This window comes from Vibrio sp. 2134-1, from assembly GCF_033339495.1.
This window is the reverse complement of the sequence record NZ_JAWOUS010000003.1, coordinates 66,332-181,674: the sequence shown is the minus strand read 5'-3', so window position 1 is coordinate 181,674 and position 115,343 is coordinate 66,332. Positions and strand designations below refer to the sequence as shown.

Below are 115,343 nucleotides of genomic sequence, written 5' to 3'. Positions count from 1 at the left end.
TTTTCTAAATTACCAAATTACTGATTACATCTGGATATGGAAGCTCACTTCGCTTTATCGCTGCTCGTCACTTGTCATCAAAAATCAAATTCACCGCAATTGCCATCAAAACCAAGCCTGAGATTGGCAGTAAGACACCCAATGGTGAGCGCTCTATGTAAGGCAAGTTTTCAGCAATCAATAAGCCCCACTCAGGTTCTGGCGGCTTAACGCCAAGTCCGATAAAACTCAGAGAAGTCAGGCTGAGCGTAATGTAAGGCAAACGCAGAAACGCATGACGAATCAATGGCGGCAGCACATAAGGCAACAAGTAGTAACGGAGTACTCGCCACTGACTGGTTCCCCAAATGGGCGCAAGATGCGTGTAAGGCTGCGCTTTGGCTTCCATCAACAAACTTGCACAGTGCGCCGCTAATGGTGCCCATGACACCATAACAATCGCAATCAAGGCACTGTTTGGGTTCATCCCCGTTAGACCAGCAATCAGCAGACCCGCCACAATGTATGGCACACCTTTGGTGATCTCAATTAAGCCTTGGCTATAACGAGTCACGAAGCCGAGCAACAAACCAATCACCAAACTTAGGAACGTTGCGATGATGCCCATTTTGATTGTCGACATCATACCGCCGCCAACACGAGCAAGCAGATCTCGCCCGACCGCATCGGCACCAAACGGTGCTGCTAAGCTTGGCGATTCAAGGCGGGTAAATTGGATGGTGTAAGGATCGCGCATTAAGGCCCATCCCGCACAACCAATCAGCAAGGCAAAGATTGTCGCACTGACAATACGTTTGGTGGTGCTTTGGGTAAAACGGAACGTACTGTGACTGCTGATCAACTTGCCACTCGTGACACTGTGCCCGAGTAACCAGCGTTGCAATAAGATGCTCGCACTGCTGATCAACATCGAGAACACCAGCAACACTAACAAACCACCTTGCAGCATCGGCAGATCTTGTGACTTCGCCGCGCCTAAGATCAATCGTCCGATACCCGGAATGGAAAACACTTGCTCCACAGCAACCGCACCGCCGGTTAAACCAATCACCGTCATTGCGATTTGAGGAATCAAGTTACTAACAGCACGCCACAAGGCAAAGCGTAATATTTGAAACTGACTGACGTTCGCCGATAGCCAAGTGATCACCCAAGGTTCATCTAATACACGCTTGAGGCTGTCATTGAGCAAGCGACCGAACAAGCCAGCAGCAGGCAATGCCATTGCCAAACTTGGTAGCCAGAGGTTTTGCACGCCTTGCCAACCATAAGGCGGGAACCAGCCCAACCAAATGGAAAACACCATGATTAGCAATGAAGCAATCACGTACTCAGGCAATGAAACCAACACCGAACTGAGCGTGTCATGATGTTTGTCTAAACGATTCTGTTGCCAACGACGCACAGTGTAAAGCACGCTCGCCATGCACATTACAAATGCCATACCTAACGCTGTAACCATCAGTAATAGCGACGTTTTTGCGGTTTGTTGAACGCTCTCCATTACGGATGCGCCACTCACCCAAGAGACACCTAAGTCACCTTGCATGGCAAGCGTCAACCAATCCCACAGTCGCTCAGCAGCGCTGCGGTCAAGTTGAAGATCTTCTCGAATTGCTTGCAGAGCTTCTGCCGTCAGCAATTGTTGAGCCCCCGCACGGGCACGGAGGATTGATTGGCTTGGATCGATACCGGCAATATCCGGCATCAAACCCACCAGCACAACCACTACCCCGAGAGACAGGAAGCGCGACAAAAAACGCGTAAACCATTCAGGCATACAAGCGCTCCAACGAGAGCGCATGTTGGCAACAGACGACATCGAGTTAGTTCACCTCAGTAAACTGGTCGATCAGGCGACGCTCACGTGGGTCACGTTGTGCGTTCTTCACGCGGTCACTCTCACCTTGGATTACGCGCTCGTGAAGCAGTGGAATCACAGCGTATTGCTCAAGGATTTTGCTTTCTGCTTCGATGATCGCTTGTTGGCGTTTCTCACCCAATGGCTGACGATCAGCGTGTTTCAATGCAGCATCCACTTCTTCAGAGCAGAACTGACCTAGGTTGTAAGAACCTTTACAGCTAAAGTCACTTTGCATGTACGCCACTGGGTCACCAGAATCCAGCACTGTTGCACGTGACAACAAGAACGCATCGAACTTACCTGCTAGTGCATCGTTTTCGATTTGTGCGTATTCACGAACGTCTAGTTCAACCACAAAACCAGCCGCTTCAAGTTGTTGCTTTAGGAGCACCGCCACTTCTGGCAACTCTGCACGGTCGGTAAACGTACCAATGGTGATCTTCTCACCATTCGCGTGGCGCATTTCCATAGTTTCCATACGAGGGTTCGCATCACGAATTGGTTGAGCCCATGCCAATGCAGGACCTAACAAACCTTTCGCTGAGTCGGCGTGGTTCTCGTAAACCGTTTTGATGATTTGCTCACGGTTAACCGCTTGAGCCGCTGCTTTACGCAAACCGAACTGGCTAAACACATCTGATTTGTTGTTTAGGTAAAGCGTGTTGGTACGCGGCATTGCCACTTCGTGCAGCTGTGAAGATTCCATCATCGCGATTTGCGATACAGGAACCGCTTCAACGACATCCGCCTCACCGGTACGCAGCGCTGCAGCACGAGCAAAACCGTTTGGTACGTATTCCGCAAAAATGCTATCTACTTTCGCTTTTTCACCCCAGTAACCATCAAAACGCTTTAATTTAGCGCTGGTTGTCCCGTTGATTTCTGTCAGAACGAATGGACCCGTACCCGCATTGATTGGCACAACACGACCGTTTTTTTGATATGCAGCACCAGAAAGGATCGCTAGCTGTGGGCTAGATAGACGGCTTGGCAACAATGGATCGTTAAAGGTCGTTTTGATTTCAACAGTGAAGTCGTCCAATGCGCGAACTTGCCATTCGATACCATCCAAAATGCGTGGCTTTGGTGCGGCATCTAATGCTTTTTGTAGAGAGTTCACGACCGCGTTGGCATCAAGGTCAGAACCATCGTGGAATTTCACGCCCTTACGTACCGTAAATTGCCACGTCATCGGGTCAACTTGTTCCCACTCTGTTGCCAGCATAGGCTCTGCTACCGACTGATCGCTAAGGTTCACTAGCGTTTCTGCTGTGCTCCAACGTGACAGTTTGAACGCGTCATCTGAAAGTGGCGACAAACCTGTGCGTGGTGGTTGCATCATGGCAACGCGAATTTCCGTTGCTTGCGGTGCAGCTGCTTTTTCCGCTTCTGGCTTGCTTTCGCCAGAGTCAAAACAACCCGTCAGCAGTGCGCTTAAAGCCAGCGACAAAGCTAACTTGGGAGTACTAAGGTGCATAAGAAACCTCTCCAATGGTTTTTGTGAATTCATTACTTTTGTGTTGAGCGCTCATCAAGGCTCTCGTGATCAAGTGCGATGGGTTAGTTGTCACGTTTTGTGCTGTGCCGTGCTCGACAACGCGTCCTTTGTCTAACACCAGGATTTCATCGCATAGGGTTTGTGCCGCATCGAGGTCGTGTGTCACCAAAATCAGGCGCATCTGACGACTCTTTTGAATGCCTGCCAACAAGTCGAGAATCTGTTTACGACTGACGGGATCTAGGCTGCTGGTTGGCTCATCGGCAACCAACACGCAAGGCTCAACAATTAAAGCTCTGGCGATAGCCACACGTTGCGCTTGCCCAACTGATAATTGCTGCGGGTTACGATCTAACAATGCGAGATCCAAACCGACATCCGCCAAGACCTTTTCCACCTTCTCGTTAAGTTCTTGCGTTAAACCAATGTTGCTCAAAGGCTCCAGTAAGATCTGGCGAACGGTGTAGTACGGATTCAAGCTAGACTGCGGCTCTTGCGGGATCAGCTGAATGTGCTGACATAACTCTTGGCGCCGCTTAGCCGAGCTACGCGATAGCGGATAACCACACACATACACTTCACCAGATGTGGGTTTACGAAGACCGAACAAAAGCTCAATCAAGGTCGATTTACCCGCACCAGAAGGACCAACAATCGCAATGTTCTGTGTATCAATGGCAAGATCCAATTGTTCGAGCGCTTTAAACGGCTTGCCCCCTAACCAACTTGGTTTGGAGTAATAGTGAACACTGGCTTGCTCAAAGCGAACTTCCGCCGATTTAGGCTGCGTGTGCCCGATCAAGTTGTGCTTAGTCAAAATAGGCTCCAGAGATGAGGTTAAGGCAGCAGTTGCGCAAGTTGTTGGCAGAAAGGATGCGAACTTTGCTGAATGGCTTGCCATGGTGCGCCATAAGCCACCATGGTGTTGTCCGCAATCACCAAGACTTTGTCACACGCCAAAGCCGCAGATAGGTCGTGCGTGATCAACAAACCACTGATGTTGCGTTGCTGAACACTGCTGCGGAACAACTCAAGGATCTCCGCTTCGGTGATTGGATCGAGCGCACTGGTGGGCTCATCAGCAATGATCAAGTTGGCACTACCAAGCAACGCAATGGCAATACAAATACGCTGACGTTGACCACCAGATAGCTGGCTTGGATGCTGCGCTAATGCTGCTTTTGGATCCGTAAATCCGAGTTGAGACAGCAAGGTCGTCACCGTTTCTCGGTTTGCTGAAGACAAACGTGTTTTGTTGCCCGTCAATGCCAAACACAGTTGTTGCTCGACAGAGGCCAATGGATTCAGTGCTTTAAGTGCATCTTGGAAAATGACCGCAGGACGCTGAGATTGACTCCGTTGCAGCATGGCAGTTTGTGCGACCTCACTGCTGTTAAGCTGGATACTTCCGTCTACCCAAATATCAGACGGCAAAAAACCTGCGACGGCTTTCGACAACATGGATTTACCAATGCCGGAAGGTCCCATAATGGCAAGAACTTCACCTTGAAACAGCTCAAAAGAAATGTCTTTGAAGAGTGTGCGTTCTGAGTCTGTAAGGCTGAGATTATTAACGGAGAGTATTGGTCGAGAAATCACGGCATCAAACTAAATGTAATAATATAACATCACAAATAATATCATGCGGGTTAAAGCAAGGAAACCAGTCGGAAAGGTTATTTCATCACCTTTTTCAGATTTATCAACAAGGGCAGATAGCTCCCCCCCCCTTGTGATAAGAACATCTAAGTTAGGTCATTTGTGACAGTGTGTATTAAAGACACTTTTGTTTAACTTGACCGAGGTATGGAAACAAGAAGACAAAGCGCCCAACGTAGAACAACGTGAATGCCAGCCATAAACCGTGGTTGCCCCAATATTGCACCGCAATAAATTGAGTCACTAAGAACAACACCATGGTTAGAAAGGTAGAGTTACGCACTGGTCGCGTCGTCCCTGTACCGGTAAAGATGCCGTAAAACGTAAGACCAAAACCAGCAACCAACGGGAATGCCAATAACCAAGGGCTCATGTCCAAATACAGCTCAACAAGATTTGGCAAAGTGGTAAATAACGACACCACTTGGTGTTTGAACTGCACTAGCAGCAAGGTCAAGACAACAACGAACGCTGCGGTCCATTGCGTGTTTAGCTTAATCACGTTATCAAGCAATGTCTTATTCTTCTGCCCTACTGCTTTACCTGCAAAGACGCTCGACGCATTCGCCACACCGTCGAACATGTAGCTGACGATAAAGGTCACTTGCATCAAGATTGCGTTCGCAGCAAGCACATCAGAACCAAGCTGAGAGCCTACACGCGCCATCATGTTGAAGAACACCAATAGACACACAGTACGAAGCAGCAGCTCCATATTGGAAGACGCGATGACTTTGAGATCTTTACGCGTCATTTTTGCGGTCTGAATGTAATCAAACAGCGGGAAGCGACAGGTTTTCAACACCAGCACCGCACCAATAACAAACGTCGAAATTTGCGCGATAAGTGTCGCTACCGCAACGCCAGCAATGCCCATATCGAAGTACAACACAAAGACGATATCCAGCACGATGTTCAGCACGTTACCAAACACTTGCGTGAACAAGGTTTCTTTGGCTTTCGCCTGCCCCATCAACCAACCAATCACGGTGTAGTTCAGCAGTACAAATGGCGCACCAAAGATCATGATATCGAAGTAAATCTTAGCGTTTTCTGCCACAACTGCATCAGGGGAGATAATCAGCTCTGCCCCCATCCAAATCACGGACTGCAACGCAATGAAAATCAAGCCAAGGCAGAGCGAAAGCACGAAAGGACGGAATAAGCTGCTCGCTTGATCTTCCGGGCTATTTTTACCTAATGCGATTGCACTTTGCCCGGTAGTACTGACGCGGAAGAAGCCAAACAGCCAATACAAGGTATTCATGATGACGGTGCCTATCGCTACACCACCAATCATCTCAGCCACACCGAGTTTACCGATCACCGCGGTGTCCACCGCCCCCAATAATGGTTGGGTAACAGTAGAAACGATGAAAGGAAATGCGATTTTAAAATAGTCTTTATGAGTCAGGGACATCTTAAATTATGAACAGGATTAATTTTTATAAGGTCGCTATCATATGCGAATGGCGCCCGAACATGAACCAAAGTTCGCCAGCAAGGAATAGCATTGATAATTGATACAACCGGCAAACGTATCCTCATATCAAAGCTTGAAATAGAATAACAACTTATGAGAAAAGCCAAGTTAACTGCATATAAATGAGTTTCTAGTTTGGAAAGATTAGCGTTTGGTGGAGCATGGCAGATCAGAATGTATCTGCCATGTCATAACGGTAGTGATTGGTGAAAAGAGACCGTACAGATGATATTTAATGCTTGTGGGTTTCATCTGACAATGTTTAGGTCGATACCAAGCCTTATGTTCTGTAAAGCACCTTAGTACCTTGTTCATTTCAATGCACTATCTCAGCGCTTCATGCGAAAATAATGTTTAAGATGCTCGAAAGTCACCTTACTATGTCTATGCGGACTTTTAGCTATCAAATGGAAGTATTGATTTCCGCTTATTCAAATTCATTGAATTTTCTAACATTGCTCTTGAAAGAGCGGTCATTAGCCCATACATTTTATGTAGCTAAAAATTGAGGCTTAAGATGGCGTTGGACAAAAAAGATCAGAGAGTTATAGAAACGTACTTCAATATGGGGACTGGTTATGTATTGAATTACAGTAACCGTACCTTTTCAGAGTTTTTCGAACAATTTAGCATCGATATCTATGATGACCGTTATGCCGAATTTGGAGATTCAAAAGCCAAACGTCTCCGTTCATTCTTCAATCAGCATGATAACTCTTTCATCAGCAAAATACTGTTAGAAATGATCGCAGAGCATGACATAGAAAGAGAAACTAACCCTTTTTCATACACTGACCACAATGATGACTTGCGACAACGTTGTATCAATATAGCTAATCAACTTAGCCAATCATCGAATCAAGCTCAGCCACCACTAGAAAAGCGTTTTGTGAACCCGTTTAAAACAAATAGTCAACCGGACTTTTTCCCTCGTCAGCGTACAAACGGTTGGGAAAATAACTCTCAATCAACAACACCATATCAAGAACCTGAAAGCTCACAGCCTACAACTGTAGAACAATTCGTAGAGAACACAACTCCTTCATATTATGAGCCTGTAGCAACCAACATTGTTAAAGAACGAGTCTTTATTGTACATGGTCATGACGAACACTTACTTGTTGAAACTGAGAACCTCTGCCGTAAGTTGAATTTAGAACCAATAATACTTAAGGATCAATACAGTGGTGGCAAAACAATAATTGAAAAACTTGAAGCTCACAGTGACGTGAAGTATGCAATCATTTTATACACCGCTTGTGATGAAGGCAGGAACATCGGTTCAAGTGAACTTAAAAAAAGAGCAAGGCAAAACGTCGTATTTGAGCACGGTTACTTCATAGGCAAGCTTGGTCGAGACAAAGTAGCTGCTGTAGTTAAAGGTACAATTGAGATACAAGGTGATATTAGCGGTGTTGTCTACATTCTGCATCAAAATGGCTGGCAATATCAATTAGCTAAAGAGATGAAGCACTCTGGCATTACAGTCGATTTGAATCATGTATAGTCTTTGTTGAAGCTATTAAATTTGACCGTAATTAAGGAGTTGATTGCATCAACTCCTTTTTATTAACCATAAATATCTTCAAAACGGGAGATATTTACATGAAACCAACATCAACCACCCTAACATTCGACGAATTCCTTGCTGAATCTCGTGCTATCGACTTGGCTCGTAAATGGTTGAGAAAGAACACAGCTAAAACAGGCAAAGTACTCAACAAAAGACTCAAACTACTACTTGAGCGTGCTTTATCAAGCTTGTTTGAGCCAAGTGAAGCAACAAAGTTAAGTCGCCAGATCAACTCATACACAACGACTCTTGTTGCTTCATTTGAAGAACTGCAACAACTCGCCAAAGAAGTTGTTAACGACACCAACGATCAAGCCAATCAATCTAAGCAGCTTAAAACCCTTGCGATAGAAACAAGACAACTGACCAGCCAGTTTTTAACGACTCTAGAAGACTACCGACGTTCAAGCACTAAAGGCGGTAAGTTGGCTCGTGGTGGCAAAATCGACAAGAAGCTATACGCTGAAGCCATTCGCAAGCTTGAAGCACTAGAAAAACTCTGTGACCAGACATCAAAGGCAGCTGCATTTCTAGCAATAGAAAACGTAGAAGCCGCTAGTAAACAACTACATTTCATCATCAACGCTAAACTTTAATCCCTCTAGCCCTCGCACCACGTCGAGGGCTTTTCATGCTCAAAAACCTCTGCTCAATAACCCTTATAAATACAAGCATGAAATGAGAAATGCATCTTCTCATTGCACCGAATGATTCCACCCAGTGAGCCGCGCTGGTTGGTGCGAAATGCGGCAATTCTAATTTACAAAAGAGGCAATAACATGAAAAAAGCAGGTGGCAGACCAGAACGGTTTGATGAGATAGCCAGTGCCGAACTGGCAATATTGTCTTGTCTTGGTATCAAATCGATTAGTTCATTAGCTCGTGAAAACAATTGCTCACGGAACACTGTAACCAAGTACGTTAATCGATTTAAAGCACGTTTAAAAGGACTCGGTTATGCAGCAAATTAATCTCAATCACGTTCAGCGTGATACTTCAAATCGTTGGCTTGCTAGTGCTGTTCTTGATGCTGTTCAATATCAAGCACCGGAAGCGTTTCAAGCTTCTTGTCGTGTTGCTGGTGGACTTAATCAATGGTTAGACGAAGAAGAGCTTGAAATACTCTTATCTGCTCATTCAAATGAACTAGAGCAAGTTCAAAGGCAAGCCGAATATGAAGAACGCAAACGAACTAAAGAACAGTCACAAGTACTCTACGCCTACGACAAAGCAAACGACGATCTTAAGTTCGCTGTTGGTAGAACGACGTTAGACCGCGAGCAAATGACGTTTACTGATTCTCAGTTTAAGAACTGGGTTCAACGTCAACTAGAACGTAAAGACATTACGGTGTCACAACGAGAAGATTTGTTAGCTGCCAACTACTGGCTAGCGAAGGCACAAACAATAATCATAAAAAACGGGATTTAAACATGTATTTTCAAGAATTAAAAAAGGCAGCTTCAGCGTTGGACAGTGGCTTTCTGTATAGCGTTGTTAGTCGATTAGCAACACTTGAACAACAGTCACCAAACGCTGTAAAGGTATATCAACACGAATTTGAAATCGTATTAAAAGACAAATCAATTGAATACCTATCAACAGTCGAAAAACGAATAGGCAGTAAAAGGAATATGGAAGACTTAGCCGATGATATTAAGTACTTGCTTCATGGCAAGCACCTCGACCAGTTCATGCGCGAGTGTCAGCACTACTCTAGCATGCCTAAACCAGTAGCTAAAACAGATAGTCACGCTTTCCGAGACTGGCTTCGAATCAATAGAAAATAATTAAAGGATATTGGACATGCGACTAACTAAAGAACAAAAACGAATCGCTGAACTTGAAGCCGCCTTGTACTCTGCCGAGTTAAAATTGGAACGCTTAGAAGAAGCTGAAGAACAGAAGGTTACTAAATCAAGCATTACGGTTAAGCCTGTCGAGTTAACTAGCTTTAAACAACATAGCCGCGCTATTGATGACTCAGTTGCCGCATCACAGTACTTGAGTACTGGTCAAGTTGATGCACTTGGCGAACTACGTTGGCAAGTCATTCATTGCCGTACGCCACAACAAGTACTTGATCACGAAAAGCAGTTAATGAGAACTAAAGCAGCTAGTTGTTCAGCAACAGCTATCGGTCAATTAGCTCGTGACGTTTCGATTAAGTCCGTACTAGGTTCAAAAGTAACTACTCAACTTGCTGTTTTTAATGCTTTATTTGAACTAGATAGAGTTCAAGAAGAAATGGACGTGTCTGACTTTACCGATGATTTGTTAAAACATGATGCCACTTCAATTCTTAACAATTCAGCTGGCAAGTTGTCTGATTTAGTGGCTTTGAGGAAGGCGCGAATGAATGGTTCATTTGAGCAGATAGAACAAGCTATTGAAAAGATATTGAGTGAAGATAATGAATAAAGAAGTACTTGAAGCCGAGAAAGAGGAACTGCTAGGTTTGATTAGAATTCACCAAGCCATTATTGAAGAACTAGACAACTACGACAATCTAGTGTTGAAGTCAGCACTGACTAGACGAGAGAAGAAAGTTATTGAACTGGAAAAAGAACTACAAGCCATTGAAATGGCATTAGTAATAATGAAAGAAGCGAGCTAATGCTCGCTTCTTAGTATGTGTATTGATAGATTCAAAAAGTAATAGCGACTATTAAGAGTCTTTGTTATCAAACAATGTCGCAAAATGAGAGAACAATGTAAACATCACATTAAATACTTCAATTATAATAGCGACTGATACAGCAATAACTGCTAACTCTACTGCTGTATAAAACATATCTCTACTTGGCACTAATTCGTGAACTGGGTAACTAAGTAAGGGAATTCCTGTCACTCTCAAATATGGGAGCAGTAACGAAGCAACCAAGCAGAGAAGAAGACATATGATATCTTTCCTCAAGCTTGATAAAAACCCTTTGAACCTCCCAAGTTCCACTTTAGAGTTAGGTGCAGATGCGGAGGTAAGCAACACACTAAAGATAATAGAGATACCAGCAGTTAAACCACCTAGAATCGCTCCAAGAATACCTGGTGTAGCTGATTCGATTAATACATATGCTTCCTTACTATCACTAGAAAAGACTAGGCTGACAGCCAATATAGTAGCTAATGTAAATACGATTCTACTCATCTTGCTGTTCTTCAGTTATATCTTCATATTGGAATTGGGGTCTATACAAATCAAGAATATCTTTCACATCATGAGCCTCATACCCACTTAGAGTCAACTCTGTAACGCCTTTGCCTTCCATGACAACTACCTTTGCAGTCTTCTCACTTTTTACACTAGTAATCTGTTTCTTATGACCAAAAAGACGACCTTTCATTAGCCAATGTCCACCACCTTTTCGACACCAGTTGACCATGTTGTTAAGCCAACCTTCACTTTTAAGATTTAGTTGCTTATCTTTATTTTCAAAAATAGTGGTGACTTTGTTTGCATTTGTATTTGCTGCCGTATCTTTCAAAGCCTTTTTCATTTCTTTTTCAGTCTCGCCGAAAAGGTTAGGTGGCGTAAGCTCGAAAGAAACTGATTCAACAAACTCAAAACGATCATACTCTTCCCAAAAACTATGATCCTTTTCATTCAAGACTGGCTCTATCTCTGCCCGAAGACCGATTTCAACTAACTCTAAGTTATTTGCTAGCTTCTTAAATACTTTACAAGCAGCGGTTGGCGTAGACAAAACGCTCGTTTTTTTCTCTACCAGTATTACTTGTTGTTGTCGATCCCAAAACCAAACCAAAGGTGGAAAGTCATCAACACTATACTCATTAAACTCTTTGTCATGACCATGAAGTGCTTTAGCTCTTGAAACGATGCCAGCCATTACCCCTTCTTCACGCCCTTCAACTTGAACTTTTATCGAACAGATCGTATCACCGTGCTCATCTTGGGGTGGATTTTCAACCGAATAACGAAGAGCATCTTCAAATGAAAAGATATCTTTAGACATGTTTTCGTCAATAAACAACTGAGGATCGGCTGCGACCAGTGAAACTCGTAATGCGTAAAAGTTCATATAATTGTTAACACGTTGATGAAATAAAGTGTGATTGTAACCGCTAATCTATTGAATTTATACGTTTATGCACTCATTTACACAATGCGAACAACTGTTTTTATATACAGTGTAATTCATTTATTTTCAAAATCAACATTACCATTTGATCATGACCGTTACACGCTCTGGCGTTGACATACTCTGAAACTAAACCCTTCCTTGATAAAATACGACCGTAACCAATCAACTAGCTGATACTTAGCGTTTACGATGTGGTCAAGCGTCAGCACTACTGAAATCTGACCTTGCTCCGCTTTCTTTCGGACTTCAGCTACAGCGAGGTCTACGACACGTTGACGAGCTTCTCTTACTTCAGTCTTGAAACGTATGGCTGGTTCATGCGTCACGGATCTGATTGGCTCAAGAAGCATGTCTACCACCCCCTGAATTCTTTTCTAAACTCACTAGGCGTTGCATCTGCGAGCTCCAATAACTCTTCTTGGCTCCATTCGGAGATAGCCGTTAACAGTCGTTCAAAGTACTGACAATCGTTATCAGTTAAACCATTCTTTCTCTTTTGATCGGTTTCGTAGATTTGTTCCCAGATACGTTCAACAAAATAAGAACGGTCGAATTGTTGACTAGAAAAGTGTTCTTCTGGATTGATGTTTTGACTTGATAATAAGCTTGGACAAAGCATTTTTATTTACCTCTTGTTCGTTTGTTGTATTTAGCTGTCCTTAAAATTCAAGCCAAAAAAAAGCAGCCGCAAGGCTGCTTAACAAAACGAGAGGTTTTACGATTGAAGTGAATTAACAAATTCAATCGTATTTATATAAGCAGTCTGGTAGACAGCTTAAAAACATCTAAAAGGTTTACAATCAAGCATTCTGAAAACATTCAACTGTATTTATAAAACGCAAATGTATGCCAAAAGCATTTTACCGTCTAGAACCGATTCTAAGCAGTTTTTAAATGCTCATTCAAAAGTGTACTACTAGCCAGTTGAAACCACCTTAGAATCGCGTTGAAGAGCATCTAGCTTACGCTATACAAGTCAAAGACATTGTGAGCGAAGCGAACGTGCCGAAGGCACCAATTAAAGACTTGAAAGAACCAAATTGGAAGAACCGAAAAATTCCGCATCATCTTAGTAGTATTAGTAGTTTTAGTGAAGTTAGAGATATTAGTAATATTAGAAATGAGTCAGTTCTAGTTGAAAAGCACTAGCTCACGCTATACAAGTCAAATACCGTCTAGAACCGATTCTAAGCGAATTTAAAGACTTATTTAACAAAGCACACTACTAGCCAGTTGAAACCGTCTTAGAATCGCATTGAAGATGCATCTAGCTTACGCTATACAAGTCAAAGATAACTAACAAGCAATCAAAAACTAAACTGTCCGGTAGCACGTAGTGCTATCGAAAGACGGTGACTGCGTAGCAGTCTCTTAGTCTACCAGTCGAAACCACTTCAACACTCCTCCAAGTACCACCTACTTGTAATAAGCGAAGCGATAACAAGGTGAGCCGAAGGCGAACGGGCGAAGCCCCAATTGAAGACCTATTGAAGCCGCGTTCCAAAAACGACCAATTAGACGCTTCGCGTCGGTCGCTTCGCTCCCCGTTTTCTTCTTGTTGTCCTCCCTGGACTCTCGTTCTCTTTCTCGTTGCTTGTGTTTATGTTCCCCTTGAATGTCAAATCATAACTTATTGTTTTTAATTGAGTATTCCTTTTAAAACGTACGCGAAAGTGTACTTGAAGTGTACGTCAGAACGTACGTGAGATTTAGTCAAAGTGTACGTCAAAACGTACGTGAGATTTAGTCAAAGTGTACGTCAAAACGTACGCGAGATTTAGTCAAAGTGTACGTCAAAACGTACGCGAAGTTATAACCCACTCCTCTTCCTCACCTTGTCTATTTGAAAATAATTTCAACTTTTTTACTAAAACCACATCGTTCATCGATTTCATCGATATAAATAGAATTGTAAGAACATGAAAAAGAGAGAAATTGAAAAGATGAGAATCAGAAAGCCACGTAGAACCTCAGAACAAAAGCAAGTCATTTACGACTTGTACTTGAACAGCGAATTGACCATCGATGAGATAAGCAAGCAATACAAAATATCAACATCGACTATCTACAAAATCGTGAGAGAAATTGAAAATGAGAGATAAGGCATACTTAAAAGTCAGCATTCCAATTGCTATAGCTGAAGCACTACAAGAACTACCTGAATACAACAACAAATCAATTACCCGAATCATTGCAGACTTAACTGACACCAAACTATCTAACACAAATTCCAAAGAGAATAGAGAGAAGAAAAATGAATCAATCATTAACTAAAAAAGCAACACTATTCACCAATAACAACTTGATTCAAGTTCGTTTGCAAGAACAAACAGGTCAACGCGCATACAAAGACTTGGTCAAACGTGTAACTTTGAACAAAACCGATAAGTTGAATGTCCGTACATTGATTGAGTACGACCGCAAAGATAAACAGCTTGATTCAAAGCATGATCAACTGTCTAAGAAGATTTCCCGTAAACTACACAGCACTTCCGATTTATATACGGCAGCTACTGGCAATTACTTTATTGCTCTTGACGCGACTACCGCCCAAGTACTATTTGCCGATATCAATACTCATGAAATTGAAATAGCTTGTGTTACATGTGTTGATAAAAACAAAATAGGTGAAGTTCATAACGGTGACGCAAAAAACGTACACGGCAAACTAAAAGAGACTTCAACTCTTTTAATCAATGATGAACTCAGTTTCGACGCAATTGTCCAGAATGCTTGCGATACATTTAGTCGTTCAAAAGACGAAATACTATCGATTATTAAAAATAACAACGAGGGACAAGAAGTGCTTGAGTCGAAACCAAAACGTATTCCTGTTGAGGCTAGTCTAACTTTGAACTGGCAAGTAGAAGAAATTGAACTTCTCGTCGAAGAGAATGAGATTGAAGCTTTATTCGAGAATGATCCAGAAGTAGACCAACAACGAATCGACAAAATGATCAGTTCATTAGCGATTAACTACAACCGAGACTTACTAAAAACGATTAAGCCATTAGTTAAACCTGAGCATGTTGAATACATTGAAGACCTAGTTAAGCTACTTGATAAAGGCATGAGACTGCTGCCAGATAGGTTCACGATTGAGAAAATTACTCAGTTTTATCCCTTGATGTTCTGCAATGAAAACTTTCAACAAACCGAAGACATTATCACCGAAGAAGAATACCGCTTAGCCAGTGCTGCCTTAGCTGAGAAAAACTGGTCTGAAGAGGAAGCGCAATTTGAAATGCTTGAAGAACAGATAGAGCCTTGAAAATATTAAAAATGGGACGGTTCTATGTAAAAGTTATTACCGGTCACATTAGCAAGAATACTTATACTAATTATACATTTTTCACTTGACTGAGGCTTACAAACGAGAAAAATTGACGTTAAAGCATAACAATCTGTGATTTAACATGAATATCTGTACTCGTTTTCAATGTGACACTTGCGATACCTTAATCGACTGCCGTATTGGAATGTCTAACCGTCAAGTCCAACCATTTCAGTTCGCGTGTCCAGAATGTCACGAGCAAATTACTTTCACTCTAGGCTGTGGTGATCTTGAAGGTGCTACTGAAATAAAAGACTTTGAAGGTCTATTTTCAGGTGAGAACCCTTTTATAGACCTACACTTAGACTTTCCAGTGTCATTCGGTAACTATGAGCAAGGGAATACTGCGTTTATGCGTGTTATCCATTCAATAGGACAAGATTCTTATCGCCATTTGTTTACTCGTTTAGATTTGCTTAATAGATTAAGTGGTCAACACCGAAACTTGCGTAGACTAATATCTCAATACAAACGTGACGACATAAAGGCATTTGAGAAAGTAGTTAAAAGCCTTGCTGATTTAGAGTTTGTAAAACTCAAGTCTCACAAAAAAGAAGATGTTATTGCTGCTCTGTATTCTGCTACTTCGATTATGTCTTCTCCTCTTACAGTGCATGAACACAATACTGAACTAAGTAAGGGGATGCCGAAATTGCTTTCTACATTGTATACTGAACACAACGAAAACTTAAACGCCTTCTTCGATAGTCTACTCAAAACAGGGTTTCTAAAGACAGTTCACCATGAATGTATAAGCCTTTACCCTAAATTAATTAAATTAGAACTACCTCTTCGCCCAGCTTTGTATTATGACTACTCTGAAGAAGAACTTGGTGACGTTCCTGCTAGAGTTTCAACAGAAAGCTTCGACAATTGTAATAATACATATAAAGACCTCGCCGAAGTGTATTCAAGACAACTAGTTTTAGTCGCAGGTTTAAACAATTTGATACATCGAGGTGACTTCAATTTGTTTTCAGACGAAATTCGAATAAATAAAAAAGATAAAGTGATAAAAGAATTTTCTTCTTTAGCCGAATATGCCAACGTTGACTTAGGAAGAAAACTCGCTGCTATAGATAACTCTTTCTTCAATTTTGATGAAAATGCTATAGACACGCGTTTAAGGAATGGCATAGCGCACTACAAGTATGAATACGACGAAGCGACTCAAATCATCACATACAGTTCGGCTAAAGAAGGTCTGACTAGAGATAAAACTATTGAAATGAGCTTTATGCTCTTCTTGAGAAAAATGCTTCTTCTATTTCGTGAAGTTCATAGCCTGAACCATATCATCAAAGCACTCCTTTATCATTGTGTTTTGGTTTTAAAGAAAGATGTGTAAATCTATACCGTGAATGTAAAACGAATAAAGCCCCGAACTCTCGGGGCTATCGTTACCACTGGACATTTGAGCTATCAGCGGCAGATTTAAGTTTGCGAGACTTTGAAAGCTCTAAACGAACTTCATTTAAATCAGGTTGTACTACGTCTTTTAGTTCATCTTCACTTGGTTCAATGTCACACCAGATCTTGCTATCGTCATGAGCTTTCCTAAATGACTCTTCAGCAAGTACTGAGTCATCAAAATACGTATACCATTCAACATAATTTGAAAGTATATCGTCAGCATTAACTTGACCATAAGTATGAACCCCTGCCCCGTAGTCTAAACCGACATCATCAGAATGTTTCTTGAAGTTATCAAAAGCGTGTACATCAAGGCTATTTTTTAGTTGATTGACATACTGCTTCTTCACTTTGTTTAGATTTTGAACCAGTAGACGAATTAGCTTTTCGTCATTAACGTAGTGTCCATTTCACATCATTGAACGAACTGAAGCCTTTAATGCATCAACATCTTGAATTACTTTATTATCAATACGTTCAATGTCGATTTTCTTCTCTGGTAGTTTTTCCCCGTCATTAATCATAGCCTGAGTAAAGTACTTTCGTGTAACTTTGACAGTCTTAACGGCTTCGTCATACTTACCACTAACTTTAATTTCTTCTTCAGGAACATCTGCATACCACAACGTGCAATGATCATTGATATTACCGTCGAATAGTAACGACTTCCACGGTTCTACTAGAAATGTTCTAGGGCTTGAGCTTTTACGTTCGTATTGAACACCGTCCTTGATATACAAGAATGAAATATGCTCTTGAGTTTTGCGTTTACTTTTTGTCTTCTCTGGCTCAACTTTTTCTTTCTCTTCAGCAATTTTAAACCCGAAGCGCTTCGCTAAATCTTGCGGTGTTATATTCAAATTATGGTACGTTTCTTCGAATTCATCTAACGCATCTTCTTTTATTGAAAGTTTAAGTTTCGCGATTTTTTCGTCTCGCTCTCGCTGTGCCTTTAGTGCGTTTTCGTTTTCTTGCAGTAAGTCTTTTAGTTGCTGGTCTTTATCTTTAGATTCGACTTCTTTATTTTCTTCTACTTCATTCAATTGCTCTGTCATTTTGTAGTCCTCTTAAACGGCTTCAGTCGCTAGATAATAAGTGTGAGTGTCATTTTTGAATTGAGATATACCTGCCGTGTGTATACTTACAGAGTAGTCACCTTTAGCTAGAATTGTTAATCTATCAAGATGAAAAACGGCTTCAACGACACGCTTTGAATCAAAATTATCAAGTGGAATTTTGAATGTGTGCTTCTTCGAACCTGACCTATCGTATGCAGAGATATAAATGGTTTCAGACTCTGATTCTGAGTAAAATCGAATATGCCCTAGACCAAGAGTTTTACAAGCTTTAATAACTTGTTCGATGGCATCATAATCAATAGAAAAGTTAATAAAATCTTCATCGTGAGATTGCGGATCTACATACGGGAAGTTCACCTTTTCAGGAGCTTCGGTGACGAAATCAGTGTCAGCGTATTGATAAACCAGTTCTATTCCTTCTTTGTTCGTAATCAGTACGTGTGTATCTTCGAAAGTAAGTTCTGCATCATGAACCAGCTTGATCGATTTCAAAAACTCTTCTACATGATACACACCGAATGTACGTGGAAACTCATCTTCGATATCAATATACGCGATAACCTTGTTAAGGTTATCTTGCGATCTAAGTTGTTTTCCTTCGTGCAAAATAAGCCCATCATTAATTTTACCCAAGCGTTTGATTGCGTCTAACGTTGATTGCTTTAACTTCATGTTACTACTCAACAAATAAAAGCATTGAACATACCAAATACAAACTTAACTTTTATCGATTAACTTCACATTTATTCGGCTTTATATACAAAAATAGCGGCACTATGCTGCTATTTCACTTTGTACAAGAGTGTCGTTAAACTGCTGCTTTTACTCTCTGTACCGTAGACACGCCGACACCTAGCTTCTGAGCAGTTTTGCGAATCGATAGCCCGCTTTCGAGGCAATCAATGATAGCTTGCCTATCTACTGTGGCAGTACGACCTTTGTACTTACCTGCCGCTTTTGCTTTAGCAATACCCTCAGCCTGACGTTCAAGAAGCATTTGACGCTCAAACTGATAGACAGATCCTAGTAGGTTCAGTAATAGCTCATTCATTGGGTTGCTTTTGTCAGCACTGAACAACATATTCTCTTTAATGAACTGAACCGCTACTGATTTATTGTTAAAGAACTCAATCAAACCTAGTAGGTCTTTCATATCACGAGCAAGACGTGAGATATCATGAACAACAACCGTGTCACCCTCACGTACATACTCTTTTAAACGCTTGAGTTCTTCCCTATCAGTTGTTGAACCACTACATTTATCGACGAACACTTTATCAAGTTCAACACCGTCCAATTGTCGAACTATATTTTGTTGTACCGTAGACACACGAATGTAACCGACCTTGCTCATATTTCACTCACCGTATTCATTGAACTCTAGATACGACTACAATAGGCTGTATTCATGGCCGATAGCAACCGTAATGAATACAGTTACCGTATTCATCTAAGTGTGTTCTTAGACAGTAGTCAAATGAATACAAAAAGCCCCCGTATCTCTACGAGGGCTTAGTTTAATCGGCAAGAAGTCTTTCAAGTGATTCAATTCGCTCACCATTGTGTTTAGTCGTTGCCTTTACAAGATCAATATCATCAAGAATGATATCTGTTCTTTCCAACACCACTTCTTGCTGTGTCGCCAGAGTATCAAGTGTTGAATGCAGTTCACCATAGTTATTTGAAAACGAAATATTTGAAATCGCTAAAGGCATAACAATGACTAACAACCCAGCTAGTAATCTATTCATCTATACCACCCAATTGTTCAAGTAGTTCTCTACGTTTCCGTTCTCGCTCTGATTGCTCAAGTAACGCTTCTTCTTGCGACACCAAACGAATTTGCTCGTGTTGTTTCATCTTCTCTCGAATGGCGTTGATTCGTTTCTCAGCTTCTTCTTGGTATTCTTGGTCTTTAAGCTGTTCTCGACGATACTCATCTAAAGAACCGACCATTCTCAACAAATCAAGAGAATTGCCAGTCCATCCCTGTTCATCTTCTTCTTTGCTACTGTTAGTTCGAACTAAATTTAAGAAACTCATAGCGCCTCCAAATCAGCTTCAAGTGAAGCAAGAAGAGCTTCTTTTTCCGACCGCGACAAGTCATTGATGATTGATAATTCCAACTTGGACGCACGGTTAGTAACTCGTTTTATTTCAGCTTCACAGATCGCTGTGATTGCTCTTTCAGCTAGTACTACACCAAACGCACCAGACAACACCATTTTAAGAATTTGACTTGTGTCGATGTCACCAGCACCAGTCAAAGGCATTGACATATCTTTTAACTTCTTCTCTCGATTTTCGATGTCTCGCAATTCTGCTTTGCGTTCTAGCTTTTGTAGTTCCGCGGCTTTCTTGCGCCTCGCAGCACCACTGCGTCGCCCTGCTTCTTTGGCTTTCTCATTATCAGTGAAATGAAGATTTTCTTTTTTCATACTTGTTCAACCTGTTCATTAATACAGATATATTTATTCAACAGATTGAAACCAATAAAAAACCGCCCATTTTAGGCGGCTTTTATTGAATACGACGTTAATTAAGTAAAATTTAATAAAGACGAGTCTTGTTTTTTACTTGTTTAACAAAGCAGATTGCTTCACTTTGTAATTAAACCATTCATCTTCATAGCCAAACTGAAACACTTGATTTAATTTTCTTCCTTGATTCAAAGCAGCAGTATAACCCTTTGAACTAAAACGATAGGTTTTCATTCCATCATAATCAATAACGATGTCGTCATTCGTTTTTGAAATGAGTTCATGAAGATTCAAAGCAGACTTATCACCAGCATTGTATCTAACGAACGTACGCATTCTTTTGTTTTCACCACAAGTGTTCTGAACGTAATACTTTTTATTGTTGATACTAGGCAAAACATTGTAGTAATTCATGTCTTCACACTTAATATCTGTATGAATGTAGAATGAGTTAATCTTAGCTATTTTATCTCTATTTCTATATTCTCGGCTCCCCTTTTTAGGTATAGCGCTAGGAATCACTTGAAGTACTGCGTTTCTTTCTTTAGAACCTGTATACACAGCATAAAGAACATCATTTGTACTCGCTACTTTGTAGTCGCCGTGATCGGTCATCACATCTGGTGTTAAAAACTTAGACTCTGAAATCACTTGATGAACAAGTGACTCACTACCCTTTTTTAAGCACTCTCTCGTAGTTTCAGCACTCAACGTATTGCCGTATGGGTGATTGAATCTGCGCTTGTCCCAATGAATGGCAGCCAACATTGAATTAGTAATATAAGCCGCATTACGTTGTTTTATTAATAACCCAGTAGAGTTCAAATCGCCAAAACGTTCAACTTTCTGACCTTTGTCTATTTGCATAAACTCGTTACAAGTCATGTCACCAAATACTTCTTCAACCGTTTTAGGGTTCTTAACAAATTGATATCGATTGTCTTCAATTTGCTTCTCAGCACTTCTCTGCACTGTAGTAGTTTGACAGCCAGCCAATACAACTACCGATAACGCACTGACTACACCAGTTTTAATAAATTGCACTTTTTTCACTTCATTGTTCATAAACACCTCAAATAAAAACATCAAGCACCCATATGGGTGCAATTCATCTTTATCTTATATGTAACCCTATCTGCACCCATAATGGTGCAGAAGAAATCATGAACCAAGTCACAGAAAAAAAGAACATTACTGGCATTAGAATCAAAGAGATACGGTTAAGTAGGGATTGGTCTCAAGCAGATGTAGAGCGTGAATGTAGTCTGCGTGGCATTGATATGACACGTAGTAAGCTTGCCAAGATTGAAAGTGGAATGATTCGAGTAACCGACGAGATGATTAGGGATTTGTGTGTCGTGCTCCGCACCGATGCTAATTCGTTGTTTGAGCAATAGAGAGCCGAAGCTCTCTATTAAACTGGTTGTATTGTTCTAGTAGCTATACGACTCCCATTCTTCAGAGTCTTCAATTTCCCATGGTTCCCTGTTGTCTTCTGTTCCCTGTGTCAACAACGAAGCGTAGTCTACTACTGTATTCCCAAACCCGTATTTCTGGTCTAAAACAAGGTACTTCTTGATGCCGTTGATCTGTTCAATCACGATTTTCCACTTACTTGTTTGACCAACTTTTTCAATACAGTAGAAACGTATCTCTCGGAGAACCTTTCTCAACTCAATGTTACGTTGTTCAACATCTTCAATACTTGAGATAAGACTAAAATCAACTTTTACATCTACGTTATTCTGGTCGAGTACTTTACTTTCTTCTATCAAGTCCGAGACTTCTTTAATATCGGTATAGACACGAGCCAGTGCTTCTATGTTTCCGTTCTTTGTTAACAAGTCTACTGTAGCGTTTAGCGTTTCAAGTCGTTGTTGATACTCTGAAGTTCTACTTACGTATAGAGTTGAACTAGATTCATATTTCAAATAGTGAAGAGCTTCATTCAGATAAACTTCAGGCTCTCGAATACGCTCAACTTGGTTACAACTCCCTTCAGTCGCTTTGACACACATCTTGTAAGCGCGAGGTTTCCCTTTGTAGTTACTCGTTCGAGTAGTCATTGCTCCACCGCAAGCACCACACTTTAACAACCTTGAATACGCACCGCGTTTAGATGTTCTTCCTGCTTGTTGTCTTTTATTCAAAACTTGGTATTGCTCATACGTAATCAAGGCGGGAAAAATGTCAGACACGATTTCAATCGGCTCTTTATTCATTCGACCATCTTTGCCTGTGTCAAAGTAAGCTTTTGCACCATAAAGTGCATGATTTTGAACGATAGCGCGTACACCACTTGCAGACCAAGCAGAGTCATTTCCAGTTGTCATTTTAAGTGAGTTGAGGTGTTTGGCGGTTGATTGGTGGGATTTTCCAGATAGTTTACAGTTGATAAGCTCTTGAATTGTCGCTTTCTTGTCGTTGAAAGTGAAGCCGTCACCGTCTCTTGATACCCATGCAGGTAACTTCCCTGTAACCTTCTTATCTCTTCGGGCTTTCTCGCGACTTGCTTTGATGAGGTGTGACTTGCGCTCAGATTCTTGATGCGCCCGTTCAGCCGAGATCATCAATACAATGTTATCAGCAATGTTGTTGATGTTGTCTGCATCGTAAACAACACCAGTCTTCAGCATTACTAAACGCACGCCTAGTTGAACTAACTGATATACAAGGTCTTGAGTGTAGCGCCAACCACGTCGACTTAAGCGGTCATGGTCTTCAATCAGCAAGTAGCTATCACGTGGGATTTTACCCATGCGTATCGCGTTAATCAGATCTTCAAGGGCTGGACGTTTGCCCCCCTCTTTGAACGCAGAGACGCCTAAATCTTCATACGTTTGAGCTGAAAGCTCGGCGTTGTTGCGTTCACACCATTGCTCCGCACTCTCGATTTGGCGACGTTGACTGTCACCAGCTTCCTGCTTTTTTGTCGAAAAACGAACATATAGTACAGCTAATGCTTTGTTATTATTCATATTAACTCACAGATCATAAGTGCATCATAATCTGTATAGTACTTTTACAACATGCCAACCGAACTTGGTTTTAACTAGATGCGGCGTTAACACTTCGCCAGAAAAGCACACTTTGTCGAATTGAGGTACCATTTGACCACGGCGGAATTCACCAAGGTCACCACCGCGTTTGCCTGACGGGCAAGTTGAATACTTCTTCGCTAATGTCTGAAACTTTGCGCCTTTTTTCAGTTGCTTGATTATGTCTTCCGCTTGCTCTTTGTGCTTCACAAGAATATGTAATGCGGCTGCTGTATTTGCCATTGATCTATCTCTCACTATTCTGGTCGCGCAAGTGTACCCAATCCTTTTTAACAGACCAAACATTTCTTAATAATAGCTCAGCGGTAAAGGCCCAAATACACGAGGAATATAAAATCGTCTACATAATGAGTTTAAAATACAAACAAGTTTTGCTCAGTTAATCACTATTCTCTAAAAGATTGTCTAAAAAGCTCACATTTGTCTCTCCGATGGTTGAAGCCTTCGTCTGATAAGATTAGATTAGACACAATTCGGTGGTATTTATAAGGTTATTTTCATGGCAAAAGTCGTTAGCAAAGCGAATCAGTCTCAGGGCATGTTGATGTTTAAGCTCACCCTGCAACAGAGTTTCGCTATCGGTACGCTAAAAGTCCGTGAAATCGTCCCATACATGCCAACGACGAAGATCCCTTACTCGCATCATCACGTCATTGGAACCGTTACGATACGTAACTTAACAGTACCAGTGATCGATATGTCAGCGGCTGTTGGCTTTCGTCCTATAAGTGAAGAAGAATATAAAAGCTGCTACTTGATCGTGACAGATTGCTTGCGAACCGTGGTTGCTTTTATGGTTCGTAGTATAGAGAAGATCATTGAGTGCGATTGGAAAGCTATTGAAACGCCACCTCCGAGCGCTGGAAAAAATATTTTCGTGACTGGAATTACTCGCTACGAGGACAAAACTGTTCAAATGCTGGATGTGGAACTGCTACTTTCCAAAATTTATCCGCAGTACGAGAATTCAAAGATACCAATGCTGACAGATATTGAGCGAGAACGCCTAAAAGCACTCAGTATTCTATTGGTGGATGACTCTTCCATCGCTCGTAAACAGCTGTGTGACGCACTCGATAGCATCAATATTGGGTATCAAATCTGTAAAAATGGTTTAGATGCATTGGAACTGATGAAAAGTGACGCTGCGGCTCATCGCCCAATTGATATTCTGGTCAGCGATATTGAAATGCCCGGATTAGACGGTTATGAGTTAGCATTTGAAGTTCAGAATAATTCCTCTCTGAACCATTCATACCGCATTTTACACACATCGTTATCGAGCGAAATCTGTGTAGACAGAGCTCACCAAGTTGGCGCGCATGAGGCACTTGAGAAATTCAATGCAGGAGAACTAATCGAAGCGATGCTTCGCGGAGCAAAAGAGCTAGAAGCCAAAGCTATGACTTCTTAACTCTTATTGGACGAGTTGATTTGAGAATATAATGCAGTGCTTGTCCTACCCCTGATGCTCACATCCGCTAATTTCTCAGCTCACTTCTTTGGCATCGCGTAACTACGAGAAACGAATTCCGTCTCTTTGACTTGATGAGTATGATTAATATAAGAAGCTAGGCTGTAAAGTACATTCGCTAATAAGTTCGCGTATCGAAACAAAATAGGTGCGGGCTGCTTCTTACCTGTATGTTCAACGGCAACTAATGCTCGTACCGTTTTTTTAGCTTGGCAACGGCACAAATGCAATTGACTGGCTGCCGGGTGCCCTCCGGGTAGAACAAAGCCTTTGAAGCCACCATCAATGCGTTGCTTGAGCAAAGCATAATCGGCCTTTAACTCTTCAACTTCCGTCTCTGTAATCGCTAATTTTCCGCGAACCGAACCATTTAGATGATAAACATTAGGCTGCATTCTTGTCAGTATATCGCGGCTAAACTCGTCCAACTCCATAGCGAGAACAAGGCCAATACGACTACAAAGTTCATCTGCTGTAATTTCAAAGTCACAAACCGGACTGTCATCGTAAATAAACGGATAGCAAATCTCGCTCAATTCCTTGCTTACAGGTTTCATGCTTTTGTTCCAATATAAAAAAGGGAGTCAGTATAACCTAACTCCCTTTAAACGTTCATTATGCCAAATGATCGACATTCATATGATCGGTTTACAATCAGGCACTTTCGACTTTCTTGTGACCTTCTTGAAGGTGAACAAAATCGACTAAATCATCACCAGACACTTGATACGCCTGACCAAAACCTTTAACAAATAGCCCCGATTCTGGCTTTAAGTTGAACAAAACGAAATCCTCTAGCTGGCTTAGACCATCAATAATCTCACCAAAACGCTCTTTCATTTGTCCAACAACTTGTTGCCACATCTCTGTGTCTCGCTCAACTACATTTGCTACCGCATCAAAAGTTAAGCGCTTACGAGCAAACAACTGCTTTGAAGACTCTTCATCTTCAATCATCATCAATGAAACATTTGGATTTTCTAAAAGGTTACGGGCATGACGAGCGATTTTAGAAATGAGAACGAAATAACCTCCCTGGTTTTGGACATAAGGCGCGTAGCTTACATTCGGGCGACCTTCTGCATCGACAGTTGCAAGCTGAAGTGTACGGCGCTCCTGACGAAACTCTTTGATCTCTGGCCCTAAACGACCTTGCAAACGCTCTTGTTTAACTTGTTGATCCATATTGATACCTGACTTTACTAATTAGTATTCGAGTTAAGCCTCGATTATGTTTGTGATTACTTTTTTAATTCGGCTTGTAGGGCGCGAAATGCGGTGACTTGCTCTTCAATCAACTCGCGCTTTTCGTTACGGCCTAAATAAACCTTGAAAATATTACTTCCGCACTCTGAGAAAAAACCAAAATAGTGACTCTCTCTACCCATAAACGGTTTACTGACTAATGCGACATTTTTAACGTTATCTAATTTAAGGTGGCCGTGCAGTTCACCTTCTCTACCCATTAAATTGTAATAGCCACGCGCCACTTTTCCTTTTGGAAACGGCGCTTTAACTTCAAAGATAGAACCAAAAGAGTGGACGATGGTCGTCACCGGGCCAAAACCAACCAAACTTTCTAAGATGCTTTGCGCTTGCTCTCCTGGTGCAATAGCCACCATTTCCTGAGGTAGAGCCGCAACAACCTCAAACTCGGAAATGCCAAGACGCTCTGCCATCGCAGCTGGCAATAATCGTGGTTCTTGCTCTAGTAATACTTCAACTTGTTGCTTGATTGATTCCATTGTGTCTTCCGTTTTTGTTCAATTTGTTTTCATTAATTATTGGATGCTTTCGGTACGGTTTCGTTCATCTCCGACGTGAGTACCTGAATACAACTTTGAGCCAATGACACTGCCCAGAAGCTGCCTGCAAGAGTAAGGACTGCGCTACGTTCATGTAGTTGTACTAAGCCTTTCGCTTGCCACACTTTAAATAGAGGCAATAAAAACCCGAACGCGTCCTCTCCCATAAATGATGGAAGTTGATTTGCTTGAACAATGCCACGGTCAAACGCAGATTTGAGTGTAGAAAAAAGTGGTTCTAGAGGGCTTTGCTTCATCATCATCGCGATGGTGCTTTGACCTTCTTTGACCGCTTTAATATAGGTCTCTAGTGTGCGGTGTTGCATCATCCCGTAGCCACCTATATTACCTCCAGCACCACAGCCAATTGGCAATACCTCTGCATAAGTCTTGGCTAAACTATTGTATAAACTACGCTCGCGGTTATCGATTGCCCAATGGTTCACACTCAGTTGCTTCATATGGTGTTTGGCCATAAAGTTCACACCGAGCTCATACATTCCCGCTTTTTCTGGTGTGGTCGCAGGTGGCGGGATTTTTCCCTTTTCTACGAGGTTGAGCATGGGAGCTGACCCGCCAACCACTAACTGATACAAATCCAGTCCGTGTGCGCCAGTCGAGAGGAAATCATTTAAATCTTGCTCTAACACTTCTTTGGTTTGATAAGGTAAGCCATAGAGTAAATCGATAATGACCGGAATTTTGTCTTCTTTGGCGATCTCGCTCACTCGTTTGAGGACATCTTCCCTATCATCTAAACGTTTTGCGCTGCGGCGCACTTGTGTATTAAAACTTTGCACACCAAAAGAGAAACGATTAAACCCACCCTCTAAAGCGCCTTGATACAACTCATCAGAAAAACGATTGATGCGACCTTCTAAGGTGATTTCGCAGTCTGCAGCCAAAGGAAAGTGGTCTCGGATAGCCTGGCCTAACACACGAACCTGTACTGGAGATAAATCCGTTGGCGTTCCGCCCCCGATATATACGGCGTGAAAAATACCATTTTGTGTCCAAGGTAATGCCGCTTTCTCTCTAAGCTCCTGCATTAATGCTTCAAAGTACTCATCAACCAGTGTGCGACTTGCAGCATTTTGAAAGAAGTTACAAAAAGTGCAACGAACGCGACAAAACGGAACATGAATATAAAGACAGCGTTTATTGGTCACTTTAATTGAGTTAGCCGTAATACTCGAAAAAATCGCCTGTTGTTGAGACGAGGGCACAGGTACGCTCGCTCCCCCGGCATGTGCAGAATGCTTCTTAACAAAAGCAAATCGCAATGGATCAGGACTATCACTGCCCAACACTGATTCATCAAGCTTATCGATATCGACGCTCATATATACTCGCTTAACTCCCATCATGTAAGGGATGGAAGCTGATCTTAAAAATTCTGCAAGAATCATAATTTGAGCGTAATGATAATGCAATTGATAATTGATCTTATTTCTATTGTAAGTAATAATCTGCCCAAGTTTTCATAGTTTCCCGAGATATTCCGTGAACGTACAAAGATATGTCATTGCAGGAGGTGCTTCCCTTGCCATCCATGCCGCACTTCTTTTTGTTTCTCAAGAGACAAAGGTGTTCGCGATGCCGGCTGGAAACCCAGCAAGTTCGGTAAGTCTAAATCTTGTGTCTGCTCCTCCCGCTGTCGAAAAATCTACACCAGAAAATGTAGCGCCACCAAAAGAGCAGCCTCAAGACCAACCTGAACCAGAAAAGAAGATTGTAAAAAAACAGGTCGTCAAGAAAGACGCTGTTAAGAAGAAGGTAGTAGAGAAAAAACCAGAACCGGTTAAACAATCTAAACCTAAAGCGGTCGAGCCCACCAAAACCGTAACAAAGCAAAAGGTTCAGCCCGAAGCGAAACCAAAGAAAAAAACGGAACCGGTGAAGAAAGAGACGGTAGCTCAACAATCCGCACCTGCGAGCCAATCCAAAGGGGCAACATCTCAGCCTGTCTTGGTCGACAAACCAACGTTTGTGAGTCAACCAACACAACCCCGTTACCCAAGGTCTGCACAAAGACGCGGTATTGAAGGTGTAGCCTTGTATGAGATATGGCTAGATGAGAATGGTAACCAGATTAAACAGGTTTTGATTGAGTCTTCCGGCACAGAGTCGCTAGATGCCTCAGCACTTCGTGCGATCAAACAGTGGCAATTTACACCACATATTTCAGGTGGGCTAAAAGTCGCTCACCGAGTACAAGTACCTGTTCGTTTTAAGTTGGATGGATAATGGAACAACTACAAGAATTACAAACTCAATTTGGGCTGATGACATGGCCTTTGATCATTTGCTCAGCTCTAACCGTGATGATCATCGCCGAGCGATTATTCCATGTGTTAATTAGCCTTGGTGTAGGAAAGCGAGCCATTCGCCAAAAGCTCACAGGATTAGACCCAACAAATGGGAGCGAGCTTGAAGCACTTGCTGAAGAGTTGTCGAATAAGAGGCCGCTTCTGTACCGTGGTGTTGCGATGTTGCTTGCTCATCATTCTTTCTCGAAATCTTTAAGAGAAGATGCCGCAGGTATTTGGCTGCAAGAAAAACGCCATCAGCTGCATTCCGGCCTTCGTTTGCTGACGCTGATTGGTGTCATCAGTCCTTTAATTGGCTTGCTTGGTACGGTACTTGGCCTAATTGACATGTTCAAAGGCATCGCGGTTTCAACGGGGAATATCACTCCGAATGATTTGGCTGACGGCCTAGGTCTTGCTATGCGCACCACTGCCGCGGGTCTCATTATCGCACTTCCTGCTATTTCAGGAGCGCAGATCATTGGTTTGTGGGCGGATCGTGTAATCGCCAAGCTTGAGCACACTTTAAACTACGTCAACTTATGGCTTGAAGGTATATCGTTACAGCATGTCTCGCCAGACCACTCAAAAGTAACACTGCGCTCTTCTGGGAAGATTGAGGCCGCAAGTCAATGATTAAAACACCACAAGAAAATAGTCGTAACGGTTTAACCCCCGATTTAACACCGCTGTTAGACATTATTTTTATCGTCATGGTTTTCCTGATGTTAACCGCAGCGGTCAAACTCGATTCATTAGACGTCAATTTACCGAGCACAGAATCTCAGGCTGTTGCAGATGTCGATAAGCAATCCATCACGGTAAATATTCTTAAAGACGAGCCTTACTGGGCTATTAACGGCAAGACATATATCGATTGGGACAACTTTACCCTCGCGCTGTTAGAAGAGAGTAAGTCAAGCGATAAACCGATTGTAATTGGAGCAGAAAAAACCGCGAATATTCAGTCGCTAGTACAACTTCTCGGCTTTTTACAAGAAAACGGAATTCAAGCAACTCAGTTACTCACTGAAGAGCCATCATAAAAATAAGTAAGATAGAGATCCTTTCAAAATGAAGAACACACGCATCACTATTCATGCTGTTGTCACGGCAGCTATTTCCCTACTTGCGAGTAGTCAACTTTTTGCCAATGCAACGCCATCCTCAGAGCGCGTTGTTAGCGCAGGCAGCGCCGTCACTGAACTCTTGCTTGAACTCGACGCTAAAGATAGCTTGGTTGCTATCGACGTCACCAGTCAATTACCAAAAGGGATGGAACTGCCTAAAGTGGGCTACCATCGTCGTCTTTCAGCGGAGGGGTTGCTCGCCTTACGTCCGACAAAAGTCATTGGTTCTGATGAGATGGGGCCGAAAACAACATTGAGCCAATTGAAATCGGCTGGCGTAGAGGTAGAAATTGTTAATACTGATGCAAATGTCGAGGGCCTTTATCAACGTATTGATCAAATTGCGAACCTTATGGATCGCAAGGCTCAAGCTGAAAGCTTAAAGCAAGATGTCCAGGCGCAAGTACAAGCACTCAATGCAAACCAGCCTAATCAAGCAAAGAAAAAGAAAGTGCTCTTTCTGCTGATCCATGAAGGGCGACCTGCAAATGTTGCGGGCTCACAAACGACACCCGATGCAATTATTCAACTCGCCGGCGGACAAAACCCAGCCGCTACACAACTCTCGTCTTACAAGCCTCTATCCACAGAAGCGATGGTAGAGATGCAGCCTGACGTGATTATTGTTAGTGGTCGCAGCTATGAAACGTTGGGTGGTGCCGATGCAATTTTAAAAGCAATGCCGCTTCTTGCTGCAACACCCGCTGGAAAGAACAAAGACATCATAACGATTGATGGCCATGCTCTGGTAGGTGGTTTGGGCCTTAAAAGCCTTGCAGAAGCTAAACGCTTGAATGCACTGCTTTACCCATAGAGACATGACATGTTGTTAAGACGCATCCCCCTTTCAACGACGTTATCAGTGCTTAGTGGATTTTTAGCATTTATTGCTATCGCCTCTATTACCGTTGGCCCAATGAACATTAGCTTTGCTGACAGTTTGCGTAGCCTAACGGGAGGCAGTTCTGATCTCGCTCCTCACATTCAGTTGGTCATTAACGAAATCCGATTGCCTCGCACCATTTTGTGTATGTTCATCGGCGCCATTTTGGCAATTTGTGGTGTGGTTATGCAGGGCTTGTTCCGTAACCCATTAGCCGAGCCTGGTATCATTGGTGTGTCTGCTGGCGCTGCTCTTGGTGGTGCATTCGCTATTGTTGTATTTGCTGAATTTAGCCAAAACTATCCGCAACTAATGAACTTAGCGGCTCTGCCTCTTTTTGCTTTCCTTGGCGGTGCACTAACGACTATTCTCGTTTATAAACTCGGCACAAGTAAGTTTGGTACCTCAGTTACAATTATGTTGTTAGCCGGCGTTGCCATCAGTGCGCTCTCGGGTGCTGCGATTGGCTACATGAACTTTATCGCAGATGATCAGATGCTGCGAGACTTGACGCTTTGGTCGATGGGCTCATTAGCTGGTGCAAATTGGTCAGGGATTGCTCTATCTGCTGTAACACTCGTCATCCTATTACTCTGGTTCCAGAAGAAGTCGATGGCGCTGAATGCTCTGTTGTTAGGGGAATCAGAAGCAAGACACTTAGGAGTTCCGGTTCAAAAACTCAAACGTCAGCTTATTTTACTTTCTGCACTGGGTGTTGGTATTACGGTGAGCATCAGTGGTGCAATTGGCTTTATTGGGCTCGTGATTCCTCACTTAGGGCGCATGCTCGCTGGGCCTGACCATCGAACGCTATTACCAATATCTGCCTTAATGGGAGCACTGCTTCTTACTGCCGCAGATATGTTTGCTCGTGTTGCCGTGGCACCAGCTGAATTACCAGTTGGAATCGTGACCGCATTGATTGGCGCGCCCTTTTTCATCTACTTATTGTTCCAGCAAAAAGGGAAGATTTTGTAATGAACCAGATCGTTTTATCGGGGAAAAACATTTCGATGACGTATGGCAACCGTGTGGTGCTCGATGACATCAACATTGATATCCGAGCTGGTGAAGTGACCGCCCTACTCGGCCCCAATGGCGCAGGTAAAAGTACTTTGCTCAAGCTTCTATGCGGTGAGATCTCTTCGAATCATCACATCACCTACTTCGGTAAACAAAAGCATGATTGGGAGCCTGAAAAAAGCGCCAAACATATTGCAATGCTCCCGCAGCACAGCACCTTAACCTTCCCATTTCTAGCCAGAGAAGTAGTAGAGCTGGGGGCAATACCGCTATCACTGTCCAATAAAGAAACCACTAAACTGGCTTTACATTACATGGAACAAACCGACGTATTGCATTTAGCAGAAAGCCTGTACCCGTCTTTATCTGGTGGAGAAAAGCAACGACTGCATCTAGCACGAGTGATGACACAACTACATCAATCTGGCGAAAAACGAATCTTAATGCTTGATGAACCTACCTCAGCGTTGGATCTCGCCCACCAACACAACACGTTAAAGGTTGCTCGTGAAACGGCAAAAGCACAAAACGCAGCGGTGGTTGTGGTGTTACATGACTTGAATCTAGCCTCTCAGTACGCAGACCGCCTTGTACTCTTGCATAACGGGAAACTAGTTTGTGATGACACGCCATGGAATGCACTAACGTCAGAGCGCATTGAGCAAGTTTATGGCTATCGATCTATTGTGACAAAACATCCGACGCTAGACTTCCCTCAAGTGCATGCCGCAGCATAAAGCGTATCTCCTCTAAGCCGTCTCTAAAACACTTCGATACGACAAAGGCCCGCAATATGAGAGTTGCGGGCCTTTGCTTTGATAGTGGCAGAATTTGGTGCTTTAAAGGCTATTACTTGCTCATTTGGATCAATGATCGACCAATCAACCACTCAAGCTCTTTGTCACCACCCGCACCAAACTGGCTTTCAACCATTTTGTATAAGCGGTCAATACCATTAGCAGCAAATTCTTGCGCATTTTCAGCGGTGACAATGTGATGGAATAGCAGTCGTAAAATCGCGAGAAACTCAGCATCTTCCAGCGCTTTAATCCAACTTTGTGAAAATGCATTTAATCCTTTATCAAACTCTAAGTGTTCAATAAACATTTTAAAGATACGGCCATCCAGTGCGGCGGTGAAGTCCGTTTTCTTAGGGAAGTGATGGCTAATACCGGTACGCGATATACCTGTCTGCTGGCTTAGCGTCGTGTACGACATTTTGTCGTAACCTAATCTGAGTAGCTGATCAATAACGGCATCCATGATCTTTTGGATAGTGATTTCGGTATCTTCTTTACTACGCTTTGGCATATTTTAAGCTCTTCTCTTTGTAAATCCATCTAACTCACTATTAAATGAGGCCAGAATGAAATCATTCTTAGCATTATACCCGGCTCGCCGATGCGGTTCGATTAGCGAAAACCTAGAAATCAGGTTGCTAAGCGCTGCACTTGAAAGCGCTTTGGGTATATGTATTGCGACTATTTAATATCATGTCGAGTTCCAAACCATAACGTCTTTACACTGCGTAATGTGTAATTTTCAGTTATGTTTTTGTCAATACATGCTACTCAAAATAAGGCGAAAAGTTAGTCTCATCAAAACCTTGCGCCAATTATTCATCGAAACTATTCAAAGACCAAGAATGATAATTATTAAAAATAATCAATCAAGAAATAGTCTTATAAATTAACCATTAGTTCAACTGGACTGAGCAAAATCTCGTCACTATGTTCGTTAATTGATTTTAAATGTTGATATATATCACATTAACGTTCTTGATGATTTAGTAATCCAATCTTTAACCCTTACTTAACAAGTGCCTATTCTGTTCCTTTTTTACGCAAAAGTCGTCATTTTTGTAGATACAGATCAAATACCTGATAGAATACCCTTAGTATTTACAAGAGGATTCGTTATGAGTGTCGAATTAGAAAAAAACCAAGTATGTGAGGCCTGCGGCTGTGCTGGCGAGATTGGCTTTATCATCAAAGAAGGTGACGAAGTTGCCGACGTAACGGTTTTCGCACAGACAAAAACAGAGCTAGAGTCTGAACTACAAAAATACATCGAGCTCGCTAAATCAGTATGTGCTGATGTTGAATACAATGTTTCAGAAATAACCGAAGAATCGAACCAAGCGACGGCTCGATTCAAATTTGAAGTAAGTGCTGAAAAACTTATCTTTGAATTAAAAACTCGCTCACTCGCGCGTTAATGAAAAAAGCGAGCATGATGCTCGCTTTTTATTTTTCCAATCTCTTAATCTTAAACCGCTCTAAATGAAACAGACAACTTCGGCGCGTTTATTTATCTTTTTTGAACACGACCCACTTTAACGAGCCATTGGTTTCAAAATCGTTCTCAGCGGTACACATCAGTAATACGCCTTCAACATTAATCACGGCCCCTGTGGTGTAGGCTTTATCATCGTAGTAACAGATACGCTGACCTACCTTACCGTCAGCAACTATTAGCGCTTTGTTTTCTGGTGTACTGTATGATTTAGCAAAAACGGAACCCGACAGCAGTACTGCAAAAACACCAGCGGTAAAAATAGATACACTTTTTAACTTCATGAAAATCTCCCTCAAACCTCAATAATACTAACAAGGACCCTTGTGAAGTTCTTGGAAGAATCTCATATTATTCAAATATCTACTGATATTTTTCTCACCTCTACACTTGGGTCTGCTTCACATTCAATCATTTAATTTATCTCATTTTAGTAAGCTTGAAGTTACTTAGCTCAGTAAAGAAGCGCACACTTTTAACGTGTATCTCTAATTTGAATATTTAAGTTATGAATCAAAAACTGTGAGCAAAAAATGCATAATAGGTTTATTTAAGTATAAGATAAGCACCTGTTGATCTCGGTATTTAACTAACTCTTTGACTATGCGTTTTGTTTCCCTATGCATTACTTCAATCCTGCTCTGCTCGTCTCCTTTGGCATATGAGCTAGATTACTATTCTAAGTTTGGTCACATCGATAATTACGGCAATCTTGATCTTAGAAACAAGCCTTACACCCAACTCCCCTCTGGCCTAGTGGTAAAGGGCAACTTAAACATCTCACAAACCCCTATCAAAACCTTGCCTAAAGGGCTTGATGTTGAAGGCAGTCTGGAAGCAACTAACAGCGCACTCAAAGTTATTCGCTCAGGAACAAAGATAAAAGGCTATGCAAACCTACTAGGTAGTAAGATCGAAAACTGGCCTAAAGGCATCAAACTAGGCGGTTACCTAAATCTGACAGATACACCGTTAAAAGCGCTTCCAGCTAAACTTCGAGTAAAAGGTGATCTAAGTGTTATTCGCACTCCCATTTCTGAACTTCCTGAAGGATTGGTGGTTGATGGTAATCTTTATATTGGAGGATCAGCGCTGAAAGTATTTCCAGACACAATGACGGTGAAAGGGAATATCTATTTAGGTGGTAACAGGATCACCAAATGGCCTAGCAATTTAACCCTTGGTGGCGCCGTCGCACCTTAAAGAGCAGATAAACAAAAGCCCCGGCAGACCGAGGCTTTAAGGCATTCTGAATCAACAGAGTTCAGTGACGAAAGTTACTCTTGGTTATTCACAGGATTGGCATAGCTCGCCACCAAATAAGGTCTTGCGCCTTCAGGTAGCTGATCCAACTTATCCGCGAGATGACGCTTAACTGCTTCCGTAATGATGCTCGAATCTTCATGCCCAGCAGCTAACAAGTTGATTGGGTACAACTTGTAGTTGTTGTGAATTTGGCGGTCGATTTCACCAGCAAGAGATTCCGGCGTTTCAAACTCTTGCTCAATCACATCACCAAACGCAACATGTACACGGCCTTTATAGCCAACGATACCTTGAATGATGCTTTCGATATCTTCAAATTCGCCTTTTTCATAGCGGCCATTTTCTGCTTTTTCGTACAGCTCTTTTGCTTTGGCAATGTCACATGGATCATTTTCATAGGCAATCGAGACAGGAACGATTTTCAGAGAACGCGTGTACTCACCAAAGCTGATCTTTTGTTTACGACCTTCAACATGGAACATTTTTAAAATCGCAGGATCAGTAAAGTCGTTTCCATCTTTAGCACGGCCTTCCTTTTGGGCAATCCAAATTGAATTGCCAGTATCAAGCGAATGTTTGATATAGCTTGAAAGTTGTCCCAATGCTTTCATCATTTCTCTAGGCGCTTTAGCAGAGCGCTTAACGATGAAGCTCTTATTGAGTCGCATCAATTCTGTCGCACATGGCTTCTTCAGCAGGTTATCGCCAATCGCTATACGAACTGTACGGTGCCCACTTTGGTACAAGCCATAGTTTACGAGCGCAGGGTCCATCGCAATATCACGGTGGTTAGAAACGAATAGGTATGACGTGTTTTTATCCAGCTTATCCAAACCAGAAAAAGTGACGCCATCCGTTGTCTTATTCAATGTATCTTTCAGATACTTCTTCACTTCAATCTGAATTGCTTCGACAGAATCAAGCTTGCTCCACTTAGCTTTCAGGTAGATGCGCAGGATCGGGCTCATTAGCGTTTTGAACCATGCTGCTTTATTAGCAAAGCGATGTTCTAGGATAGCAGTGATAAATTCATCATCTTGAATTAGACGATCCAGCGCTGCTGGAATTTCTTCGTCGTTGTAAGGACGAATTTCAATATAAGGATCGGTATTGGCTGTCATTGTTCATTACATATCAAAAAAAGCTGGCACATTTTACGCATAGTTTTGCTGACAAGCAGCATTTCAACCCATACTTTTAACATGGTCATACCAGTTAAGCCACCATTTATCATGCTAAAAAATTCTCTCAGCAGGTTGGAATCGTATGGGTTTAACGTTACCCTTAGCGCCAAAAAACACTGGTACTCATAATGAACTACGCAATTGAATTTCACGACGCTAAATACCCCTTTCTTGATGTAGCTGCGCGTAAAAAAGCATTGAAGCACAGTCTACTGTCTGTCATCGAAGGGTTAGCCGTCATTAAATTGGGTAAGCAGGAGTATGCCATTGAACCAGGCCAATATTTTTGGATTCCTCAAGGATGTTTGAGCTCCCTCACCTTTTTACCTAATTCTCGTGTATATCGTTGTGATTTTTCTGTGCGTTTAAATGACGACTTCTCACAACAGGCGGGCTTTGTGAAGCCTTCACCGCTACTCAAAGCGCTCGTCGAGAAGCTAGCAACAACTGCCGAACGCTCGGATCTGCAAACCGATCTACTGACAGTAGTAAGACATGAAATATTGACGCTGTCTCCTAAACTAGCGCACTCAACGTTAACGAGAACCATCAATCAATGGACTCCTGGCTGTGACATGAATATTTCTAAAGAGCTTTGCTTGGTACTAACACTACGTGAAGCAAGAAAAATGAAACTGTCGGGGAAGAAGGAAGAGCAAATTGTTGACTCTCTTTTTGCTGGTAACATCGAAGAATATGAACAGCTTTGCTTTTTAGTCTTTGGAGAAGCGCTATAACTTGCTCTTCAACAAGCTACGTGTTCAGCATTACGTAGAATTACGGACACAGAAAGTAGAGATTCAAGTAAAAGCAAAAAGGGCGTACATTGATAATGTACGCCCTTTTTTCATTTGCTTGAGGTGTCTAGAAAGGTACCTCTATCTGCATCATCCAGTCAGCGTCATAATATTCGTGCCAACGATAATCAAACCGCATTCTTGGCTGTCCGTCGGATTTATCACCAAAACCAACGCTGAACATCAACCCGTGACTACGAAGCCACTCTTCTGTATCCATTTTACTCTCTTCGTCTCGGAGCTCTTCCGGCATCCAAAAACCAAGACCAAAGTAATTCTTTTCTAAGTTTTGAGTTAGAAGTGGGGTCTCTTCCGGCTTAATCGCCCACTCCTCCCAATAGTTTTCTGTTGGTCCTTCAAGCTTCGCTTCCGCTGCATACCAAATCAATGCTTCAGTACTTAACACGCCGATGGAATCTAAAATTTCTTCACAGATTGGAAGAGTGTTATCTTCAAACACCACGGAACGATCAGAAAAATAGTTACACGCGGAATGAGCTTGTGTCACCACAAGCAGCGCACATGCACTAAATAAAACGACTCTGACCATGAAAATCTGACCTCTCAGTTCCCAGACAATGTTTCTCTGTATAAGCCTTTACTAAGTAATAAATCACGTACGGAAGGTGTTGTATAGGCACCGATCTCTTCACCCTCGGCCAGTGCTTTGCGAATATCTGTGCTTCTGACTTTTACTTTTTCAGGACATGCCATAACAGTCCAACGTTCCGTAATCTCTTCAGCTCTACTAAATTTAGCAAATTTGAAGAAATTATCAGGACCAATGACAAAAGTTATATCGGCAGTTGGGTAGATTTCTTGAATTTTTTCTAACAACGCATAGGTCGTCACACTTTGTCCAGGTTGGTATAAAGCTTGCTCTGCATCAGAACGCTGAACATTAGAAAGCCCCATATCCTTGATGAACGCGTCAACCATTTTGCACCGAGTTGGGTAATCAAGCATGTTCTTGCCCCAAGCGTGTGCAATGCTTGGCTCAAGTAGCACAAGATCAAAGTGGCTCAAAGACTCAATAACACTTTTATGCCCTAAACTAGGTGGGTTAAATGCACTACCAAAAATGGCGATTTTTTTCATATCCGGTGATTACCTGGTTGAAGAGAGTTTTCTAATCTGATGATTTCGGTATGATACTACTAATCTTTACAGCTTTTGACCCTAAAGTCGCATTTAATGAGCCTCAACTGTATGGTTTATCACCATTTGAGCAAATGTGCTTTAGAGTCTGAAATATTTGCAGGAAAAGGAACCCTAAATGGAACAATCCATCCGTGACGAAATGCGCGTACTCCCTTCAATTGATCCGCATTTTGAAATTGAACGCCGTGTCGCTTTTATTAAGCGTAAATTGCAAGAAGCGGGCTGTAAGTCTCTTGTTCTTGGCATCAGCGGTGGCGTTGACTCAACGACATGTGGTCGTTTAGCTCAGTTGGCTGTAGACCAACTAAACGAAGAAGCGGGCAACAATAGCTACCAATTTATCGCAGTTCGCCTGCCTTATGGGGAGCAAAAAGATGAAGATGAGGCTCAGCTCGCTCTGTCTTTTATCCAGCCAACCCATTCTGTATCGGTGAACATCAAAGCAGGTGTTGACGGGCTTCATTCGGCTTCTCACGTTGCATTAGAAGGCACAGATCTTCTACCAACTGATGCAGCAAAAGTCGACTTCGTAAAAGGCAATGTAAAAGCGCGTGCTCGCATGGTTGCTCAATACGAGATCGCGGGCTACGTAGGCGGCCTTGTTCTTGGTACTGATCACTCAGCAGAAAACATCACTGGTTTCTACACTAAATTTGGTGATGGCGCTTGTGACATGGCACCATTGTTCGGATTAAGTAAGCGCCAAGTTCGTGAAGTAGCTGCTACATTGGGTGCACCTGAGCAACTAGTGAAGAAAGTGCCAACAGCAGACTTAGAAGAGCTTGCTCCACAAAAAGCAGATGAAGATGCCCTAAGCCTAACTTACGAGCAAATCGACGACTTCTTAGAGGGCAAACCTGTTCCACAGCAAGTGAGTGACCGTCTGGTAGCGATTTACAAAGCAACGCAGCACAAACGCCAGCCAATCCCGACGATTTACGACTAAGCGATATTTTCAGCTCTCTTTAAAACTCAAAACGCTGCTAAAAATAGCAGCGTTTTTTTGTCTAGGAACAGTTTTTGTCGAAGGACAAAGGTGCTCTCGCCTAGTTGGTTACTGTTATGTCCGTCTCTGGCACAGCACAACACGCCAATACGGTTCCCATTGCACGTTCCTCATCAGTCAACGCGGGCACGTCCGGATGATGAACTTGCCCCGACGTAAGCTGAACTTTACACGCGCCGCATAAGCCAGCACGACAGCTATTGCTGATGACCTTCCCAGCATCTTCGAGCTGATCTAACAACGTTTTTTGGTTGTTGCCTACGACTTTAGTTCCATTAAAGTCAATAGCGAGACTTTTCTCTGGCTTTGACGTAAGAGAAGAAACTCCAAACGCTTCTTGATGGTAGTTTTCCTCTGGCAGCCCTTTTCTTAGCAGGAGATTTTTCGCTTTCTCCATAAAACCATCAGGACCACACACAAACACCTGCCGCTGTTCAACATCTTTGATTTGCTTAATGTGTGACAAACTTAAACGCCCTTTCAAACCAAACCAATCAACAGCAGGTTGCGTTAAACAGACTTTTACTTCTAGCCCTGGGTGCTCACGCTTTAACTGCTCCAACTCTGAGCGACAAGGAATATCATTCTCGGTGCGACATTGATGGTAGAAAACCACATTATCCAACTGATTGTGATCCGCTAAGTAACGCACCATTGATAACATTGGTGTTACTCCGCTACCCGCAGAGAGTAACAGCAGAGGCTGCGCTTCATGCGTTTTAAGGTGGAACTGACCGTCAGGTTGTTCTGCCTCTAAAACATCACCGACTTGTAAGTTGTCCAAGAGTGAGTTAGAGACTCTTCCACCCGCGATACGCTTTACAGAAATAGCATAACGACCCGGGCGAGAAGGACTGGATGATAAGGTATAGCGTCGACCCACTTTCTTACCATCAATATTCACCTCTATTGGCAGGTGTTGTCCTGGCAAGTAATTAGGCAACGAACCTTTGTTTGGCTCTAACCATAAGGTCACAAAGTCTTGGGCAATTTCTTCACGCTCAACACATGTAAGCTTCATGCGCACTGGCGAGTTATCTACGTAAAACTCCGGCTCTTTGTACTCCAATACTTCAACTTTATCGCCTTGACGAATAATGCCTTCATTTCGCGCGACAAGATTCTGGCCAAAGAACACACCACCGACATCGTTTGCACGGAACTGTTGCAAGGTTTTGAGCGGCTCTTTGCTCTCACGGAATGTGCCTCTTTGGGTATTCACCGTAGTCAGGATACAGCGCTCGCAAGGTTTGAGAGACTCAAACTCTACCTCACCGATTCGTATGCGCTTCCATGAATCTTCTTCAAATGGTTTAGTATCAGAGACAACTAAGTTAGTACGAAACTGATCCATTGAGTGTAGCTCTGAACTTCTTCGGTTCAGCTCATCAAGTGAAGCTTGGCTGATCACTAAAACCGGATAACCATCAGCAAAACTGACGTTTTGACCTAGCTTTTCACGGACACGATTCGATTGCTCACCACTAAACAACAACTCAACGCGCTGCCCCAGCACACGACTAAACCAGTCATCTGCATCATCTGTCGTGGTATAGGCAGCAAACGTATCTTTCCAAACCGTTGCAGGTGTCTCCTGCATTTTGAAATCTTGGTAACGGATTTTAAGTGGCTCCATACCCAAACTACTAAACACCACTCCATCGGACAATAAGGCAGACTTAATGGTTACCATTTGCGGATACTTTCGCGCAGTGATCATCGAGCCATCAGCTTTCGCAATCATAAAGCGACGATCGAAGCTCAATCCTTGCTTCTCAACCCATACGGACGACAGCGATAATCCGCCTACTGACTTAACCGGAAAAACATTAATTTGGGATAAAACGGGTTGCGACATGGCCTTCTTCCTACGGGTGTTTTTTATTTGTTGCGGTATTGTATACTCAAATCACATTAAGTTGCAGAGTCTACTGCCTCTTCATCCATCGCAACTTTCTCGAAACCATATTCTTATAAATTTGGTTTTAGTGACAAGTATTTACTACACTCAATATTCGCGTTTTTTAACACCGTTCTGACCAAATACCGTTTGATAAAGTGTGATACGACACACATAATTCACCCAAGTTATCACTACTCCCATTTATCGATTTGGAGCTTAATTATGGATACAAGAAAACTGGTTCTGATTTTGTTATGTATCTTTCTTCCGCCTGTCGCGGTGTTTATGGAGAAAGGTCTAAATAAAGACTTTTTGATTAATCTAATATTGACGTGTTTCTTCTTTCTACCAGGTACGATCCACGCGCTTTGGTTAACAATGAAGTAACCACTTACACTCTCACTCTTTATAAAATTGAAAAATGGGATGAAATATGAGGGCAATTCCTCTATCATCCTGTCGCCTAAGCGCAAGCGTTTGCTCAAAAGCAAATACGGCGCTTAGGCTCCAATCAGACAACTTTTCAATGGTGGGAGCAATTAATGACAACACTGACTATCACTCGTCCTGACGACTGGCACGTTCACTTACGCGATGGGGAAGTTCTTAAAGACACCGTTCGCGACATCAGCCGCTACAATGGCCGTGCGCTGATTATGCCAAATACCGTCCCACCTGTTACTACAACTGAGCTCGCCCTAGCCTACCGTGACCGAATTCTCAAAGAGCAACATGGCGAACAGTTTAAGCCTTTAATGGCGCTTTACCTTACAGATAACACGACACCAGACGAAATACGTAAGGCTAAAGCAACCGGACACATTGTTGCTGCCAAGCTCTATCCTGCTGGCGCCACAACAAACTCAGATTCCGGTGTGACCAATGCGAAAAACATTTATCACGTTTTAGAAGCAATGGAAGAAGTCGGAATGTTACTTCTAGTTCATGGCGAAGTAACACATCACGATATTGATATCTTCGACCGAGAGAAAGAATTCCTTGATACTGTCCTCGCTCCTATCGTCAATGACTTCCCTAATCTTAAAATCGTTCTAGAACATATCACCACCGCCGACGCAGCAAACTTCGTTAGCAACGCCTCAGACAACGTAGCGGCTACCATCACTGCCCACCACCTTCTTTTCAACCGTAACCACATGCTTGTGGGTGGTATTAAACCTCATTTCTACTGTTTGCCAATTCTTAAGCGCGGAACCCACCAGCAAGCGCTGATCGAAGCAGCAACTAGTGGTAGCAAGAAGTTTTTCCTAGGTACAGACTCAGCGCCACATGCGAAAGGGGCAAAAGAATCGGCTTGCGGTTGTGCTGGTTCTTACACTGCACACGCAGCGCTAGAGCTTTATGCAGAAGTCTTCGAAAAAGAAGGCAAGTTGGAAAACTTGGAAGCTTTCGCAAGCTTCAATGGTCCTGATTTTTACGGCATTGCACGTAACACAGATACGGTAACGTTAGAAAAATCCGCTTGGGATGTGCCAGAAACGATGCCATTTGGCAATGATATCGTTGTGCCTATTCGAGCAAATGAACAGATCGAGTGGAAAGTGAAGTAAGTACTTTACTGACGTTTCACCCATAAAACAGGGTCATGCTTTTTGTAAAAAGAAGTCATGACCCTTGTTATTATCGTCTCATGTTTTAGATGTGATTATTGACCACGAAGCTTTTCAACCATCGTCCATACCGCAACCACAACCACCCCCGCCACAAAGCCGATAATACCGTTCAGTAAAATAGGCAAAATGGCTGTAGCAACCGAATGACCACTAAAGTTCATAATAATCGGCTCTACAAAGTGATGAATGGCTGGCACGTTGTGCACCACAATTCCTCCACCCACCAAAAACATCGCAGCAGTTCCTACAATGGTTAACAACTTCATCAACTTTGGTGCAAAAGCGACCAAGGCCCCTCCGACTTTCGCCACCCAACCTTTACCGTTTGAGCGACTTTCAAGGTAAAGGCCTAAATCATCTAGCTTCACAATCCCAGCGACTAGTCCATAAACTCCAACCGTCATAATCACTGCAATAAAACTGACAACTAAAATTTGCGTAACAAGACTGGCTCCTGTCACGGTACCTAACGCAATCACGATGATTTCTGCTGAGAGGATAAAGTCTGTTCGAATCGCCCCAGAAACTTTACGCTTTTCATACTCTTCTATCGACTCGCCAGTATTAACTAGCTCCTCTTTTTCTTCGTGCGGATGCGAGTGAGGAAACACTTTCTCAAGTACTTTCTCTGCCCCTTCAAAGCAGAGAAATAAGCCGCCAATTAGCAATAATGGCATGATAAGCCATGGAATAATGGCGCTAATAAGTAAAGCAGAAGGAACCAAAATCAATTTATTTTTGAATGAGCCTTTTGCAACCGCCCAAACCACTGGAATCTCTCGCTCAGATGCAACACCAGACACTTGTTGAGCGTTTAACGCTAGATCATCTCCCAACACACCTGCGGTTTTCTTTGCCGCCATTTTTGACATTAAGGCGACATCATCAAGCACCGTGGCAATATCGTCCAACAGTGTGAGTAAACTTGCTCCAGCCATTTTTTGTCTCTTATATGAAATTGAGTAAGTAACAAAATGTAACACCAATGAATCACTCATCAAAGTGATGATTTTGCAAAGAATACCACCCCAAATGGTGTTTTATATTGCCGTAAAGATAAGACGGGTCTAGTCTTGTGATACCTTTCAGCAGTCAAAAGAAAAAGTATAGATGAAAAGTGGATACATTTACCCGATCGGTACTCCTGGCCAACCTTGGAACGAAGAAGAACGTAAAGCTTGGTTAGCAACGCAAGAAGTAAAACGTAGCTACCAAGATGAAGTCGTCAGTAAAATCGATGCCCTACGCGAGCGTTTTGATGTTGAACAATATGGTGCGCTCTCATACAACGAGGCACGCTTCCCTCTGTTTTGTATCAAAACACACAATTGGGATTCAACTAAACCTGTTGTGTTGGTCACAGGCGGCGTGCACGGTTACGAAACCAGCGGTGTACATGGCGCATTAAAGTTTGTAGAAACAGAAGCAGAGCGCTATGCAGAGCATTTCAATATTGTCGTTGCACCCTGCGTAAGCCCTTGGGGTTACGAGGTGATCAACCGCTGGAATCCAAACGCGATTGATCCAAACCGCTCTTTCTATAAGGATAGCCCTGCCGAAGAGTCCGCTAACCTCATAAAGCTCGTTGCAACTTTAGGCGATGTGTTAATGCACATTGATCTACATGAAACGACAGATTCTGACGAAACTGAGTTCCGTCCAGCCTTAGCTGCTCGTGATGGTATTGAGTACATTGAAGGTATGATCCCAGATGGCTTTTACACGGTGGGAGATAGTGAAAACCCTCAGCCTGACTTCCAAAAAGCGGTCATTGAGTCAGTTGCAAAAGTGACTCACATTGCACCAGCAGATGAAAACGGCGAAATCATTGGTTCACCCGTCGTACAGTTTGGCGTTATCAACTACCCAATGGTAAAACTGGGCCTGTGTGGCGGCGTAACAAATTGCGTTTACGGCACGACAACGGAAGTGTACCCAGACAGCCCAACGGTGACCGACGAAGAATGCAACGATGCGCAAGTTGCAGCCGTGGTCGGTGGTCTGAATTACGTTCTGGCTCAGTTATAATAAGCGGTTCTTATATTGCTCCGGTGTCATGCCGGAGTATTTCTTGAACATCGCGATAAAAGGGCTAGCTTGGTTATAACCTAACGTCAGAGCGACTTCTTTTACGGTCTGCCCTTTACGCAACAACTCCATAGAATGTAAATATCGCACACGTAAGCGCCACTCAGTAAAGCTCATGCCTAACTCACTCTGGCAATGTCTCGCTAACGTGCGTTCAGTGGTGTGCACTTTTTCTGCCCATTCCGCCAAACTGATCTCATCCGTCGGCGATTCTTCTACCGCTTTTAAGATTGGCTGAAGATATTTGTTGTCGGTTGTCGGTAAAAAGTGATGTTCGACTTCTTGCTTTGCAAGCTGGTCCAATAACACTTGTACCAAGCGCTTGTCTTCATCAGTTTGCGCCACGTTAATGTCTCGCTGACGAAAGTCCTCAATAATAGATGACACGATTGGAGTCACTTTGATCAAGCTCGTTTTAGTTGGAAAATGCGCCGTCAATTCAGGGGCGATGTTCAAAGAACAATATTCGATTGGCTTACGGTTGTAGCTAGTGTGACGAATTCCGGCGGGAACCCAAATAGCAAGATGTGGAGGTGCTAGAAATCTTGTGTCTTCTGCATCCATCTCCAGAATCCCACCGCTGATCAGTTGCACTTGCCCCCAAGGGTGGCTATGAATTCGTGTTTCTGTATTAGAGAGAAACGCTTCGAAATTCATAAATACATCTGATGGCGCACGATCGATTGATAAGGAGGGGTGAAGATTTCTGGCGCTCTTTTTCAAAATTGTCTTCCTATCGCTTACGATGTCTTTTAAGAGATACTTTTTATTATAAAGACCTGCCAGACTAGCGCCATCAATAATTGTGCTATAGGGTTCTCATGATTTATTTACTTCCGTTTTTCACCGTTATGATTTGGGGTGGTAACTCAATTGTGAACAAGATGGCTGCGAGCGCCATTGAACCAAGTGCGATGAGTTTCTACCGTTGGTTTGTCGCAATGGTCCTCCTAACGCCATTTTGCCTGCCTGCAATCATCAAACAACGACACATTATTCGACCTTACTTAGCTAAGTTGGCGTTTCTTGCGTTACTTGGTATGGTTCTCAACCAGTCACTTGGATACTATGCCGGTTTAACAACAACGGCCTCTAATATGGCCCTGATCACCTCTTTAGTTCCTTTGCTCAGTGTGTTTTTAAGTGTCCCATTGCTCGGTAAATCTATATCAATGTTAAGTATCGTCGGTGGTGTCATTTCGCTCGGCGGCTTGGCATTTATGCTTGGTCACGGTGATATCACTTACTTTTTACATCAAGACTTAACGCAAGGTGACAGCTTAATGCTCGTTGCTGCCATGGTATACGCGGCTTATTGTGTTCTGCTAAAACGCTGGAAAATGCCATTCAGTAGTTTGACTCTGGTTTACATGCAGGGCTTCTTTTCTGTTTTGATGCTCACACCACTTTGGCTCTCTAGTGAGCAACTGTTACCAAGCCAAGACGCGCTACCATTAATCGCTTATGCTGGTATTGCTGCTTCCATTTTCGCGCCGCTGATGTGGGTCAAAGCGATTGATTCAATTGGTGCTGATTCAAGTGCTATGTTCATGAACCTAATGCCTGTGGTTTCCGTCATACTTGCTTCAACACTAATTGGTGAGAAAATTTACGCTTACCACATTATTGGTGGGTTGTTAGTCATCTCTGGCGTTATCTTGTCGCAAATAAAAGTAAGACAGAGAAAACCATTGTCCAATTCTGAGATTGCCTCTACCGCCAATTAACATCTACACCCCAAGCCACAGAACTACGCTGTGGCTTGTCACTTCCAGCGTTCGAATAAAAGTTAATATTTTGTTTCATTCGCTATTCCCGAAAATTCATCTTGCTGCTAAATTGGGAAAACAATAACCCATCAAGGAAAGACAGATGAGCAGTGGTCAAAGAGACATTACCCTTCGCTTTTTAGCAGAACCCAGCGACGTAAATTTTGGCGGAAAAGTGCACGGCGGCGCCGTAATGAAATGGATCGACTTGGCAGCGTACGCCTGCTCTGCAGCGTGGAGTGGTAAATATTGCATTACCGCATATGCTGGCGGCATTCGGTTTGTTGCGCCGATTCATGTCGGCAACTTAGTCGAAGTTAGCGCGAAAGTCATTTATACCGGACGAAGCTCAATGCACATTGCGATTGACGTGCAAGCCAGTGATCCAAAGCAAATGAAAAACAGACTCACCACTCACTGTATCGTTATCATGGTTGCTGTAGATGAAAACGGAAAACCAACCGATGTACCGAAATGGATTCCAGAGTCAGATGAAGACAAAGCCTTAGAGCAATCCGCGATCCGTCTTATGAACATGCGTAAAGAGATTGGGGAAGAAATGGAAGCACACGTTAAATATCTCAAGTAACTGGCATCCGTTAAGAACGCTATTAAGTACCTCAACGTTACCCAGACCCAGAGTGTGGAGCAACATCATGGTTTTGCCATTTGTTTCACGCTCGCCCTTCTCTGTCATAAATCCTTCACCTAGCTTTGCTTAAATCCATCCATTATTTTAGAGTTGGATAGAGTTTGGATCTTGAGACTAAAAGAAACGACCTTAAGTGAAGAGACGTTGACCAATTTAAAAGCGGTCGAGTACCAGTGGGTGAGAACCATGTACGTCGAGGGGTATAACGAAACAGAAATTAATCATTACATTCAAACTTGCTTTGGCGGTGACGTTACCTTTGCTAATCTATTTCGTCGCGTCGCACTGCAGCAAGAAAGTTTGTACACGCTGCTTCAATACGTTGGATGCGCACCTTCCAGCCGAGAGTTTTAATCTCTTCCTTCCCTACCTCAATTTAGCTTTTTACTAAGCTCTAGTTATTTATGTGAAGTGCTACGCAGGGCATTATTCAAGCCCTGTGTAATCCATTGCAAAGCCGCTAATCTCTATCTACTTATTGCACAATTGCCTTTAACAGGCATAAAAAAACCTGAGTCTAAACTCAGGTTATGGTTACAAAAACTGTTAGTGATTGAATCGTAAGGAACTAAGCTAACAGCCAGCTATGCGTAACGCCAATAAAAGCCAAGATATTACTGATCGGCGGCCAAACCAAAATTGTAATATCCGTGCTAAGTATAAGGGCGACCATGTGGTCGCCCTTTTCTAGTTATTCTTATCAATCTCAGACCACAAGAGATTATCCTTTCACACCACCAGCGGTTAGACCACCAACCAACCAGCGCTGCGCAAGTAAGAATACGGCAGTGATTGGCACTGCTGAAAGTACAGCAGCTGCGGCAAAGTCACCCCACAAGTAGTTTTGTGGATATAGGTATTGCTGCATACCCACTGCAAGTGTGTACGAGTCTACATCAGAAAGCAGTAGTGACGCTACAGGAACTTCACCAATTACCATGATGAACGACAATATGAAGACTACCGCTAGGATTGGCACAGACAGTGGCAGCAATACCAAACGGAATGCTTGCCATGGTGTAGCACCATCAAGAGCCGCTGCTTCTTCTAGAGACGAGTCAATACTTTCGAAGTAGCCTTTAATGGTCCAAACGTGCAGTGCGATACCGCCTAAGTAAGCGAAGATCAGACCGCCATGCGTGTTCAGACCAAGGAAAGGAATGTACTGACCCAGTTTGTCGAACAACGCGTACAGAGCAACCAGTGCCAACACCGCAGGGAACATCTGGAAGATCATCATCGCTTTAAGAATGGTGTTCTTACCTTTGAACTTCATACGAGCAAACGCGTAAGCCGATGTGGTTGATAGCGCCACGATTAGGATTGCAGAAATACCACCCACTTTTACCGAGTTCCACAACCATGTCATTACTGGGAATGGTGGCGGTGTAACTGTACCGTCTGGATTAGTCACCGAGAAACCTAATGCCAATTTCCAGTGATCAAGTGTTGGGTTGTCTGGGATCAGGCTACCCGTTGCAAAGTTACCTTCACGGAATGAAATCGCGATGATCATCAGTAAAGGGAAAATAATCAGTGCCAAGAATGCCCACATTGCAATATGAGTAGCCCAAACACGATACTTTAATGACTTACCTTGTACCATTGCCATTGTAATTTCTCCTTAGTCCTGAGCTACTTTAGTTACGCGTAGGTTGATAAGTGCCAATGCGCCAACCAATAGGAAGATAAGCGTTGCTACCGCACTTGCTAGACCGAAGTCTTGACCGCCAGCACCTTCGAATGCGATTCGGTAGGTGTAACTTACTAGCAGGTCGGTGTAACCCGCAGGCTCTGATGTACCAATCATGTTTGGACCACCGCCAGTCAACAACTGGATAAGTACGAAGTTGTTGAAGTTAAATGCAAAACTCGCGATCAACAATGGTGTTAATGGCTTCAACATCATTGGTAGTGTGATACGTGTAAAGTTCGTGACAAAGTTCGCACCATCAATTGCTGATGCTTCATATAAATCGTCTGGAATCGCTTTTAGTAAGCCCATACACAAAATCATCATGTAAGGGAAACCAAGCCAAGTGTTCACAATTAAGATCATGGTTTTCGCCATGAACGGATCAGAGAACCAAGCCGGGCTAATGCCGAACAAGCCTTCCAACAACATGTTGATCTCACCAAAGCTTTGGTTAAACAAACCTTTAAAGATCAAGATAGAAATAAACGCCGGAACTGCATAAGGCAGGATTAGCAACAAACGGTAAACTGAGCGACCTTTAAGTGCTTCCCACTGAACCACACTGGCAAGGACAAGACCAATAACAAGCGTAAATAATACGGTTAGCGCAGAGAAAACAATGGTCCAGATAAAGATACTGATAAACGGCTCTTTGATACCATCATCTTTCCAAACACGCTCAAAGTTGTGGGTACCAATGTTCACCACGAAACCTGGTGACACTGTGCTACCAACAAATTGACCATTTTCATCGACAGGCTGGTAGTAACCTACTTCCATATTTGGACGTAGCGTTTCTTCAGTCCGGTTGTTGTAAAGCGTTTCACCATCTTCTTGTAATGTGTACAAAGGTACAACTGCAGCAAATTTGCGCAGCCCACTCATGCGGATATCATCACCACTTGGCAAATGTAAATCGACACTGCTCAACGCACTGCGGTTCTTAACAATCGCCTTGATTGATTCTTTTTCACCCGTTACTTCTTCAATTGGTGAAAGATCAAACTCCGATGCTGAAAGGTTATCAAGCTGAAAAGTCGGGCTTGCAAGTAGCTCACCATCTTTTTCAACCACAAGTTGATGGCCTTGCTCCGTTTTATACAAAGTGAACGGGTAGCTATCACCACTTTGGTAAGTTCGGTCCAAAAGTACGTTCTGAGCGCGATCAAAAGAGAGTTGGTTCTTCGCGCTATAGTTGGTAAACGCCAAACCTATGGTGTACGCCAAAGGAAAAAGAATGAAAAGGATCATCCCTGCTATACCAGGGTAGATGTAACGGTGTGCGTACGTCTTTTTGCTACCAAAGATGAACAACGCTAAAGCGGTAAGAATGAGCGTAAGTAGTGCAAACGCAATCTCACCGCGAGAATACATAAGGATTGTTGCGTAGCCATTGATGATGCCGACTGTGCCTAAAAGTGACCATTTCATGAACACTTTTTTGCTGCTCGGAAGGCTGGCTTCTGGTGCTGTCATAGCATTTGTACCTTGAACTGACTGCATAGGGAACCTGCTAGCGAATATAGAATAAATATAGAAAAGTAAGGAGGAGTTGCCTCCTCCTTAAAAAGGTCTTACTTAATTATTTAGTCATTTGTTTTTCTGCATCTGCAAGAGCTGCATCGACAGTTTGACGACCGTCAACTACGTTGATGATTGCGTTCTTAGCCGCACCCCAGAATGCGTTCATTTGAGGGATATTTGGCATGATTTCGCCGTTCATCGCGTTATCCATAGTCGCAGCGATACGAGTATCTGAATCTAGTTCACGTTGGAACGAGTTAAGCGCTACCGCACCTAGAGGCTTATCGTTGTTAACCATGCGTAGGCCGTCGTTTGTTAGTAGGTAGTTCTCAATGAACTCAACCGCTAGGTCTTTGTTTGGAGACGCAGTGCTGATACCAGCCGTTAGAACACCAACGAATGGCTTAGAAGATTGACCTTGGAACTTAGGTAGCGTAGTCACGCCGTAGTTAACGCCAGACTTCTCAATGTTGCCCCAAGACCATGGACCGTTGATCGTCATCGCTGTTTTGCCTTGGTTGAACGCAGACTCAGACACTGAGTAATCCATATCCGCAGAGATTACGCCTTTATCAACTAAGCCTTTTACGAAGCTCATTGCGTCTTTAACGCCTTCTTTCGCGATACCAGCGTCTTTAACATCGTAACCTTCAGAAGTGTATTTGAACGCGTAGCCGCCATCAGCCGCCATTAATGGCCAAGTGAAGTACGGTTCTTTTAGGTTCCACATGATTGCAGACTTGCCGTCTTTTTTAAGTTTTGCATCTAATGCTGCAACCTCTTCCCAAGACTTTGGTGGGTTTGGAACTAGGTCTTTGTTGTAGATTAGAGATAGAGACTCAACCGCAACTGGATAGCCGATCAATTTGCCGTCGTAACGTACTGCATCCCAAGCGAAATCAACGATACCTTCTTGAATATTCTTAGAAGGTTTAATTTCTGCTAGCAGGCCAGCTTCTGCGTAACCACCGAAACGGTCGTGAGCCCAGAATACGATATCAGGACCGTCGCCAGTCGCTGCAGTTTGAGGGAATTTGTCTTGAAGGCCATCTGGGTGAGCCACAGTCACTTTAATGCCTGTGTCTTCTTCAAATTTCTTACCAACTTCAGCAAGGCCGTTGTAGCCTTTATCACCGTTGATCCAGATAGTAAGTTGTCCTTCTTCGATGGCAGCATTAGCACCAAAAGAACCCAAAGCAACAAGAGTACCTAGTGCTACAGCGCTTAACTTTTTCATGTTCGTATCCTTTTTATATTTTTGATGTAGGGCTAGTCCATTGAGGTTCAGCCGTATTTCGACATATATCATCTGAAATAATCCAATATGTCTCATCCTCCTAATCCCTACGCCCTTACAATTATGACGTATTTTCGTGATCTAAATCGCCAAGGGTAAGAGACTCAAATCACAAAATGGATAGTTCCTGTGATCGGTTTCAACTTTAGGTGGTGCAATAATGTGATTTCCGACCAACTGCTTTCTTCCTCCTCCTTTTTTACTCCTCCCTTTCTACTCCCCCTACAATTATTTCTATTAGGAGGATGTCGCACTACGCACAATCTTAGAAACTGCAGTCATCCAAGAGTGGATGGTAAGAACCCTTTCCCAGCAGTGCCTACGTATTAGGAAAAAGATTTGCTGGTTTTGCATTGCCAGACGAGTGGAATGTCATTATTAGTGTTGTTTGTGGTAATTATTTCACGGGGGAGACAATACGAATAATGTGGGGGAGAGAAACTCGTACTTGGCTATGATGGGTAGCACTTCTATTCAGGACATTTTATTGAAGTGCTACCCTACTTTTCTTACCAACCGCAATAACTTACCGATTCCTACTGTTACTGCTCGCTAGATAATTCATATAATGATGAGCGGTGAATAATAAAAAATTGATCGAGGACGAGCTACATGGCGAGTGTCACGTTAAAAAATGTTTGTAAAGCGTATGGCGACGTACTGATTTCTAAGAACGTAGACCTAACAATCAACGAAGGTGAATTTGTTGTTTTCGTAGGTCCATCAGGTTGTGGTAAATCTACCCTTTTACGTTGTATTGCCGGTCTTGAAGACATTACTTCAGGTGATTTGTATATTGGTGACCAGCGCATGAATGACGTCGAACCATCCAAACGTGGTGTTGGTATGGTATTCCAGTCTTACGCTCTTTACCCGCACCTTAACTTATATGACAACATGTCATTTGGCTTGAAACTAGCAAAAGCAGACAAAGCAGAAATCGACAAGCGTGTTGAACAAGCAGCAGAAATCCTACAACTAGGCCACTTGCTTGAGCGCCAACCAAAAGCACTTTCTGGTGGACAGCGTCAACGTGTGGCGATTGGCCGAACATTGGTATCGCAGCCAAATGTATTCCTTCTAGACGAGCCACTATCAAACTTGGATGCGGCACTGCGTGTAAACATGCGTGCACAAATCACGAAACTTCAGCGCCAACTTGGTTGTACCATGATCTACGTAACGCACGATCAGGTAGAAGCGATGACAATGGCAGATAAAATCGTTGTACTAGACGGCGGTTATGTATCGCAAGTTGGTAAGCCGCTTGAGCTTTACCATTACCCACAAAACCGCTTTGTAGCTGGCTTTATCGGTTCTCCTAAAATGAACTTCATGAGCGTATTCATTGATGAAGTAGAAGCAGAGCGCGTCAAAGTTCAACTATCTAACGGCGTATCTTTCTGGATTCCGGTGGATGGTACAACAGTTAACCGCGGCGACCGAATGTCTTTAGGCATTCGCCCTGAGCACCTATTATCCGCTTCTGAAGCTGATGCAAGTATTCACGGTGAAGTGATGATTGTTGAGAAGCTAGGTAACGAAACTCAAGTATACCTAAATCTAGAAGGCGCGGACGCCGACGTTATTTTCCGTCAGCCTGACACGCTTGCAGTCGACACTGGCGATAAAATCGAGATCGGTATTCCAGCTCATCGTTGTCACCTGTTCCACAGTGATGGTCGCGCATGCCGCCGCCTATACAAAGAAAACGGCGTAGAAGTCGAATAGTTCATTCGTCCTTACTCAAAAAAATCCCTCTCAAGTGAGAGGGATTTTTTTATCTTAATAAATATCAGCAATTCGATACTAAATCATTAATCGTTAACGAATCAAATCACCCGTTTCTTCTACCCTCACATAAACCATTGTCTTTGTACTGATACTTCATTTTTAATACTTTTCCTCATTCCTCATAAGTAAGTACCAGCTTTTTCCTAACCCGCCAAACTTAGCCAAAGGGCTAAATATCATTCTTATTTCCACTTACCTCAACAAAGCAAATTTTTACACTTATCAACGAAATTACACGTGACAAAAACTCAGCAGCATTCCACAGAATGCTCTGTGCACCAACTACTAATAACGTTCACGACACGGCAATTGGGGAAGACACCCAAGGGCGGTAGCGTGTCAGAAGGGAAACTGAGTCATGAAACAAAAAGGACTTATCCGCTCTCATGAGATGGAGTTCGCTTTTTTATATCGCATCTCAGATCTTGCTGTCATCGTCTCTTTTATGCTGCTTTTAGTGTTCAAAGACATGAATACTGCGATGGGGAAAGATTACGTCATATTGGCTTTCGTTGGAGGCATCTCCTTTCTATTTATGGCAGAAAGCGGCAATCTGTATCGCTCTTGGCGAACCAGTTCGTTTAAAGAGCAGATGTTTATTGTCTGTGTTGCTTGGGCGGTGACTTCTGCACTTATCTTTGTTGTGCTGTATTTTTCTGAAGTCCATACCTTATTTGATAACACAATTTTAGCGCTGTGGTTTGCGATTACGCCCGCTCTGCTTTTGGCATGGCGAGTAACATTCCGTACCGGATTAGCCTATTTGAGAAAAAAAGGATTCAACACTCGCACTGCAATCATCATCGGCCAAACTCCTCACGGCATTACCCTAGCTAACGAAATTCAAAACCACACAGAACACGGCGTGCTTTTTGATGGCTTTTACGACGAACGATCTTCCGACAGATTGCCAAATTCTGATTATCCTATTAAAGGAGCTGTTGACCACGCCCTTGAGCGAGCTAAAAAAGGGGAAGTAGATTACGTCTATATCGCGATGCCAATGCACGCAAAAGAGCGCATTGCGTCACTTCTTAACCAATTCTCAGATACCACCGCAAATACGTATCTGATTCCCGACTTCTTCACTTATAACCTTTTACATTCTCGTTGGGCGCAGATCGGCCAAGTTCAAACACTAAGTGTCTTTGATACACCTTTTGCTGGAATTTCTTCTTGGGTAAAACGGTTTGAAGACATCTTGTTTTCGAGCATTATTTTGGTCTTAATCGCCCCTATTCTATTCGTCATTGCGATTGTCATTAAGGCAACGTCTAAAGGCCCTGTCATCTTTAAACAACATCGGTACGGTCTTGATGGACGCAAGATTGAAGTCTGGAAGTTCCGTTCAATGACAACCATGGATCAAGGTTCCAACGTGAAACAGGCGACAAAGAACGATCCTCGTATTACGCCTTTTGGCGGATTTCTACGTCGCACCTCTTTGGACGAACTGCCTCAATTTATCAATGTCCTGCAAGGGACCATGTCTATTGTTGGTCCACGCCCTCATGCCGTGGCGCACAATGAAGAGTATCGCCAGATTGTTGACCGATACATGCTACGTCACAAAGTAAAACCAGGCATTACTGGCTGGGCGCAAATTAATGGCTATCGCGGCGAAACAGACACCTTAGAAAAAATGGAAAAGAGAGTCGAGTTTGATTTGGATTACATCCACCACTGGTCGGTTTGGATGGACATCAAAATCATCTTTATGACCGTTTTCAAAGGCTTCACTGGTGCTAACGCTTACTAAGGTTAAGATTATGAAGAAACTGACAATGGCAATAGCATTGAGTCTGTTTTCTACTGACTTGCTCGCAGAACCGATGGCTTACCAAACCGAGTCTGGTATAGAGTTGATTCCCCTCGTAAAAACTTTCTACGAGGGAGATGACAACATCAATAAAGCGGAAAAATCCGGCAATGTAGAATCGGTCAATATTTGGGGTATAGAACCAAGCTTACTAGCACGTATAGAACGGAATCGCTATCGCGCAGATATTTTATATAAGTTAAAAGCGGGCTTTTCATCTGACGATCGCAACGACTTCGACGACCACACTTTTCAGTTTTCCAACTTTTTCGAATTTAATCATCGTCATCGTTTAGTGGTTGATTACCGTTTTCGCGCCCAGCATGAAGTTCGAGGAGAAGATATTACCGAAGGTAATGGTAGCGTAATCGACTCACCAATAGAGTTCAACCGTAACGATGTAAAAACCAATTATGTCTTTGGCTCTAACGGTGCCAAAGGCAGACTCGAATTCGGTTTAGGCTATAGTGATAAAACCTATCAAAACTATCGTGACGGCTTGCCTGGGCGCCCAAACGCTAAAACTAAATACAACGATTTTCGAGCTCCCAATGCACATTTGGAGTTCTATTTAAGAGCGACGCCAAGAACCTATTGGTTAGTCGGAACAAACCAAATCGTAACCGAGTATCAGCACCGAAATTCTGCGCAGCCATCGAAAGATAACAACACCAGTTTCTATTACACCGGTGCCGAATGGGAAGTCACAGGAAAAACCAAAGGCATCGCTCGAATCGGTTATCAAATCAAAGATTTTGACAGCGCTCAACGAGAGACATTTAAAGGCTTTAGTTGGGATATCGGCTTTGAATGGTTGCCTCAAGAACAAACTCTAGTCAGCGTGAAAACCACTCAAGCGGCGGTTAACCCCGACCAAGATGGCGATTACAACCTACAAACTCGTTACCGACTGAACCTCAAGCACGATTGGAATAGTTACCTTGCAACTCGCTTAGGTGCTGTTTATCAACAAGATGATTACACGGGAATCTCCAGAAACGACGATCGGTACACTCTATCTTTTGGTATCGATTATCAGATCAAACGTTGGATACTGCTGCAAGCCGATTGGCAATACCAAGATAAAAACTCTAGCCGATCGGGTTATAGCTTCGAACAAAACATTTGGACTTTAAGCGCACAGTTTTCTCTGTAAAAAGGATTATTAATGAAGGCATTCATCAAATTCATGAGTGTAGCGTTGTTGCTATTTAGCACTTTGGTCAACGCTGACTCAAACGAGGAAGATTACTTACTCGATACTGGCGATACCATTTCCGTGCAGGTCTATGGTGAAGAAGATCTTACGATTAAAAGTATTCTAATAACGTCAGATGGCTACTTTGATTACCCCTACCTTGGCCGAATTAAAGCAATCAAAAAAACACCGAAACAACTCAAGTACGAAATAGAAACGGGCTTAAAAGGCGATTATCTCATCAATCCAAAAGTGATGGTCACCATCAATAACTTTCGTCTGTTTTACGTTAATGGCGAAGTCAGGAAACCTGGTGGATTTGAATACCGTCCAGGGTTAACCATAGAGAAGGCCATCGCTCTAGCAGGTGGCTTGACCGACAGAGCCTCACGCAAAGGCATTAACCTCACCAAGCATAAGACGGGTCAAACGATGGAAGGGGTCAGTATGCACCGCAACGTTGAACCTGGTGACATTGTATTTATTGACCAGAGCTTCTTTTAAGTGACAGGGAATCAAATGAACGGGACTCATCCAAATAATCTCCAGATGAACAAAGTAGAACTGATTCGTTTTGGCCATCACTTCAAAGCGATTAAAAAGAATTGGCTAAGCATCGCAGCATTCACGCTTCTGTTCTCATTAACTTGTACTTGGTATATCTACTCCAAAGCATCGATATACCAAGCTACAGCTACGCTACTCATCCAAGAGGAGCAAAAAAGCGCCCTTTCAATCGAGGAAGTATATGGCGTCGACACGACAAAAAAAGAGTACTTTCAAACGCAAATCGCCATTTTAAAATCGAATCATATTGCAGATAAGGTCATTAGAGAGCTGAACCTTACCCAATTACCTGAATTCACAAGCTCAGGGGGGTTAAATAAAAAAATCGACCAAATAAAGTCGATTCCTTTTGTTCAAGACCTACTGAATGTGGCACCAAGCCCAAAAGAAACCGCCCAGTTTTCAGAGTCCTATTATCAGGCACTTCAAGCTTTCAGAAGTAAACTCGATATTGAGCCAGTACGTAACACCCAATTAGTCAGAATTCGCTTTCGTTCTATCGATCCTAAGCTTGCGACGACAATCGCCAACGCGGTCGGCCAAGCCTACATTGACGCAAATTTTGAAGCCAAATTGGTCGTTACACAAAATGCGGCTACTTGGTTGACAAATAACTCTCAAAAATTGGAGGAGCGATTACGTAACTCGGAGCAAGCGCTGCAAGAATTCTTGTTAAAAGAAGGGTTGATCGATATAAACGGTATTGATGAAATTTACGCAAATGAGCTAGAAGAACTCACTCGCAAGCTGAATATCGCTGTTAATAAGCGTATTGAAGCGCAGACGTTAATCCAACTGTTACGACGTAAATCTTCGCAAAGTTTAGACAGCTTGTTGTCAATTGATGAATTCGCTAATCAAGCGCAAATCCGCGATCTAAAATTGTCGGAAGCACAGGCAGCCAAAAATCTCTCTGAACTGGCACAGCGCTACGGACCTAAGCATGATCGAATGATTCAGGCGAAAGCACAGCTTGCTGAAATTCAATCAAGAACCCAGCAACTCATCCGGGACATTTCCTTCAGTAAGCAACAAGACCTTCTTGCTGCAAAAGCGCAAGAGGACATGCTTCGAGCAGAACTCGATAACAAAAAGTCAGACTTCCAATCGTTAGGGTCACAAAAAGCGCGTTACGAACAGTTAAAACGCGAGGTTGAATCCAATAAGGCACTCTATGAAGCGTTCTTAAATCGTGAGAAAGAGACCAACGCCACCAGCGACTACAAGAATGTCACTGCTCGCTTTACTGATAAAGCCATCATTCCTCTATTCCCGGTGGCACCACAACGAATCAAACTGGTACTGATTGCCACCTTTTTTGGCTTTGCCATTGCTTGCGCTCTGGTCATCATCTTAGAAACGATGCGAGAAGTTATCCGAAGCACAGCCGATGTGCAGGAAAAACTTGGTGTTACGTGTTTAGGTGTGATTCCTATGGTCAAAAAACGCAATTTGCGTAAAAACGGCGTCAGTTATACCGCGTATTTAGATGATGAAGAAAAGCTATTTAGTGAAGCTTGCCGCTCCGTCAGAACCTCGCTTCTGCTCAGATTAACCAACACGAAGCAAAAGATATTGCCCTTTACCTCTGCTATTCCAGAAGAAGGAAAAACATCGACCAGTATCAATATGGCGGTGTCGTTTTCAAAAATGGAAAAGGTGTTGATCATCGACTGCGATTTACGTCGACCTTCCATCGCAAAGCGATTCGGTATTGCTGAATCAAGCCCTGGCTTAACGCATATCCTGACGATGGATACGCCAATCAAAGATTGTGTTACACATATAAAAGAAGCCAACTTAGATGTATTACCGGCCGGCCTAATTCCGCCAAACCCACAGGAATTACTGGCTTCTGATCGCTTTAAAAAGTTGCTCGAACATTTTCAAAATAAGTATGACCGGATCATTATCGATACACCACCCCTACTGTCAGTGAGTGACGCACTTATTCTTGGTCAGTATGCCAATGGTCTGATCACCGTCATTCGCTCAGAATCAACAAAATCATCACTGGTTAACCTTGCGTTATCTAAACAAATACAACACTCAGTTCCATCTCTTGGCGTCTTAATCACACAAGCCAAGGCCAAGGAAGGAGAGACGCTTTATGTCCAGAAATACGCCTACTAACGTAAACCTATCTTGGTACCAAACGTTGAAAAGCCAAGAACAGCCGGTATTGATCTATCAAATGGGCAAAGTAGGTTCGAGTGCATTAGAGCATTCCATTCCTAACTCGATTCACTTGCACGACCTTATGACCGTCGATGCGCAAAAACAAATATCCCCCGTTAGAGCGCAATTGCATAAGCCTCAGATCAATGCGTTAAAGCGACGACTAAAGCGTATAACGATGAGCCATATGTTAAAGCGCAAGAAAAAAGTTCGAATTATCTCGCTGGTGCGTGAACCGATCGGACGAAATGTCTCAATGTTCTTTCAAGCACTTCCTTTTTGGATGGCGGACAAATATCTAAAGGATGACAGCGCAATACGTACCGAACGACCGCAATTACTCCAAGAAGCATTTGATAAGCACATGAATCATCAATATGCGCTGCAGTGGTTTGACAACGAGATCAAACAACTAACAGGGATTGATGTGTTTAACGAGTCTTTTAATCACGAAGTAGGCTATCAAACATACCATAACAATAACTTCTCACTGTTGGTGATTCGAAGTGACAAGCTAACGAAGGCTAACTCCGCAGTTGAAGACTTTTTAGGTTACCCCGTGGATGTTGTTTATGAAAATCAATCAGACAACAAATGGTACTCGCCACTAATGAAAGAATTCAAAACGCAATTTCAACCTACACCCGAGTACGTTGAAGAAATGCTGAATTCTAAATTGACGAAGCACTTTTTCTCAAATGCAGAAATCACCGACCTTAAACAGCAATATCTGACCAATTAATCATGAAAACCAAGATTCTACATATTATTAATGATCTTTCTCAGAACGGCGGTGCTCAGAAGTTCTTAGTCGATCTTGTTTTAGAACATAAGCCTGAATACGAAATCAAAATTTTGGTCTTATGTGATGAAAATGATTATTTACCAATGCTATCCGCCCAAAGTATAGAGTGTTTTAACTGGCGCACATTGTCATTGAGTGAGAAATTCTCTTTGCTGCGTTGGCCGGATGTCGTTCACGGGCACCTCTACCCTTCCATTTACCTAGCGCTATTGGCGGTAGGTAAAAAACGAATCCAGACTGAGCACTGTTCTTATAACCGTCGACGTGACTATCCGCTGTTTAAGTTCATGGAATACGTCTTGTATTGGGGCCACGACTTGACGGTCAGTATTAGTGAAAAAGTACAAGATGAACTGGTGAAGTTCATGCCTCGCTACCAACACAAATATCACGTGGTGCACAATGGCGTTGATTTAAAAAGGTTTTCTATGACGCCAAGATGCGCCAGCCACCTAATCGACAAACCAGTTATCAAGATTGGAATGGTGGGCCGACTTCACCAACATAAAGATCATGAAACGCTTATCCAAGCACTTATCCATTTACCAAGACGATACGAACTCCACCTTGCGGGAGATGGAGAAAAAAAATCGTCACTGCAAGCATTGGCAACAAAAATCAACGTCGCGCAACGTGTTCACTTTCATGGCGTAGTTTCTGACGTTCCAGCCTTTTTGAACGACATGGATATTTACGTGCAATCGTCGCACGTCGAAGGCTTTGGTTTGGCGGCGGTTGAGGCGATGGCAGCAGGCTTACCCGTACTATCGTCGGACGTACCTGGTTTGGATGACGTCACCGGACGTGCCGAATATTTATTTCAAGTTGGTAACGCCACTGAACTGAGCCAAAAAGTTCTCCAGCTGTGTGAAAGTGTTGAGCGGTACGACGCTGCAAGTCAATACTCCGTCAATAGGGCCTCTCTCTACACCATCGATAAATTTCGTGAAGGTTACTATGGAATCTACCAGCAGCTTTGCGCCAACAAATAGTTCCGCGCCATCGAGCCATCGCGCCTCATTGCTTGCAGCATGCCTATTAGCATTGTTCTTTATTCCTATGAAGTTTCGTGCTGGAGGAATAGCGCTAGCCCCATCTGACATCGCAAGCCTTTTGTCTATTGGTTTTACTGCATTAGTGGTATTGGAAGGAAAAGCTGAAAAACTCATGCATCCCTGTATGGGATTCCTCGTATTGTTCACTGGGTATGTGTTCATAAATGGTCTGCTAAATCGCGTCCCTTTAATGCCGCTAGTTATAGAAACTGTGCAATGGTTAGCGATTTTGTGCCTACTGAGCCTAATGTACGCCTATGGCGTGTTTGATGACGAACGGGTAATGGTTTATTTCACGTATCTGTTGTTTTTCATCTGTTCGCTCGTTGCCTTATGGCACTTTGCTCAGGGCTATCAAAGTGGGTTTAAGTTACTCGGGGTAAGTAAATACGGGTTCGGTGTACTGTGCTCACTACTGTACCTTTATCGAAATAAAATTCGCGCTTTCCACCTTTTGATGCTCGTAGCTTTAGTATTACTGGTGTTGTCACAAGAAAGAAAAGCGCTACTTGGTTTTTGTCTGCTTTTCTTCTTTGACCAACTGCTCGTAAAAAACTTAATGAGAAAATCGCTCAGCGAAACGTACACGTGGACGATTTTATTAGCCTTAAGCTTCATTGTGTTTACTGCCGTCACAACCACACTCTACGTTGGGTTTGAAACGCTAGCAGACACATTGGAAATAACCCAAGAAGACGTCTTATTTGCCAACCAAAGTGAAGCGCGCTGGGTATCGAATCTTCATAGAAAACTTTTACTTGCCAATGGGCTAGATATTTTACTTCAACACCCGGTGTTAGGTGTCGGCGCGAAAATGTTACCCAACTTTATGATCAGTTACTTTAATTATGATGAGCTGGCGATCTACACCCACAACTTTGTGTTAGATACCGCCATTGAATACGGATTGCTTGGTATCGGTCTGCTGTTTGGTGGTTATTTTCTTTTTATTCGCTTTTGCTTCCGTAGTCTTAATGAAAACAGAAAAAGCCTATTACTTGCGATATACGCCCTCATCATGGTGTTTTTCGTTGCGGTAAACACCACCATAATTTTAATACTCTTATTACCCGTCATGATCAGCATGAGCAACGACTCAAGGGCCATTGCTCATACTTTTCCGGTAAACCATCACCACGAATATGAATAATCAAGGATAGGATAGATGAAGTATTCAATCTCTCGACAATTTGAAAAGAACCGAGAACTCCAAGCTGATAATTTTGTTTTAGTTTACCAAATGGGCAAAGTTGGCTCCTCATCAATTGAGCACACACTAGGGGAGAAAAACATCCCGAGCTATCACATCCACACCTTTGATGATCACGAAGAATTTCACATGTATCACAATAAAAAAGACGTGAGTAAATTCTTCGACTTCCGAAACCGCGCACTCTATCGCTTAGTGCTCAAGCAGCGAAAACGTATCTTACAAAAACGAGAACAGATTAAAATCGTTACGCTGGTCCGCGATCCAATCGCAACTGTCTTTTCTCGCTTCTTTCAAGATCTCCATTTGCAATTTATCGAAGGCAAAAAGAACGATGCAATTCACCGAGATATGGAAGTCACGTATCAGCACCTCGAGCATTGTTTTGATAACTATATCAATCTCAACTATTTTGCGGACTGGTTCGACAACGAGTTAAAGCGTAATTTCAATATCGATGTGATGCGCCAAGAGCTGGACAACACTCAACCTTTCTTCACATTCCAGAACGATCAGGCCAACGTCATGCTAATCAAATGCGAACAGCTCAGTTCTCTTGATAAAGAAATCGGTGAGTTTCTTGAGTTGCAAGACTTCGTGCTGAAAAACAGCAACGAAGCGAAAAACAAGTGGTACTCCAATATTCACCAACACTTTAAGAATCACTACGACTTCTCAAAACTGTTCTATATGTACGATCTTCCCTTGTATCGCCACGTTTATTCAGAGCAAGAGCGTGATGCTTTTAAACACAAATGGATGCAAACAACAGGGACAAAATCATCATGAAGAAAGTACTCCATGTTACAGAAGCGTTTGGAGGTGGCGTTCAAACCGCCCTCTATAGTTATGTTCACTCATCCAGAGACGAGCCTTATCAGCATTTCTTGCTAGCCAGAGCCCGAGAAAACGACTTAACCAATGAGAACAACCACCACATTTTCGTACAGACAAAGTGGGTAGAAGGCGGCTTGCTTCAATTTATTCGCGATGCAAACCACATGATTGCATCACTTGGTCCCGACGTCGTGCATTTGCACTCGAGTAAAGCAGGATTTCTCGGCCGATTTCTAAAGCTTGGCAAGGCACGCTTGGTTTACACACCGCACTGTTATGCCTTCGAACGTGAAGATATCTCAGAGCTTGCACGCCAGATCTATAAAGCACTAGAGAAAGTAAAACTGAGCAAAATTGATGTGGTTGCAGGCTGTAGCCAACGAGAGTGTGACCTAGCCATTAGCATTGGTGCGAAACGTGCCGAACTGCTCAACAACTACGTGTCTTATCAAAGTGAAGATCGTATAGAGCGAAACAAGCAAGAAGCGCTGAAGCTCGTTGTACTTGGTCGTGTCGCGCCCCAAAAAGATCCTCAGTTTCTTATCAGCACATTGCAGTTCCTTAATCGGTATGCGCTTAACCGCCCGATAGAGATCACATGGATAGGTGGCGGTGACCACGTACTCGAACAGAAATTACGCACTGAAAATGTGGATGTAACGGGCATGCTGCCTCGCGATGAGGTAGTTGAAAAGCTCAAGGGTTCAGACCTTTATCTACATACTGCAGCATGGGAAGGGATGCCGTTAACCATTCTAGAAGCATCCAAGTTACATCTTCCTATGGTTATTCGGACCATCGGCGCAACCAAAGATCTCAACTACCCGTTTTTAGCGCTCACACCTGAAGAAATGGCCAAGCAGATCGCGCATTGTGTCAATCATTATGAAGAGATCGATTTTCGCCAATATACAGCAGAATTAAACGATGCCTTCAGTGAAGAAAAACAGCGCCTCGCACTCAATAAACTTTACGGTTAAATGCCCCTATGTTTCACACTGTTCAACAAAAATTACTGTTGATGCCCAGCGGTAAAAAAAGCTTGTTATCTACTGGATTAAAAACCGCAATCACGCGTGTGTTGAGTGCGCTATTTGCTTTTTTACTGACTCTGATTGTATCGAAAACCAGTGACGCTTCGACGGCCGGTCAATTTTTCTTTTTATTCAACCTAGTCTCGCTACTCGCCATCGTTTCTCAGCTAGGTTTTGATGTCTCGTTAGTTCGTTACAATGCGATCGCTTTTAATAACAAAGAGAAGCTTGAACAAAGCCAAAACTATAAAACCGCACTTTATCGAAGTATGGCATTTTGCTTGCTCGCCATAGGCGTTTTGTTGGCAGGGTTTAATCTGTTTCCAGAGCAGCTAAACCAGACTCAATCACCAATGTATGCGATTATTTTATGCTTGTTTTGCATACCTTTCTTGGTGCTTGCGCAAACCAACAGTCGGGTGCTTCAAGCATGTAGAAAAGTCGTATCATCTCTGTTTGCGTTGCAGCTTGGGGTAAGCATGTTGATGGTCATTTTTGTCTTTGCCCTAGACTATATCGGTCAGCAAAATATCAACAATCTAATGACCGCACTGCTTTTAGCGAGCATAGGTGTCGCGGTCATATCTAGTGCCAATTGGCTTGGCTCAGATCAATATCAAACATCGGCTTTCGTACCAAACAAAAAAATGGTCTCTTCTGCCAAGCAAGTCTGGGTTGGCAGTATCTTCACGAATGTTCTTCAATGGGGAAGCCTTGTTATTGCGGGCTTTTTTATCTCAACAGCGGAAATCGGTTTGTTAGCCGCAGCCCAACGCACATCACTACTGATTGGCTTTGTGCTGATTACCATTAACTTTGTGGTCGCCCCGATGTTTGCCTCTCTCTACAAAGAGCGTCAAATGCTCAAACTGCAGAATCTGAGCCGCTTGGCGTGCCGAGCCAATGTTGGTTTAGCGATTGTACCCGTAATTATTTGCACCCTCTTCCCCGAGTTTGTAATGCAGTTTTTTGGTGAGGAGTTTCTCGCCGCGGCGCCACTATTAGTCGTCCTTTCTCTGGGGCAGTTAGTCAATGTTGCGACTGGTTCAGTAGGGTTTTTATTATTAATGAGCGGTCATGAGAGAACCATGAAATACATTACAATTTCCTCCGGTACGGTGTCCATCTGCCTACTTGTTACGCTTTGCCAAATGTTTGGGGTGATTGGTGCAGCGTGGGCAATGGCAATTGGCATGGCTATCCAGAATTTAGCTGCACTGTACTTTGTAAAACGTTACTTAGGCTTCTTTCCAATAGGTTAATTATGGCTTTAATACTGGCACGCACGAGTTTTTTTTTAGTCCTGATGCTAACCGCTTCACTCTCTTTGTGGAAAAGCTCTGACCTACACCATACTGCTTACCTGCAAATGGAAACCTACTTAGGCGGATCGAGTACGCTTCACTTTACTTTCAGTTTATTGATCGGCTTTTTATCGGTTTTCACGTTCCCTTCTCTGGTGAGCTCGAATAAAACCGACATTTTTGGGATTCGTCTTTTGCTACTGCTGTTGGCTATCGTTTCAATGGAAGAAATAAGCCAACTTTTTATTCCAAATCGATCATTTAGTTTTGATGATCTCAGCACCAACTGGATAGGTGTTATCTCAGGTTACTTTAGTGCCAAGTTAATTCGCTTCATCCGCGCTCGATCGTTCTAGTAATACAGGAATCTCTGAGGGATTTGGGTATATAATTACGCCAAACAACCAGACTAACGAGTACATCATGCCATCTCATCCAACCAAGATTACTTTTTTTGAATTCTTAACTCCGTTGATCACGTCAGGCAAAAAGACGATAACGATTCGAGATGAATCAGAAAGCCATTACGTTCCCAATACAGAAGTCGAAGTTTTTACCTTAGAAACGGATCGTAAAGTCTGCGATATCAAGATACGTTCTGTAGAACCACTTCACTTTGAAGATATTAATGAGTTTCATGCAGAACAAGAAGCCATCGAACTACCAAAACTCAAGCAGTTAATTCGAGAAATCTACCCAAATACCGACACGCTCTTTGTTATTGAGTATGAGCTGATTAAATAACACACAACAAATACTAGACGACTGGTCTAATTCATTCTATAGTAAACTTCATGAACGCAAAGACGAATGACACACGCCAACATATTCTCGACGTCGGATACGAGTTGATCGTAAACCGAGGGTTCACGAGTGTTGGTCTTTCAGAGCTATTAAAAAAGGCCGCAGTGCCAAAAGGCTCGTTTTATCATTACTTCAAATCCAAAGAACAATTTGGTGAAGCGATGATTCAAGACTACTTTACTAAGTATTTTGAGCGTTTAAACGCACGCTTTACCAATACTGAACTGAGTGGCTACCAACGCCTAATGAGCTATTTCGAAGAAATGGTTAAAGTAGAAGACGACGTGTGTAATGCGAACAAATGTTTATTGGTTAAGTTAAGTGCAGAAGTCTCCGATCTCTCTGAGTCAATGCGCTTGGCATTACGCCAAGGAGCAGACAAAACCATTCAAGCGATAGCGGATTGCATTGACATCGGCATTCAAGATGGCTCAATCCCCAATGGTGACAGTGCGTTATTAGCAAGGCAGATATACTACCTTTGGAATGGCGCTAGCTTGCTGAACAAACTTTATCAAGATCAGGCAGCATTGACGCAAAGTCTGACCTATACTCAACACTTACTGCAGAATACGCGCACTTGCCCATAACGGGCGGCGTGGAAGCAGAATGAACACCCTACACACGTTTCACTGTCAGAAAAAGCGTCAGTGTTAACACAGTAAACCTTCCCGCTTTACATAAGCGGGATATTTTGAAACAAATACTAGACGACCGGTCTAATCAACAAGTGAGATAGATATGACTAACGCAACAAATCGCAGAATAGTACTCGCGTCACGTCCCCATGGTGCACCGACACAAGAAAACTTTCGTTTAGAAGAGGTAACGAAACCGACTCCGAAAGAGGGTGAAATGCTATTGAGAACGGTTTATTTATCTCTAGATCCATACATGCGTGGTCGCATGAGTGATGCCGAATCATACGCTGACCCTGTTGCAATTGATGACGTAATGGTCGGTGGTACAGTTTGTCAGGTAGAAGCATCAAACCACCCAGATTACGAAGCAGGTGAATGGGTTCTTGCCTACACTGTTGGCTGGCAAGACTACGCTATCTCAACTGGTGAGATGGTCATTAAACTTGGTAAAGAACCGAAAAATCCTTCTTACGCGCTAGGCGTTGCAGGTATGCCAGGATTTACCGCGTACATGGGTTTACTCGACATTGGTCAGCCAAAACCAGGGGAAACCATCGTGGTAGCAGCTGCTACGGGGCCTGTAGGCGCAACAGTTGGTCAAATTGGTAAAATCAAAGGTTGCCGAGTTGTTGGTATAGCAGGCGGAGAAGAAAAGTGCCGTTACGCTAAAGAGGTGCTTGGTTTCGATGAGTGTATTGATCACAAAGCTGAAGACTTTGCAGAACAACTGAAAAATGCCTGTGACAAAGGTATCGATGTTTACTTCGAAAACGTAGGTGGCAAAGTATTCGAGGCTGTAATGCCACTTCTGAATACAAATGCGCGTATCCCACTTTGTGGTTTGATTTCTCAGTACAACGCGACAGAGCTGCCTGAAGGTACCGACCACCTTCCATTACTAATGGGTAAGCTCCTGACCAAACGAATCAAGGTGCAAGGCTTCATCATTTTTGATGATTACGGACATCGTTACGGTGAATTTGCGCAAGATATTAATCAATGGTTGGCAGAAGGAAAGATCCAATACCGCGAACATCTAGTACAAGGACTGGATAATGCGCCAGAAGCATTCATCGGTCTGTTGGAAGGTAAGAATTTCGGCAAGCTTGTAGTACAGATTAACGACCCATTATAAAAAGGGATATGTAAATGATTAAACTTCACCACCTCGATCAGTCTCGTTCAAAGCGCATCATTTGGTTACTTGAAGAGCTAGATGTAAATTACGAGATTGTACCCTATGTCCGTGATTCCGTGACCTTCATGGCACCGCCAGAACTAAAAAGTGTTCACCCATTAGGAAAGTCACCTGTTCTTGAAGATAACGGCGAGATTATCATTGAGTCAGGTGCAATGACCGAATATTTGATTGAGAAATACAGTGACGGAGCCTTTGCTCCTGAGCGTGGTACAAAAGCACACACAGAATATTTGCAATGGATGCACTTTGCAGAAAGCTCTGCAATTTTACCTATGCTGCTAAAAATCTTCGTAAGCAAAGAGCCAAATGAAACTCAGTTTTTATCAGGCTATGCCGACAAGGAAGCAATGAATGTACTAGGCTACTTCGAGCAATCCTTAGAAGGCAAAACTTACCTAGTAGAAGAGCGTCTGACTGGCGCTGACATCATGATGTCTTTCATTGTCGAATTGGTTCAAAAGTTTGGTTTAGTTAATCACTTCCCTAATATTGAACGTTATGGGAAACAGCTCGCGACACACCCAGCATTTGCAAAAGCTGAACAACTTGAAGTGAAGTACTCTTAATTACTTCCCCCCTTTCGCCCCTTTGATGACACGTAAAACTTCATTTAAGGGGCGATATTACTAGCATCGCAGACACGCTAACTGGATAGCGCTCCCCCCAGTCAATCGCTTTCGAGAACGCCGATTGTTATGTCAATCAAGCTAATGTAGTAAATTTCTGATTCTAATATAGTTTCGACCATAGTCACCATCTATTGAATTGATAAGCAATATCAGTTTTCTCCCCCAGCTTTTCCGTAATAACCTCCTCTACAGTTTCTAAGGTATTGAACCCTGGAGGGGGAAGAAAAATGACAAACAAGAAATTGACTACAGCAGCAGGCTGCCCTGTCGCACATAACCAAAACGTTATGACTGCAGGTCCTCGTGGCCCTCAACTATTACAAGACGTTTGGTTCCTTGAAAAATTGGCACACTTTGACCGCGAAGTGATCCCTGAGCGTCGTATGCACGCAAAAGGTTCTGGTGCTTACGGTACGTTCACAGTAACGCACGACATCACAAAATACACTCGCGCTAAGATCTTCTCTGACATCGGCAAAAAAACAGAACTATTCGCTCGCTTCACTACTGTAGCTGGTGAGCGCGGTGCAGCAGACGCAGAACGCGACATCCGTGGTTTCGCACTAAAATTCTACACTGAAGAAGGTAACTGGGACTTGGTTGGTAACAACACACCAGTATTCTTCCTACGTGACCCACTAAAATTCCCAGACCTAAACCACGCAGTAAAACGCGACCCTCGCACTAACATGCGTAGCTCTACCAACAACTGGGATTTCTGGACATCACTACCAGAAGCATTCCACCAAGTGACTATCGTAATGAGTGACCGTGGTATCCCAGCGTCTTACCGTCATATGCATGGTTTTGGTAGCCACACATTCAGCTTCATCAACGCAGAAAACGAGCGTTACTGGGTGAAATTCCACTTCAAAACTCAGCAAGGCATCAAGAACCTGACTGACCAAGAAGCAGAAGCGATCGTAGGTAAAGACCGCGAAAGCCATCACCGTGACCTTTACGAAGCGATTGAGCGCCAAGACTTCCCTAAATGGAAGATGTACGTACAGATCATGCCTGAGCTAGAAGCGGATGAAGTCAACTTCAACCCATTCGACCTAACACGTGTATGGTCTCAAAAAGATTACCCACTGATCCCAGTTGGTGAGTTCAAACTGAACCGTAACCCAGAAAACTTCTACGCAGAAGTTGAGCAATCAGCGTTCAACCCAGCTGCAGTAGTACCTGGTATCGGCTTCTCTCCAGATAAAATGCTACAAGGTCGTCTGTTCGCTTACGGCGATGCTCAGCGTTACCGTCTAGGTGTGAACCACCATCAAATCCCAGTGAACGCACCTCGTTGCCCTGTTCACAGCTACCACCGCGATGGCGCAATGCGCGTTGATGGCAACTTTGGTTCAACACTGGGTTACGAGCCAAACTACAAACAAGAATGGGCAGAGCAACCAGATTACTCTGAGCCACCTCTACGCATCAATGGCAACGCTGATCACTACGATCATCGTGTAGACGAAGACTACTTCAGCCAAGCGGGTGACCTATTCCGTCTGATGAGCGAAGAGCAACGTCAAACTCTGCTCGATAACACAGCTCGCGCAATGGACGGTGTACCAGAGTTCATCCAACAGCGCCACGTTCAACACGCATACCAAGCGGACGAAGCGTACGGCAAAGGTCTTGAAATTGCACTAGGCTTAAACCAGTAAGCGAACGCTGCAATCATTACACTGTGTGATTTAAAGACGAAAAAAAGGAGGTGCTCTACAGCACCTCCTGATTTCAAATCACTAATCCTTAATCAAAAGTCATAAACCATGCTCAAGGAGGTTCATTATGATTAACTTAGATTTCTTTAAGCTCTTTGATACCAAAGAACTGTTTATCTATTACTGATTCATCAACTACTGATTTTTAGCTACCGCTTTGATCAGTACTGATGTATCCATGCGACCTAAACCATCACGTTGAAGGTCTGCGTATTGCTCATCCACTTTCTTAGTCAGTGGAAGTTCTAGACCCACTCGCTCAGCTTCTTGCAGACAGAAACCTAAGTCTTTGCGCATCCAATCAATAGCGAAGCCAAAATCGAACTTGTCTTCAGCCATCGTATTTGCGCGGTTTTCCATCTGCCAAGAACCTGCAGCGCCATGCTTAAGCGTCTCTACAACTTGAGCGATGTCCAAGCCTGATTTTTGTGCCAGCAACAAAGCTTCACTCAGCCCTTGTAAAACGCCACCAATACAGATTTGGTTTACCATCTTACAGCGTTGACCCTGACCGTTTTCACCCAGTAGCGTCATCTGCTTCGCGTACACATCCATCGCCGGAGACACACGGTCAAAAATGCTTTGTTCACCACCACACATGATGGTTAGAACACCATTTTCTGCGCCTGCTTGACCACCAGAAACTGGCGCATCAATGAAGTGATTACCATACTTAGCACACGCTTCAGCCAGCTCAACCGCTAGGTCTGCAGAAGTGGTCGTGTGGTCCACTAGCACTGCATCCGCTTTCAAGCCGACCAGAATGCCCTCTTCACCGTAAACAACGCTACGAACGTCATCATCATTACCCACACAGGTAAAAACGATGTCACAGCCTTCTGCCGCTTCACGCGGTGTTTCACAAGCTACGCCTTGGTATTCTTCAGCCCATTTGTCGGCTTTCGCTTTTGTGCGGTTGTATACTTTGGTTTCAAAGCCCGCTTTACTTAGGTAACCAGCCATTGGGTATCCCATCACACCCAGACCAATAAATGCTACTCGTTGTTTTTCCATTGCACGCTTCCCTTAGTTCACCTGACTGAAATGTTTCGTAACATGCTACTAAAGAATTGAAATCATTACTCGTGATTTCTCTTTCCACGGTCTCGATGATCCAGTATTTCAGTCCGTTTATTGCGCCTTCTACACCCCTTTACTTGACGATTAGCGTAACAGTCAAAGCACTTACAAAGGTTTACTACTGCTTAGCATGGAACATCACTTGCCCACTCTTGTCCTTGTTCGACCAGAAATTGATGTTGAACTGAGCATCATCGCTCATCTCAATACGGTGCCAGTACTGCGGTGGGCTGGTAGCAAACTGGCCTGCATTAATCACCACCACTACTTCTGCTTCTGTGGCATTTTCATCAGCAAAGCCGTAGTAAGTCACTTGCCCTTCCATGACGCACAACTGCCCAAACACACCCTCAGCAGTATTGTGATGAGTCAGTAGCGCTGGTGGCACATTGTCTTTAGTGAAGAAAGGCGTTGAACGTTGAACAGTCCAGTCTTTAGGAATTCGTAGATGCGACATAATAATACCCTCTCTAATTACAATTCTTTTCGTTTAAATCGGTTAAGCCTGAGCGGCTTGAGACAACTCTCGAAGCAATGGAAATGCTTGCGTAACTTGTTCTCCCGTCACGACGAAGCCCATGAGTCGGCTATTTTCATCTTCTGCTTTCGCGGCAATGCCAGTTTGAGAAATCTGCACGCTCCAATTCGTCACCGAACTAAAATCGCCTGCCAATTGAATTGGATAACTCGGTGTTTTGACCTTTACCATCATAGGCGGTAGTTTCAACTCAGCTTCTTGCCCTAGTAGCTGTTTGCCCAAAGCATTGGCACTTAGCACGATCGGTTGGAGATAAGGCATCATTCGACCTTGGATTTCAGCACAATCGCCTAAAGCGAACACATTGGCTGCTGATGTCTGTAATCGGGCATCCACCTCGATGCCTTTATTGACACTCAACCCACAAGCCTTCGCTAACCAAGTGTTTGCACGTAAACCCGCCGCTGAAATCACTACATCGGCTTCGATTTCCTTACCTTTGCTCAAGCTTGCCACCAGCGAATCATCCGAGTGATTGATCGCGACAACTCCAGTCTCTAAGGCAAGTTGAATACCTTGCTGCTTAAGTTGATTCTCCAGCGGCAATGCAACAAATTCAGGAATCAAGTTAGCGAGCAAACGGGGATTTGGCTCAACCACCGTAACGGCTTTACCACTGGTTGCGAGATCCATGGCGATCTCGACGCCGATCAAACCACCACCCATTACTAGAATTCGTTCCGCGCGGCTAATTTGCTCTTCCGCAAATTGATATTCTTGTAGCGAGTTCAGCGTTATCACCTCAGGTGCTGCACCACCAGATATTGGCGGCACAAAGGCTTTCGCGCCTGTCGCAAACACCAGTTTGGAATAAGGATAGGTTTGGCCGTTGGCGACCACTTGCTGAGCTTGCACGTCGACATGCTCAACCTTGGTATGGGCGAACAGTTCGATGTTGTGTTCCTGTGCAAACGCCTCACCACTTTTAACTACCAAGTCTCGGGCAGTTTGCTTGTTACTGAATACATGACTCAAATCGGGCTTGTTGTATTCCGCGCCATCATCAGCAGTAAACACTTGCAGCGGAATATGTGCGTCCATTCGACGCACTGTTTTCACCAATTGGTAAGCCGCAAAGCCGCTACCAATAATCACAATAGGTGCTTGCATATTCCCTCCTAACCGTTGTATTCAACGAAAACGTCTTTACCCAAGTGACATTCTGGGCACAAGAAGTAATCTGGCACTTCAGACCATGCAGTACCCGGTTCAACGCCTTGATTAGGCTCGCCTTTAGCTGGGTCGTATACCCAATTACAAACCGTACAAACCATGCATTGACAATCTGCGGGATGCGCCTCAGTACTTGGGTTGCTAGGAGCAGCATCTACTACCGCTTGTGTTGTCACTGGCGCAACGGGTTGTGATTGAACTTGTGGTACAGATGCAGTAATCGCAGGAGAAATAACAGGACTTGTCAGGTCATGCTTTGCCCACAATTTTGCGATGTTCTGACCATGTTCGCGACATTCACGCATCGCTTTACCATCTGGTCGCCATTTGGTTTTCAAGCTCACTGCGGTTTCAAAACCTGCGTCAGTCAATCGAGCATGGATACGATCCACCGCGCCACCATTCCAACCGTAGCTACCGAATGCAGCGGCCTTCTTCGCTTTAAAGCGCAAACCAGTAATTTCTTCTAGCATGCCTGCGATCTTCGGCATCATGACGTTATTCATGGTAGACGAGCCAACCAAGATGCCTTTTGAGCGGAATACGTTGGCGAGAATTTCATTCTTATCATGCTTAGAGACATTAAAGACTTTGACCGCCACGCGAGGATCGACATCGTGAATGCCTTGCGCGATTGCATCGGCCATCATTCGGGTGTTGTTTGACATAGAATCGTAGAAAATCGTAATGCGATCTTCTTGATAATTGTCTGCCCATGCTAAGTATTGCTCGATGATTTGAACTGGATTATCGCGCCATACAATACCGTGTGACGTTGCGATCATATCGACAGGCAAATTAAAGCTCAGCACTTCTTTGATTTTAGCGGTTACCAAGCTGCTGAATGGCGTTAGGATGTTTGAGTAGTAACGCAAACACTGTTCCATCAACTCATTTTGATCCACTTCATCATTGAACAGACGTTCATCGCAATAGTGCTGACCAAATGCGTCATTGCTGAATAACACTGCATCGCCCGTTAGGTAAGTCATCATGCTGTCTGGCCAATGCAGCATCGGTGCTTCCACGAAGACTAATTGCTTACCGTTACCAATATCGATACTGTCGCCCGTTTTTACGGTTTTGAAGTTCCACTCAGGATGGTGGTGATGACCCACAATCGAATCAATCGCCGCTTCTGTACAGTAAATTGGTGTGTTCGGAATTTTCTCCATCAATGCCGACAATGCACCTGAGTGATCTTCTTCTGCATGGTTTACCACGATAAAGTCGATAGACTTAAGGTCGATTTCCATCTCTAAATTTTGGATGAATTGTTGACTGAATCGATGATCGACCGTATCAATCAATACGGTTTTCTCTTCACGAATTAGATAACTGTTGTAGCTGGTACCTTTTGTCATTTTGTATTCTGTACCGTGGAAGTCTTGAACTTCCCAATCGCGTTGACCTACCCAGTGGATGTTGTTTTTTACGTGAATTGTCATAATTACTACCTTGAATGACGGGATAAACAAAAATAATTTCTTCTTGTATTGCACTGGGCGTGCCAACTTCTAATTGCTATATATTTCAATAGCTTAATTGAAACCCAACTTTAATGACTGTCATTGAGACACAGTTGAAAATTGTCATTTAGACACTACAATAGTCATATTGACACAATCGGTATTGGCTATGACTTCTTTAATCGCGCAATGGCTACACATCACGCAAGACCTTAACTCGGCGCTCACTCAACAAGCTCGCTTTGACACGTTATTAACCACGATTCGAGAGGTATTGAAGTGTGACTCTTCTGCCCTTCTTTTGTATGAAGACCAGCACTTTAAACCTTTAGCGATCAATGGATTGGCGAAAGAGGTCCTTGGACGCCGTTTCTCCATTGAGCAGCACCCAAGATTAGAAGCCATTGCCCGAGCAGGCGATATCGTGCGCTTTCCCTCCGACAGCGACTTACCTGATCCATACGATGGCTTGATTCCAAACCACGATGACAAACTGCATGTCCATTCTTGCATTGGTTTGCCTTTGCTGATCGACGATCAACTGATTGGTGCTATTACGATTGACGCCTTCGACCCCAACCAATTTGATGGGCTACGCAACCAAGAGTTACGTTTTGTCAGCGCGTTGGCAGCAGGTGGCCTACACACTGCACTCCTACTAGAACAACTAGAGACACAAGCGAGCCTGCCACGTGATTCTTACGCCGAGAAGCGCACCTTAAGTAACGAAATCATTGGCAACTCTCAGGGTATGAAGAATCTTCAAGAGCAGATTGATGCAGTCGCCGATACGGAATTGTCTGTGCTGGTGATGGGAGAAACGGGCGTAGGTAAAGAGTTGGTTGCTAGCGCTATTCACCATCGTTCTAGCCGCTCTAGCAATACTTTGGTTTACCTCAACTGTGCGGCGCTGCCGGAGTCAGTCGCGGAAAGCGAGTTGTTCGGCCATATCAAAGGCGCATTCACAGGCGCAATCAGTAATCGTAAGGGTAAGTTCGAACAAGCCGACGGCGGCACACTGTTTTTGGATGAAGTCGGCGAACTGTCGTTAGAGCTGCAAGCCAAGTTACTTCGAGCTCTACAATACGGCGACATTCAACGTGTGGGTGATGACCGTCATATTCGAGTCAACACACGCATTGTCGCCGCCACTAACCGCATATTGCATGAAGAAGTGACTGCTGGTCGCTTCCGAGCCGACTTGTATCATCGTTTAAGTGTCTTCCCGCTTCATGTTCCACCTCTTCGTGAACGTGAAGACGATGTGGTATTACTCGCAGGCTTTTTCGCCGAACGCTTAAGAAGCAAATTGGGATTAAACAGCATTCGTTTGTCTCCTGCTTTGGTGCTGGCACTTAAAGACTATTCATGGCCAGGCAACGTGCGAGAGCTTGAACATGTCATTAAACGTGCCGGTGTTTTGGCAAAAGCGCGTAGTCACGCCTTGGACATTGAGTTGGTTGAGCAAGATTTTGATATCCGAACGCCGAATCAGAACATCAAGAACATTGAAGAAGCGGAACAAAACTCTCGGCTTGAGCTACCAGAAGGCGGATTGAAGCCTGCCACAGATGCCTTCCAAAAAGCGATGATTGTTAGAGCTCTGGAAGAGAACCAAGGTAACTGGGCAGCAACTGCACGTCAGCTTGAATTAGATAACGGTAATTTACACCGCTTAGCAAAACGCCTAGGGATAAAATAGACACTAACGAATATCACCTAATATGGCATATTCATCGCCAAATAATGTGCCTGATGCCCAACCGCGCACTCAGCCCACCATAAGTAGTGGGCTGAGTGCTCAGATAGAATAGCTACCTAAGTTTGACGGTATTTTCTTCTAAATTTTATTGTCTTGAACCACCTCACAGATTTAATAACCCTTAACAATAAACACAATAATAGTTAAGGTATTTTTATGAGCTAGATCTAATAAAATTAAATATATAGTATTTATTTTAAGAATCTAAACTTTCAAAGTTCATCATAATAAATACAACCTCTATATATACACTTTACCTTCAAAAAACATCAAAATATAATCCCTTCGATAAAAAACACTTAAATGAATTTAACTGTATAAAAGTGAGGAGAATAAAATATGGGATATGGGGCGACAGTATATTCATTAGATACTGAAAAGGTTTTTAACGTACTAAAGAATGAGCGTAATCCAGAGCTAGAAAAAGCCATAATGGAAAGGTGTCAAGACTCCTTTAAGGTGATTAATGAAATGCTGGAAAGTAGTGGCGAAAGCATCCGAGCTGAAGAGCTTCTTATGCAAATGTTGTCTGAAGAGATAAAATACAGTCACTTGGGTTACGCCTATGCTTACTTGCTTGAAGCTATATGTAAGATAACTGGTTATTACTTATCCAATAACTCTTGGTATCCTTGCGATGTAAACGATTTCTGCGATATTCCATTCACTAATACCGATTATCCTATAAAATTCCCATTCCCTGACGATTTCCCTGTTGTTTTTATGATAAAAAATCAAGATATTCACCAAGATAACGTTGACTTCGGAGGCTTATCAGAGCAACAAATATCTGAAGTCAAGAGCTGGTACACTCATGCAGTCGTAAACAATCGTGATTTGGTATTATTTTATTATTAATTTTAACTATTAATAAATCATCCAATAGTTAAAATAACAATAGAATATTAATAAAACTCTAGCTTATATTAAGATAGAGTTTTATCTATTTAACTGAAATTTTTCTAATTTTAAAAACATTATATTTAACACCTAATTTATAGACTCTATGTATAGTGTGTTCAGAGGCAATGTGAACTCATAGGATCAAAATCAAGTTCTAATTTTTAGAAGAAAAACCGGTCTGCTTGTGTCAAAATGCGCCATCCCAACCAAAAAGTCTTAATGTAATGAACTACCAAGCTGCTATTTTTGATATGGATGGTTTGCTCCTTGATACCGAGCGCGTCTGTATGCATATTTTCCAAGAAGCATGTGAAGCCCAGAACCTACCCTTCTATAAAGATGTTTACCTTTCAATCATTGGTCGCAATGCAGCGGGCATTGAAGTGATTTTTCGTAAAGCTTATGGGGATGATCTTGACCGCTTACACCAAGAGTGGCGCGACCGTTACGACGCTGTGGTTAAGCACCAAGCGATACCGGTAAAAGAAGGGGTGATTGAGCTGCTTGAGTGGTTGAAAGGCCAAGGGTTGCCAATTGCAGTCGCCACTTCTACAGCAAAAGAAGTGGCACAGAAGAAGTTGGAGTTAGCGGGCCTAAGCAAGTATTTCGACAACTTAACGACGGGCTGTGAAGTGTCACACGGCAAACCTGATCCAGAGATCTACCTGCTTGCAGCAAGTCGTCTAAGCGTAGATCCAACCAAATGTCTCGCCTTTGAAGATTCAAATAATGGCGTGCGTGCTGCGGTAGCAGCGAACATGATCACTTATCAAATTCCTGATTTGGTTGAGCCTTGCAACGAAATAAAACAATTAGGCCATACCGTCGCACCTTCACTGCATGATGTGCTGCACACGTTAAAACAAACTCGCTAGGTTTACTTGTCATCTGTTCTCTAGAAGCTCAGCAGTCTAGCTGAGCTTCTTTCTCGAAACCTCTCCAATACCTTAAAACCAAACGATTTTGCCACCCGTTTAGCGAGATTAATTTCACCTTAACTCTGGCTAATCACGACTTTTGATTTAACTCACGCAATCGCATGAAATAAGGCATTTGAGTGATCAAATAGCGGAACTGACCAGTACAAGCTTGCAACAAAACGTCAATATACCGATTGAAGCACGTTTTTGGAGTGAAAATTGGCTGATAATGAGAACTATTGGATAAGATCAATCCAAGTCAGCCTAAAATACAAAATGGAGAGTGTTATATGTCTTTACGTTTATTAGCAACAACCTTCGCATTAGTAGGAATGAGCTTTGGTGCCCAAGCCAGTGCCGAGTGTGAAGTGTCATTAGATGCTAACGATATGATGCAGTTTTCTACTAAAACATTGAGCGTACCAGCCACTTGTAAAGAGGTAAAACTGACGCTGAATCACACAGGTAAGATGCCAGCGCAATCGATGGGTCACAACGTGGTCATCTCTGACACAGCCAACCTACAAGCAGTCGGTACTGATGGCATGGCAGCTGGAGCAGAAAATAACTACGTAAAACCAAATGATGATCGCGTCTACGCTCACACAAAAGTAATTGGTGGCGGTGAAAGCACCAGCATTACGTTCAGTACTGAGAAAATGAAAGCCGGCGGTGACTATTCATTCTTCTGTTCGTTCCCGGGTCACTGGGCAATCATGCAGGGTAAATTTGAGCTAAAATAAAAGATTTAGCCAAGCCAAAAGAAGACTCATTATAGGGAAGCCAAGGCTTCCCTTTTTGATAGATAAAATAGCAATTGAGAAAGGTCTAACACGTCTGGAAACGTGACCAAGAAACATAGCAAGTAAGAAACCCTTGCTCCATTGAGATTAAGTTCTTTTACGAAAACTCATGGGTAAAAATCGGATTTTTGTTTTGCCTTTCCGAAACACTACTAAATGATAAAAGTCATTCAATACCATGTAACTCTTTCCAGTTTCCTGGATGAACCACATAGCCGAACAGAGCATGCCCACCATAAGCCAATTCAGTCCCTTCCGGTATCCACAGCATCTGACCTGGGTGCACAAAATGTGTTTCACCATTTGCGGTCAGCTCGAAACAGCCTTCAATCACGAAAATAACTTCATCATAAAGCACTGTCCAAGCCACTTTAGCGCCTTCCCATTTAGCAAAGCCTACGCCAATGTTTGGTGAAATTTCCGGGCTTAACGCTCGGGCTACGTACGCCATTCCCGGCGTATCACCACGAACATTAAAATCTAGGTTTTTACTATCAACGAGTTTGACTTGCTTCATAATTCACTCCGGCTTTGCCATTTTGCTAATTGGATACGTGTTTTTACTCCCAAACCTAAAAAAGGCTCTGGCGGATTCAAACAAGGCATTCCTGTCACTTGCTGTATGTCATCCAATGATTTAGATGTCGCACCAACGACATAGTCAGCTAACAGTGTTCCAGAAATGGTTCCCCACGCAGCACCAACACCATTGTCACAAGCGCTGGCATAAACACCTTCATCTAATTGACCGAAAAAGTTAGTAAAGTTACGAGAGATGGCATACACCCCACCCCATGTGTGAGTAAATGGTACGTCGGCCAGCTCGGGATAACGCGCCAGAAAGACCTGACGATGATCGTCGCGAATTTGTTCTCTGACTTTATCGTTCATGCTTGAGCCATATTTCGGCACGTGTTTGTAAGTATTGCGGATCAAAATACGTCGATCGGCGGTCATACGTAACGTCGTTCCCGCATGATCAGCTGGAGTTAGGCCCCAATTCAGCTCTCCTCCGTATCGCTGCATTTCTACGTCAGTCAATGGACGCGTCCAGCTTGCAAACGTCATCACTGGAAGTAGTCTGTTTTTAAGATAACCAAACTCCCGAGTAAAAATGCTGGTCCCAAGCAGCAGTTCAGGGGCTTCAACAGAGCCACTATCTCCATGTAATACCCAGCAACCGTTTTCTTTACTGAGCTTGCGGATTGGCGAGTTCTCTAACACCTCGACGTTCTCTGGAAGGCTTTCCCCTAGCCCACGCACCAAAGCAGCAGGTTGCATTAAATAACCACCTGGCGTGTAAATTGCGCGGCTGTAGTAGTTGGTTCCCAAGACTTTCGCCAGCTCACTGCCATTAACATGGAAGTATGGTTCGCCAAGGTCTTTCATTAGGTGCTCAAAGTGATCGAGATACGCTTCACCGCGCGCCCCTACGGCTCCTTGATATTTGCCCTTTGCTGACCACTGACAAGAAATACTGTGCTTCGACACTAAAGTGTTTAGCTGAGCAATCGCAGAACGGTTGAGTGATAATAACTTTTGCTTGTGCTCAGGGTCGGGATGCTCAAGTGAAAACTTATGAGGCAAATCGATAACAAAGCCCGAATTTCTTCCTGAAGCCCCTTGGCCGATACGTTGCGCATCAATCAGTATAATTCGTGCATTAGGCATAAGTTCAGCTAAACGTCTTGCCATAGCTAAGCCTGCGAAACCGGCACCTAACACGGCATAGTCAGCACTTTGTTTACCTTTTAACGCCGATTTTTCTGGAATACTTGGCAACGCATGGTACCAACCACACGTCACGTCATCATTGGGTAAATGAATCATCTTTTTTCTCCGCTACGCTGCTGACAGTTTCAATGACAATTGATCTAGCCAAGGGCCGCGTAATGACTGTACTTTTCTTCCTAGCAACGCAAAACCGAGCATTGCTCCTTCTGGTGAATAAAACGCAGCGGTCAATTCATCTGCTTGGGTCTCGATGTACCATTGTCCCTGTTCTTCAGCGGCTACCGGGAAAATCGTGAGTGGAAGAATCGGCGTTTTTACAATCACTGGAGTTGGTGTTAACGAGATAGGGGCGACATCGCCTAGCAAGCTTTTCGCTACAGAAGGGATCATTTGATTAATCGGTGCAATATAGGGCTGCCAACCTTGCTCAGTTTCAACACAGTCACCTAGCGAGTAAATATTCTCATCACTCGTCTGGCCGAATTGATTCACTTTAATGCCGCGGCCCACTTCGAGCCCTGCTTGCTCAGCCAGAGAAACATTTGGCTTGAGTCCAACCGCGCTCAGCACTAGATCTGCTTCAATCTGCTTGCCACTGTTTAGATGTAAAACCACACTAGATTCCGACCTTGGCTCGATTCTGACGATACTGTCTTGCAGAGCCCATTGCACGCCTCGATCGGCAAGTGCGCTTTGTAATGATTCACCCAACTGTTGCGGGATCAAACGCTCCATTGGCCATTGACCCAACCCGATAACTGTTACTTCATAACCGCTTTCGATCAGATCATTTGCGAACTCACAGCCAATTAAGCCATCACCTAGGATCGCGATGCGCTTTTTGTCTTGCAGCTCCGCTCTGAAACGGCGGTAATCAACTAAGTCGTTCACACTCATAACCCAAGAGCGATCGCCCTCAATTGGGATTTCAATCGGTGATGCACCTGTTGCCAGTACCAAGCGGCTGTAGGCGTATTTACCGATGGAGGTATATAACGTTGAATGGGCACGATCGATCTGTTCAACACGGGTATGCGGGTAAACTCGGATATTGAGACGGCTTTCCCACTCCAACGCGCTCTCACTTTGTAGCGCGTCGCCGTCTTTATTCATGACCAGTGCATTAGACAATGCTGGTTTGCTGTACAAAGCGCCATCATCAGCGGTAAAGACGGTGATAGCAACCGTCTCGGATTGTGCTCTAAGTGCCGCCGCCAGCTGGTAACCACTGTGGCCACTACCGATGATAACGATAGGGTCATTTGAGAATACAGGTTGAGTAACTTCAGATGGAAGAGGCTGAGCCGTATTTGGCTGAACAGACGCTTCTACCGACACCGAAGACACCGCTGCAACCTCTTCTAGTGGCGCATCGTCGGTAATTTCGATCATTTCAAAATCGGCCTTACCCACTAAACAGTCAGGACATAACCAGTCATCCGGTACATCTTCCCATGCTGTTCCTGGTGCAATGCCATCGGATGGCCAACCTTGTGCTTCATCATAGATTAAGCCGCAAATAATACAGAGCCACTTTCTCATCACTTATACTCCAACTACCTTGTTCAGAATTTCCGTGTTTACAAACCGCTGTCAGATTTGTTGTGATTCCATCAACCTCGCCCTAGCTTGTGGTCTGAAATCCAAGCCGGTACGAGGTGATGAAAATACAGTTACACGGTAGCTATACGTTGCTGTCTTACTGCAAACGAATGGCAATATTGCGTGTCTGGACGTAGCTATAAATCGCTTCTTGTCCTTTTTCTCGCCCAAACCCGGACAAGCCCACGCCACCAAATGGTGTTTCGATGCCACCAGCAAACCATTCATTGATGAACACTTGTCCACCACGCAGTTGCTGTGCCACACGCAATGTTTGGTTTAGGCTTTCACCAAAGACACCAGCGACCAGGCCAAAATCGGTGCCATTCGCGATTTCAACGGCCTCTTGCTCGGTTTCAAACGGTGTAATTACCAGTACAGGGCCAAACACTTCTTCTTGAGCAATACGCATATCTGGTAAGGCTTCAATCACCGTCGGTGCCACAAAGTAACCCGACAAATCAGGGGCGTACCCACCCGTTAGGATGTTCGCGCCGTCGGCTTTTGCTTGTTCTATCATTTCAAGCACGCGTGCTTGTTGATCAGCCGATACCAACGGTGTGATGTCCGGCTGGCTTTCGCCTTGACCAATAGTTAGGCTTTTTGCCATTTCCACTACCGCCGCTTTTACTTCTTCATAACGCTCTTTTTGAATCAGCAAACGAGACATTGCCGAGCACACTTGACCAGCGTTAAAGAAAATACCGACCTGGACACTTTTCAAAAGTGTTTCGAGACTCGCATCTTTCAGCGCGATAGCAGCCGATTTACCACCCAGCTCCATCACCGATGGAGTAGCGCGTTGCGCTGAATCTTGCAGGATGCGTTGGCCAGTTGGAACAGAACCCGTAAAGACAATTTGATCGACCTCTTGGTGCTGCACTAAATGACTGCCAACGACTGAGCCTTTGCCACATAGCAAGTTAATCGTGCCTTTTGGGAAGCCCGCTTTTTCAATCGCTTTAATCAACAACGTTATAGCTAGTGGGGAAATCTCTGGCGATTTGATCACCACTGCGTTACCAGCAGCTAATGCAGGTGCTAATGAGCGTGCACAAATAGAAACTGGGAAATTCCACGGCACAATCTGCACTGACACACCAAACGGCACATATTGGGTGAAATCGACATAATCTTTACCCAACGGAATTGACGTGCCTTCCAGCTTGTCGGCCATGCCAGCGTAGTATTCGAAGTAACGTGCCGATTCTAAAAACTCATCTTTGGCATCTTGCAAAGATTTCCCATTTTCACGGCAGGCAACTAGCCCACCTTCATCAACCATTTCACGAATAGCCGCGGCGGCTTTTAACATCCACTCGGTTCTGACGGCTGGACGAACGTCCGAAAGAAGACCTTGATTGACCACTCGACGTGCCGCTGCCATTGCGCGATCTGCATCGGTGATAGTGGCTTCTGCAATCGTCGCATACGCTTCGGCTGTGCCAGGGTTAATGACGGTCAGCGCTTGCTCTGAATCGCACCACTCACCATCAATATAATTAAGGTAATGCATCATATTACTGCTCCAGTGCCGCTTTCACTTGCTTTGCCAACCAGGTTTGAAAGAAATGCGTCGGAACATCCATTTCTGGTGAGAACACACCACCACCAAAGCCAGGTGAGTAACGACCTTCCTGCATGCCCTCGACCGCTCCAATATCTTCGCCGAATACGACTCGCCATGACTCAACGGTAGCAGTACGGCACGCAGCGAACTCATCTTTCGTTGCTTCATCACCCACATAGAAAACACGTAGGTGCTCAACACTCTTATTCGCAGTGATTGGTTCAATCATCATCGCAAAGGCATGATCGGCTTGAATACCAAGCAACACGTTTGGAAAGAGTGCAACGTATTCTGCATGACGCAGTTTATCTTCTGGCCAGCTTGGAAATTTAGGTAAGTGTGTTCCTGCAGTATCAGAGAGGTTGTATGCGAGACTACCTTGGCCAGCAAAACGCTCTGCAAACATGATGTTGTAGTGATCCTCTAGGCGAGAGTAACTGTTCAAACTCGGATGCACCCAAGGTAAGTGGTAAGCTTCACAGTAGTTTTCTACGGCAAGCTTCCAGTTACTTTTCACTTCTATCTCTAGGTTGCCACCCATGTTCACGCGGCGAAGAAGCCCTAATCCTTCTTCACCTAAGAATTGCTGCCAACGTTGCTCTAGCGGCGCGATATGCTCTTCAAAGCTGTCTGCATCGCCCGATAAGTTGACGAATACCATGTCCATCCAAACGGCTGAACGAAGTGGCTTAAGGCCATGTTTTTCACACTTAAATCGATCATCTTTGTGTTTTGCGATACCACCGATGTGTGGTGTGCCTTTTAGATTACCGTCAAGATCGTACGTCCATGAATGGTAAGGACAGCGAATCATGCCTTGAACTTCGCCTGCCTCATGAACCAGCTTCATACCACGATGACTACATACGTTGTGGAAAACTTGGACTTCACCTTGACGATTTCTCATCATGAGTAGTGGAAGATTCATGAAATCAAGTGGCATTACATAACCATTTTTAAGCAGGTCTGATGCAAAACCAATACATACCCAAGTGTTACCAAACACCTGATCACGCTCAAAAGTAAAATACTCTTCGCTGGTGTAGGCCTGATTCGGCATTCCTGTTGCTTCACTGATTGGGTTCAGTACATTATCAACAAGTTCAACAGGAATAATGGTTTGGTTGACATTGCTCATATTCTTATCTCCGAGAGTCGAGTTGCATCCAGTGCGTACAACATCGTGTTGTGTTAATGGAGATGATTTTGATTAACAACCCGGCAACAAACAAACGACTTTTTCGCCGGGCTTGGATGAGTTTTTGTCATTCATGCATTGATCTCGAACAAAAAAATAACCTTTTAATTAACAATGATCTTCTTGTCATGATTAATACTCATTAAACGATGAGTATTAATCAGTTGAAACACAAAAGCCCTCTCTCTACTCTCTTTCAAAAATTAACAATAACGCAACAAACAATAACGCTAAAACAAACGCACTGTGAGGGATGCCTATGAGAGCAACATCTGGGATATTGAAAGGACTCAATCCGACTGTGACAATCGCATCAAAGATCGTCGTTATCGGTTTTGTACTTTTCTGCGCCATTCTCGCCAATCAAGCGGGCCAATACTTCGAAACGATTTCCGGCATTTTGCTACAGAATATGAAGTGGTTTTACATCGGACTTGTTTCACTCGTTGTCGGTTTTCTTCTTTACCTTATGGTTAGTCGATATGGGCATATTCGTTTGAGTAAAGATGACGAAAAACCAGAGTTTAGTTATTTGTCTTGGGTATCCATGCTTTTTTCCGGAGGCATGGGGATAGGCTTGATTTTCTGGTCGGTCGCCGAACCGATGTGGCATTACGCTGACAACCCATTTACTCAAGGCCTGACCAATGACGCCGCAACAACATCAATGAAACTGACATTCTTTCACTGGGGTCTACATCCTTGGTCTGTCTTTATCATTGTGGCACTTGCATTAGCTTACTTTTCCTACCGTAAAGATCTGCCTTTTACCCTACGCTCTATCTTGTACCCTTTGATTGGCGATCGTATTTATGGGCCTATCGGACACACCGTTGATATCCTAACAGTAGCGGTGACTGCTTTCGGTATCTCTCAAACCTTAGGGATGGGAGTTATCCAAATAAACTCTGGTTTGAATCAAGCCTTTGGTCTAGACATTAGTTTGGGGATTCAACTCTTTATTATCGTTTCCCTTTGTACTTGTGCGGTTGCGTCGGTGCTATCTGGTGTAGGAAAAGGTATTCGCCGTTTATCAGAATGGAACATGCTGCTTTCACTCGCACTCGTGCTAGTCGTACTTTACATTGGTCCAACTCGCTATATCTTAAATACGCTACTCGAAAGTACGGGGCTTTATGCACAAAACATTGTCGGTATGAGCTTATGGAGCGATGCACAGAATGACTCTGGCTGGCAAAACTGGTGGACGGCTTATTACTGGCCTTGGTGGATGACTTGGGCACCTTTCGTTGGCATGTTTGTGGCTCGTATCTCTAAAGGACGCACAATACGTGAACTTATCGGTGGCGCATTAATCGTACCTACGCTAATCACGTTTTTATGGATTTCAGTATTTGGTGGTGCAGCGTTGAAGGTAGAGCAAGACGCTCGTGTTGCTCATCAAGAGCAAGTCACTGCGGCACAAGAAGCCAAACAGACACCACCTGCGGATTTTTCTGGCGGCCCGATTCTTGAAGCGACTAAAGCTGATACGACACGCGCTTTGTTTACGCTATTCGACAACCTAGATACAGGTATGTTTGGTAAACTCCTTAGCGTGCTTGCGTGTCTATTGCTCGGTACTTATTTCATTACCTCCGCAGACTCGGGTACCTTGGTTCTATGTACCCTCGATGCCGCTGGGCACAGTGAGCCTCCCACCTCTATACGCGTATTGTGGGGGATCATGATCGCAGCCATTGCGGGAGTACTTCTATACGCAGGAGGGTTAAAAGCAATGCAAACGGCCTCCATTATTGCCGGTTTCCCTATCGCCATTTTTATCGCGGTGATGAGCTTAACGCTGTTTCATAGTATTCGACGCGAACCTAAGCCATGGGCAATGCTTCCAGAGCATGTTCACCCAGAGCAAGAGAAACTTGATGGTCCTGTTGAACCGCTTGTTGAAAGCAAAACTGTGGCTTCCCAGCCTATCGCTTCAACATCCTCACTAAAAGATGATTCCACACTCAATCAGGGACCAGTACTAAGTTAGTGCGTCGTTTCATCAATCAATTAAAACAAAGCGGGAACTGATATTCCCGCTTTTTTAACATTACCAAACTCTGTTATTTTCTCTGCTTATTGATTTAAGCTAAGCCTCGATCACCTACCTCATCTGGCAACTGATGCAAAAGCCATTCTCTAAAACGTTTGACGCTGGCTGGGATTAAACCTCTATTTTTAGGTTCAAGCATAGAAAAATTGGAAGGTGTTGAAAGCACGTGTTCGACTGGCCTAACCAAAGCGCCGCTTTGTAAATAGTCGTCCACTAATGAGCCCCAGGCTAACGCGATGCCCTGACCATTAATTGCCGCTTGTAACAGCATTGGATAGTTATTGATGTTCATGCGATTACGAGGCGAAATATTTGGCAATCCTACACTCGCAAACCACTGCTCCCAATTCACCCAATCTCTTTGAGACTCTTCCAGATAGAGTAACGTTTTATTGAAGATTTCTTCTGGCTCACTAGGCTGGCCGATTTTCTCTAAATAAAGCGGGCTACACACAGGGAATACCTCTTCTGAAAATAGCGTTGTCACGTCCATTTCCGCAGGTGGAGTGCGACAATAAAACAAGGCGATATCGCAATCTAATCGGCGTAAGTCCAACACATTATCTGAGGCCAATATTCTTATATCGATGTCATCATGTTCATTTTGAAATTGAGCAACCTTAGGCAACAACCACAAGGCTGCCATTGCATTTGTCGTCGCAACCGTGATCTTTTGTTCGCCCTGCCACTTCTTCACTTCACCCGTGATTTGAGCAATATCGAGCAAAGATTGGCTGACAGCTTGATAATATTGAAGACCTGTAGGCGTTAAATTAATGCTTCGATTGGCTCGCGTGAACATAGCCTTGCCTAAGTATTCTTCTAATTGTCTAATTTGGCGACTGATAGCACCTTGGGTCACGTTTAGCTCGTCAGCGGCTAACGTAAAACTCAAGTGCCGCGCCGACGCTTCAAACGCAACGAGGCTATTTAAAGGTGGGAGGGGTTTGATTTTCATGTATCTTCCAGTAAGGCAGTATTGTAATTATTTTTATTCCCGGCAATCTTATGTTGCACGTGGATAATGCCATTCTGGACAACACCTCAAAAACGACAATTTATAAATGATAAAAAATAGAGATGAATCATAAATTGTTGTGAGAGAGACTGCCGTATACAGTTTCGTGGCTACAACGAGCACAAAAAGAGGAGCAGTTACTCCTCTTTTGTCTAGCCTTTTGCTCACTTTGTACGAGTTAGCCCATTTACCCTATTGCCAGTTTAGTACTCGCGTAACGCGCTTTTTTCTTTCTTGGACTGGCTAAGAAGTACGCTAATGTAAGAGGCCCTAATCGTCCCATAAACATCATGAAGATGATCACTAACTCACCTGGTTCGGACAAACTGCCCGTTAAGCCTCGCGATAACCCAACCGTACCCAGTGCCGAGACCGCTTCGAACATAATGTCTAACATAGACGCTTTCTCTGTCAGTAACAGCGTGAATATGGCAAACCAAGTCACCCCCACCGAGATCAGAGTCAGCGCCAATGCCTTGCTGATGGTCTCTTTGGGAATCTCGCGTTGAAAGGCATAGGTTGCTTCATCGCGACGCAAATAGCTGTAAGTTGCCAAGACCAATACCATAAATGTCACAACTTTAATGCCACTTGCCGTACTCAATGATCCACCGCCGATAAACATCAACACCAGAATGATCGCCGTTGTGGCATCTTCCAACTGATCGATAGCTAAAGTGTTGAACCCTGCCGTTCTTGGCGTCACCGCTTGAAACCACGATGCCCACCATTTCCCTGCTTCGCTCAACGGGGCAAGCGTGTTGGGGTTGTCATATTCAATCAGATAAATCGCGATAAGTGCCACCACGTTAATGATCATCGTGCCTAAGATCATCATTCGACTGTAAACGGTGAGTCGATGCCAACGGCGATTGCGTTTTAAGTCAATCCAAACCGAGAAGCCTAAACCACCAATAATGAACAAACTGGTAATGGTGAAGTTAACGACCGGGTCGTCCACGTAAGGCATTAAGCTATCGGCACTCAACGCAAAACCTGCATTGTTAAACGCACTGATGGTGTAGAAGAAACCATGGAACAAACTGGTTTCCCAGCCCAGCACTTCACTCCAATAAACGCTCAAAATAGTGAAACCAATAAGTTCAACGAGCAGAGCGAACATCAATACAGATTTAGCAGTGGCAATGAGTGTCGATGAATCAGTCTGGTTGAACGCCTCTCTCGCGACTGCTCGCTCCAAAAAGCCAATTTTTCCGCCCAGAGCCAGCAAGGTCACGATGGCAAACGTCATTAAACCTAGGCCACCACATTGAATCAGGAAAGCAATAACCACTTGCCCAAAAGGCGTAAACGCCGTGCCCGTGTCCACCACAACTAATCCCGTCACCGTAATGGCCGATGTCGCAGTAAACAGGCTTTGAATCCAAGTGATGGGCTCTGTGGTGGCAATCGGCAGTTTGAGTAAGACCGTGCCGAGCATGATCAAGCACGCAAAGCTGAGGCTAAGTATTAATGGCGGTGCGCCCAACAATTTTTTGCCCGCTTTGGGTTTTCGCTCGATTGGGATAATAGAGGGATGCCACAAAACCATGTTACACCAACCTTGGAGCGACGTATTTCAGCTCAGCGCGACTACCACAAAGCAACAGCGTGTCGAACTCATTAAGCACAAACTCATCATTGATATTGGTGTAGACGGCTTCTTCGCGCTTCACCAAGATTGGCTGAATGTTATAACTGCCTCGGCTGATCAACTTAGAAAGCGGCGTATCGTGCAGATTGGATTTAACGTGGATTTCCACCACATACAAACCATGCCCCATTTCCAAATAGTTGTTCACCATCGGATAGTTGAGTGCCTGCGCGACTCTTACGCCCATCTCCTCTTCCGGATGAATAATGCGTTGTACACCAAGCTTAGACACGATGGTGTGGTGTGCTTTGGTGCTCGCTTTGACCCAAATGGATTTCACACCCAGATTTTTCAGCGCCAGCGTACACAACAAACTGGCTTGCATGTCTTCGCCAATCGCCACCAACACCACATCACTGTTCGCTAGCGCTAACTCTCTGAGTGCACCTTCGTCTGTTGCGTCACATATGACCGCTTGCGTTAACTCTTCGACGTATTTTTCGACGATTTTCGGGTCGCTATCCACCCCCGTTACGGTGTGTCCAAGATGAATAAGTTCTAAGCTGGCGGCAACGCCAAATCGCCCTAAACCAATTACTGTAAAGTGAGCCATATCAATACCTAACTGTGTTTTATGTATAGAAAATGCTAATGCGTTAAGGGCTAGACTGATTTTCCGTCGCGGAAAATAGGCAACACGAATCCTGTTCGAGTGCTGATAACCAGCACTAAACCTTGGCATTAACGTTGATTAAATTTGGAATTTAGTGGTGCTTGGACGTCTCAAGCACTAAACGATAACCCAGCCCCGGCTCGGTTTTTAATAGCCGCTGTTCGTCAGCACTATCGTTCAGTTTTTTGCGTAGTTGACTCACTAGCACGCGTAAGTAGTGAGTATCTTCGACATGACTTTTTCCCCAAATCACCGCTAGCAAATGAGTTTGCTCAATGAGTTTTCCCGGCTTGAGAATCAATTGTTCAATGAAAGAAAACTCTTTCTTGGTGAGTGGAATTTCCCTCTGATCCAACCAAAATTGGTGAGTGCTTTTGATGATTTTGACTCGGCCAGCCACCAGCTCATCAGCGATGGATTGCTCATCCACCAAATCTCGAACCAGCACTTTGATGCGCGCGATGAGCTCTTTTACGCCAAAAGGCTTGCTCAAGTAATCATTCGCGCCCGCTTCTAAAAGGCGGATTTTTTCCTCTTCTTGATCGCGAGCCGTCAGCACTAGCACTGGCGTTTTATACGTCTGACGAAGCGTAGTGAGAAACTCCTTCCCATCGCCGTCGGGCAAGCCTAAATCTAGCAGAATGACGTGCGGCGAATGCGCTTCGAAACACGCTTTGGCTTCTGAAATGGTACTCGCGCCAATGTAATCAAACCCTTCAGCAGACAGGGAAATTCGAATAAAGGTATGAATGCGAGGCTCATCGTCCACGACTAAAACTTTGTAACTCACGCCTGCTCTGCTCCTTGATTGAGTGGAAGTCGAATGCGGATCAGCGTCCCTTCTGATACTGGCATAGATTGAATCTCTCCTTGGTGTGCGATGATGATGCCTTTGGCAACCGCGAGTCCCATTCCGGTGCCTGAATCGGCCGATTTGTTGTTCGCGCCGGAATAGAAAAGGTTGAATATTTTTTCCGCATCTTCAGCTTTGATGCCAATCCCCATGTCCCGAACATCAATCACGCACGACGAACCCTGCTTAGAAAGAGAAACCTCAACAGATTCATTCTCTGGTGAAAATCGCATGGCATTATCCAGCACATTAAAAATCGCTTGTTCGATGAGCGAACGACTTACTGACAAATAATCAACGGAATCATCCATATTCATGGACACTTTCTCGGTGTAATTTGGCAAACGAGAAACCGCATCCCGAACAATATCTGCAATCAACTCATCTTTTTTGGTAATTTTTAATGTGCCGTGCTGGAGCTTAGTCGCCTGTAAGAGGTTCTCGATATATTGATGCAAGCGATGGCTTTCTGAAGTCGCACTGTCGAGCAATTCTTTACGCTCTAAGCCATTGAGCTTGGGCATGTACTCGTTGAGTGTGGTCAATGTTCCAATAATGGTTGCCAGCGGCGTGCGTAAGTCATGGGACACCGATAGCAGGATGCTGTTTTGCAGCTTGGTTTGTTTTAACTCGCCCTGCTGGCGACGATAAAGATCCGCAAAGGTGCTGGTGATAAATGCCACCACCATAAACACGACTAAATTAAAAATGTCTTCCGGACGAAACATCTGCAAAGAGTAACGAGGCGTCGTGAAAAAGAAGTTGAAGCTCAACGCTTCGATCACCGCCGCCGCATAAGCGAATCGCGAGTTGCATTGAAACGCCACTACCACGACCGCTAACTGTAAAATCAGCAGAACTGCGGCTGTAGAGCCAAACAGTTGGTCTAACAACCATGAGACGACAACCGCGCCAACAATCACGGTAGTAGAAAAGAGAAAGGTGTTATCTCGCCATTGAACAAACATAAAATACATCAACCAAAATTCGATGTAGAAAACTTTAGCAAAAGCCCATTCGGAGTTCGCGTAAAAAAAGCGTAAAAAATTCAATAACGACAGTGAGTTATAAACATAATCATCATTAAGTTAGCCTAACTTAATGAATAATCACAAGTTAACGTTGCCCATTAACGCCTACTTACTCGGTATAAACGACAGACACAAAAAAGAGGAGCATTTGCTCCTCTTTCGTGTAGCGTCATATTAGATGACTTGCAGTTGAGCATCACCTTGCTCAGACAAAAATCCGCCGGTTTGATGCTTCCACAACTGAGCGTAAACACCACCCAATTGCAGCAGCTCGTAATGCGAGCCTTGCTCAATGATTTTGCCGTCATCCATTACAATCAAACGATCCATCGCGGCAATCGTTGATAAACGGTGAGCAATCGCAATCACTGTTTTTCCTTCCATCAGAACTTCAAGGTTTTCTTGAATTGCCGATTCTACTTCTGAATCAAGTGCAGACGTTGCTTCATCCATGATCAAAATTGGCGCGTTTTTCAGCAGAACGCGAGCAATCGCCACACGTTGACGCTGACCACCAGACAGCTTCACACCGCGTTCACCCACTTCAACGTCATAGCCAACGTTACCTTGCTCGTCTCGTAGAGATTGAATGAAATCATGAGCATGTGCTTTCTCAGCAGCTGCGATAACGGCATCCATTGAAGCATCTGGATCACCGTAAAGAATGTTCTCTTTAATTGAACGATGCAGCAAAGAGGTGTCTTGCGTGATCATACCGATGTGTTGGCGAAGCGACTCTTGTTCGACTTGAGAAATGTCCTGTCCATCAATACAAATCTTACCGGTATTTACGTCGTAAAAACGCAGCAACAAGTTGACCAACGTGGATTTACCTGCCCCAGAACGACCGACAATGCCGACTTTTTCGCCCGGTTTGATAGTCAGGTTCAAGTTCTCAAATACCGCCTTCTCGTCACTGTAGTTAAAACCTACGTGATCAAAGCAGATCTCACCTTGAGAGATTTGCAAAGGCTTAGCATTTGGTACGTCTTTCACTTCAACATCGTTTGAAATCGTATTAATACCGTCTACTACTGTACCGATGTTTTCAAACAGTGCGCTAACTTCCCACATGATCCACTTCGACATACCTTGTACGCGCAACGCAATACTGATGGCAATCGCAATAGCACCAATTGTTACAGCGTGATCTAGCCATAGATAAACCGAAATGGCACTAATAGACATCAGCAGCAAATAGTTGATGGCATCCACACTAAACAGTAAACAAGTCACCATGCGCATTTGGCGGTAAACCGTCACCAAAAATTGCTTCATGCTGCTTTCTGCGTATTCCAACTCTCGTTGCGAGTGCGCGAATAGCTTTACGGTAGATATGTTGGTGTAAGAATCGACAATGCGCCCAGTCATTACAGAACGAGCATCCGCTTGCTCCGTCGCTACTTGTTTCATTTTAGGGATAAAGTAGAACTGGATAACCGCGTACATTCCTATCCAAATCACAATAGGCAACATTAGCAAACCATCGGCTTCGCCCATCATCCAGAGCATCGAAAGAAAATAAACGCTGATATAAACCAGTACATCCACCAGCTTCATGACCGTTTCTCGTACCGCTAACGCACTTTGCATCACTTTGGTCGCAACTCGGCCTGCAAAGTCACGCTGGAAAAATCCAACCGCTTGTTTTAGCAAGTAACGGTGAATCAACCAACGGATAGACATCGGGTAGTTACCCAATAACGTTTGGTGCATCACCATTGAGTGGACAAAACCGAGAGCTGGCATCACAACCGCCACTAAGAACAGCATCATTAGCATGCGATCACCCTGGTCTTGCCAGAATGTTGCACGATCTTGATTAGAGAGAATATCGACGAGCTCGCCCATATAACGCAACAGCGTCACCTCAGTAATGGCAATAAGCGCACTGAACACAGCCATAACGAGTAAAGGGGCTTCAAAGCCACGAGTGTAAAAACGACAAAAGCCAAATAGCGTCTTCGGTGGCTTTTCGGTTTCCATCTGGGGAAAGGGTTGGGTCAGTTTTTCAAACCAATTGAACATAACAATGACTTTAGGTACCGCGAATGAATTTGCGAACGTTTTACTATCTTTTGATACAAAAGTCAGTAAAATACCGAAACAAAAGCTCAAATGATAATAATTACAATTAAGCTTAGCGTTAATCATAATTATCGGGAATAGATTTATGCAAAAGAATAACTCACTGACCATCGCTATCCGCAACGCGTTGGTTTGTGCTTTAGCACCTACAGCAGTGGTTGCATTCACAGCACAAGCTCAAGAAGACGTCGTACAAGATGACGTGATTGCCATGGAGACCATAACGGTCACCGCGCAAGCACTTAAAGTAGAAACCCCTGCGGCAGAAACGCCTCGCAGCGTATCTATCATTTCTGAAGATGAACTTCGTGTTCGTGCACCGAAAAAGCTAGATGAAGCATTACGCTACACGTCTGGTGTAACCGCTCAGCCTTATGGCGCAGACAACGACACTGATTGGTTCAAAGTTCGTGGATTTGATGCAGCGACTTACCTAAACGGCAACCGCCTATTCCGCGATGGTTACTACACATGGTTGGTCGAACCTTACGGCCTAGAAAGTGTAGAAGTCGTTAAAGGTCCATCGGCTATTCTGTTTGGTGAATCGGCACCAGGCGGTATCGTGAATGCTGTTCAGAAAAAACCAACGTTTACGCCTCAAGGCGAAGTAAAAGTCGAAGTTGGCAACAACCAACACCAATCCGTAGGTTTTGACATTGCTGACGAAGCAAACGACGCAGGCACTGTGCGCTATCGTTTGGTTGGCTTGATGACAAGCCAAGATGGTGAACTGGACGGCACAAACAACGAGCGTTTCTACCTAGCGCCAAGTGTCGAGTTCGACATTTCTGACCGTACAATGCTGACCGTTTTGGCAACTTACCTTCATGATGACGGTGTACCAACTAACCCATTCTTCCCAGCTGCAGGTACTCTGATTGGTTCTAACTTTGGCAAAATCGATCCTTCGACTAACCTTGGTCAACCAAACTACGATAAATACGAACGCACGCAGTTTTCTCTAGGTTACTTACTAGAGCACGACATCAATGACACGTGGTCACTCTCGCAAAACCTCAACTACGGTTCGAATGAGTTGTACTTGCGCAGCTCTTACGCGTTCTCAAACAACGATCCAGCGAAAGAAGAGTTAACGCAAGGCATCGTATTCCGTGACGGAAAAAACCAGAGCATCACGTTCGACAACAATGCTGTCGGCAACTGGATGACAGACAACGCAGAGCACACAGTGCTTATCGGTATGGATCTGCAATTCCACAAAACCGATGGCGACGAGCAAGACAACTATGCATTTGGCACTATCAACCCGTGGAACCCAGTTTACGGCAACTTCACCCCTCTTGATCCTGCCAACAACGTGAAACGTGAGATTGAGAAATCTCAAGCAAGTCTCTATTCACAATACCAATTGAAACTGCATGAACAGTGGATTGGTAACATCGGTGCTCGTTACGACTGGGTGAAAACAGAAAACTCTGGCAAAGGCGCTACCGTTGATCAAAGTGAATCTCGTGATGATGGTCAGCTCTCTCTAAGTGCGGGTGTGATGTACCTTGCAAACAATGGTCTGTCACCTTACGCAAACTACTCTCAGTCGTTTGAAGTGATCAGCACTATTGATGCGGCAACCAATGAACTTTACAAACCGCTGGAAGGCGAGCAAGTAGAAGTGGGTGTAAAGTATGAGCCAAGCTTTATGGATGGCTTTATCAACCTTGCATGGTTCGACATCACGCAAAAGAACGCGTTGGTCACTAACCCATCAACATGGATTGCGACACAAACAGGTGAAGTGACATCTCAAGGTGTTGAGCTAGAAAGCACGGCGCAGCTAACCGACGATCTAAAACTGATGGCAAGCTACACCTACACTAAAGCGAAAACAGATGAGAGCTTTGGCCAAGGTAAAAAACAAGCCGCACTTATTCCTGAGCACCAAGCTTCTGCATGGGTAGACTACAGCGCCTACAGCCTGATTCCAGGCCTCAATATCGGTACTGGTGTGCGCTACGTAGGTGAGTCAAAAGATAACCCTAAGAGCTCGAACCTAACGGTTCCTTCAGTCACTCTTTGGGATGCGTCAGTCACTTACGACATCACTTCACAGTGGCAAGCACAGCTAAACGTGAACAACATCCTAGATAAAGAGTTTGTTTCAGGTTGCGATTACTGGTGTTACTACGGCCAGTCTCGCTCTGTTATGCTAAACGCAAACTACCGCTGGTAATTGTACTTCTACTCCCCTCTATTGAGGGGAGTTTTCTCCTAAGAGCCATCCATGTTTCAACTGTCTAATATTGAGATCGTGCGAGGTGGACGTCAGATCCTCGGCATCGAACAACTTAACATCCCAACAAATGAGCTAACGGTCGTTTTAGGCCATAACGGTTCAGGTAAGTCGACACTGGTGAACCTGCTTTCTGGTCAAATGTCGCCAGATAAAGGTACGGTAACACTAAACGATACTTCCCTTTCATCACTTAAAACCAAAGAGTTGGCAAAACAGATCGCCTATTTGCCACAAAAGCTGCCCTCTTCAGCTGGTTTAACGGTCGAAGAGCTAGTGCGCTTAGGTCGCTTTCCGTGGCGTGGGGCACTTGGTCGTTGGAAAACCGAAGACAAACAGATCATCACGCAGGCTATGGAACGAACAGGGGTTACACCTTTTGCTCAAGCTTTGGCGGATGACTTATCGGGCGGTGAGCGCCAACGTGCTTGGGTGTCTATGCTACTGGCTCAACAATCGCCAATTTTAATTCTCGATGAGCCAACCTCGGCGCTCGATGTTCACCATCAGTTTCAACTAATGGCGCTGCTGGCAGAACTGAATCGAACCGAGAATGTAGGCATTATCGTGATCCTGCACGATCTGAACTTAGCACTGCGCTACGCCACCCACATTGTTGCGCTCAAAAAAGGTAAGATTGCCTTTGAAGGCAACGCCGACATGTTGTTAGACGAGGCACGCCTTTCTAAACTATATGAGTCACCAATTAAGCTGATTGAACACCCAAGCCCGGCTAACACATTAGCGAGCCAAAAGGTGGCTGTTGTATGCGCATAATAGCTCGTTTACTTACTGTGGTTACACAATCTGCTTTTCTCCTCGTATTTTTTATGACCAATGCACATGCAGTCATCACCGTTACCGATGAATATGGTGAGCATAGTTTTGAGCAAGCGCCTCAACGCGTTGTTGCCTTAAACTGGGACATCTTAGAACAAGTTTTGGCGCTAAACGTAGAACCAATCGCAGCCCCAAATTTACCAGGCTACCGCCAATGGGTCGTCAATCCAACCGCACCAGAGTCAATTGAAGATATTGGGACCCGAGCAGAACCCAACTTAGAAAAAATAGCCAGTTTGAAACCAGATGTCATCCTTGCTGCGTCTCCACAGCAAGACTTGATTCCGTTACTCAAACAAATTGCTCCGGTAATCTATTTACCTAATTTTTCTGAAAATGAGGCCGCAGCTGAAACGGCCATTCGTCACTTTCGTACGCTCGGCAAGCTATTCAATAAAGAGGCACTTGCTGAACAGAAATTGGCAAAATTAGATGCTTCATTTGCGCAGATGCGCCAGCGAATTCGCCATTATTACTCTGCTCCACTCAGCGTTCTTGTGATGCGATTTTCAACCCCGAATACTGTATTACTTGCAACCGAAAACTCCACCACTGACTACGTGGTTAGAAAACTGGGATTACAGGCTCCAATTAAAGAGGACCCACGTGCGTGGGGAGTAAAGCAAGATCGAATCAATCGGCTTCAGAGCCTTCAAAACAGCTACGTTCTCTACGTACAACCTTTCCCAGAAGAACGAAAACTGAAAGAGTCGCCACTTTGGCAAGCGATGCCGTTTGTGAAAAAGCAGCGGGTAAATTCAGTCAGAGCAGTGTGGGCGTATGGCGGTGCCATGTCTTTGCAATACACCGCTGAAGCGATTACCGACAGTCTAATAGAGTTGGCACCAGAACAATGAGAACGAAACATTATATTGGTTATCTGGCGCTGATTACGTTACTTAGCGTCTTTAGCCTACAAATTGATACTAATTTATCACTTTTCGAACAATGGCAATTATTAACAAAACCAGAGGTAGCAACCGAGTTTCGTGACGTATTCTTTACGCAAGCGCAGCTTCCTAGGTTAAGTATGACCCTGCTTGTTGGTGCCATGCTTGGTCTCACCGGCAGCTTAATGCAGCAATTAACGCAGAATAACCTCACCTCGCCGTTGACTCTTGGCACCTCTTCTGGTGCTTGGCTTGCATTAGTCGTGGTAAACATTTGGTTCGTCGATTGGGTCGCCGATTACTCTGCATTAGCCGCAATGGTTGGGGCTTTAGTGGCGTTTGGCCTGATCGTATCAATTGCCGGTGTGCGTAATATGACAGGTTTGCCGCTGGTCGTTTCGGGGATGGTGATCAATATCTTGCTCGGTTCTATCGCCACAGCCATTATTATTTTAAACGCCCAGTTCGCACAGAATATTTTTATGTGGGGAGCAGGAGACCTTTCTCAATACAGCTGGGATTGGTTTGAGTGGTTATTGCCTCGCTGCGCTATCGCAATCGTAATTTTGATCGTCGCACCACGTATTCTGACCTTAATGAAACTGGGACAAGAAGGCGCAGCAGCCCGAGGCTTAGCGGTATTACCCGCGTTTGGTGCATTAATGGTGATGGGTATTTGGCTGGTATCAGCCTCCATCACCGCAGTTGGTATTATCAGCTTCATCGGATTACTGACACCCAATATTGCCAGAGCGATGGGGGCAAGAACACCGCGCGACGAATTGATCAGCAGCATGCTTTTGGGCGCAATGCTACTAATCATCACAGACTCTGCCGCTATCTCGCTGAGCTTATGGTTAGAGGAAACCATTCCTAGCGGTGTAGCGGCTGCAGCTATTGGCGCTCCCGCTTTAATTTGGTTTACTCGTAAAAAGCTGACGGCAACCGATCAACTTAACCTTTCAATGAGCCAAGGAAAAACGGCGCTTTCTAAACGCGCGGTATGCAGCATTGCGCTATTCAGTCTGGTTGGGATTCTAGCTTACTCATTCGTTACCCATGGTATAAACGGAATTCAATGGTCTGTGCCAGGTGAGTTCCAATGGCAATTGCGTTGGCCGCGAATGTTAACCGCACTTTCTGTCGGTATTGCGCTATCCGTTGCCGGAATCATTTTGCAACGCATTGTTTATAACCCTCTGGCAAGTCCCGATATTCTCGGTGTGTCTTCCGGAGCCACGTTTGCCATTATTACGACAGGAGTCATCGCTGGGTCGCTTCTCTCCGCATTTAGCTGGGGTATCGCTTTTTTCGGAAGTATGTCCGTATTGATGTTATTGCTGATTATCGGTAAACGAAGCCATTTTAATCCATCTAACTTCGTGTTGTCCGGCATCGCACTAACGGCACTATTAGAAGCCCTCGTTCAATTTTCGCTAGCTCAAGGCTCAGGTGACAGTTACAAAATTTTATTGTGGCTAACTGGTTCTATTTATCGAGTCACAGCCGACACCGCACTGATGCTATGTTTGGCCATAATAGTTCTGCTTGCCGCTGTTTTCTCGATTTCTCGTTGGCTAACACTAATTTCCATCGGGCGACAATTCTCAAATGCACGAGGGCTTAACCCTACCGTAGCCAATACGCTTATGCTCACCATCGTTGCTTTGTTATGCGCCTTTTCTACCGCTACAGTTGGTCCAATATCTTTTGTTGGCTTGGTCGCTCCCCATATGGCGATGATGTTAGGAGCAAGAAAAGTGAAAGAGCAACTGTGTGTCGGTGCCTTAATTGGCGCAACCCTAATGTTGTGGGCAGATTGGCTAGGACAAATCGCTATTTATCCAAGTCAGGTCGCAGCTGGCACGTTGGTCGCTATTATAGGCAGCACTTACTTCCTATTTTTAATGCTGAAGAGTAAATTCAGCTAAGTTGGGAATATTGTTACAGCCTAAAAATACGCTAAGAAAAACAAACCCCGCTATTTTGATAGCGGGGTTTGAAATTAAAGGCGAAGTACGATGCTCTATTCTTCTCGCACTACAGGAAAACGTTGCTCATAAAGTTCCATAAAGTCCTTACGAATTAAGTGCTCTAAGTGGTTCGCTTTATCGGTTGGGCAGAAAATCATCACGTGCAGAATTTGTTCACCATTAATGTTGCTAGAAATATGCATATGTGGCTCAGAACCAGGAAGGTCAACACCGGCATGTTTTTCAATCATCGCATTGTAACGATGTGCAACATCAGCAAAGTAACTGCAATGTTCTTCAATTTTATCAGTTAAAATCGGTAACAGTGGATACAAATTGACGAAGTCTTTCACCACTACAGAAAAGTTGTGGTAAACGTACCGCTTCATGAAGTTGAGGTTCTTTACTGGATAGGTAAAGAACATACTATTAGGCAATGTCGCTGTTTTGCCGGTGTAATGATATTGCCCGTGATGCAGGTCGATCTCTTGAATCACCGTCGCCATCATATTGTGCTCAATCACTTCACCACACAACTTTCCGACCTCAATCCAGTCTCCAACGCGAAAAGAACGCGAACTTGCTCTTTGAATCGAACCCGTAAAACACAAAATGATTTCTTTGGATGCCACTACAATGGCAACGGCAATCGCCGTTACACTCAGAGCAAACTCGTTAATTTCTGATTGCCATAAAATAAATAAAATCAGTAATGTAACAGCAAAGGTGCCATTTTTAGTTCTGGACATCCAACTACGCTGATCTTCTGAGAGAAAAGCGTGATCACCACGAATCATCGATAAAATTGCACGACGAATTAACCACATAATCGCAAAGATCAGTGCGGTAAAAATCAATTTATGAGTGAGAAGAAAATCGACAACTAACTGCACTTTCTCCATTCCACGGCTCCCTCGAATAAAAATACGGCCCAGTAACAGCTAACGATAACAAATTATTTTGTCTGTTGTCCGTGCTCACTCAAGTCTTTTTGAAATTACTCCTCTCTGAAGGCGCGATTCATGCTTTCTGTAATTGGCTTTATTAGGTAGCTCAATGGCGTTCGTGGCTCAGATAAAATAAGCACTTCGGCATTCATACCTGAGGTTAAACGATGTTTTGTCACATCTTCCGGTGAAATTGCAATTCTAGCGAGATAAAAATCTTCTTGGTTTTCTTGCGAGAGCTTATCGGCAGAAATCGTCAGCACTGTACCGTCTAAAGGTGCCAACGTCCGAGCATTCAGAGCGGTCAGACGAATATGCGCTTGCTGGCCTGGATTCACTAAATCAATATCCTGAGGATTAACACGAGCCTCGACTAACAACTTATCGTCTTGCGGAACCAGTTCTAGTAACGTTTCACCCGACCCAATCACACCTTTTTCGGTAAACACTTGCATGTTGACTACGCGACCAGAAATAGGTGCGTTGATCGTTGTTCTTGCGACAATATCTTGAGCGGAGCGATATTCTTCCCGAATTGCGACAATTTCCGTTTTGGTATTTCGTAGTTCCTCGACAATCTCATTCAGCCTTTCAAGCTTCAACTCTTCAATTTGCGCTAGGTTCTCATCTAACCTTTTTCTAACGGTGAGCGATTGCCTGTCTAACTGGCTTAAGGTACTTCTCACCTCCGCTGCTAAGCGCTTGAGTTGAAGTAAAGTAGATTTTCCCGAGAAACCTTTTTGCACCAAGGCTTGGTTGCTGTCTATTTCTTCAGCAATAAAGTTGAGCCGTTCCGTCTCAATCACTTTGGTTTGCTGAAGGTTTTCAAGCTCTAAACTTGCTCCAGAAATACTCTGCTCAATGATACTCAGTTTACTATCAAAGAATCGCTTTCTCGCTTCAAAGATCTTGTTTTGAACCAGTTGTGCTTCTTGTACGATATCGACACGGGGAATGCTTTCAAGATCATCAGACCATACAATCGTTGGAAGCTCGTCAAGCTCCGCACTTAAACGGTTTTCCTTTGCTAGAGTATGGATAAAACGACCACTTAACGAGTCCAACTTAGCCATAGCTTGACGCTTAGAAAGTTGAATTAATAACTGACCTTTTTCGACTAAATCCCCCTCCTGTACATATAGCTTTTCAATAATACCGCCTTCTAAATGCTGAATTTCTTGTCGCTTAGTGAGAACTGACAAATCACCATAAGCAATCGCTGCACTTTCTAATTTGGCTGTTGCAGCCCAGTAGCCAAGACCTCCAAGAAAAACACTTAAGGTCACCACACCAAGTAAAATTGGTTTTCGAAAGCTTAGTCTCGCTTTGGGGCTAAAACGATATACGATCTCGGTAGAACTCTGATTAACGGTTGGCAGTTGATTGCTCATTTCTTACCCTTGGGATATCTGTTCTTTCTTCGCCCATCAAACGTTTTAATACTTCATCTTTAGCGCCGTATAACTTGACTCGGCCGTCAGCCAAATACAACAGCCTATCCATTTGTCGTAACGTACTCGGATTGTGGGCAATGACGATAATCGTTGTACTCTGTGCTTTTAAATGGGCAATCAAACGTTGATACGCAGCCTCTCCCTCACCATCGAGGTTGGCATTCGCTTCATCGAAAATCACAATAGATGGGTCGCCATAAACGGCTCTTGCAAGAGCGATTCTCTGCCTTTCCCCCCCAGATAAACCACGGCCATTTTCACCAATAATGCAATCATAGCCTTTGTTTTTCTTGAGTATTAATTCATGACATCCTGCTAGTTGCGCCGCCTTGATGACTTTAGCGGGGTCTTCTTCTTTAAAGCGCGCGATGTTCTCTCGAATTGTGCCAGGAAATAACTCCACCTCTTGAGCGAGATACCCAAAATGCACGCCGCGATCTTCAGATGCCCATACGGAGACTTCCATACCATCAAGAGTCACTTTACCCGCTAATGGCTTAACCGTACCTAATAGCAGCCGAGCAAACGTCGATTTACCCGTACCAGAAGGGCCAATCACCCCAACAGCAACACCCGGAGGAATCGATAAGCTGAGCGATGAGAGCACTGGTTCAGTTGCTCCAGGGTGGCGATAGGCCAGTCCGGTAAGCTCATAGTGTCCTTTTGGTTTAGGCAGTGGCATATCTGATTCATCTTGGCGCACGATCGCATCGATTTCTTTCAACCTTTTATAGGCGCCTTTAGCAGACATCGCGCTTCGCCACGTGCCTATCGCCTGCTCCATCGGCGATAATGCCCGACTCATTAATATGGAGCTCGCGATCATCGCCCCTGCCGTTATCTCATGTTGGATAACTAACCATGCACCACCTCCCAGTAAAAATATCTGTAATGAGCCACGCACAAACTTAGAAAAGTTAGCCATGTAGATAGACTTACCTGCAACTCGCTCTTCAAGCACATTCACTTCGCTCACGCGCGACTGCCACTTCTCTAAAAATGCATTCATCATCCCCATTGCGAGAATTGAATTGGAGTTTTGCGTGGCTAATTCTGCGTTGTTGATATGAGAAATCGCTCTGACTTCGCTCTCTTGCATTGTTTTACGCGTCATTAGCTCATTAAGTAGACCTAGGCTAAACAATACGATAGATCCAAGTAACGCGATGTGACCTAATATCGGGTGCAATAAATACACAAATAAAATAAACAGCGGTGTCCAGGGCGCATCCAACAGTGGGTAAGGTGCTTGACTGCTCAAAAAGCTTTTGATGTTCTGAATGTCTCTCAGAGTTTGCGAGGTATAACTCTTCCCAGTATGTGATTGATATTGAATCGTGCGCTTGAGCATGAAAGCGGAGAGTTTTGTGTCCATCCAATAACCAAAAGATTTACTCATTTGTGCTCGTGCAATGTCGATGATGGACATGGTTAACAGCGCGACAATTACGATGACAGTGAGCAAGAATAAAGTATCGGTTGAGTAGGAAGATATCACTCGGTTGTACACTTGAAGCATGTACAACGGAATCGAGAGAACCAATAAGTTGATAAAAAGGCTAAAAACGATCAGCAAGCCCGCAAGCGTGCATAGTTTTTGTTTCACTTCTTTGAAAACCGTTTTTTGCACGACTACTTCCGTTTAACGTGAAAATTGTAGGCGCCAGAAATACTAGCGCCTAGCTTAAGGTAACCTCAAATCGCTCTAGAGTGTCCGATTAGTGCACCTCAGCATGGCAGAGCCACGCAAACTAATTCCCATCCAGAGTTATTTTCAGTCGTTTAGATTACGAACAGATCTGCACCATAGGTGTTGATGTCAGTTTCAGTCACGCCAATAAGTTTCACTGTTAGATCAGCCCCATCGGTAAACACTGCATTCCCAACTGCATCGTAGCTAAAGCTTAAATCACCAAAGTCAGTGACAGAGTCGCTAATGATATGCAAAGAGTCTTCACCAATGGTGAAATCAACAACTTTGGCTTCGCCATGGCCACCAAACTTATCCGTGAACACAAACTTATCGCCATTGCTGCCGCCAACTAAAACGTTGTCACCAGAACCAGCAACAAGAATATCTTCACCGACACCACCATTTAATTTATTGTCACCCAGCAAACCCAACAGCAAGTCATTACCGGTACCACCGCCGAGGTAGTCGTTTCCTGTACCAGCCCTAAGGATGTCATCTCCAGCACCACCAGTTAGGCGATCGTCGCCGTCGCCGCCGATCACATAATCATTACCGCCACCGCCAACAAACGAGTCATTACCACCAAAACCGATAAACAAATCATCGCCGCCATCGAAATCAGCAAATTGGTTATTTACACCTGCATCGCCTAAATACGTGTCATTGTCACTTGCGCTCATTTTTATTCCCTCTTAGCTTATTAATTGAATAGACCTTCTGTTCCACGTCTGACTAGATTCGTCACGACATGAGAAGTCTAATAGTCAACTGAATAGGAATAAGTTTGAATATGGGATGATATTTCAGACTGACATTTTAATAATAAATATAAAATTTAGTACTTTATAGAGTATTTTCTTTTTATTACAGCAAGTTAATACTAGTACTACAGGTTTCTCTTAGCCCAACTTGTAGCTTGCGTACGGTTCTTTACTTCTAACTTTCTAAAAATATTGTATAGATGTGATTTAATAGTATGCTCGCTGATAAATAAAGAATCAGCGATTTCCATATTTGAACCACCTTCTTTCAACATTTTTAAAACCTGAACTTCACGCCGAGTAAGCTCAACCTCAATAGCAGGTTCGATAATGTTATTTGCTTCTCTACCTCGATAATAATTTACTAGCTGATCAAGTAATCTTCGAGACAGCCAGTTATCCCCTTTTATTATTGCTTTTAATCCCTGACAAACCTTGTCCATTGAATCTCCTGGACCAAATATACCTTTTACATGAGGCCAAGAAGCGAGTTCTTCTGTGTCTAAGTCATAACCTAGATTAAGCATTATGGTTCCTAGCACTTTATTACTATCTTTTAAATAAACTAAAGTTTCGGAAGGAATCTCAACTGAAAAATCAACAAGCAAAAAGTAGCGTTCCGGAATGAGTTCATGATAGCTAGGGTTTTTAGTATCAATGATCGTTATTCTAGTTTCTGTATTTTTAGAAAGCATTTCCTTAAAGTTTTCACTCTGTAAACTTTGTTGAGTGAGCATTAGGATTTCAGGCTTTTCCATATACTGTTCCATAATGTTTCTCATACTTTCAGTGACTTAACATTCTTAAATTAGTAGTTAATCGTCAGCACTTAGTTTGATATGTAAGTGCTAGTTCACAGAGTAAAGTTATTTGCTACTTTTTTAAATTCTAAAGTTATTAAAAAGAGAATCAAAAAAAGTGTTTCTCATAAAAGAAACACTTTTAACACATTCAGGTCACAGAAATTATTAAGAGTTTACTAAATTAGGCAACCTAATATTGCAATAGCATTACACCGTTAACGAGTTGTCTGAAATATTTTCCTTTGCCCAAATAAGTGCTTGAACTCTATTTTTCACATCAATCTTCTTGAAAATATTATGTAAATGCGTTTTTACCGTATTCTCGCTGACAAATAATTGTTCGGCGATTTGTTGATTGGACGCCCCCATGGAAAGAAAGGTAATTATTTGTTGCTCTCGTTTGGTCAGAATAGCGGAAACATTCTTATTTATAGGTTTGCAATGTCGACGAAGGTAAGTAATGTACTGCTGAGAAAACTTACGGCTGAACCACATATCTCCTTGAAGCACCTTACCAATACCAACTTGCAACGTTTTTATATCATCAGAGGTATAGAAAATACCGGCCAAAGTACGCCAAGCAAAGAGATCTTCTGTCGATATGGATTGCTCACAATTAATTAAGATTTCAAGCGTGTCTTTCTGCTTGGCCGCTTTAAACTCCGCATAACGGCGAAAAATTTCATCCGTGATCACGCTGCAATCAACAATAATGGCTGATGCAAGAGATTCATGTAACACTCCGTGAATCAGATTATCTGGCGTGATTAGAGCAACACTAATACCGAGTTTGGTCTCCAATACATCTTTCAACAGAGATGACTGTAGACTTCCCTCCGTGATTAAAATAACGTTTCTTTTTTTTTGCTGCTCCATCCTGATCGCATTCCCTTGGTCGTTTTTATTGAAATACGCAATAGATTTAGATAGAGCGGTAGTATTGTCAAGTATGAAAATCACTAGTACTAATTAATAACTCATTGAAGTGTCAATAATTTTTAAGTGGCAAGTATGTGAGAGGTATTAGCATTTTTCAGACATTAAAAAAGGGAGTATAAACTCCCTTTTTGTGTTTGAGCAGGTGATTTAATCACGCACGTTAGAGGCAAAACACCACCTAACTTAGTGGATTGGAACTGCGTTTTTTTGGTTAAACTTACCAAAGTGTTGTTCTAACACTTCTGGCGTCAGCTTACCTTCCGCTTCCAGCTTTTTCAGCTCAGCGACGATCGCTTTTTGCTCTTCTAGCGACGGCAGTTTTACTTCTGGCTCCTGAGCGGTTTCTTGAGAAATTTGCTCTAGTTCTTTTTCGAAGTCATTCATAGTACTTACCTAAAATTAATGATTGAACTTTTAAACTTCGCCTATTCTATCCAACTCTATAACTTGAAGCTACCAACCATCTTGTCCAAACGAGAAGAGAGCGCTTGAAGATCGCGACTTGCATCCGCCAACTCTTCTGCTGTCGCGGTTGTCATTTCATTTATCGCGTTGATTTCTTCGATATTTTGATTAATGGTATGCACCACCGTGGATTGCTCTTCCGTCGCCGTTGCAACTTGTGTATTACGATCAGAGATGTCGGTGATTCGTTCAGAAATACTGATTAATACCTCGACTGCTTCATCGGTAGAAGTAACCCCTTCTATGGTGACCGCTTTGCCCGCTTCCATAGCACTTACCGCGTCTTGTGCGTCACTTTGAAGCTGATTGATCATGCGCTGAATCTCTTCTGTAGAATCAGCCGTGCGTGAAGCTAGGTTTCTTACCTCATCAGCAACAACCGCAAAACCACGTCCCTGCTCACCAGCACGAGCAGCTTCAATTGCAGCGTTTAGCGCAAGTAAATTCGTTTGCTCAGAGATGTCACGAATTACACCCAGAATCGAGCCAATATCTTTGGTTGTCGATGCCAACTGCGTAACAACAATATTGGTTGTTTCAACATCATCGGCTAGGCGGCTGATCACCTCTTTTGCTTTCATCACAACTTCTCGACCAGTTTGAGTGTTATCTGAAGCCTGATTTGCCGTATCAGCAGCGGTAGCCGCGTTTGATGCAATTTCACTGATGGTCGCACCCATTTGGTTGATAGCTGCAACTACTTGAATGGTTTGATCACGCTGCTCTTGGCTGTTGTCGTGTGTGGATGTTGCTTTCGTTGACACACTTTCTGCCGCTTGACTTAATGAGCCACTGGTTAAAGCAACCTCTTTCATCGTGGCATGAATCTTCTCAATAAATCCATTAAAGCCTTTTGAAAGCTGAGCAATTTCATCATTACCCTTAATTTCAATACGCTGCGCCAAATCGCCTTCACCTTGCCCAAGGTCGGTAAAACGATCGGCAATCAGTCGGATTGGTTTCGTAATGCTGTTTGCTAACCATACGCCCATGAGGATGAATACAACGGCAACAATGATGGTCGTAAACAGCATTTTTTTAGCTGTCGCATTCAGGTCTGCGAATACTTCATCAACGGGAACCACGCCAATAACAAACCAGTTCATTGAAGGAACATACAAACTAGAAACAAAAGTATCCTGCCCTTCAAACTCCACATTAATTAGGTTGAAGCTATTTTTGTTCAACAGCGCACTTGCGTCACTACCAAATAGTTTAGTGATAGAAGTTTGGTTCTTACCTTGTTGGCGGTGTATTTGAATCTGGCCTTGTTCATTAGTGAGGAACACGTAACCCGTATCTTCAATTTTAAACCCATTGAGCAAAGCAACCATGTCTCCCATAGATTTAGAGAGACCTGACATTGATGTACCATTAAGATCTTGGAAATTGGCAAACATTTTCACTTCGCCATTTGCCTCTTGGAACACACTCACGGATGTTTCTTGACCAGACGACGTAAATCCAAAGAACCAAGCATCTTGCGTTCGGTTAAGTTGACGTAAGAATCCGTTTTGATTCCAGTAATATGCCGTTTGACGATTCGCTACCGACGCATCATTAAGACCATACTGTGATTTAACGTTATTGAGCTGCTGAACCAACTGAACTTCTACTGACGGATCACGGTCTGTATTAGATAGGGCTTCAACAATAAATTCGTTTGTAGCCAGCTGTTTTGCCGCTTGTTGCATTTCGACAACTTCGCGGTCAATTTCGGTATTGATTTGCTGCAACATCGCAGGTAGCTCGATGTCAATAAGACGATGGCTCAATACATCTCTCGCATGACGCTGAGCCATAACACCAACAATGATTGTTGATGCTAGAACAGCAAACGTAATGCCAAGTACAACCTTCTGTTTGATGCTCAAGGAATGAAGTTTCAACATATTCGGACCTTTTAAAAGAATCACTTGTTATTGGCCCCACAAGGGGAATCAGGTGCATATCTCATGACACGCACACCACGGAATCTTTATCGGCTCATATGTACAAAACTAGAGGCATTTCTCATTATATTATGAAAAATAAATGTAACACACTGTCAAATAAGCACTTTCAGAGATAGCACGTACTTGCAATTCTCTGTAGCGTCCCAATATTGAAAAGATAAATTGCAATAGAGCATTGGAACTTTTTTCACATGGAAAATGACCAATACTCAACACGAAAATCACATGGATACCGAGAGTCCAAAGCATGCATAAATCTAACTTCGAAACTCTTCAGCAATACTTAGAGTCGCAGATCATCGGACAGCAAGATCTGGTAAAGCAACTGCTTGTTGCGCTTCTTGCGGATGGGCATATTTTAGTTGAAGGCCCTCCTGGGTTAGCAAAAACCCGTGCAGTAAAATCACTCTCAGACTGTGTTGAAGGTGACTTCCACCGAATTCAGTTCACCCCTGACTTGCTGCCAGCCGATTTAACCGGCACCGATATCTTCCGTCCCGAAACCGGAGAATTCACTTTCCAGTCAGGTCCTATCTTCAACTCGCTTATTCTTGCGGATGAGATAAACCGTGCACCAGCCAAAGTACAAGCGGCAATGCTTGAAGCAATGGCAGAGAAACAAGTCACAGCAGGTCGTCATACCTACCCGCTGCCAGAGTTGTTTTTGGTTATGGCAACTCAAAACCCGATAGAGCAAGAAGGGACCTACCCCCTTCCTGAAGCGCAGCTAGACCGCTTTTTATTGCATTTAGAAGTGGAATACCCAGATGCAGAGCATGAGCTATCTATCTTGCGTATTAACCGCGGAGAAGCAAAGGGCGAAGTAAAGGTTGAACGCCCAATGTTAAGCCAACAAGATATATTCACTGCACGTAAAGAGGTGTTGGATATTCATATGGCAGAAACGATAGAGCAGTACATCGTCCGTTTAGTTATGGCGACACGTCAAGCCAACGAATATGACACTGAGTTGGACAAGTGGTTGTCAATGGGTGTGAGTCCGCGTGCCACCATCGCTCTTGATCGCTGTGCACGTGCGCACGCTTGGCTTGCTGGTCGTGATTTTGTCTCTCCGGAAGATGTTCAAACCATGGCTTATCCGGTACTGCGCCACCGTTTATTATTGAGTTACCACGCTCAAGCGGAAGGCATTACGGCAAACCAGGTCATCGATAAACTGCTAAACCTTGTTGGCAGTGCATAAACGAGTGAGTGATATGTCCGCTACACATTCATTACCACCTCATGCGAATGGGGTGACATTAACCCTTGAAGAGCTGCTCCAATATCGCACTCAATCTGTACGTTGGTTACCACCAGCACAGAGTCTCTGGTCGCAGATGAGTGGTAACCATACCAGTCGCCAAAAAGGGCGAGGTATGGATTTTATGGAGGTGCGCCAATATCAACCTGGCGACGATATTCGCAGCATTGATTGGCGAGTCACCGCTAGGACCGGTAAAGCACATACGAAGTTGTTTGCAGAAGATAAAGAGCAAGCGGTCATTCTTTATCTTGATCTAAGTTCTAGTCTACATTTTGGATCTAAGTATGTACTCAAATCCGTTCAATTGGCCCACTTTGCCAGTGTTCTAATTTGGCTAACTCTAGCTAAAAAAGATCGCATCGGCGCAGTGATTGATGACGGACATCAATGTCTTGAATTTCGCCCCTCTTCTTTACAAAGACAAGGGCTGCGGATTCTTAACGCCATAGTCGACATACATAATGCGCAAGTAACTCGTACTGCAAGCAACGACACTCGTACACTGCCGTATGCACAAGTATTGGAGACACTTCATACGCTCACCCCAAAAGGCAGCGAATTGATTATGCTCAGTGACTTTGCCCACGTAACACCAACGGAACTGGCACAACTACGTCGACTCAAACAACACAATAGCGTAAGGGCTGTTCAGTTTTATGATCCGTTAGAAAGAGGCGAAACAGACTTTAGAGGTCAAGTGAAAGCTTCGGATGGGCTGCATAGTCAATGGTTTAACTTTGGCTCTAAAGGACAACGAAGAGAACTCGAAAGCCACTTTACCCAACATCAAGAAACCATTAAGCAGCAATGCCATTCGATAGCAATTCCATTTAACACGCTATCAAGTGGCTGGCCCTTAATTTCACAATTAAGCTAACAAACTGACAAGCAGTATTTATTAAGCAGTAATAATAATGACAACAAACAACCAAAGCCTAGACCTTGAACCTTTGATTTTGCCAAACGCACCGGATTGGTTTCCGCTCGCTTGGGGATGGTGGGTGGTGATTGCAGCAACCTTGCTGTTCGTTTTCGGCATTTGTCTTTATGTGAGATGGCGTAAAAAACACTTACGCGCAAAAAAGACAGCATTAACACTTTTAACTCAACCTACCGCGCCTCATACCCCCTCTTCTGCTCTGGAAATATTGCGCCAGGCAGCATTGAGTTACTTTCCGCGTGAAGAGATCGCACCATTAACTGGAATCGCTTGGTATAAATTTCTCGATAGCCATACCAAAGAGACTCGATTCGTAGATAAACAACATCAGTGGCAAGAAGCGTTGTATCAGAATTCCTCCCAAGGGCATCATCAAAGCTTGGTAGACGATTGTGTCTTTTGGATAACCTACGCTTTGCCACCAAAGAAAAAGGCAAATAACCGTGACTGAGCAAACACTCATAACCGATCTTGCCCAATGGCTAAACATTGAATTTGTCTGGTGGTGGGCACTGTTTTTGTTGCCCATCCCCTGGTTGGTATACAAGTTCCTGCCACAAGAATCTCAACAAGCCGAGATCAAATTGGCGTACTTACCAACTAATGAGAATAGCAGCAAACCTAAGCAAGCCCTGCAAAAAGCGCTTTCAATCGCGATCTGGGGCCTTCTTGTCGTCGCTTGTGCGCGTCCAGTTTGGTTTGGCGATCCCGTTGAATTCCAACCCAAATATCGGGACTTGATGTTAGTCGTCGATCTGTCCGGTTCGATGCAGCAGGAAGACATGGAACTCAACGGCGAATATATCGATCGCCTCACAGCAGTCAAAAAAGTTCTGTCTGATTTCGTAGCAAAGAGAAAAGGTGACCGTCTCGGAGTTGTTTTGTTTGGCGACCATGCTTATTTGCAAACACCACTCACTGCAGACCGCAAAAGCGTCATGCAACAGATTAATCAAACCGTCATCGGCTTGGTTGGTCAACGAACCGCCATTGGTGATGGTATTGGGTTAGGCACAAAAACCTTTGTAGACAGTGATGCTCCCCAACGAGTCATGATTTTGCTCAGTGACGGCAGCAATACTGCAGGGGTGCTCGAGCCGCTAGAAGCAGCGGAAATTGCGAAAAAATACAACGCCACTGTTTACACCGTGGGCGTGGGCGCTGGTGAAATGATGGTAAAAGAGTTTTTCATGACTCGCAAAGTCAACACCGCAGCCGACTTAGATGAACAAACACTGACTAAAGTGGCAGAGGTGACAGGTGGACAATATTTTCGAGCGCGAGATACAGAAGAGCTCGAAAAGATTTATGACACCATCAACCAGCTAGAACCCGTATCTAGCGACACACAAACTTGGCGCCCTCAGTCTGAATGGTTTCCATATCCATTAAGCGCTGCATTTGTATTGTCGGTATTGTTATTCCTATTAAGGAGAAAACATGGCTGAGTTTATTTTCCTCAATCCTTATTGGCTTTTGGGGCTCATCGTGATCCCTATTGCACTCTTGCTTAATCACAAATTTAGAGCCCAAAAGTCCACACTGATTGCCCCTCACCTATCGCGGATGCTCGGACAAAACACGCAGTCTAAGCATTACTTCACTCTATGGGGTTTAGCTTGGGCAATAACTTGCATTTCATTAGCGGGGCCAAGCTGGCAGTCCAATGCTCGACCAAGCTTTGAGTTAAACCAAAACCGTATCTTGGTGCTTGATATGTCTCGCTCTATGTTTGCTACAGACATCCAACCCAATCGGCTAGCACAAACACGTTATAAGGCGCTCGATTTGCTGCCTAAATGGAAAGAGGGAGCCACTGGACTTATTGCTTACGCTGGCGATGCCTATAACTTAAGTCCACTGACAACTGATTCCAGTACGCTTGCGGGCATTATCGAAAATTTGTCACCAGAGCTGATGCCTTTTCAAGGAGCAAACCTGCCTGCCGCGATTGAACTGGCGATCAACCAGTTTTCTCAAGCCGGCACGCAGCAAGGCGATATCATCGTGTTAGCGGATGATCTTGATACGTCAGAGCTGTCTCGCGCGTTAGATTTAGTCCAAGGTACAAAGTTTCGCATTTCTGTTCTTGCCGTCGGGACTCCTAACGGTGCGCCTATCGCGCTGCCCGATGGCTCTCTGCTAAAAACTGCACAAGGCACTACCGTCGTAGCGAAAACAAATCTGAAAAATCTACAAACGCTAGCGAATAAGACTGGTGGCCTATTTGTTCCTATTCAGCACACCAACCGTGATGTTGAAAACATCGCGGCCTTTACCAATAACATTGGTAGCCAGCTTTCTGCGACCCAAAGCGAAGAAGTTAAAACTGATTCTCGTCTCAACAGTGGCTTTTGGTTACTGCCGTTGTTACTTCTTCCTGCGGCTTTACTGTTTCGACGCGGCCTGATTTGGATGGTAGTTGCGACTGTAGTCCCAGTAACGTGGACACCGCATGCAGAAGCTAATCCGTTCTTAAATGCCGACCAACAAGGAGCGGAACTCTACAAGCAAGGTGAGTATGAACAGGCGCAAAACCTATTTACAAACCCAAGCTGGAAAGGAGCCGCCAGTTATCAAAAAGGTGACTACGAAGCCGCTATCGAAGCATTTTCTCATGATGCCTCCCTTAACGGCCGCTATAACCTCGCCAACTCGCTCGCTCAAAATGGTCAATTAGAAGATGCGGCTGATTTGTATAAAAAACTGCTAGAGGAAAAGCCTAACTTTGAAGCCGCGAAGAAAAACCTATCGGTTGTAGAAGAAAAGCTAAAACAGCAACAGCAACAGCAACAGCAACAGCAACAGCAACAGCAACAGCAACAGCAACAGCAACAGCAACAGCAACAGCAACAG

At 43.7% G+C, this 115,343-nt stretch carries 115 protein-coding genes and 1 pseudogene; 59 read left to right on the top strand and 57 right to left on the bottom strand.

The annotated features are described in order from the left end of the window. Nucleotides 1-67 precede the first annotated feature (67 nt). The 5 genes from R7R78_RS05500 to R7R78_RS05480 form a co-directional block, all read right to left on the bottom strand. The gene (locus R7R78_RS05500) at nucleotides 68-1,822 is read right to left on the bottom strand and encodes an ABC transporter permease subunit (RefSeq protein ID WP_374043581.1); all 1,755 of its coding nucleotides are present in this window, start codon (nucleotides 1,820-1,822) and stop codon (nucleotides 68-70) included. A 4-nt stretch (nucleotides 1,823-1,826) separates the two neighbouring features. Further along, nucleotides 1,827-3,341, bottom strand: coding sequence for an ABC transporter substrate-binding protein (locus tag R7R78_RS05495; RefSeq protein ID WP_225473241.1), 1,515 nt, complete (start codon nucleotides 3,339-3,341; stop codon nucleotides 1,827-1,829). Beyond that, on the bottom strand, nucleotides 3,331-4,179 hold the full coding sequence (locus R7R78_RS05490; RefSeq protein ID WP_225473240.1) for an ABC transporter ATP-binding protein: 849 nt from the start codon (nucleotides 4,177-4,179) through the stop codon (nucleotides 3,331-3,333). The genes R7R78_RS05495 and R7R78_RS05490 overlap by 11 nt, the downstream gene beginning before the upstream one ends. 20 nt (nucleotides 4,180-4,199) lie before the next feature. Further along, the gene (locus tag R7R78_RS05485; protein ID WP_213885192.1) at nucleotides 4,200-4,961 is read right to left on the bottom strand and encodes an ATP-binding cassette domain-containing protein; all 762 of its coding nucleotides are present in this window, start codon (nucleotides 4,959-4,961) and stop codon (nucleotides 4,200-4,202) included. 175 nt (nucleotides 4,962-5,136) lie between these two features. Beyond that, nucleotides 5,137-6,441 carry an MATE family efflux transporter gene (locus R7R78_RS05480; RefSeq protein ID WP_225473239.1) on the bottom strand — a complete coding sequence of 435 codons (1,305 nt, stop codon included), beginning with the start codon at nucleotides 6,439-6,441 and terminating at the stop codon, nucleotides 5,137-5,139. Nucleotides 6,442-7,021: 580 nt separating this feature from the next. On the opposite strand from R7R78_RS05480, the gene R7R78_RS05475 reads away from it, so the two are divergent. The 7 genes from R7R78_RS05475 (at nucleotide 7,022) to R7R78_RS05445 (ending at nucleotide 10,694) form a co-directional block, all read left to right on the top strand. Beyond that, nucleotides 7,022-8,011 (top strand): TIR domain-containing protein, encoded by a 990-nt coding sequence (locus R7R78_RS05475; RefSeq protein ID WP_225473238.1) that lies wholly within the window; start codon nucleotides 7,022-7,024, stop codon nucleotides 8,009-8,011. Nucleotides 8,012-8,109: 98 nt separating this feature from the next. Next, nucleotides 8,110-8,673 carry a hypothetical protein gene (locus R7R78_RS05470; RefSeq protein WP_225473237.1) on the top strand — a complete coding sequence of 188 codons (564 nt, stop codon included), beginning with the start codon at nucleotides 8,110-8,112 and terminating at the stop codon, nucleotides 8,671-8,673. Between the two features lie 183 nt (nucleotides 8,674-8,856). Then, nucleotides 8,857-9,048 (top strand): hypothetical protein, encoded by a 192-nt coding sequence (locus R7R78_RS05465; RefSeq protein ID WP_086047133.1) that lies wholly within the window; start codon nucleotides 8,857-8,859, stop codon nucleotides 9,046-9,048. Next, the gene (locus R7R78_RS05460; protein WP_086046725.1) at nucleotides 9,035-9,508 is read left to right on the top strand and encodes a hypothetical protein; all 474 of its coding nucleotides are present in this window, start codon (nucleotides 9,035-9,037) and stop codon (nucleotides 9,506-9,508) included. The genes R7R78_RS05465 and R7R78_RS05460 overlap by 14 nt, the downstream gene beginning before the upstream one ends. 2 nt (nucleotides 9,509-9,510) lie before the next feature. After that, a complete protein-coding gene (locus tag R7R78_RS05455) occupies nucleotides 9,511-9,867 on the top strand; it encodes a hypothetical protein (protein ID WP_225473236.1) in 357 nt (118 codons plus the stop codon). Nucleotides 9,868-9,883: 16 nt separating this feature from the next. Beyond that, nucleotides 9,884-10,498, top strand: coding sequence for a hypothetical protein (locus R7R78_RS05450; protein WP_086046723.1), 615 nt, complete (start codon nucleotides 9,884-9,886; stop codon nucleotides 10,496-10,498). Further along, nucleotides 10,491-10,694, top strand: coding sequence for a hypothetical protein (locus R7R78_RS05445; protein WP_225473235.1), 204 nt, complete (start codon nucleotides 10,491-10,493; stop codon nucleotides 10,692-10,694). Before R7R78_RS05450 ends, R7R78_RS05445 begins: the two co-directional genes overlap by 8 nt. A 51-nt stretch (nucleotides 10,695-10,745) precedes the next feature. On the opposite strand, the gene R7R78_RS05440 is transcribed toward R7R78_RS05445, so the two are convergent. From R7R78_RS05440 to R7R78_RS05430, 3 genes are all read right to left on the bottom strand, one after another. Next, a complete protein-coding gene (locus R7R78_RS05440; protein WP_078580698.1) occupies nucleotides 10,746-11,225 on the bottom strand; it encodes a hypothetical protein in 480 nt (159 codons plus the stop codon). After that, entirely contained in the window at nucleotides 11,218-12,051 is an 834-nt protein-coding gene (locus tag R7R78_RS05435) for a hypothetical protein (protein WP_225473234.1), read from the bottom strand. Before R7R78_RS05435 ends, R7R78_RS05440 begins: the two co-directional genes overlap by 8 nt. 481 nt (nucleotides 12,052-12,532) lie before the next feature. Further along, a complete protein-coding gene (locus R7R78_RS05430; RefSeq protein WP_086046719.1) occupies nucleotides 12,533-12,799 on the bottom strand; it encodes a hypothetical protein in 267 nt (88 codons plus the stop codon). 1,472 nt (nucleotides 12,800-14,271) lie between these two features. Between R7R78_RS05430 and R7R78_RS05425 the strand changes: the two genes are divergently transcribed. The 3 genes from R7R78_RS05425 to R7R78_RS05415 all read left to right on the top strand — a co-directional run bounded on the left by R7R78_RS05425 (nucleotide 14,272) and on the right by R7R78_RS05415 (nucleotide 16,862). Further along, on the top strand, nucleotides 14,272-14,454 hold the full coding sequence (locus tag R7R78_RS05425) for a hypothetical protein (RefSeq protein ID WP_016791685.1): 183 nt from the start codon (nucleotides 14,272-14,274) through the stop codon (nucleotides 14,452-14,454). After that, on the top strand, nucleotides 14,435-15,451 hold the full coding sequence (locus tag R7R78_RS05420; RefSeq protein ID WP_205390842.1) for a hypothetical protein: 1,017 nt from the start codon (nucleotides 14,435-14,437) through the stop codon (nucleotides 15,449-15,451). Before R7R78_RS05425 ends, R7R78_RS05420 begins: the two co-directional genes overlap by 20 nt. A 208-nt stretch (nucleotides 15,452-15,659) precedes the next feature. After that, nucleotides 15,660-16,862 (top strand): hypothetical protein, encoded by a 1,203-nt coding sequence (locus R7R78_RS05415; protein WP_225473233.1) that lies wholly within the window; start codon nucleotides 15,660-15,662, stop codon nucleotides 16,860-16,862. Nucleotides 16,863-16,914: 52 nt separating this feature from the next. Here the strand turns inward: R7R78_RS05415 and R7R78_RS05410 are convergent, their stop codons facing one another. From R7R78_RS05410 to R7R78_RS05375, 8 genes are all read right to left on the bottom strand, one after another. Beyond that, nucleotides 16,915-17,277, bottom strand: coding sequence for a hypothetical protein (locus tag R7R78_RS05410; protein WP_225473231.1), 363 nt, complete (start codon nucleotides 17,275-17,277; stop codon nucleotides 16,915-16,917). Nucleotides 17,278-17,337: 60 nt separating this feature from the next. Next, on the bottom strand, nucleotides 17,338-17,982 hold the full coding sequence (locus R7R78_RS05405; RefSeq protein ID WP_225473229.1) for a hypothetical protein: 645 nt from the start codon (nucleotides 17,980-17,982) through the stop codon (nucleotides 17,338-17,340). 12 nt (nucleotides 17,983-17,994) lie between these two features. After that, a complete protein-coding gene (locus R7R78_RS05400; protein ID WP_086046713.1) occupies nucleotides 17,995-18,678 on the bottom strand; it encodes a hypothetical protein in 684 nt (227 codons plus the stop codon). Nucleotides 18,679-18,814: 136 nt separating this feature from the next. Further along, nucleotides 18,815-19,360, bottom strand: coding sequence for a recombinase family protein (locus tag R7R78_RS05395; protein ID WP_225473228.1), 546 nt, complete (start codon nucleotides 19,358-19,360; stop codon nucleotides 18,815-18,817). A gap of 163 nt (nucleotides 19,361-19,523) precedes the next feature. Beyond that, the gene (locus tag R7R78_RS05390; RefSeq protein ID WP_080532015.1) at nucleotides 19,524-19,757 is read right to left on the bottom strand and encodes a hypothetical protein; all 234 of its coding nucleotides are present in this window, start codon (nucleotides 19,755-19,757) and stop codon (nucleotides 19,524-19,526) included. Beyond that, nucleotides 19,750-20,049: a hypothetical protein gene (locus R7R78_RS05385; protein ID WP_225473226.1), complete on the bottom strand. Its 300-nt coding sequence runs from the start codon at nucleotides 20,047-20,049 to the stop codon at nucleotides 19,750-19,752. Before R7R78_RS05385 ends, R7R78_RS05390 begins: the two co-directional genes overlap by 8 nt. Beyond that, nucleotides 20,046-20,444 (bottom strand): hypothetical protein, encoded by a 399-nt coding sequence (locus R7R78_RS05380; protein WP_086046709.1) that lies wholly within the window; start codon nucleotides 20,442-20,444, stop codon nucleotides 20,046-20,048. Before R7R78_RS05380 ends, R7R78_RS05385 begins: the two co-directional genes overlap by 4 nt. Before the next feature lie 135 nt (nucleotides 20,445-20,579). Further along, the gene (locus R7R78_RS05375) at nucleotides 20,580-21,551 is read right to left on the bottom strand and encodes a hypothetical protein (RefSeq protein WP_225473225.1); all 972 of its coding nucleotides are present in this window, start codon (nucleotides 21,549-21,551) and stop codon (nucleotides 20,580-20,582) included. A 98-nt stretch (nucleotides 21,552-21,649) separates the two neighbouring features. Between R7R78_RS05375 and R7R78_RS05370 the strand changes: the two genes are divergently transcribed. Beyond that, nucleotides 21,650-21,883 (top strand): helix-turn-helix domain-containing protein, encoded by a 234-nt coding sequence (locus R7R78_RS05370; protein ID WP_158155404.1) that lies wholly within the window; start codon nucleotides 21,650-21,652, stop codon nucleotides 21,881-21,883. A 36-nt stretch (nucleotides 21,884-21,919) separates the two neighbouring features. On the opposite strand, the gene R7R78_RS05365 is transcribed toward R7R78_RS05370, so the two are convergent. Together R7R78_RS05365 and ppiC are read right to left on the bottom strand one after the other, a co-directional pair. Then, on the bottom strand, nucleotides 21,920-23,464 hold the full coding sequence (locus tag R7R78_RS05365) for a recombinase family protein (protein WP_194592247.1): 1,545 nt from the start codon (nucleotides 23,462-23,464) through the stop codon (nucleotides 21,920-21,922). Nucleotides 23,465-23,488: 24 nt separating this feature from the next. Continuing rightward, nucleotides 23,489-23,830 carry a peptidylprolyl isomerase PpiC gene (gene ppiC / locus R7R78_RS05360; protein ID WP_225473223.1) on the bottom strand — a complete coding sequence of 114 codons (342 nt, stop codon included), beginning with the start codon at nucleotides 23,828-23,830 and terminating at the stop codon, nucleotides 23,489-23,491. Between the two features lie 214 nt (nucleotides 23,831-24,044). On the opposite strand from ppiC, the gene R7R78_RS05355 reads away from it, so the two are divergent. Beyond that, nucleotides 24,045-24,959 (top strand): chemotaxis protein, encoded by a 915-nt coding sequence (locus R7R78_RS05355; RefSeq protein ID WP_005385059.1) that lies wholly within the window; start codon nucleotides 24,045-24,047, stop codon nucleotides 24,957-24,959. A gap of 80 nt (nucleotides 24,960-25,039) precedes the next feature. Here R7R78_RS05355 and R7R78_RS05350 read toward each other — a convergent pair whose 3' ends face one another. From R7R78_RS05350 to hutW, 4 genes are all read right to left on the bottom strand, one after another. Continuing rightward, nucleotides 25,040-25,576, bottom strand: a complete 537-nt coding sequence (locus R7R78_RS05350; protein ID WP_225473221.1) for an ATP:cob(I)alamin adenosyltransferase — start codon at nucleotides 25,574-25,576, stop codon at nucleotides 25,040-25,042. A 97-nt stretch (nucleotides 25,577-25,673) separates the two neighbouring features. Then, nucleotides 25,674-26,204 (bottom strand): heme utilization protein HutZ, encoded by a 531-nt coding sequence (gene hutZ, locus R7R78_RS05345; protein WP_225466685.1) that lies wholly within the window; start codon nucleotides 26,202-26,204, stop codon nucleotides 25,674-25,676. A gap of 56 nt (nucleotides 26,205-26,260) precedes the next feature. Next, nucleotides 26,261-26,764, bottom strand: a complete 504-nt coding sequence (gene hutX, locus R7R78_RS05340; RefSeq protein ID WP_132936320.1) for a heme utilization cystosolic carrier protein HutX — start codon at nucleotides 26,762-26,764, stop codon at nucleotides 26,261-26,263. Between the two features lie 32 nt (nucleotides 26,765-26,796). Further along, entirely contained in the window at nucleotides 26,797-28,167 is a 1,371-nt protein-coding gene (gene hutW / locus R7R78_RS05335) for a heme anaerobic degradation radical SAM methyltransferase ChuW/HutW (RefSeq protein WP_225473219.1), read from the bottom strand. Nucleotides 28,168-28,327: 160 nt separating this feature from the next. Between hutW and R7R78_RS05330 the strand changes: the two genes are divergently transcribed. From R7R78_RS05330 to R7R78_RS05305, 6 genes are read left to right on the top strand one after another with little or no spacing between them, the layout of a single operon-like run. After that, nucleotides 28,328-29,071, top strand: coding sequence for an energy transducer TonB (locus R7R78_RS05330; RefSeq protein ID WP_025998667.1), 744 nt, complete (start codon nucleotides 28,328-28,330; stop codon nucleotides 29,069-29,071). After that, a complete protein-coding gene (locus R7R78_RS05325; protein WP_017821236.1) occupies nucleotides 29,071-29,769 on the top strand; it encodes a MotA/TolQ/ExbB proton channel family protein in 699 nt (232 codons plus the stop codon). The genes R7R78_RS05330 and R7R78_RS05325 overlap by 1 nt, the downstream gene beginning before the upstream one ends. Next, on the top strand, nucleotides 29,766-30,179 hold the full coding sequence (locus R7R78_RS05320) for an ExbD/TolR family protein (protein ID WP_005375322.1): 414 nt from the start codon (nucleotides 29,766-29,768) through the stop codon (nucleotides 30,177-30,179). The genes R7R78_RS05325 and R7R78_RS05320 overlap by 4 nt, the downstream gene beginning before the upstream one ends. A gap of 28 nt (nucleotides 30,180-30,207) precedes the next feature. Then, nucleotides 30,208-31,077 (top strand): hemin ABC transporter substrate-binding protein, encoded by an 870-nt coding sequence (locus tag R7R78_RS05315; RefSeq protein ID WP_205461280.1) that lies wholly within the window; start codon nucleotides 30,208-30,210, stop codon nucleotides 31,075-31,077. Nucleotides 31,078-31,086: 9 nt separating this feature from the next. Beyond that, on the top strand, nucleotides 31,087-32,124 hold the full coding sequence (locus R7R78_RS05310) for a FecCD family ABC transporter permease (protein ID WP_005375318.1): 1,038 nt from the start codon (nucleotides 31,087-31,089) through the stop codon (nucleotides 32,122-32,124). Next, the gene (locus R7R78_RS05305; protein ID WP_225473217.1) at nucleotides 32,124-32,906 is read left to right on the top strand and encodes a heme ABC transporter ATP-binding protein; all 783 of its coding nucleotides are present in this window, start codon (nucleotides 32,124-32,126) and stop codon (nucleotides 32,904-32,906) included. The genes R7R78_RS05310 and R7R78_RS05305 overlap by 1 nt, the downstream gene beginning before the upstream one ends. A gap of 112 nt (nucleotides 32,907-33,018) precedes the next feature. On the opposite strand, the gene R7R78_RS05300 is transcribed toward R7R78_RS05305, so the two are convergent. Continuing rightward, a complete protein-coding gene (locus R7R78_RS05300) occupies nucleotides 33,019-33,480 on the bottom strand; it encodes a TetR/AcrR family transcriptional regulator (protein WP_005385033.1) in 462 nt (153 codons plus the stop codon). A 607-nt stretch (nucleotides 33,481-34,087) separates the two neighbouring features. Between R7R78_RS05300 and R7R78_RS05295 the strand changes: the two genes are divergently transcribed. Next, a complete protein-coding gene (locus R7R78_RS05295) occupies nucleotides 34,088-34,387 on the top strand; it encodes a YfcZ/YiiS family protein (RefSeq protein ID WP_005375307.1) in 300 nt (99 codons plus the stop codon). 88 nt (nucleotides 34,388-34,475) lie between these two features. On the opposite strand, the gene R7R78_RS05290 is transcribed toward R7R78_RS05295, so the two are convergent. Continuing rightward, the gene (locus R7R78_RS05290; protein ID WP_005375306.1) at nucleotides 34,476-34,748 is read right to left on the bottom strand and encodes a YnjH family protein; all 273 of its coding nucleotides are present in this window, start codon (nucleotides 34,746-34,748) and stop codon (nucleotides 34,476-34,478) included. Between the two features lie 319 nt (nucleotides 34,749-35,067). Between R7R78_RS05290 and R7R78_RS05285 the strand changes: the two genes are divergently transcribed. After that, on the top strand, nucleotides 35,068-35,667 hold the full coding sequence (locus R7R78_RS05285) for a hypothetical protein (protein WP_025998668.1): 600 nt from the start codon (nucleotides 35,068-35,070) through the stop codon (nucleotides 35,665-35,667). A 74-nt stretch (nucleotides 35,668-35,741) separates the two neighbouring features. Here the strand turns inward: R7R78_RS05285 and R7R78_RS05280 are convergent, their stop codons facing one another. Beyond that, complete coding sequence (locus tag R7R78_RS05280; RefSeq protein ID WP_005385027.1) at nucleotides 35,742-36,851, bottom strand: 1-acyl-sn-glycerol-3-phosphate acyltransferase; 1,110 nt, start codon at nucleotides 36,849-36,851, stop codon at nucleotides 35,742-35,744. A 191-nt stretch (nucleotides 36,852-37,042) separates the two neighbouring features. Between R7R78_RS05280 and R7R78_RS05275 the strand changes: the two genes are divergently transcribed. After that, nucleotides 37,043-37,651: an AraC family transcriptional regulator gene (locus R7R78_RS05275; RefSeq protein ID WP_213866217.1), complete on the top strand. Its 609-nt coding sequence runs from the start codon at nucleotides 37,043-37,045 to the stop codon at nucleotides 37,649-37,651. 127 nt (nucleotides 37,652-37,778) lie between these two features. On the opposite strand, the gene R7R78_RS05270 is transcribed toward R7R78_RS05275, so the two are convergent. Both R7R78_RS05270 and R7R78_RS05265 read right to left on the bottom strand, forming a co-directional pair. After that, a complete protein-coding gene (locus R7R78_RS05270) occupies nucleotides 37,779-38,261 on the bottom strand; it encodes a hypothetical protein (protein WP_005375301.1) in 483 nt (160 codons plus the stop codon). A 14-nt stretch (nucleotides 38,262-38,275) separates the two neighbouring features. Next, nucleotides 38,276-38,809, bottom strand: a complete 534-nt coding sequence (locus R7R78_RS05265) for a nicotinate-nicotinamide nucleotide adenylyltransferase (RefSeq protein WP_005375300.1) — start codon at nucleotides 38,807-38,809, stop codon at nucleotides 38,276-38,278. A 178-nt stretch (nucleotides 38,810-38,987) separates the two neighbouring features. On the opposite strand from R7R78_RS05265, the gene nadE reads away from it, so the two are divergent. Then, a complete protein-coding gene (nadE, locus tag R7R78_RS05260) occupies nucleotides 38,988-39,818 on the top strand; it encodes an ammonia-dependent NAD(+) synthetase (RefSeq protein ID WP_005375299.1) in 831 nt (276 codons plus the stop codon). Nucleotides 39,819-39,918: 100 nt separating this feature from the next. Here the strand turns inward: nadE and R7R78_RS05255 are convergent, their stop codons facing one another. Further along, nucleotides 39,919-41,736, bottom strand: a complete 1,818-nt coding sequence (locus tag R7R78_RS05255) for a hybrid-cluster NAD(P)-dependent oxidoreductase (protein WP_225473216.1) — start codon at nucleotides 41,734-41,736, stop codon at nucleotides 39,919-39,921. A gap of 267 nt (nucleotides 41,737-42,003) precedes the next feature. On the opposite strand from R7R78_RS05255, the gene R7R78_RS05250 reads away from it, so the two are divergent. Further along, on the top strand, nucleotides 42,004-42,168 hold the full coding sequence (locus tag R7R78_RS05250) for a YqaE/Pmp3 family membrane protein (protein WP_005375297.1): 165 nt from the start codon (nucleotides 42,004-42,006) through the stop codon (nucleotides 42,166-42,168). A 155-nt stretch (nucleotides 42,169-42,323) separates the two neighbouring features. Continuing rightward, nucleotides 42,324-43,352, top strand: coding sequence for a dihydroorotase (gene pyrC / locus R7R78_RS05245; protein WP_154203975.1), 1,029 nt, complete (start codon nucleotides 42,324-42,326; stop codon nucleotides 43,350-43,352). Between the two features lie 95 nt (nucleotides 43,353-43,447). On the opposite strand, the gene R7R78_RS05240 is transcribed toward pyrC, so the two are convergent. Then, nucleotides 43,448-44,353: a DUF808 domain-containing protein gene (locus R7R78_RS05240; RefSeq protein ID WP_213964100.1), complete on the bottom strand. Its 906-nt coding sequence runs from the start codon at nucleotides 44,351-44,353 to the stop codon at nucleotides 43,448-43,450. 172 nt (nucleotides 44,354-44,525) lie between these two features. Between R7R78_RS05240 and R7R78_RS05235 the strand changes: the two genes are divergently transcribed. Beyond that, nucleotides 44,526-45,443, top strand: coding sequence for a M14 family metallocarboxypeptidase (locus tag R7R78_RS05235; RefSeq protein ID WP_206225740.1), 918 nt, complete (start codon nucleotides 44,526-44,528; stop codon nucleotides 45,441-45,443). Here the strand turns inward: R7R78_RS05235 and R7R78_RS05230 are convergent. Next, nucleotides 45,438-46,226 (bottom strand): AraC family transcriptional regulator, encoded by a 789-nt coding sequence (locus tag R7R78_RS05230; protein ID WP_213885923.1) that lies wholly within the window; start codon nucleotides 46,224-46,226, stop codon nucleotides 45,438-45,440. The genes R7R78_RS05235 and R7R78_RS05230 overlap by 6 nt on opposite strands. A 98-nt stretch (nucleotides 46,227-46,324) precedes the next feature. Here R7R78_RS05230 and R7R78_RS05225 point away from each other — a divergent pair, with 98 nt between their 5' ends. The 3 genes from R7R78_RS05225 to R7R78_RS05215 all read left to right on the top strand — a co-directional run bounded on the left by R7R78_RS05225 (nucleotide 46,325) and on the right by R7R78_RS05215 (nucleotide 48,278). Continuing rightward, entirely contained in the window at nucleotides 46,325-47,230 is a 906-nt protein-coding gene (locus tag R7R78_RS05225) for a DMT family transporter (RefSeq protein WP_158155415.1), read from the top strand. Between the two features lie 145 nt (nucleotides 47,231-47,375). Beyond that, complete coding sequence (locus R7R78_RS05220) at nucleotides 47,376-47,861, top strand: acyl-CoA thioesterase (protein WP_005375279.1); 486 nt, start codon at nucleotides 47,376-47,378, stop codon at nucleotides 47,859-47,861. Between the two features lie 171 nt (nucleotides 47,862-48,032). After that, nucleotides 48,033-48,278 (top strand): hypothetical protein, encoded by a 246-nt coding sequence (locus R7R78_RS05215; protein WP_005375277.1) that lies wholly within the window; start codon nucleotides 48,033-48,035, stop codon nucleotides 48,276-48,278. Between the two features lie 367 nt (nucleotides 48,279-48,645). Here the strand turns inward: R7R78_RS05215 and malG are convergent, their stop codons facing one another. The 3 genes from malG to malE form a co-directional block, all read right to left on the bottom strand. Further along, nucleotides 48,646-49,536 (bottom strand): maltose ABC transporter permease MalG, encoded by an 891-nt coding sequence (gene malG, locus R7R78_RS05210; RefSeq protein WP_005375275.1) that lies wholly within the window; start codon nucleotides 49,534-49,536, stop codon nucleotides 48,646-48,648. Between the two features lie 12 nt (nucleotides 49,537-49,548). Next, nucleotides 49,549-51,123, bottom strand: coding sequence for a maltose ABC transporter permease MalF (gene malF, locus R7R78_RS05205; protein ID WP_005375273.1), 1,575 nt, complete (start codon nucleotides 51,121-51,123; stop codon nucleotides 49,549-49,551). A 79-nt stretch (nucleotides 51,124-51,202) separates the two neighbouring features. Further along, complete coding sequence (malE, locus tag R7R78_RS05200) at nucleotides 51,203-52,381, bottom strand: maltose/maltodextrin ABC transporter substrate-binding protein MalE (protein ID WP_005375272.1); 1,179 nt, start codon at nucleotides 52,379-52,381, stop codon at nucleotides 51,203-51,205. A gap of 672 nt (nucleotides 52,382-53,053) precedes the next feature. Between malE and malK the strand changes: the two genes are divergently transcribed. The 17 genes from malK (at nucleotide 53,054) to R7R78_RS05115 (ending at nucleotide 71,184) form a co-directional block, all read left to right on the top strand. Then, a complete protein-coding gene (gene malK / locus R7R78_RS05195; RefSeq protein WP_005375271.1) occupies nucleotides 53,054-54,172 on the top strand; it encodes a maltose/maltodextrin ABC transporter ATP-binding protein MalK in 1,119 nt (372 codons plus the stop codon). Between the two features lie 421 nt (nucleotides 54,173-54,593). After that, nucleotides 54,594-55,994: an undecaprenyl-phosphate glucose phosphotransferase gene (locus R7R78_RS05190; RefSeq protein ID WP_104980111.1), complete on the top strand. Its 1,401-nt coding sequence runs from the start codon at nucleotides 54,594-54,596 to the stop codon at nucleotides 55,992-55,994. A gap of 10 nt (nucleotides 55,995-56,004) precedes the next feature. Beyond that, entirely contained in the window at nucleotides 56,005-57,210 is a 1,206-nt protein-coding gene (locus R7R78_RS05185) for an outer membrane beta-barrel protein (protein ID WP_225473215.1), read from the top strand. 12 nt (nucleotides 57,211-57,222) lie between these two features. Beyond that, entirely contained in the window at nucleotides 57,223-57,756 is a 534-nt protein-coding gene (locus R7R78_RS05180) for a polysaccharide biosynthesis/export family protein (protein ID WP_064354893.1), read from the top strand. 15 nt (nucleotides 57,757-57,771) lie between these two features. Next, nucleotides 57,772-59,952, top strand: coding sequence for a GumC family protein (locus R7R78_RS05175; RefSeq protein ID WP_213885921.1), 2,181 nt, complete (start codon nucleotides 57,772-57,774; stop codon nucleotides 59,950-59,952). Continuing rightward, nucleotides 59,930-60,739, top strand: a complete 810-nt coding sequence (locus R7R78_RS05170; protein WP_005375261.1) for a putative capsular polysaccharide synthesis family protein — start codon at nucleotides 59,930-59,932, stop codon at nucleotides 60,737-60,739. Before R7R78_RS05175 ends, R7R78_RS05170 begins: the two co-directional genes overlap by 23 nt. A 2-nt stretch (nucleotides 60,740-60,741) precedes the next feature. Next, nucleotides 60,742-61,794 (top strand): glycosyltransferase, encoded by a 1,053-nt coding sequence (locus R7R78_RS05165; RefSeq protein ID WP_085569347.1) that lies wholly within the window; start codon nucleotides 60,742-60,744, stop codon nucleotides 61,792-61,794. Beyond that, the gene (locus R7R78_RS05160) at nucleotides 61,760-63,007 is read left to right on the top strand and encodes an O-antigen ligase family protein (protein ID WP_213964099.1); all 1,248 of its coding nucleotides are present in this window, start codon (nucleotides 61,760-61,762) and stop codon (nucleotides 63,005-63,007) included. The genes R7R78_RS05165 and R7R78_RS05160 overlap by 35 nt, the downstream gene beginning before the upstream one ends. A 15-nt stretch (nucleotides 63,008-63,022) precedes the next feature. Further along, a complete protein-coding gene (locus R7R78_RS05155; RefSeq protein ID WP_225473214.1) occupies nucleotides 63,023-63,856 on the top strand; it encodes a putative capsular polysaccharide synthesis family protein in 834 nt (277 codons plus the stop codon). After that, complete coding sequence (locus R7R78_RS05150) at nucleotides 63,853-64,884, top strand: glycosyltransferase family 4 protein (RefSeq protein WP_017821257.1); 1,032 nt, start codon at nucleotides 63,853-63,855, stop codon at nucleotides 64,882-64,884. The genes R7R78_RS05155 and R7R78_RS05150 overlap by 4 nt, the downstream gene beginning before the upstream one ends. Before the next feature lie 8 nt (nucleotides 64,885-64,892). Beyond that, complete coding sequence (locus R7R78_RS05145; protein ID WP_225473213.1) at nucleotides 64,893-66,200, top strand: oligosaccharide flippase family protein; 1,308 nt, start codon at nucleotides 64,893-64,895, stop codon at nucleotides 66,198-66,200. Between the two features lie 2 nt (nucleotides 66,201-66,202). Continuing rightward, nucleotides 66,203-66,598 carry a VanZ family protein gene (locus tag R7R78_RS05140; RefSeq protein WP_225473212.1) on the top strand — a complete coding sequence of 132 codons (396 nt, stop codon included), beginning with the start codon at nucleotides 66,203-66,205 and terminating at the stop codon, nucleotides 66,596-66,598. Nucleotides 66,599-66,665: 67 nt separating this feature from the next. Further along, nucleotides 66,666-66,986, top strand: coding sequence for a N(4)-acetylcytidine aminohydrolase (gene yqfB / locus R7R78_RS05135; RefSeq protein WP_005385855.1), 321 nt, complete (start codon nucleotides 66,666-66,668; stop codon nucleotides 66,984-66,986). 50 nt (nucleotides 66,987-67,036) lie between these two features. After that, nucleotides 67,037-67,636: a TetR/AcrR family transcriptional regulator gene (locus R7R78_RS05130; RefSeq protein ID WP_005385858.1), complete on the top strand. Its 600-nt coding sequence runs from the start codon at nucleotides 67,037-67,039 to the stop codon at nucleotides 67,634-67,636. Between the two features lie 151 nt (nucleotides 67,637-67,787). Continuing rightward, nucleotides 67,788-68,822 carry an NADP-dependent oxidoreductase gene (locus R7R78_RS05125; protein WP_170893371.1) on the top strand — a complete coding sequence of 345 codons (1,035 nt, stop codon included), beginning with the start codon at nucleotides 67,788-67,790 and terminating at the stop codon, nucleotides 68,820-68,822. A gap of 14 nt (nucleotides 68,823-68,836) precedes the next feature. Further along, nucleotides 68,837-69,454, top strand: coding sequence for a glutathione S-transferase family protein (locus tag R7R78_RS05120; protein WP_213971293.1), 618 nt, complete (start codon nucleotides 68,837-68,839; stop codon nucleotides 69,452-69,454). A gap of 290 nt (nucleotides 69,455-69,744) precedes the next feature. After that, nucleotides 69,745-71,184: a catalase gene (locus R7R78_RS05115; RefSeq protein WP_213971292.1), complete on the top strand. Its 1,440-nt coding sequence runs from the start codon at nucleotides 69,745-69,747 to the stop codon at nucleotides 71,182-71,184. A 195-nt stretch (nucleotides 71,185-71,379) separates the two neighbouring features. Here R7R78_RS05115 and R7R78_RS05110 read toward each other — a convergent pair whose 3' ends face one another. The 4 genes from R7R78_RS05110 to norV all read right to left on the bottom strand — a co-directional run bounded on the left by R7R78_RS05110 (nucleotide 71,380) and on the right by norV (nucleotide 75,483). Then, on the bottom strand, nucleotides 71,380-72,258 hold the full coding sequence (locus tag R7R78_RS05110; RefSeq protein ID WP_005375233.1) for an NAD(P)-dependent oxidoreductase: 879 nt from the start codon (nucleotides 72,256-72,258) through the stop codon (nucleotides 71,380-71,382). 184 nt (nucleotides 72,259-72,442) lie between these two features. Continuing rightward, the gene (locus R7R78_RS05105; RefSeq protein ID WP_213971291.1) at nucleotides 72,443-72,781 is read right to left on the bottom strand and encodes a DUF1971 domain-containing protein; all 339 of its coding nucleotides are present in this window, start codon (nucleotides 72,779-72,781) and stop codon (nucleotides 72,443-72,445) included. Nucleotides 72,782-72,823: 42 nt separating this feature from the next. Next, entirely contained in the window at nucleotides 72,824-73,972 is a 1,149-nt protein-coding gene (gene norW, locus R7R78_RS05100; protein ID WP_225473211.1) for an NADH:flavorubredoxin reductase NorW, read from the bottom strand. A gap of 8 nt (nucleotides 73,973-73,980) precedes the next feature. Next, on the bottom strand, nucleotides 73,981-75,483 hold the full coding sequence (gene norV / locus R7R78_RS05095) for an anaerobic nitric oxide reductase flavorubredoxin (RefSeq protein WP_225473210.1): 1,503 nt from the start codon (nucleotides 75,481-75,483) through the stop codon (nucleotides 73,981-73,983). Nucleotides 75,484-75,673: 190 nt separating this feature from the next. Between norV and norR the strand changes: the two genes are divergently transcribed. The 4 genes from norR to azu all read left to right on the top strand — a co-directional run bounded on the left by norR (nucleotide 75,674) and on the right by azu (nucleotide 79,832). Beyond that, nucleotides 75,674-77,206 carry a nitric oxide reductase transcriptional regulator NorR gene (norR, locus tag R7R78_RS05090; RefSeq protein ID WP_225473208.1) on the top strand — a complete coding sequence of 511 codons (1,533 nt, stop codon included), beginning with the start codon at nucleotides 75,674-75,676 and terminating at the stop codon, nucleotides 77,204-77,206. 399 nt (nucleotides 77,207-77,605) lie between these two features. Then, nucleotides 77,606-78,124, top strand: coding sequence for a hypothetical protein (locus tag R7R78_RS05085; RefSeq protein WP_005375218.1), 519 nt, complete (start codon nucleotides 77,606-77,608; stop codon nucleotides 78,122-78,124). A 269-nt stretch (nucleotides 78,125-78,393) separates the two neighbouring features. Further along, entirely contained in the window at nucleotides 78,394-79,044 is a 651-nt protein-coding gene (locus tag R7R78_RS05080) for an HAD family hydrolase (RefSeq protein ID WP_149191619.1), read from the top strand. 335 nt (nucleotides 79,045-79,379) lie between these two features. Continuing rightward, nucleotides 79,380-79,832, top strand: a complete 453-nt coding sequence (azu, locus tag R7R78_RS05075) for an azurin (RefSeq protein ID WP_005375211.1) — start codon at nucleotides 79,380-79,382, stop codon at nucleotides 79,830-79,832. Between the two features lie 226 nt (nucleotides 79,833-80,058). On the opposite strand, the gene R7R78_RS05070 is transcribed toward azu, so the two are convergent. From R7R78_RS05070 to R7R78_RS05045, 6 genes and pseudogenes are all read right to left on the bottom strand, one after another. Next, the gene (locus R7R78_RS05070) at nucleotides 80,059-80,409 is read right to left on the bottom strand and encodes an ethanolamine utilization protein EutQ (protein WP_225473207.1); all 351 of its coding nucleotides are present in this window, start codon (nucleotides 80,407-80,409) and stop codon (nucleotides 80,059-80,061) included. Continuing rightward, nucleotides 80,406-81,722, bottom strand: a complete 1,317-nt coding sequence (locus R7R78_RS05065) for an NAD(P)/FAD-dependent oxidoreductase (protein ID WP_225473205.1) — start codon at nucleotides 81,720-81,722, stop codon at nucleotides 80,406-80,408. Before R7R78_RS05065 ends, R7R78_RS05070 begins: the two co-directional genes overlap by 4 nt. 12 nt (nucleotides 81,723-81,734) lie before the next feature. Next, the gene (locus R7R78_RS05060; RefSeq protein WP_225473312.1) at nucleotides 81,735-83,018 is read right to left on the bottom strand and encodes an NAD(P)/FAD-dependent oxidoreductase; all 1,284 of its coding nucleotides are present in this window, start codon (nucleotides 83,016-83,018) and stop codon (nucleotides 81,735-81,737) included. Further along, a pseudogene (locus R7R78_RS05055) lies at nucleotides 83,007-83,168 on the bottom strand (rubredoxin); the annotation flags it as partial. The gene R7R78_RS05060 and the pseudogene R7R78_RS05055, both read right to left, overlap by 12 nt. Nucleotides 83,169-83,325: 157 nt before the next feature. Further along, nucleotides 83,326-84,747 (bottom strand): aldehyde dehydrogenase family protein, encoded by a 1,422-nt coding sequence (locus R7R78_RS05050; protein WP_225473203.1) that lies wholly within the window; start codon nucleotides 84,745-84,747, stop codon nucleotides 83,326-83,328. 1 nt (nucleotide 84,748) lies between these two features. After that, the gene (locus R7R78_RS05045) at nucleotides 84,749-85,936 is read right to left on the bottom strand and encodes an aromatic ring-hydroxylating oxygenase subunit alpha (RefSeq protein WP_225466230.1); all 1,188 of its coding nucleotides are present in this window, start codon (nucleotides 85,934-85,936) and stop codon (nucleotides 84,749-84,751) included. Between the two features lie 319 nt (nucleotides 85,937-86,255). Here R7R78_RS05045 and R7R78_RS05040 point away from each other — a divergent pair, with 319 nt between their 5' ends. Further along, entirely contained in the window at nucleotides 86,256-87,992 is a 1,737-nt protein-coding gene (locus tag R7R78_RS05040) for a BCCT family transporter (protein ID WP_225466229.1), read from the top strand. A 94-nt stretch (nucleotides 87,993-88,086) separates the two neighbouring features. On the opposite strand, the gene R7R78_RS05035 is transcribed toward R7R78_RS05040, so the two are convergent. From R7R78_RS05035 to R7R78_RS05010, 6 genes are all read right to left on the bottom strand, one after another. Continuing rightward, entirely contained in the window at nucleotides 88,087-89,013 is a 927-nt protein-coding gene (locus R7R78_RS05035; RefSeq protein ID WP_005392445.1) for a LysR substrate-binding domain-containing protein, read from the bottom strand. Between the two features lie 247 nt (nucleotides 89,014-89,260). Continuing rightward, nucleotides 89,261-90,625 (bottom strand): TrkH family potassium uptake protein, encoded by a 1,365-nt coding sequence (locus R7R78_RS05030; RefSeq protein ID WP_225466228.1) that lies wholly within the window; start codon nucleotides 90,623-90,625, stop codon nucleotides 89,261-89,263. A gap of 1 nt (nucleotide 90,626) precedes the next feature. Beyond that, on the bottom strand, nucleotides 90,627-91,280 hold the full coding sequence (locus R7R78_RS05025) for a potassium channel family protein (RefSeq protein ID WP_005375180.1): 654 nt from the start codon (nucleotides 91,278-91,280) through the stop codon (nucleotides 90,627-90,629). 151 nt (nucleotides 91,281-91,431) lie between these two features. After that, nucleotides 91,432-92,130, bottom strand: coding sequence for a response regulator transcription factor (locus R7R78_RS05020; RefSeq protein ID WP_225466227.1), 699 nt, complete (start codon nucleotides 92,128-92,130; stop codon nucleotides 91,432-91,434). Beyond that, nucleotides 92,127-93,161, bottom strand: a complete 1,035-nt coding sequence (locus R7R78_RS05015) for a DUF4118 domain-containing protein (protein WP_225466226.1) — start codon at nucleotides 93,159-93,161, stop codon at nucleotides 92,127-92,129. The genes R7R78_RS05020 and R7R78_RS05015 overlap by 4 nt, the downstream gene beginning before the upstream one ends. Nucleotides 93,162-93,398: 237 nt before the next feature. After that, a complete protein-coding gene (locus R7R78_RS05010) occupies nucleotides 93,399-95,252 on the bottom strand; it encodes an ABC transporter ATP-binding protein (protein WP_033906862.1) in 1,854 nt (617 codons plus the stop codon). Nucleotides 95,253-95,397: 145 nt separating this feature from the next. On the opposite strand from R7R78_RS05010, the gene R7R78_RS05005 reads away from it, so the two are divergent. From R7R78_RS05005 to fhuB, 4 genes are read left to right on the top strand one after another with little or no spacing between them, the layout of a single operon-like run. Then, entirely contained in the window at nucleotides 95,398-97,500 is a 2,103-nt protein-coding gene (locus R7R78_RS05005) for a TonB-dependent siderophore receptor (protein WP_132936302.1), read from the top strand. Nucleotides 97,501-97,551: 51 nt separating this feature from the next. Further along, nucleotides 97,552-98,337: an ABC transporter ATP-binding protein gene (locus R7R78_RS05000; protein ID WP_005375174.1), complete on the top strand. Its 786-nt coding sequence runs from the start codon at nucleotides 97,552-97,554 to the stop codon at nucleotides 98,335-98,337. Continuing rightward, nucleotides 98,328-99,257, top strand: a complete 930-nt coding sequence (locus R7R78_RS04995) for an iron-siderophore ABC transporter substrate-binding protein (protein WP_213903445.1) — start codon at nucleotides 98,328-98,330, stop codon at nucleotides 99,255-99,257. Before R7R78_RS05000 ends, R7R78_RS04995 begins: the two co-directional genes overlap by 10 nt. Next, nucleotides 99,254-101,221: a Fe(3+)-hydroxamate ABC transporter permease FhuB gene (gene fhuB / locus R7R78_RS04990; RefSeq protein ID WP_047103935.1), complete on the top strand. Its 1,968-nt coding sequence runs from the start codon at nucleotides 99,254-99,256 to the stop codon at nucleotides 101,219-101,221. Before R7R78_RS04995 ends, fhuB begins: the two co-directional genes overlap by 4 nt. Nucleotides 101,222-101,316: 95 nt before the next feature. Here fhuB and R7R78_RS04985 read toward each other — a convergent pair whose 3' ends face one another. From R7R78_RS04985 to R7R78_RS04950, 8 genes are all read right to left on the bottom strand, one after another. Continuing rightward, nucleotides 101,317-102,165 (bottom strand): mechanosensitive ion channel family protein, encoded by an 849-nt coding sequence (locus R7R78_RS04985; RefSeq protein WP_005375171.1) that lies wholly within the window; start codon nucleotides 102,163-102,165, stop codon nucleotides 101,317-101,319. Nucleotides 102,166-102,260: 95 nt separating this feature from the next. Continuing rightward, entirely contained in the window at nucleotides 102,261-103,601 is a 1,341-nt protein-coding gene (locus tag R7R78_RS04980; protein ID WP_213966363.1) for an HlyD family type I secretion periplasmic adaptor subunit, read from the bottom strand. Continuing rightward, complete coding sequence (locus tag R7R78_RS04975) at nucleotides 103,576-105,294, bottom strand: type I secretion system permease/ATPase (RefSeq protein WP_042521608.1); 1,719 nt, start codon at nucleotides 105,292-105,294, stop codon at nucleotides 103,576-103,578. The genes R7R78_RS04980 and R7R78_RS04975 overlap by 26 nt, the downstream gene beginning before the upstream one ends. Nucleotides 105,295-105,446: 152 nt before the next feature. Beyond that, complete coding sequence (locus R7R78_RS04970) at nucleotides 105,447-106,037, bottom strand: calcium-binding protein (RefSeq protein WP_005375168.1); 591 nt, start codon at nucleotides 106,035-106,037, stop codon at nucleotides 105,447-105,449. Between the two features lie 206 nt (nucleotides 106,038-106,243). Continuing rightward, complete coding sequence (locus R7R78_RS04965; RefSeq protein WP_213966365.1) at nucleotides 106,244-106,900, bottom strand: LuxR C-terminal-related transcriptional regulator; 657 nt, start codon at nucleotides 106,898-106,900, stop codon at nucleotides 106,244-106,246. Nucleotides 106,901-107,128: 228 nt separating this feature from the next. Next, nucleotides 107,129-107,797: a LuxR C-terminal-related transcriptional regulator gene (locus R7R78_RS04960; protein WP_021707603.1), complete on the bottom strand. Its 669-nt coding sequence runs from the start codon at nucleotides 107,795-107,797 to the stop codon at nucleotides 107,129-107,131. A 246-nt stretch (nucleotides 107,798-108,043) separates the two neighbouring features. Next, complete coding sequence (locus R7R78_RS04955; protein ID WP_005375165.1) at nucleotides 108,044-108,244, bottom strand: restriction endonuclease subunit S; 201 nt, start codon at nucleotides 108,242-108,244, stop codon at nucleotides 108,044-108,046. Nucleotides 108,245-108,300: 56 nt separating this feature from the next. After that, entirely contained in the window at nucleotides 108,301-110,217 is a 1,917-nt protein-coding gene (locus tag R7R78_RS04950) for a methyl-accepting chemotaxis protein (protein WP_017821859.1), read from the bottom strand. A 310-nt stretch (nucleotides 110,218-110,527) separates the two neighbouring features. Between R7R78_RS04950 and R7R78_RS04945 the strand changes: the two genes are divergently transcribed. The 5 genes from R7R78_RS04945 to R7R78_RS04925 all read left to right on the top strand — a co-directional run. Further along, a complete protein-coding gene (locus R7R78_RS04945) occupies nucleotides 110,528-111,484 on the top strand; it encodes an AAA family ATPase (protein ID WP_005383914.1) in 957 nt (318 codons plus the stop codon). 13 nt (nucleotides 111,485-111,497) lie between these two features. Further along, on the top strand, nucleotides 111,498-112,424 hold the full coding sequence (locus tag R7R78_RS04940; RefSeq protein WP_005383915.1) for a DUF58 domain-containing protein: 927 nt from the start codon (nucleotides 111,498-111,500) through the stop codon (nucleotides 112,422-112,424). A 37-nt stretch (nucleotides 112,425-112,461) separates the two neighbouring features. Continuing rightward, complete coding sequence (locus tag R7R78_RS04935) at nucleotides 112,462-112,938, top strand: DUF4381 domain-containing protein (protein WP_042521614.1); 477 nt, start codon at nucleotides 112,462-112,464, stop codon at nucleotides 112,936-112,938. Beyond that, nucleotides 112,931-113,935: a vWA domain-containing protein gene (locus tag R7R78_RS04930; RefSeq protein ID WP_042521616.1), complete on the top strand. Its 1,005-nt coding sequence runs from the start codon at nucleotides 112,931-112,933 to the stop codon at nucleotides 113,933-113,935. The genes R7R78_RS04935 and R7R78_RS04930 overlap by 8 nt, the downstream gene beginning before the upstream one ends. After that, a partial coding sequence (locus R7R78_RS04925; RefSeq protein ID WP_225473200.1) for a VWA domain-containing protein occupies nucleotides 113,928-115,343 on the top strand: 1,416 nt, incomplete at its 3' end. The genes R7R78_RS04930 and R7R78_RS04925, both read left to right, overlap by 8 nt.

Bases quoted from the DNA above. Each gene is read 5' to 3' on its own strand.
- R7R78_RS05250 (WP_005375297.1), top strand. From the start codon at position 42,004: ATGGATACAAGAAAACTGGTTCTGATTTTGTTATGTATCTTTCTTCCG.
- R7R78_RS05445 (WP_225473235.1), top strand. From the start codon at position 10,491: ATGAATAAAGAAGTACTTGAAGCCGAGAAAGAGGAACTGCTAGGTTTG.
- R7R78_RS05140 (WP_225473212.1), top strand. From the start codon at position 66,203: ATGGCTTTAATACTGGCACGCACGAGTTTTTTTTTAGTCCTGATGCTA.
- R7R78_RS04955 (WP_005375165.1), bottom strand. From the start codon at position 108,244: ATGAATGACTTCGAAAAAGAACTAGAGCAAATTTCTCAAGAAACCGCT.
- R7R78_RS05355 (WP_005385059.1), top strand. From the start codon at position 24,045: ATGGCAAAAGTCGTTAGCAAAGCGAATCAGTCTCAGGGCATGTTGATG.
- R7R78_RS05295 (WP_005375307.1), top strand. From the start codon at position 34,088: ATGAGTGTCGAATTAGAAAAAAACCAAGTATGTGAGGCCTGCGGCTGT.
- R7R78_RS05105 (WP_213971291.1), bottom strand. From the start codon at position 72,781: ATGTCGCATCTACGAATTCCTAAAGACTGGACTGTTCAACGTTCAACG.
- R7R78_RS05300 (WP_005385033.1), bottom strand. From the start codon at position 33,480: ATGCCAAAGCGTAGTAAAGAAGATACCGAAATCACTATCCAAAAGATC.
- R7R78_RS05470 (WP_225473237.1), top strand. From the start codon at position 8,110: ATGAAACCAACATCAACCACCCTAACATTCGACGAATTCCTTGCTGAA.
- R7R78_RS05030 (WP_225466228.1), bottom strand. From the start codon at position 90,625: ATGGTTTTGTGGCATCCCTCTATTATCCCAATCGAGCGAAAACCCAAA.
- R7R78_RS05045 (WP_225466230.1), bottom strand. From the start codon at position 85,936: ATGAGCAATGTCAACCAAACCATTATTCCTGTTGAACTTGTTGATAAT.
- norV (WP_225473210.1), bottom strand. From the start codon at position 75,483: ATGACAATTCACGTAAAAAACAACATCCACTGGGTAGGTCAACGCGAT.
- R7R78_RS05425 (WP_016791685.1), top strand. From the start codon at position 14,272: ATGAGAGATAAGGCATACTTAAAAGTCAGCATTCCAATTGCTATAGCT.
- R7R78_RS04980 (WP_213966363.1), bottom strand. From the start codon at position 103,601: ATGAGCAATCAACTGCCAACCGTTAATCAGAGTTCTACCGAGATCGTA.
- norR (WP_225473208.1), top strand. From the start codon at position 75,674: ATGACTTCTTTAATCGCGCAATGGCTACACATCACGCAAGACCTTAAC.
- R7R78_RS05065 (WP_225473205.1), bottom strand. From the start codon at position 81,722: ATGATTCATTTACCCAATGATGACGTGACGTGTGGTTGGTACCATGCG.
- R7R78_RS05315 (WP_205461280.1), top strand. From the start codon at position 30,208: ATGAAGAACACACGCATCACTATTCATGCTGTTGTCACGGCAGCTATT.
- R7R78_RS05225 (WP_158155415.1), top strand. From the start codon at position 46,325: ATGATTTATTTACTTCCGTTTTTCACCGTTATGATTTGGGGTGGTAAC.
- R7R78_RS05270 (WP_005375301.1), bottom strand. From the start codon at position 38,261: ATGGTCAGAGTCGTTTTATTTAGTGCATGTGCGCTGCTTGTGGTGACA.
- R7R78_RS05170 (WP_005375261.1), top strand. From the start codon at position 59,930: ATGTCCAGAAATACGCCTACTAACGTAAACCTATCTTGGTACCAAACG.
- R7R78_RS05165 (WP_085569347.1), top strand. From the start codon at position 60,742: ATGAAAACCAAGATTCTACATATTATTAATGATCTTTCTCAGAACGGC.
- R7R78_RS05455 (WP_225473236.1), top strand. From the start codon at position 9,511: ATGTATTTTCAAGAATTAAAAAAGGCAGCTTCAGCGTTGGACAGTGGC.
- R7R78_RS05375 (WP_225473225.1), bottom strand. From the start codon at position 21,551: ATGAACAATGAAGTGAAAAAAGTGCAATTTATTAAAACTGGTGTAGTC.
- yqfB (WP_005385855.1), top strand. From the start codon at position 66,666: ATGCCATCTCATCCAACCAAGATTACTTTTTTTGAATTCTTAACTCCG.
- R7R78_RS04950 (WP_017821859.1), bottom strand. From the start codon at position 110,217: ATGTTGAAACTTCATTCCTTGAGCATCAAACAGAAGGTTGTACTTGGC.
- R7R78_RS05185 (WP_225473215.1), top strand. From the start codon at position 56,005: ATGAAGAAACTGACAATGGCAATAGCATTGAGTCTGTTTTCTACTGAC.
- R7R78_RS05285 (WP_025998668.1), top strand. From the start codon at position 35,068: ATGCGTTTTGTTTCCCTATGCATTACTTCAATCCTGCTCTGCTCGTCT.
- R7R78_RS05080 (WP_149191619.1), top strand. From the start codon at position 78,394: ATGAACTACCAAGCTGCTATTTTTGATATGGATGGTTTGCTCCTTGAT.
- R7R78_RS05110 (WP_005375233.1), bottom strand. From the start codon at position 72,258: ATGGAAAAACAACGAGTAGCATTTATTGGTCTGGGTGTGATGGGATAC.
- R7R78_RS05310 (WP_005375318.1), top strand. From the start codon at position 31,087: ATGTTGTTAAGACGCATCCCCCTTTCAACGACGTTATCAGTGCTTAGT.
- R7R78_RS05240 (WP_213964100.1), bottom strand. From the start codon at position 44,353: ATGGCTGGAGCAAGTTTACTCACACTGTTGGACGATATTGCCACGGTG.
- R7R78_RS05380 (WP_086046709.1), bottom strand. From the start codon at position 20,444: ATGAAAAAAGAAAATCTTCATTTCACTGATAATGAGAAAGCCAAAGAA.
- R7R78_RS05465 (WP_086047133.1), top strand. From the start codon at position 8,857: ATGAAAAAAGCAGGTGGCAGACCAGAACGGTTTGATGAGATAGCCAGT.
- R7R78_RS05125 (WP_170893371.1), top strand. From the start codon at position 67,788: ATGACTAACGCAACAAATCGCAGAATAGTACTCGCGTCACGTCCCCAT.
- R7R78_RS04995 (WP_213903445.1), top strand. From the start codon at position 98,328: ATGCGCATAATAGCTCGTTTACTTACTGTGGTTACACAATCTGCTTTT.
- R7R78_RS05120 (WP_213971293.1), top strand. From the start codon at position 68,837: ATGATTAAACTTCACCACCTCGATCAGTCTCGTTCAAAGCGCATCATT.
- R7R78_RS05420 (WP_205390842.1), top strand. From the start codon at position 14,435: ATGAATCAATCATTAACTAAAAAAGCAACACTATTCACCAATAACAAC.
- R7R78_RS05155 (WP_225473214.1), top strand. From the start codon at position 63,023: ATGAAGTATTCAATCTCTCGACAATTTGAAAAGAACCGAGAACTCCAA.
- malK (WP_005375271.1), top strand. From the start codon at position 53,054: ATGGCGAGTGTCACGTTAAAAAATGTTTGTAAAGCGTATGGCGACGTA.
- fhuB (WP_047103935.1), top strand. From the start codon at position 99,254: ATGAGAACGAAACATTATATTGGTTATCTGGCGCTGATTACGTTACTT.
- hutZ (WP_225466685.1), bottom strand. From the start codon at position 26,204: ATGGATCAACAAGTTAAACAAGAGCGTTTGCAAGGTCGTTTAGGGCCA.
- R7R78_RS05290 (WP_005375306.1), bottom strand. From the start codon at position 34,748: ATGAAGTTAAAAAGTGTATCTATTTTTACCGCTGGTGTTTTTGCAGTA.
- R7R78_RS05275 (WP_213866217.1), top strand. From the start codon at position 37,043: ATGAACTACGCAATTGAATTTCACGACGCTAAATACCCCTTTCTTGAT.
- R7R78_RS05085 (WP_005375218.1), top strand. From the start codon at position 77,606: ATGGGATATGGGGCGACAGTATATTCATTAGATACTGAAAAGGTTTTT.
- R7R78_RS05320 (WP_005375322.1), top strand. From the start codon at position 29,766: ATGATTAAAACACCACAAGAAAATAGTCGTAACGGTTTAACCCCCGAT.
- R7R78_RS05395 (WP_225473228.1), bottom strand. From the start codon at position 19,360: ATGAGCAAGGTCGGTTACATTCGTGTGTCTACGGTACAACAAAATATA.
- R7R78_RS04970 (WP_005375168.1), bottom strand. From the start codon at position 106,037: ATGAGCGCAAGTGACAATGACACGTATTTAGGCGATGCAGGTGTAAAT.
- norW (WP_225473211.1), bottom strand. From the start codon at position 73,972: ATGCAAGCACCTATTGTGATTATTGGTAGCGGCTTTGCGGCTTACCAA.
- R7R78_RS05115 (WP_213971292.1), top strand. From the start codon at position 69,745: ATGACAAACAAGAAATTGACTACAGCAGCAGGCTGCCCTGTCGCACAT.
- R7R78_RS05005 (WP_132936302.1), top strand. From the start codon at position 95,398: ATGCAAAAGAATAACTCACTGACCATCGCTATCCGCAACGCGTTGGTT.
- hutX (WP_132936320.1), bottom strand. From the start codon at position 26,764: ATGGAATCAATCAAGCAACAAGTTGAAGTATTACTAGAGCAAGAACCA.
- R7R78_RS05500 (WP_374043581.1), bottom strand. From the start codon at position 1,822: ATGTCGTCTGTTGCCAACATGCGCTCTCGTTGGAGCGCTTGTATGCCT.
- R7R78_RS05015 (WP_225466226.1), bottom strand. From the start codon at position 93,161: ATGTTTGTTCAATGGCGAGATAACACCTTTCTCTTTTCTACTACCGTG.
- R7R78_RS05145 (WP_225473213.1), top strand. From the start codon at position 64,893: ATGTTTCACACTGTTCAACAAAAATTACTGTTGATGCCCAGCGGTAAA.
- R7R78_RS05385 (WP_225473226.1), bottom strand. From the start codon at position 20,049: ATGAGTTTCTTAAATTTAGTTCGAACTAACAGTAGCAAAGAAGAAGAT.
- R7R78_RS05130 (WP_005385858.1), top strand. From the start codon at position 67,037: ATGAACGCAAAGACGAATGACACACGCCAACATATTCTCGACGTCGGA.
- R7R78_RS05325 (WP_017821236.1), top strand. From the start codon at position 29,071: ATGGAACAACTACAAGAATTACAAACTCAATTTGGGCTGATGACATGG.
- R7R78_RS05220 (WP_005375279.1), top strand. From the start codon at position 47,376: ATGAGCAGTGGTCAAAGAGACATTACCCTTCGCTTTTTAGCAGAACCC.
- R7R78_RS05480 (WP_225473239.1), bottom strand. From the start codon at position 6,441: ATGTCCCTGACTCATAAAGACTATTTTAAAATCGCATTTCCTTTCATC.
- R7R78_RS05440 (WP_078580698.1), bottom strand. From the start codon at position 11,225: ATGAGTAGAATCGTATTTACATTAGCTACTATATTGGCTGTCAGCCTA.
- R7R78_RS05435 (WP_225473234.1), bottom strand. From the start codon at position 12,051: ATGTCTAAAGATATCTTTTCATTTGAAGATGCTCTTCGTTATTCGGTT.
- R7R78_RS05150 (WP_017821257.1), top strand. From the start codon at position 63,853: ATGAAGAAAGTACTCCATGTTACAGAAGCGTTTGGAGGTGGCGTTCAA.
- R7R78_RS05390 (WP_080532015.1), bottom strand. From the start codon at position 19,757: ATGAATAGATTACTAGCTGGGTTGTTAGTCATTGTTATGCCTTTAGCG.
- R7R78_RS04985 (WP_005375171.1), bottom strand. From the start codon at position 102,165: ATGGAGAAAGTGCAGTTAGTTGTCGATTTTCTTCTCACTCATAAATTG.
- R7R78_RS04940 (WP_005383915.1), top strand. From the start codon at position 111,498: ATGTCCGCTACACATTCATTACCACCTCATGCGAATGGGGTGACATTA.
- R7R78_RS05060 (WP_225473312.1), bottom strand. From the start codon at position 83,018: ATGATCGAAATTACCGACGATGCGCCACTAGAAGAGGTTGCAGCGGTG.
- R7R78_RS05175 (WP_213885921.1), top strand. From the start codon at position 57,772: ATGAACGGGACTCATCCAAATAATCTCCAGATGAACAAAGTAGAACTG.
- R7R78_RS05235 (WP_206225740.1), top strand. From the start codon at position 44,526: ATGAAAAGTGGATACATTTACCCGATCGGTACTCCTGGCCAACCTTGG.
- R7R78_RS04935 (WP_042521614.1), top strand. From the start codon at position 112,462: ATGACAACAAACAACCAAAGCCTAGACCTTGAACCTTTGATTTTGCCA.
- R7R78_RS05180 (WP_064354893.1), top strand. From the start codon at position 57,223: ATGAAGGCATTCATCAAATTCATGAGTGTAGCGTTGTTGCTATTTAGC.
- R7R78_RS05405 (WP_225473229.1), bottom strand. From the start codon at position 17,982: ATGACAGAGCAATTGAATGAAGTAGAAGAAAATAAAGAAGTCGAATCT.
- R7R78_RS04965 (WP_213966365.1), bottom strand. From the start codon at position 106,900: ATGAGAAACATTATGGAACAGTATATGGAAAAGCCTGAAATCCTAATG.
- ppiC (WP_225473223.1), bottom strand. From the start codon at position 23,830: ATGTTTGGTCTGTTAAAAAGGATTGGGTACACTTGCGCGACCAGAATA.
- R7R78_RS05400 (WP_086046713.1), bottom strand. From the start codon at position 18,678: ATGAAGTTAAAGCAATCAACGTTAGACGCAATCAAACGCTTGGGTAAA.
- R7R78_RS05000 (WP_005375174.1), top strand. From the start codon at position 97,552: ATGTTTCAACTGTCTAATATTGAGATCGTGCGAGGTGGACGTCAGATC.
- R7R78_RS05280 (WP_005385027.1), bottom strand. From the start codon at position 36,851: ATGACAGCCAATACCGATCCTTATATTGAAATTCGTCCTTACAACGAC.
- R7R78_RS05430 (WP_086046719.1), bottom strand. From the start codon at position 12,799: ATGCTTTGTCCAAGCTTATTATCAAGTCAAAACATCAATCCAGAAGAA.
- R7R78_RS04960 (WP_021707603.1), bottom strand. From the start codon at position 107,797: ATGGAGCAGCAAAAAAAAAGAAACGTTATTTTAATCACGGAGGGAAGT.
- R7R78_RS05265 (WP_005375300.1), bottom strand. From the start codon at position 38,809: ATGAAAAAAATCGCCATTTTTGGTAGTGCATTTAACCCACCTAGTTTA.
- R7R78_RS05040 (WP_225466229.1), top strand. From the start codon at position 86,256: ATGAGAGCAACATCTGGGATATTGAAAGGACTCAATCCGACTGTGACA.
- R7R78_RS05050 (WP_225473203.1), bottom strand. From the start codon at position 84,747: ATGATGCATTACCTTAATTATATTGATGGTGAGTGGTGCGATTCAGAG.
- R7R78_RS05365 (WP_194592247.1), bottom strand. From the start codon at position 23,464: ATGAATAATAACAAAGCATTAGCTGTACTATATGTTCGTTTTTCGACA.
- R7R78_RS05190 (WP_104980111.1), top strand. From the start codon at position 54,594: ATGAAACAAAAAGGACTTATCCGCTCTCATGAGATGGAGTTCGCTTTT.
- R7R78_RS05370 (WP_158155404.1), top strand. From the start codon at position 21,650: ATGAACCAAGTCACAGAAAAAAAGAACATTACTGGCATTAGAATCAAA.
- R7R78_RS05495 (WP_225473241.1), bottom strand. From the start codon at position 3,341: ATGCACCTTAGTACTCCCAAGTTAGCTTTGTCGCTGGCTTTAAGCGCA.
- nadE (WP_005375299.1), top strand. From the start codon at position 38,988: ATGGAACAATCCATCCGTGACGAAATGCGCGTACTCCCTTCAATTGAT.
- R7R78_RS05305 (WP_225473217.1), top strand. From the start codon at position 32,124: ATGAACCAGATCGTTTTATCGGGGAAAAACATTTCGATGACGTATGGC.
- R7R78_RS04945 (WP_005383914.1), top strand. From the start codon at position 110,528: ATGCATAAATCTAACTTCGAAACTCTTCAGCAATACTTAGAGTCGCAG.
- R7R78_RS05350 (WP_225473221.1), bottom strand. From the start codon at position 25,576: ATGAAACCTGTAAGCAAGGAATTGAGCGAGATTTGCTATCCGTTTATT.
- R7R78_RS05255 (WP_225473216.1), bottom strand. From the start codon at position 41,736: ATGTCGCAACCCGTTTTATCCCAAATTAATGTTTTTCCGGTTAAGTCA.
- malE (WP_005375272.1), bottom strand. From the start codon at position 52,381: ATGAAAAAGTTAAGCGCTGTAGCACTAGGTACTCTTGTTGCTTTGGGT.
- R7R78_RS05010 (WP_033906862.1), bottom strand. From the start codon at position 95,252: ATGTTCAATTGGTTTGAAAAACTGACCCAACCCTTTCCCCAGATGGAA.
- R7R78_RS05035 (WP_005392445.1), bottom strand. From the start codon at position 89,013: ATGAAAATCAAACCCCTCCCACCTTTAAATAGCCTCGTTGCGTTTGAA.
- R7R78_RS05415 (WP_225473233.1), top strand. From the start codon at position 15,660: ATGTCTAACCGTCAAGTCCAACCATTTCAGTTCGCGTGTCCAGAATGT.
- R7R78_RS05025 (WP_005375180.1), bottom strand. From the start codon at position 91,280: ATGGCTCACTTTACAGTAATTGGTTTAGGGCGATTTGGCGTTGCCGCC.
- R7R78_RS05450 (WP_086046723.1), top strand. From the start codon at position 9,884: ATGCGACTAACTAAAGAACAAAAACGAATCGCTGAACTTGAAGCCGCC.
- R7R78_RS05070 (WP_225473207.1), bottom strand. From the start codon at position 80,409: ATGAAGCAAGTCAAACTCGTTGATAGTAAAAACCTAGATTTTAATGTT.
- R7R78_RS05475 (WP_225473238.1), top strand. From the start codon at position 7,022: ATGGCGTTGGACAAAAAAGATCAGAGAGTTATAGAAACGTACTTCAAT.
- malG (WP_005375275.1), bottom strand. From the start codon at position 49,536: ATGGCAATGGTACAAGGTAAGTCATTAAAGTATCGTGTTTGGGCTACT.
- pyrC (WP_154203975.1), top strand. From the start codon at position 42,324: ATGACAACACTGACTATCACTCGTCCTGACGACTGGCACGTTCACTTA.
- R7R78_RS05460 (WP_086046725.1), top strand. From the start codon at position 9,035: ATGCAGCAAATTAATCTCAATCACGTTCAGCGTGATACTTCAAATCGT.
- R7R78_RS05160 (WP_213964099.1), top strand. From the start codon at position 61,760: ATGGAATCTACCAGCAGCTTTGCGCCAACAAATAGTTCCGCGCCATCG.
- malF (WP_005375273.1), bottom strand. From the start codon at position 51,123: ATGCAGTCAGTTCAAGGTACAAATGCTATGACAGCACCAGAAGCCAGC.
- azu (WP_005375211.1), top strand. From the start codon at position 79,380: ATGTCTTTACGTTTATTAGCAACAACCTTCGCATTAGTAGGAATGAGC.
- hutW (WP_225473219.1), bottom strand. From the start codon at position 28,167: ATGAGCGTCGATATCGATAAGCTTGATGAATCAGTGTTGGGCAGTGAT.